Origin of the sequence: Maribacter sp. 4G9 (assembly GCF_002742265.1) — a bacterium.
GTDB lineage: Bacteria > Bacteroidota > Bacteroidia > Flavobacteriales > Flavobacteriaceae > Maribacter.
In genome coordinates this window covers 1-102869 of the sequence record NZ_MDGL01000193.1, presented here as the reverse complement: position 1 = coordinate 102869, position 102869 = coordinate 1, and the positions used below count along the sequence as shown (strand labels likewise).

Annotated in this window: 81 protein-coding genes, 2 tRNA genes and 1 pseudogene; 20 read left to right on the top strand and 64 right to left on the bottom strand. The window is 40.2% G+C overall.

Translation table 11 applies throughout. The annotated features are described in order from the left end of the window. On the top strand, positions 1-157 hold a 157-nt coding region (locus BFP75_RS22780), incomplete at its 5' end, for an integrase core domain-containing protein (protein ID WP_165776559.1). Between the two features lie 322 nt (positions 158-479). Here BFP75_RS22780 and BFP75_RS20620 read toward each other — a convergent pair. The 23 genes from BFP75_RS20620 to BFP75_RS20510 all read right to left on the bottom strand — a co-directional run bounded on the left by BFP75_RS20620 (position 480) and on the right by BFP75_RS20510 (position 21135). Further along, positions 480-761, bottom strand: a complete 282-nt coding sequence (locus BFP75_RS20620) for a hypothetical protein (RefSeq protein WP_099547202.1) — start codon at positions 759-761, stop codon at positions 480-482. Positions 762-974: 213 nt separating this feature from the next. Next, positions 975-1649: an aldo/keto reductase gene (locus tag BFP75_RS20615; protein ID WP_317044548.1), complete on the bottom strand. Its 675-nt coding sequence runs from the start codon at positions 1647-1649 to the stop codon at positions 975-977. Between the two features lie 81 nt (positions 1650-1730). Then, entirely contained in the window at positions 1731-2912 is a 1182-nt protein-coding gene (locus tag BFP75_RS20610) for a murein hydrolase activator EnvC family protein (protein ID WP_099547201.1), read from the bottom strand. A 49-nt stretch (positions 2913-2961) separates the two neighbouring features. Next, a complete protein-coding gene (locus BFP75_RS20605) occupies positions 2962-3750 on the bottom strand; it encodes a DUF4292 domain-containing protein (RefSeq protein ID WP_240531859.1) in 789 nt (262 codons plus the stop codon). Continuing rightward, entirely contained in the window at positions 3750-4688 is a 939-nt protein-coding gene (locus tag BFP75_RS20600) for a tetratricopeptide repeat protein (RefSeq protein WP_099547200.1), read from the bottom strand. The genes BFP75_RS20605 and BFP75_RS20600 overlap by 1 nt, the downstream gene beginning before the upstream one ends. Positions 4689-4697: 9 nt before the next feature. Further along, a complete protein-coding gene (dut, locus tag BFP75_RS20595) occupies positions 4698-5132 on the bottom strand; it encodes a dUTP diphosphatase (RefSeq protein WP_099547199.1) in 435 nt (144 codons plus the stop codon). A 16-nt stretch (positions 5133-5148) separates the two neighbouring features. Continuing rightward, entirely contained in the window at positions 5149-6606 is a 1458-nt protein-coding gene (locus BFP75_RS20590; RefSeq protein ID WP_099547198.1) for a lipopolysaccharide biosynthesis protein, read from the bottom strand. A gap of 86 nt (positions 6607-6692) precedes the next feature. Next, positions 6693-7931 carry a TCR/Tet family MFS transporter gene (locus BFP75_RS20585; protein ID WP_099547197.1) on the bottom strand — a complete coding sequence of 413 codons (1239 nt, stop codon included), beginning with the start codon at positions 7929-7931 and terminating at the stop codon, positions 6693-6695. Between the two features lie 140 nt (positions 7932-8071). Next, positions 8072-8932: an ATP synthase F1 subunit gamma gene (atpG, locus tag BFP75_RS20580; protein WP_099547196.1), complete on the bottom strand. Its 861-nt coding sequence runs from the start codon at positions 8930-8932 to the stop codon at positions 8072-8074. A gap of 86 nt (positions 8933-9018) precedes the next feature. Next, positions 9019-10599 (bottom strand): F0F1 ATP synthase subunit alpha, encoded by a 1581-nt coding sequence (atpA, locus tag BFP75_RS20575; RefSeq protein WP_099547195.1) that lies wholly within the window; start codon positions 10597-10599, stop codon positions 9019-9021. 65 nt (positions 10600-10664) lie between these two features. Next, positions 10665-11204 (bottom strand): ATP synthase F1 subunit delta, encoded by a 540-nt coding sequence (gene atpH / locus BFP75_RS20570; protein WP_099547194.1) that lies wholly within the window; start codon positions 11202-11204, stop codon positions 10665-10667. 3 nt (positions 11205-11207) lie between these two features. Next, complete coding sequence (locus BFP75_RS20565) at positions 11208-11708, bottom strand: F0F1 ATP synthase subunit B (RefSeq protein WP_099547193.1); 501 nt, start codon at positions 11706-11708, stop codon at positions 11208-11210. An 87-nt stretch (positions 11709-11795) separates the two neighbouring features. After that, positions 11796-11984, bottom strand: coding sequence for an ATP synthase F0 subunit C (gene atpE / locus BFP75_RS20560; protein WP_013993139.1), 189 nt, complete (start codon positions 11982-11984; stop codon positions 11796-11798). Between the two features lie 35 nt (positions 11985-12019). After that, positions 12020-13198, bottom strand: a complete 1179-nt coding sequence (gene atpB, locus BFP75_RS20555; RefSeq protein ID WP_099547210.1) for a F0F1 ATP synthase subunit A — start codon at positions 13196-13198, stop codon at positions 12020-12022. A 94-nt stretch (positions 13199-13292) separates the two neighbouring features. Next, positions 13293-13685 (bottom strand): DUF6168 family protein, encoded by a 393-nt coding sequence (locus BFP75_RS22775; RefSeq protein ID WP_099547192.1) that lies wholly within the window; start codon positions 13683-13685, stop codon positions 13293-13295. Continuing rightward, on the bottom strand, positions 13686-13910 hold the full coding sequence (locus BFP75_RS20545) for an AtpZ/AtpI family protein (RefSeq protein ID WP_099547191.1): 225 nt from the start codon (positions 13908-13910) through the stop codon (positions 13686-13688). It lies immediately after the preceding gene. Further along, positions 13888-14331, bottom strand: a complete 444-nt coding sequence (locus tag BFP75_RS20540; protein WP_099547190.1) for a polymer-forming cytoskeletal protein — start codon at positions 14329-14331, stop codon at positions 13888-13890. The genes BFP75_RS20545 and BFP75_RS20540 overlap by 23 nt, the downstream gene beginning before the upstream one ends. A gap of 3 nt (positions 14332-14334) precedes the next feature. Next, entirely contained in the window at positions 14335-16890 is a 2556-nt protein-coding gene (locus BFP75_RS20535) for a tetratricopeptide repeat protein (protein ID WP_099547209.1), read from the bottom strand. A 302-nt stretch (positions 16891-17192) separates the two neighbouring features. Further along, complete coding sequence (locus BFP75_RS20530) at positions 17193-17888, bottom strand: ABC transporter ATP-binding protein (RefSeq protein WP_099547189.1); 696 nt, start codon at positions 17886-17888, stop codon at positions 17193-17195. Positions 17889-17929: 41 nt separating this feature from the next. Next, positions 17930-19399 (bottom strand): DUF5687 family protein, encoded by a 1470-nt coding sequence (locus BFP75_RS20525; RefSeq protein WP_099547188.1) that lies wholly within the window; start codon positions 19397-19399, stop codon positions 17930-17932. A gap of 60 nt (positions 19400-19459) precedes the next feature. Continuing rightward, the gene (locus BFP75_RS20520; RefSeq protein ID WP_099547187.1) at positions 19460-20152 is read right to left on the bottom strand and encodes a hypothetical protein; all 693 of its coding nucleotides are present in this window, start codon (positions 20150-20152) and stop codon (positions 19460-19462) included. Further along, on the bottom strand, positions 20153-20785 hold the full coding sequence (locus BFP75_RS20515) for a hypothetical protein (protein WP_099547186.1): 633 nt from the start codon (positions 20783-20785) through the stop codon (positions 20153-20155). Positions 20786-20796: 11 nt separating this feature from the next. Beyond that, positions 20797-21135: a PadR family transcriptional regulator gene (locus BFP75_RS20510; protein ID WP_099547185.1), complete on the bottom strand. Its 339-nt coding sequence runs from the start codon at positions 21133-21135 to the stop codon at positions 20797-20799. Positions 21136-21413: 278 nt separating this feature from the next. On the opposite strand from BFP75_RS20510, the gene BFP75_RS21605 reads away from it, so the two are divergent. From BFP75_RS21605 to BFP75_RS20495, 3 genes are all read left to right on the top strand, one after another. Beyond that, positions 21414-21602: a hypothetical protein gene (locus tag BFP75_RS21605; protein ID WP_123803518.1), complete on the top strand. Its 189-nt coding sequence runs from the start codon at positions 21414-21416 to the stop codon at positions 21600-21602. A 561-nt stretch (positions 21603-22163) separates the two neighbouring features. Further along, entirely contained in the window at positions 22164-23213 is a 1050-nt protein-coding gene (locus tag BFP75_RS20500; RefSeq protein WP_099547183.1) for a ferredoxin--NADP reductase, read from the top strand. Positions 23214-23339: 126 nt separating this feature from the next. Continuing rightward, on the top strand, positions 23340-25184 hold the full coding sequence (locus BFP75_RS20495; RefSeq protein ID WP_099547182.1) for an SLC13 family permease: 1845 nt from the start codon (positions 23340-23342) through the stop codon (positions 25182-25184). Between the two features lie 5 nt (positions 25185-25189). Here the strand turns inward: BFP75_RS20495 and BFP75_RS20490 are convergent, their stop codons facing one another. Then, positions 25190-25963, bottom strand: a complete 774-nt coding sequence (locus BFP75_RS20490; RefSeq protein WP_099547208.1) for a patatin-like phospholipase family protein — start codon at positions 25961-25963, stop codon at positions 25190-25192. A gap of 72 nt (positions 25964-26035) precedes the next feature. After that, positions 26036-27553: a Do family serine endopeptidase gene (locus BFP75_RS20485; RefSeq protein WP_099547181.1), complete on the bottom strand. Its 1518-nt coding sequence runs from the start codon at positions 27551-27553 to the stop codon at positions 26036-26038. A gap of 388 nt (positions 27554-27941) precedes the next feature. Here BFP75_RS20485 and BFP75_RS20475 point away from each other — a divergent pair, with 388 nt between their 5' ends. The 8 genes and pseudogenes from BFP75_RS20475 to BFP75_RS20440 all read left to right on the top strand — a co-directional run bounded on the left by BFP75_RS20475 (position 27942) and on the right by BFP75_RS20440 (position 37872). Then, on the top strand, positions 27942-28625 hold the full coding sequence (locus tag BFP75_RS20475; RefSeq protein ID WP_099547179.1) for a DUF2064 domain-containing protein: 684 nt from the start codon (positions 27942-27944) through the stop codon (positions 28623-28625). 59 nt (positions 28626-28684) lie between these two features. Then, positions 28685-31888 carry a SusC/RagA family TonB-linked outer membrane protein gene (locus BFP75_RS20470; RefSeq protein WP_099547178.1) on the top strand — a complete coding sequence of 1068 codons (3204 nt, stop codon included), beginning with the start codon at positions 28685-28687 and terminating at the stop codon, positions 31886-31888. Between the two features lie 2 nt (positions 31889-31890). After that, entirely contained in the window at positions 31891-33333 is a 1443-nt protein-coding gene (locus BFP75_RS20465) for a SusD/RagB family nutrient-binding outer membrane lipoprotein (protein ID WP_099547177.1), read from the top strand. 7 nt (positions 33334-33340) lie between these two features. After that, positions 33341-34681 (top strand): sodium:solute symporter, encoded by a 1341-nt coding sequence (locus BFP75_RS20460; protein ID WP_099547176.1) that lies wholly within the window; start codon positions 33341-33343, stop codon positions 34679-34681. Continuing rightward, positions 34636-35268, top strand: a pseudogene (locus BFP75_RS20455) (metallophosphoesterase family protein); the annotation flags it as partial. The gene BFP75_RS20460 and the pseudogene BFP75_RS20455, both read left to right, overlap by 46 nt. A gap of 270 nt (positions 35269-35538) precedes the next feature. Then, complete coding sequence (locus BFP75_RS20450; RefSeq protein WP_094999161.1) at positions 35539-35874, top strand: arsenosugar biosynthesis-associated peroxidase-like protein; 336 nt, start codon at positions 35539-35541, stop codon at positions 35872-35874. 52 nt (positions 35875-35926) lie between these two features. Continuing rightward, entirely contained in the window at positions 35927-36982 is a 1056-nt protein-coding gene (arsS, locus tag BFP75_RS20445; RefSeq protein WP_099547175.1) for an arsenosugar biosynthesis radical SAM (seleno)protein ArsS, read from the top strand. Positions 36983-37254: 272 nt separating this feature from the next. Further along, positions 37255-37872, top strand: a complete 618-nt coding sequence (locus BFP75_RS20440; RefSeq protein WP_099547174.1) for a TetR/AcrR family transcriptional regulator — start codon at positions 37255-37257, stop codon at positions 37870-37872. On the opposite strand, the gene BFP75_RS20435 is transcribed toward BFP75_RS20440, so the two are convergent. From BFP75_RS20435 to BFP75_RS20425, 3 genes are read right to left on the bottom strand one after another with little or no spacing between them, the layout of a single operon-like run. Continuing rightward, entirely contained in the window at positions 37869-38918 is a 1050-nt protein-coding gene (locus BFP75_RS20435) for a glycosyltransferase family 9 protein (protein WP_240531858.1), read from the bottom strand. The genes BFP75_RS20440 and BFP75_RS20435 overlap by 4 nt on opposite strands. Then, positions 38905-39507 (bottom strand): DUF4254 domain-containing protein, encoded by a 603-nt coding sequence (locus tag BFP75_RS20430; protein ID WP_099547172.1) that lies wholly within the window; start codon positions 39505-39507, stop codon positions 38905-38907. Before BFP75_RS20430 ends, BFP75_RS20435 begins: the two co-directional genes overlap by 14 nt. 29 nt (positions 39508-39536) lie before the next feature. After that, entirely contained in the window at positions 39537-40475 is a 939-nt protein-coding gene (locus BFP75_RS20425; protein ID WP_099547171.1) for a DUF6427 family protein, read from the bottom strand. Positions 40476-40516: 41 nt separating this feature from the next. Here BFP75_RS20425 and BFP75_RS20420 point away from each other — a divergent pair, with 41 nt between their 5' ends. Beyond that, a complete protein-coding gene (locus BFP75_RS20420) occupies positions 40517-40738 on the top strand; it encodes a DUF6341 family protein (protein WP_099547207.1) in 222 nt (73 codons plus the stop codon). Positions 40739-40786: 48 nt separating this feature from the next. On the opposite strand, the gene purD is transcribed toward BFP75_RS20420, so the two are convergent. The 9 genes from purD to BFP75_RS20375 all read right to left on the bottom strand — a co-directional run bounded on the left by purD (position 40787) and on the right by BFP75_RS20375 (position 52792). Next, entirely contained in the window at positions 40787-42058 is a 1272-nt protein-coding gene (purD, locus tag BFP75_RS20415) for a phosphoribosylamine--glycine ligase (RefSeq protein ID WP_099547170.1), read from the bottom strand. A gap of 42 nt (positions 42059-42100) precedes the next feature. Next, positions 42101-43078, bottom strand: a complete 978-nt coding sequence (locus BFP75_RS20410; protein ID WP_099547169.1) for a UDP-glucuronic acid decarboxylase family protein — start codon at positions 43076-43078, stop codon at positions 42101-42103. Between the two features lie 9 nt (positions 43079-43087). Further along, positions 43088-44455: a sugar transferase gene (locus BFP75_RS20405; protein WP_099547168.1), complete on the bottom strand. Its 1368-nt coding sequence runs from the start codon at positions 44453-44455 to the stop codon at positions 43088-43090. Between the two features lie 139 nt (positions 44456-44594). Next, positions 44595-45869 (bottom strand): O-antigen ligase family protein, encoded by a 1275-nt coding sequence (locus BFP75_RS20400; RefSeq protein ID WP_099547167.1) that lies wholly within the window; start codon positions 45867-45869, stop codon positions 44595-44597. 40 nt (positions 45870-45909) lie between these two features. Next, entirely contained in the window at positions 45910-46716 is an 807-nt protein-coding gene (locus BFP75_RS20395) for a hypothetical protein (protein WP_123803517.1), read from the bottom strand. 59 nt (positions 46717-46775) lie between these two features. Further along, positions 46776-47858 (bottom strand): EpsG family protein, encoded by a 1083-nt coding sequence (locus BFP75_RS20390; protein WP_099547165.1) that lies wholly within the window; start codon positions 47856-47858, stop codon positions 46776-46778. Positions 47859-47863: 5 nt separating this feature from the next. After that, a complete protein-coding gene (locus BFP75_RS20385; protein ID WP_099547164.1) occupies positions 47864-49003 on the bottom strand; it encodes a polysialyltransferase family glycosyltransferase in 1140 nt (379 codons plus the stop codon). 85 nt (positions 49004-49088) lie between these two features. Beyond that, a complete protein-coding gene (locus BFP75_RS20380) occupies positions 49089-50411 on the bottom strand; it encodes a hypothetical protein (RefSeq protein ID WP_099547163.1) in 1323 nt (440 codons plus the stop codon). Positions 50412-50440: 29 nt separating this feature from the next. After that, complete coding sequence (locus BFP75_RS20375; RefSeq protein ID WP_099547162.1) at positions 50441-52792, bottom strand: acyltransferase family protein; 2352 nt, start codon at positions 52790-52792, stop codon at positions 50441-50443. A 195-nt stretch (positions 52793-52987) separates the two neighbouring features. Between BFP75_RS20375 and BFP75_RS20370 the strand changes: the two genes are divergently transcribed. Further along, positions 52988-54733, top strand: coding sequence for a glycosyl hydrolase family 28-related protein (locus BFP75_RS20370; RefSeq protein ID WP_099547161.1), 1746 nt, complete (start codon positions 52988-52990; stop codon positions 54731-54733). On the opposite strand, the gene BFP75_RS20365 is transcribed toward BFP75_RS20370, so the two are convergent. The 12 genes from BFP75_RS20365 to BFP75_RS20310 all read right to left on the bottom strand — a co-directional run bounded on the left by BFP75_RS20365 (position 54730) and on the right by BFP75_RS20310 (position 66483). Further along, the gene (locus BFP75_RS20365) at positions 54730-55674 is read right to left on the bottom strand and encodes a phosphoglycerate dehydrogenase (protein WP_099547160.1); all 945 of its coding nucleotides are present in this window, start codon (positions 55672-55674) and stop codon (positions 54730-54732) included. The genes BFP75_RS20370 and BFP75_RS20365 overlap by 4 nt on opposite strands. Next, on the bottom strand, positions 55671-56333 hold the full coding sequence (locus BFP75_RS20360; RefSeq protein ID WP_099547159.1) for an HAD family hydrolase: 663 nt from the start codon (positions 56331-56333) through the stop codon (positions 55671-55673). The genes BFP75_RS20365 and BFP75_RS20360 overlap by 4 nt, the downstream gene beginning before the upstream one ends. 5 nt (positions 56334-56338) lie before the next feature. Beyond that, positions 56339-57214: an NAD-dependent epimerase/dehydratase family protein gene (locus BFP75_RS20355; protein ID WP_099547158.1), complete on the bottom strand. Its 876-nt coding sequence runs from the start codon at positions 57212-57214 to the stop codon at positions 56339-56341. A 2-nt stretch (positions 57215-57216) separates the two neighbouring features. Continuing rightward, positions 57217-58002, bottom strand: coding sequence for an HpcH/HpaI aldolase family protein (locus BFP75_RS20350; RefSeq protein WP_099547157.1), 786 nt, complete (start codon positions 58000-58002; stop codon positions 57217-57219). Further along, a complete protein-coding gene (locus tag BFP75_RS20345; RefSeq protein WP_099547156.1) occupies positions 57980-58447 on the bottom strand; it encodes a YhcH/YjgK/YiaL family protein in 468 nt (155 codons plus the stop codon). Before BFP75_RS20345 ends, BFP75_RS20350 begins: the two co-directional genes overlap by 23 nt. Then, a complete protein-coding gene (locus tag BFP75_RS20340) occupies positions 58444-59112 on the bottom strand; it encodes a cytidylyltransferase domain-containing protein (RefSeq protein ID WP_099547206.1) in 669 nt (222 codons plus the stop codon). Before BFP75_RS20340 ends, BFP75_RS20345 begins: the two co-directional genes overlap by 4 nt. A gap of 325 nt (positions 59113-59437) precedes the next feature. After that, a complete protein-coding gene (gene rfbA / locus BFP75_RS20335) occupies positions 59438-60298 on the bottom strand; it encodes a glucose-1-phosphate thymidylyltransferase RfbA (protein WP_099547155.1) in 861 nt (286 codons plus the stop codon). Positions 60299-60307: 9 nt separating this feature from the next. Continuing rightward, positions 60308-61378, bottom strand: coding sequence for a dTDP-glucose 4,6-dehydratase (gene rfbB / locus BFP75_RS20330; protein ID WP_099547154.1), 1071 nt, complete (start codon positions 61376-61378; stop codon positions 60308-60310). 1 nt (position 61379) lies between these two features. Further along, complete coding sequence (locus tag BFP75_RS20325; protein ID WP_099547153.1) at positions 61380-62378, bottom strand: hypothetical protein; 999 nt, start codon at positions 62376-62378, stop codon at positions 61380-61382. A gap of 1 nt (position 62379) precedes the next feature. Then, entirely contained in the window at positions 62380-64059 is a 1680-nt protein-coding gene (locus tag BFP75_RS20320) for a DUF6909 family protein (RefSeq protein WP_099547152.1), read from the bottom strand. A gap of 52 nt (positions 64060-64111) precedes the next feature. Further along, positions 64112-65608 (bottom strand): GH3 auxin-responsive promoter family protein, encoded by a 1497-nt coding sequence (locus BFP75_RS20315; protein WP_099547151.1) that lies wholly within the window; start codon positions 65606-65608, stop codon positions 64112-64114. A gap of 5 nt (positions 65609-65613) precedes the next feature. After that, positions 65614-66483, bottom strand: coding sequence for a M23 family metallopeptidase (locus BFP75_RS20310; RefSeq protein ID WP_099547150.1), 870 nt, complete (start codon positions 66481-66483; stop codon positions 65614-65616). 190 nt (positions 66484-66673) lie between these two features. Between BFP75_RS20310 and tatA the strand changes: the two genes are divergently transcribed. The 3 genes from tatA to BFP75_RS22020 all read left to right on the top strand — a co-directional run bounded on the left by tatA (position 66674) and on the right by BFP75_RS22020 (position 70302). Next, entirely contained in the window at positions 66674-66859 is a 186-nt protein-coding gene (tatA, locus tag BFP75_RS20305) for a twin-arginine translocase TatA/TatE family subunit (protein WP_099547149.1), read from the top strand. A 257-nt stretch (positions 66860-67116) separates the two neighbouring features. After that, positions 67117-69867, top strand: a complete 2751-nt coding sequence (locus BFP75_RS20300) for an OmpA family protein (RefSeq protein WP_240531857.1) — start codon at positions 67117-67119, stop codon at positions 69865-69867. Positions 69868-70125: 258 nt separating this feature from the next. Then, positions 70126-70302 carry a DUF6747 family protein gene (locus BFP75_RS22020; RefSeq protein ID WP_165776650.1) on the top strand — a complete coding sequence of 59 codons (177 nt, stop codon included), beginning with the start codon at positions 70126-70128 and terminating at the stop codon, positions 70300-70302. Positions 70303-70378: 76 nt separating this feature from the next. Here the strand turns inward: BFP75_RS22020 and BFP75_RS20290 are convergent, their stop codons facing one another. The 3 genes from BFP75_RS20290 to BFP75_RS20280 all read right to left on the bottom strand — a co-directional run bounded on the left by BFP75_RS20290 (position 70379) and on the right by BFP75_RS20280 (position 74319). Further along, positions 70379-71365 (bottom strand): DUF4837 family protein, encoded by a 987-nt coding sequence (locus BFP75_RS20290; RefSeq protein WP_099547147.1) that lies wholly within the window; start codon positions 71363-71365, stop codon positions 70379-70381. A 14-nt stretch (positions 71366-71379) separates the two neighbouring features. Beyond that, positions 71380-73011, bottom strand: a complete 1632-nt coding sequence (locus tag BFP75_RS20285) for a LysM peptidoglycan-binding domain-containing protein (RefSeq protein WP_240531856.1) — start codon at positions 73009-73011, stop codon at positions 71380-71382. 117 nt (positions 73012-73128) lie between these two features. Then, positions 73129-74319, bottom strand: coding sequence for a phosphoglycerate kinase (locus BFP75_RS20280; RefSeq protein WP_099547146.1), 1191 nt, complete (start codon positions 74317-74319; stop codon positions 73129-73131). Between the two features lie 114 nt (positions 74320-74433). Between BFP75_RS20280 and BFP75_RS20275 the strand changes: the two genes are divergently transcribed. Both BFP75_RS20275 and BFP75_RS20270 read left to right on the top strand, forming a co-directional pair. Further along, entirely contained in the window at positions 74434-75597 is a 1164-nt protein-coding gene (locus tag BFP75_RS20275) for an ATP-binding protein (protein WP_099547145.1), read from the top strand. After that, complete coding sequence (locus BFP75_RS20270; protein ID WP_099547144.1) at positions 75597-75995, top strand: DoxX family protein; 399 nt, start codon at positions 75597-75599, stop codon at positions 75993-75995. Before BFP75_RS20275 ends, BFP75_RS20270 begins: the two co-directional genes overlap by 1 nt. Positions 75996-76020: 25 nt before the next feature. Here the strand turns inward: BFP75_RS20270 and BFP75_RS20265 are convergent. From BFP75_RS20265 to BFP75_RS20235, 7 genes are all read right to left on the bottom strand, one after another. Continuing rightward, a tRNA-Cys gene (locus tag BFP75_RS20265) sits at positions 76021-76094 on the bottom strand. Positions 76095-76223: 129 nt separating this feature from the next. Next, positions 76224-76294, bottom strand: a tRNA-Cys gene (locus tag BFP75_RS20260). A 6-nt stretch (positions 76295-76300) separates the two neighbouring features. After that, positions 76301-76663: a dihydroneopterin aldolase gene (gene folB / locus BFP75_RS20255; RefSeq protein ID WP_099547143.1), complete on the bottom strand. Its 363-nt coding sequence runs from the start codon at positions 76661-76663 to the stop codon at positions 76301-76303. A 47-nt stretch (positions 76664-76710) separates the two neighbouring features. Beyond that, positions 76711-77667, bottom strand: a complete 957-nt coding sequence (locus tag BFP75_RS20250) for a type IX secretion system membrane protein PorP/SprF (RefSeq protein ID WP_099547142.1) — start codon at positions 77665-77667, stop codon at positions 76711-76713. Between the two features lie 20 nt (positions 77668-77687). Continuing rightward, the gene (locus BFP75_RS20245; protein WP_099547141.1) at positions 77688-92495 is read right to left on the bottom strand and encodes a T9SS type B sorting domain-containing protein; all 14808 of its coding nucleotides are present in this window, start codon (positions 92493-92495) and stop codon (positions 77688-77690) included. Between the two features lie 178 nt (positions 92496-92673). After that, the gene (locus BFP75_RS20240) at positions 92674-94896 is read right to left on the bottom strand and encodes a type IX secretion system membrane protein PorP/SprF (protein ID WP_099547140.1); all 2223 of its coding nucleotides are present in this window, start codon (positions 94894-94896) and stop codon (positions 92674-92676) included. An 8-nt stretch (positions 94897-94904) separates the two neighbouring features. Then, positions 94905-97151 (bottom strand): gliding motility-associated C-terminal domain-containing protein, encoded by a 2247-nt coding sequence (locus tag BFP75_RS20235; protein ID WP_240531855.1) that lies wholly within the window; start codon positions 97149-97151, stop codon positions 94905-94907. 222 nt (positions 97152-97373) lie between these two features. On the opposite strand from BFP75_RS20235, the gene BFP75_RS20230 reads away from it, so the two are divergent. Beyond that, positions 97374-99062 (top strand): glutamine--tRNA ligase/YqeY domain fusion protein, encoded by a 1689-nt coding sequence (locus BFP75_RS20230; protein WP_099547139.1) that lies wholly within the window; start codon positions 97374-97376, stop codon positions 99060-99062. A 110-nt stretch (positions 99063-99172) separates the two neighbouring features. On the opposite strand, the gene BFP75_RS20225 is transcribed toward BFP75_RS20230, so the two are convergent. From BFP75_RS20225 to BFP75_RS22010, 5 genes are all read right to left on the bottom strand, one after another. Next, positions 99173-100120 carry an SPFH domain-containing protein gene (locus BFP75_RS20225; protein WP_099547138.1) on the bottom strand — a complete coding sequence of 316 codons (948 nt, stop codon included), beginning with the start codon at positions 100118-100120 and terminating at the stop codon, positions 99173-99175. An 849-nt stretch (positions 100121-100969) separates the two neighbouring features. Continuing rightward, positions 100970-101266, bottom strand: coding sequence for a hypothetical protein (locus tag BFP75_RS20220; RefSeq protein ID WP_099547137.1), 297 nt, complete (start codon positions 101264-101266; stop codon positions 100970-100972). 366 nt (positions 101267-101632) lie between these two features. Next, positions 101633-101773 carry a hypothetical protein gene (locus tag BFP75_RS22015; protein WP_165776649.1) on the bottom strand — a complete coding sequence of 47 codons (141 nt, stop codon included), beginning with the start codon at positions 101771-101773 and terminating at the stop codon, positions 101633-101635. A gap of 69 nt (positions 101774-101842) precedes the next feature. Beyond that, positions 101843-102451 (bottom strand): outer membrane protein, encoded by a 609-nt coding sequence (locus tag BFP75_RS20215; protein ID WP_099547136.1) that lies wholly within the window; start codon positions 102449-102451, stop codon positions 101843-101845. Positions 102452-102454: 3 nt separating this feature from the next. Then, positions 102455-102869 (bottom strand): hypothetical protein (locus BFP75_RS22010; protein WP_165776648.1); only part of this gene is annotated, 415 nt, incomplete at its 5' end.

The following is a 102869-nucleotide window of genomic DNA, read 5'->3' as shown; positions in this document are numbered from 1 at the left end:
GGAACAGACAAGGATTTGGATGGAGGATTACAACAATCATAGGCCACATAAGGCCTTGGGATATCTGTCCCCAAAGCAATATTTGGAGCTTAATTCCTTGAGCGGTACCGCTCAAGGAATTAAAAACAATAACTTTGATGAAGTTTTAGAAAAATAAACAGTTCTATCTAGGGGAAGCTTACAGTTCGTCCCCAGTGCCAAAACGGTTATAATAGATTATTCTAATTGTAAATTCCCGGATAAGAAATACGAACTTAAAGGAAAGTATGAGTTTTAGAAAATAGTATATTTATTATGTAGACTTGGAATATAGGGGGTAACCTTTTTGTACTTCCAGTGGTTTATTGTAGCGATTAAAATTGATTGGCGTTATCGGTCTATCGACCCTTATTAAGTTCAGAATATATCCTTCCCAAATGTTTCCAACTATCTTCTTGCATCCATTTAAAAGCCAACCAAGAGCACTTAATTACAAATTTTCACAATTTGGTTCGTCTTTTTAGGGACCTTAAAATGTTCTCCACGAGACATTCTTCTTGGAATCCTGCCCATTCCCCAGCAACGCTTGTGAGGTTTTTTTGTAGCACGGGAAAAATTTCATATTTGTTTATTTCCTTTACTTCTTCAATAGAGTATGGGCTTTCCATTATGATACGGGCAATATGTCTGAAATCCATCCCTTGCAATTCCGTATCGAGATAAAATTCTGATAATGCTATCCAAACGGGTTTCCGTGCCTCTATGTTTATGGTTTGGGACATTAGATTGTTTACAACAATTGTATATAACCATCAATTATCTATCCAGATAAATGTCTAAAAATCAAAATGGTCCGGATGTGGACCGCTGCGCTCATTCCTGTCCAAACCATCTAAATAGGCCATATCCTCCTTAGAAAGTTCAAAGTCAAAAATATCCGCATTGGAGGCGATGCGGTTTTTATGTACCGATTTCGGAATGGTGACAACCCCTTTTTACAGGTTCCACCGTAGAATAATCTGAGCGGCGGATTTATTATACTTTTCGGTCAACTCCTTACAAAAATCCAGTTGAAACAGTTTTCCCTGCATAAACGGCGACCAAGCTTCATACTGAATGGTATTTTCAGTACAGAAATCCAATAATTCCTGTTGCACCAAATACGGGTGAAACTCCATTTGGTTGACCATGGGAACAATGCTACAATCACTTAAAAGGTCGTCTAAATGATGTCGTAAAAAGTTGCTCACGCCAATGGCCCTAACTTTTTTCTTTTCATACAAATATTCCAAGGCCCTCCAAGTGTCCTTATACTTTTCCTTAACCGGCCAGTGTACCAAGAATAAATCCAGGTAATCCACCTGCAAACGATTGATACTATCCTCAAAGGACTGTAAGGTACTTGAATAGCCTTGTTCGCTGTTCCAGACCTTGGTCACCAAAAAAATATCTTCCCTGGCTACGGGACTCTCCAGAATGCCCCTTCCTACTCCTTCCTCATTCTTATAAACCGATGCGGTATCAATATGTCTATATCCCAATTCCAAGGCATCCTTTACGGAATCTATGACTTCTTGATCGTTATCAGCTTGGTAGGTTCCCAGGCCCAAGTATGGCATAAATACCCCATTTCGCAATTCAAAACCTCCGGTAATATCTGTAATCTTCATATGTTTAGTTGTTGGTTAAAGAAAAAACATGTTTTTCACTTTTCATTGCTCCCTTTTAACTTTTAACGAACTACAAAACACTTACAACCGGTAAACCCACTCCTCTGGATTCAACCTGTCCGTATCTTGATATAGGTAAAACTTTAAACGTGTCTGTCCGTTCGACCGATTGGTAAAAATTGTGCCCAATTCATCCTTGATCTTTACTTTGTCCCCTTTTTTGACATACAACTCGGCCAAATTATAATACGTGCTGATAAAGTTTCCGTGCTTTATTTGTACCCCCTTATTTCCTCCTGGCACCGCCAAAATGGCGATCACCTCGCCCTCAAAAATGGCACGGGCCTTGGAACCTGGGTCCGTTGCAATGATCACCCCGTTACTTTGATGCTTTATTCCAGGGTAGACTGCATCGTTGTAGATACCAAAACCCTGACTTTTGATTCCTTTTTCCACCGGCCAAATGAGCTTCCCCTTATTGGCCGAAAAATTATTGGCCACTAGAGTCGCCTCTGGGGTCAACACAAACTTACTGGAACTGGTCGTTGTTTTACCGGCTTCCCTATTGGAGGCCGCTATGGCTGAACGTATCAGGCTTTCTATCTGTTGGTCTATTTTACGTGCTTCCCTTTTCTTGTCTTCAATGGCCTTGGCATACTTGCTTTCATTCTGTCTTATGGTTCCCAATAATACTTTTTGCTCCTGTATCTCCGCAAACAATTGATCTTTGGCCTTGGTGTTCTGGGCCAACAAAACCTCCTTCACCTTTCGTTCCTCGTTCAGGTCCATGTTGAGTCGGGTAAGTTCCTCTGTTTTGGCCAAAATCTGCGCTCCCTGCTCCTTTCTGTAGTCTGTGTACTGCTTCATGTATTGAAGCCTTTTAAAAGCCTGATAAAAGCTCTCTGAGGATAAGAGGAACATCAATCGGTTCTGCTTTGATTTGTTCTGATAGGATTTTTGGATCATTTTGGCATATTCATCCTTGATCTCCTGAAGTTCCCCCTTAAGCTTACTGATATTTCGGATATTGGTGTTTATCTGCCTGTTCAACAAATTTGCTTGCTGATTGGTAACCCTAATAAGCTGTTGACGGACCCTAATTTTTTTGTCCAAGGCTTCCATTTGGTCCAGCACGGTGCCCCTTTCTTTCTTTTCGGAAAGCAATAATCGGTTGATTTCCCTGATCTCATTTTGCAGTTGCTCCCGCTTTTCCTCAAGGGCTTTTTGTTCACTGGTCTGCGCCCAAACAAAGGAAGCTCCCATGAACCATAGAAGCAAAAAGATATTTATATGTTTACATACTGCCGTCACGTTATTCAAGTACCACCTCTTTATAACCTTTTGGTATATTATATGGGAAACTGACCTGGCGGTTCAGTTCTATGTTTCTATACTCCAGTGATATTCGGTTCTCGTTATCTTCTTCTATAGCCACAATGGATATTTGATTAGGGATAGCTTCCTTTCCAACACGTTGGTAATTTTCATATTTAATTTCCAACAAGCGTTTTTTTAAGGGTTGAGAAAGTTGTTGCAAGTCCATTTTAAAATTCCTGGGCTCAATTTGAAACAAGGTTTTATAAAGTATACCCGCAGTTTTTGGGGTTAGCCGATAGGAATCCTTTGCTACGGAAAGATCAAACTTTTCATTTCTGAGGTCAAAAATAGCTTGACCCAACAACATATTTTGAAGAATGGAATAATCCACCTCGGTTCCCAAGAGCTTGCTCAAATAGGAAAAATCCCCGTCAAAATATTCATTGTCCATTTTGTTGTAAAAAGAAACCCTATCCGGAGTTATGTAGGCCTTCACGATACCCAAGGGGGCACTCAGCCAAATACCCTTGTCCTTTTCCATACGCAGACTTACCGATACACTTTGTTCGTCCTCACCATCGGAATAATCGATTTTAACCCGTCCTGTTAGGGTCCTAAAATCCATTTTATTTTGGTAATGGGCCTTGACAACGGACTTTGCCGAAAGCCTATCGTCAATAGATCCATCCGTAATGACTTTAGCACTTTTACAGGATACCACAAAAAGAGCTAAACTGAAGTACCAAAGGATTTTATAACAGCTATTCAATCTCATTTCTTTCATTAAAATCCGGGTTTAACCTTGTTCAAATATTGGTTTGCCTTCCCAGTATTCCCCATGATAGCGTACACCTCAGACAGCTCTTTGTATATAGTATTTTCCAAAAGTACATCGTCAATTAAATAATCCAATGCCGTCTGCAAGGAATCAATCGCTTCCTCGTTCCTGTTGGCCCGTCTTAAAGCAACTCCGTGTGCATAATACAAAAACGGCTGTAACGGATATTTTTCAAGGGCCTCCTCCGTAAGATTTAGAAGCGCTTTGGCATCGCCTGGTGTGTTTATCAAATCCTGTATCCTATTCTGATAACCGCTCAAATTATTGGCATCCTCACTTTTGCTTACAGATACGGAAGTGTTTATATCCACATTCCTATTTTTAGAGATGGAATCCCTTATTTTAGTTTGGAGGTAAACCGTTTTAGGCGTTTCATCCACTTCCTCCAAAATGGATTTTGCCGTTTCATAATTCCCAAGTTCAAAATATATGGTTGCCAAATTTGACTTGAGTTCCTTATTTTTCCATGGAATCTGGTCCTTTATTTTGACCAAAGTGGCGTTCTGGGCCTTTAAAATTTCTGCCAAGGTATTGGCGTACCAATAATTGGTTGGGTCTTGGGCAACGGCTTCCTGTGCATATTGCTGCGCATTCACGTATTGTTTGTCCAAAAGATAGGATTTGGCAAGTTCAAAGGAAACCACCTCTTTATCCGGTTCAAGGTTCTTGCACTTTAAAAAGGCGTTTATTGCCTTATCATAGTTTTGGATACCCTGTTGTTTAAGGCCTTCAAAAAAGCTTTCCTGAAACTCGTCCGAGTATTCCTCGAAAGAAACTTCCGCACTTTCCTCCTCCGTGATAGGGCCCTCTTCCTGACACAAAACAATCCCTGGGACAATGAATGCCCCTATGTAAAATAGTATCATTGGGATCGTCTGTTTCATATAGGCCTCTTATTTTACACCGGTACTTCCAAAACCACCTTCGCCCCTGAGGGTTTCAGAAAGTTCTTCAACCGGTTCCCATTCTGCACGTTCGTGCTTGGCTATCACCATTTGGGCAATTCGTTCCCCATTTTCAATGGTAAAATTTTCGTTGGATAGGTTCACCAAGATTACCCCAACCTCTCCCCTATAATCCGCATCTATCGTGCCAGGAGCATTCAGTACCGTAATTCCCTTTTTGGCCGCCAGACCACTTCTAGGTCTTACTTGCGCTTCATAGCCCATTGGTAGTTCCAAAAAAAGGCCCGTTTTTATAATGGCGCGTTCCAAAGGCTTTATGGTAATAGGCTCCTCTATATTTGCCCTTAAATCCATTCCCGCCGATGCTTCGGTTTCATAGTGTGGTAGCTTGTGTGCCGATTTATTAATAATTCTAATCTTCATTTTTTTGAACCTCTCTTTATTTGACAAATACTTTTTTCAGGTTATCGATTTCCAATTTGTACACCAATCCTAGAAAAATAAGCAATAGGGGTACGCCCACAAATAAATTTCTATCAAAGATATAGAAGGAAACAATTGAAAACAGTATAGAAATTCCTAAGTAAAATATAATTTTTCTGAAATTATAGGGTATGGGGTAGTACATACGTCCAAAATAGAAGGACAATACCATCATGGTGCCATAGGCCACCAAGGTAGCAACGGCCGAAGCAATATAACTGAAATATTGTATCAGGGCCACATTTATAATGATGGTAAGTATGGCCCCTATCATGGAAATATAGGCCCCAAATTTGGTCCTATCCGTTACCTTGTACCAGACGGAAAGGTTATGGTAGATACCCAGAAAAAAACTGGCCAAGATTATTATGGGTACGACTGACATGGCGTCCCAATAGGAACTATCCAAGACGAACAATTGCTTTAATACATCGGCAAAAACCACTACGGCCAAAAGAATGATACTCCCAAGCACGACAAAGTAGTTGGTAATCTGGGCATAAGCCTTTTGTGGGTTTTTAGTATCGGAATGGCTAAAGAAAAAAGGTTCTATGCCCATTCTAAAAGCGGTGGCGAATAGGGTCATGAACAATGCCAATTTATAACATGCCGCATATTTCCCCATTTCACTTTTGGCGATATCGGGCGGTAATAATTGCGATAATAAATACTTATCGAAAACTTCATTGATAGTAAATGCAATGCCGGCCACCATCACGGGCATGGCATATGTTATCATTCGTTTCCATAAATCCATATCGAAGATATAGGGTCTTCTCAAATAGATTTTTAGCATCAACAAAAGGGTGGTTGCACTGGCGATCACATTGGATATCAAAATGTACGAAATCTCAAAATCCGGAACAAACAACTTGTTGAACACTCCTTCTCCACGTTCCGCTGCCAACGATGGCAGAAGTATCAGAAAAAATAGATTTAAACCCAAGTTCAAAGCCACGTTTATAGTTTTTATAATGGCATACCGCATAGGTTTTTCATTGGCCCGCAACCAAGCAAAAGGAACAATTACCAAGGCATCCAAAACGAGGATACACAAAACAAAATTCATGTACCTAGGCTCAATGTTCAGTGCCGTTGCCAAGGCAGATTTAAACAGTAGACCGATCAATAAAAAAACGATAGAGGACGCCCCCAGGGAAAGTAAGGAAGTACTTACTACCTTTTTTTTGTTCTCCGAATCCTTATAAAACCTAAAAAAAGCCGTTTCCATCCCGTAGGCCAGAAAAATATTGAAAATGGCGAACCACGTAAAAATTAGGGTTACTTCACCATAAACTTCAGGTTCCATTACCGAGGTGTAAATGGGTACCAAAAGAAAGGACAACATCCGTGGAAGCACGGTTGCCAAGCCATAAATCGCCGTTTGTTTAAAAAGTTTTTTAAGCGGATTCAAGCAACTTAGATTGAAGTGTTAAATGTACCTATTTACCTCCGTTATACAAAGTTGGTTTCAGTACCATTTAACTGAGCTACCCTATCCTAGACATCAGCTGGAACCTTTTCATCCTCCAATTCCAAACGCTTCATGGCTAAAAATGCCATCAGAAAGGCAATCAACAAAAAAATGGCGGCCAAAGTATACGGCGCACCGGGATAATATATTTCCCCACCCGGGCGTATAAAAAAGTAAAATACGGGAGAAAACACCAATTGTCCTAAAATGGCCGTGATGCTCACTAGGCCGGTAATGGACCCTTGAAGATTTCCCTGTTCCTTTTCGGAAACTTGATTGGAAATTATACCCTGAACCGTTGGACCAGCTATTCCACCTAGCGCATAGGGAATCAAAAAGGCATATAACATCCAAGGTTCCGAAGCCAAGGAAAATAAAAACATCCCTATCGTCCAAAGTAAAAAGCCAACAGTGACCACTATGCGTTTTCCAAAGGTTTTCACCAAAATCCCCACCAGTACCCCTTGTACAACGGCCACCAATAGTCCCACGACCATTAATGAAATCCCTATTTCCTTGGGGCTCCAATTATATCGTTCAATACCGTAATAGGACCAGGTGGATGGTAGGGCTTGTCCGGCCAAATTGGCCAAAAAGAAAGCGAAAATCAGTAAAAGCACTCCCTTATACTTTCGTAAAGCAAATAAGGACACCCCGGGAATCATTTTCATAGGGTTAATTGCCCTCCTATTTTCAGGAGTCAAAGATTCAGGTACAAAAAATAACCCAAAAAGAAAATTGGAAAACGTTAGTCCTGCAGCGATATAAAATGGCAGACGAATATCAATTTCACCGAAGAAACCACCTACGCCGGGACCAATGATAAAACCAAGACCAAAAGCTGCACCGATTAATCCGAAATTCTTTGCCTTGTTCTCCTTGGTACTCACATCGGCAATATACGCCGAGGCTACTGTAAAACTTGCCCCTGTAATTCCTGCCAAAAACCTTCCTAAAAATAGCCAGGTAATGGTTGGTGCCCAGGCGTGTATCAAGTAGTCGATACTTAAACCCAATAAGGCTAAAAGTAAAATTGGCCGTCTACCAAACTTATCCGAGATTTCCCCTAGGACCGGAGAAAACAAAAATTGCATTCCGGCGAAAGCGGTGGTCAACCACATGCCGTAAATTACGGCCGTGGCCGTGCCCTCTCCTGTCAACTCCATAATAAGCTCCGGTATTATGGGAAGAATAATTCCTATTCCAATAACATCGACTAGGATGGTAATAAAAATGAAGAGTAAAGCTGATTTATTAGATTTCATACTGGCGACAAAAGTCGGATAATAAGTTGAATAAAGTATCCGAAAAATAAAAACCCCCACGTTTCCGAAGGGGTTTTAAGTAGACGTGATATATCTAATTAGTTGTTCAAAACTTCGTCTTTTGAAAATTTGGCTTTCGCCTAATTGTTCAGTGCCTCCGCACCACCAACAATTTCCAAGATTTCGTTAGTAATGGCAGCCTGTCTCGCCTTGTTATAGGTCAATTTCAATTGGTCCCTTAATTCCTTCGCGTTGTCCGTTGCCTTATGCATGGCCGTCATTCTAGCTCCATGCTCACTGGCAAAAGAATCCCTTATCGCCTTGTATAACTGTGTTTTTAGGGATTTGGGTATCAACTGCTCTACAATTTCAGCTTTGGAAGGCTCGAACATATAATCGGCATTGCTTCCTTCACTACCTTCCATAGGAATAATGGGCAAAAATTGTTCGGTCATTACCAATTGTGTTGCCGCATTTTTGAATTTGTTATATACGATATCAATGCGATCATATTCCCCTTGGGCAAACTTATCCATCAAAGCTTCTGCAATTTCAGCAACATTGTCAAAGGTGAGATCGTCAAAAACTCCGCTTTGATTTGAAATGACATTGGAACGTTTCTTAAGGTAATCATTTGCCTTTTTCCCAATGGCCATGAAATCGACCTGCTTACCTCCATAAATGTTTTCCAAAAGATGGGTGCTCTGCTTTAGAATGTTTGTATTGAAGGCACCACAAAGACCACGATTTGAAGTAATGGCAACCACCAAAACCTTATTCACGGCTCTATTGGTTGCATATACACTACCGGAATCACCTTCCAAGCTTGCGCTAAGATTTTGCAACAGTTCAGTAAGCTTATCCGCATAGGGTCTCATGGCAGTGATGGCATCCTGGGCCTTTTTCAACTTTGCGGCAGACACCATTTTCATGGCACTGGTAATCTGCATCGTTGAAGAGACCGATGTAATCCTGTTACGTATTTCCTTTAAATTGGCCATGTTTTTAGTAGTTAGTATTTAGTTATTAGTATTTAGACAATCTTCCTCAAAGAAAATCTTCATACTCCATACTCAGTACTATGTACTTACTTTTTATATTTCGCTGATAGCTCCTTACAAACCGTTGCAAGCGTATCCGTTACCTCATCAGTCAATTTACCCGCTTTTAAGGTATCCAGAACGTCTCTATGTTTAGCATTTAGGAACTCCAAATAATCACGCTCAAACTCCTTTACTTTTTCAACGGGAACATCGCGCAACAAGTTCTTGGAACCTGCGTAAATAATCGCAATTTGATCTTCAACAGTGAATGGGTCGTTTTGAGCCTGCTTCAATATCTCAACGTTTCTACGACCTTTTTCGATTACGTTCAACGTAGCAGCATCCAAATCTGAACCAAACTTGGCAAACGCCTCCAATTCACGGAACTGGGCCTGGTCCAATTTTAAGGTACCGGCCACTTTCTTCATGGATTTGATCTGTGCGTTACCACCCACACGGGATACGGATATACCCACGTTGATAGCCGGTCTAACCCCTTGGTTGAACAAATCTTGTTCCAAGAATATCTGACCATCGGTAATGGAAATAACGTTTGTTGGGATATAGGCGGATACGTCACCTGCCTGTGTTTCGATAATAGGTAAAGCGGTCAAGGAACCACCTCCTTTTACCATCGGTTTTAATACCTCTGGTAAATCGTTCATGTTCTTTGCGATACTATCATCATTGATAATCTTCGCGGCACGCTCCAACAACCTGGAGTGTAGGTAGAAAACGTCCCCAGGATACGCCTCACGTCCCGGTGGTCTTCTCAGCAACAAGGAAACCTCACGATACGCGACGGCTTGCTTGGATAAATCATCATAGATGATCAAAGCAGGACGACCGGTATCCCTAAAGTATTCACCGATGGAAGCACCGGCAAATGGGGCATATACCTGCATAGGAGCAGGGTCCGATGCATTGGCAGCAACAATGGTCGTATAGGCCATTGCTCCCTTATCTTCCAATACCTGTGCGATTCCGGCAACTGTAGAAGCTTTTTGACCTACGGCAACATAGATACAATAAACTGGTTCTCCCGCATCGTAAAATTCTTTTTGGTTCAAAATGGTATCGATACAAACTGTAGTCTTCCCGGTTTGACGGTCTCCAATAACCAATTCTCGCTGACCTCTACCCACAGGAATCATGGCGTCGATAGCTTTAATACCAGATTGCATCGGCTCGGTTACAGGCTCTCTATATATAACGCCCGGTGCCTTTCGTTCCAAAGGCATTTCATAGGTTTCACCAGTGATTGGACCTTTACCATCGATCGGGTTGCCCAAAGTATCCACAACGCGGCCCACAATGCCTTCCCCTACATTGATAGAGGCAATTCTTTGTGTTCTTTTTACGGTAGTACCCTCACCAACTGCTTTTGATGGCCCCAATAATACAACACCTACATTGTCCTCTTCCAAGTTCAAGACGATGCCTTCCAATCCGCCTTCAAATTCTACCAACTCACCGTATTGGGCATTTGCCAAACCGTAGACCCTGGCTATACCATCACCTACTTGCAATACTGTTCCTACTTCGTCCAAAGTAGCGGTTGCATCAAATCCTGATAATTGTTTCTTTAAAATTGCCGATACTTCTGCGGCTTTTACTCCTGCCATTTTTGTTCCTGTTTAAGATAATCCCTTTGACTTAGCTCAGGGTAAATTTCATTTATGAAATTTAATTATAGACTGTTTGTAAATTCTCTTCTTAAATTGTTCAATTTATTGGATACACTTGCATCGTATTGCAAATCCCCTACCCTTAAAATAAAACCACCGATGATACTCTCATCGATTTTATTTTCTAGGGTCACTTCGTTACCTGTAATGGAGGCTACTTGCTTTAATATTTGTTTTTCCAAGGAATCCGTCATGGGAACGGCCGTGGTTACATACGCCACACCTTTTCCTTTCAAATCCTCATTGAGAATAATGTATTTTAGGGCCACTTCATTTAAAATTGAAATACGCTTATTGTCTACCAACATTGTCATCAACCCTTCAGAAATGGCATGTCCGTCTTTAAAAACGGCCTTAAGTACATCCTTCTTTGCCGGTCCAGAAATCACAGGATTGGAAAGCATATCCCTAAGCTCCTTGCTTTCAGATATGGTGGCAACTACGCTGCGCATGTCCTTTTCAACAGCATCGGTCACTTTATTGTCTATGGCCAAACCCAATATAGCCTTGGCGTATCGTATTGCCGCTCTGGAATTACTCATCGTTTAGTTCAATTTGATATCGTCTAGCATTTTTTCAACTAGCTTCAATTGTTTATCCTTTCCGGACAATTCCTCCTTGATTACTTTTTCGGCAATGGAAACTGATAGCTCCGCAACCTGACTCTTTATTTCCGCTACGGCGGCCTTCTTTTCACTTTCTATCGTAGCCTGTGCCTGCTTGATCATTTTATCCCCTTCAATCTTGGCCTGCTCCTTGGAATCTGAAATCATTTTCTCTTTGATTTCACGGGCCTCTTTCAACATAGCCTCACGCTCTGCACGGGCCTCCTGTAACATTCTATCATTATCCGCTTGCAGGTTTTGCATATCGGCCTTTGCCCGTTCTGCTGCCGCCAACGCTTCTTGGATACCCGTCTCCCTTTCGTTCAAGGAATTTAATATTGGTTTCCAAGCAAATTTCACCAATAGGAATATCAGCCCTAATAATAAAATGGTCTGTACGACAAATAGACCTGGCGAAAAATCGTTTATTAATGTTTCCATTTATTTTGAATTTTAATACTAATCAATGATTAAAAAACACTTCCTGCAACCAACCGTTGCAGGAAAATGCTTTTTGGCTTAACGTTCTTATTTTCCTAAGAACAAGGCACCGAATGCCAAACCTTCCAAAAGTGCAGCGATGATGATCATCGCAGTTTGGATTTTACCGGTCGCTTCTGGTTGACGGGCAATACCTTCCATTGCCTTACCACCAATCTGACCAAGTCCAATACCTGCTCCAATTACGATCAAACCTGCTCCAATTAAATTGTACATAGTAAACTGATTTATATATTAAATTAAAAACACTCTTAAATAAAATCCGCCCTCACATCTTCCTCGTCCGGTATTTCATGTCCTTCGGCATCATGATGATGCTCGTGGTCATGCTCAGCTACCGCCATACCAATAAACAATGCTGAAAGCATGGTGAAAATATAGGCCTGCAAAAACGCGACCAATACCTCGATAAGGGTTATGAAAAACGACAGTATCAATGAAAGTCCGGTGGCTCCCGCCACACCCAAACTCTCTTTTAAAGTAAACATGATGGCAATCAGACTCATTACAACTATGTGTCCAGCCGAAATGTTGGCAAAAAGTCGGACCAATAATGAAAAAGGTTTTATCAAAAAGGCGCCCGCCAATTCAATAATGGCCAAAACCGGTCTGATCAACACAGGAACTCCAGGCATCCATAACATATGCATCCAATAGTCCTTATTACCGCTAAACGTATAAATAATCAATGTAAGAATTGCCAAAGCCGCAGTAACGGCCAACTGCCCCGTAACATTGAATCCAAAAGGTGTAAGACCTAAAAGGTTCAGTATCCATATGAAGAAAAATACAGTCAAAAGGTATCCTGTAAATTGTCTGTACTTCTTCTCACCGATATTCGGTTTTGCAATTTCGTCCCTTACGTAGATGACCAAAGGCTCCAAAACCCTTCCAAAACCGGTAGGCACACTTTTATTTTTGTATTGTCTTGCCAAGGAAGAAAAGGCCCATAACATGAACAACCCAACCAATAGAATTCCAACAACACTTTTAGTAATGGAAAAATCCAGCACTTTATGCGCATTGGTTGCATGGTGGCTCTCATCAAGATTTACGGATGTAGCACCTTCTTCCAATTCATAAATCTTGCTGTGCAATTTCACAAATTTGGAACCGCTTTTTTCTACGATTACTTCCCCATTGTCATCGTGATGAAATTCAGAGGACATAAAGGTTACCAAACCGTTACTAGACCATACGATTACGGGCAACGGAAAACCTACGTGTTTTCTTTCGCCTTCCCCATTCGTGAATGAAAACAAATGGAAGTCGTGGGAATCCTTAATATGGTGATTGATATATTCAGATACTTCCTCTTTCGTGTTAACTGCACCTTCATCCTGGCCCTCGGAGAAAGCAAAACTTTGGAGTGAACTTATTGCAGCGATAATCAATACTAGATTTTTAATCACTTTGGAAACTTCCTTCATTATTTCTTTATCAAAAATTATGCTCCTGAAAATTTGCGCAAAAGTAGTCATTCTTGCTTTAATACAAAGAATTTTAAAGGCTTAAAATTCGACCTTATTTTTTGTGAATGATTTTTGAAACAAAAATGACTTCCAAAGTCAAGAATATAAAAATTGGAATGAGTATCATAGCCCTGTAAAAATGGGGAAGTGGCTGGTCTGCCATAAGTTGTGGAAAGAACATAGTTGTAAAAAACACTATTTTAAAAACTAACAAGCCGATATACAAAAATCCTAATTGCTCGAAAAATTTTTGAATGTTTGAAAGCATTAGAAAGGAAATTACCAATACTAAAGAGAATAAAAAGTGAAAGAGATAAGATTTTTTTAGCAACGGAATAAAGTCACTATCCACAGCTCCCATCAAACTTGTTTGGGCAAAAAAGGAAATCGCGCCCACCACCGTGAACACGATTATATATAATACTATTTTTTTGAGCAATTGCACCTATTTATTTAGGGCCATTACCTTTTTAATGACCAAGTATATGGACAAAAATACGGCAAGCAATGTAATGGTGTCCTCTAAAAAGGTTTTTTGAAACTTTTCATCCAGCCATGTCCCCAATAGATTCCCCAAGTAAATGGTCGCTCCCATTTGAATGGCAATTCCAGAGAGACTTGCCGCCGTGCGTAAAAGGTTAAAATCGTTACGAGGCTTTTGCTGGCTCATTCTTTCCGCTCATGGAAGGTTTAAACCCACCTGAATTGGTATTTGAATTGCTGGCAGCTTTTCCCCCACCCATGGTACATGATGCGTTGAAGGTAGCCCCGGGCTCCACGGCCAGTTTGGATACGGAAACGGTACCTTCTATTACGGCAGATGATTTTAAGGAAAGTAGGTCGGATACCAAAAGTTCCCCGTTAAAGCTCCCTTCTATATCCGCATTTACACATTCGACCTTTCCGTGAATATAACCATCCTTACCAATGACCACTTTGCCGGATGTTTTTACATTGCCGTCCAATTTTCCATCGATACGAAAATCCGCTTCAGAGATGATATCTCCTTTGATCTTAGTGTTCTTTTCAATTCTGTTGGGTTGTCCTCCTATTTCGCTCATAGTTCTAGGTTTTTGTTTGTCTGAAAACATTGTTCAAGGTTTTGGGGTTAAAAGTGTATTTCTGTATGCCTCTAAGTTCTTATGTACCTGTATTATTTTATAGTTGTCCGATAAAATTACGAAATTCTCATCAGCAACCCGGTAATCCTTATTGTTTTTTAAAAGTTCCGAATAGCCCAATGCAAAATCCTTCGATTTAAAGCCGTGGACCACCACAAATTGGTCTTCCAGATTATAGATATCCTTGGATACAATGTTCCTGTATTTTAAATCCACAATGGATTTTTCCAATAGCTCCTTCAATTTTAAGGCCCTTTCATTATTGCTCCTTTTAAACGGAAAAACGACCTTCCAGTTGGAGGTTCCCGTGGAACCCGTTTCAGGAGAAAATTCCGTGGGTTCCAATTTAGGTAATTGTTCTGCGACCATCTGTTCCGCCTTTTTGCCCTCTGGGCTATTGGGATAGGTAAGTGCCACATAATTCAAAGCTTCCTTGAATTCCTCGAACCCTTGCAACCTTCCAATGGCATTGGCTTTCAGCATTTCGAATTTGGGTACAATGGGGTCACCCGTGAATCTGTTTATATTTTCTTCCGAACCTGTTATTACCTGCAGGAATTCCTGTTCTTGAAACTTTTTGAACAAAGCTTCATAACGTCGCTCCGGACTATCCGAATCATCTGCCAACACGGCCTGTGGGTTCAATAGTATTTCCGCATAGCGGGAATCCCCATGGTTGGCTATAATGTCCGCTTTCATGGATGCCATTAGCGGACTGCCCACCTCTTCGTATATTTTATAAAGATTGTATTTGGACGGAAGGATCAAACGTTCCTCAGGGTTAGAAGCAAGCACTTGTTCCAGCTTTTCCGCAGCCAACAGATTTTCGTTGAACTTTTCCTTATAAATCAACCCAAGCTGATAATTGGCAAAGTTCCGCTCCGTTTTAAGACTGTCGATTATGGATTCCTCCTTGGGGATTCTGTCCATATAGAAATCCAATGAAAATTTTTCTTCCTCCGAAACAACGGCATCAGGGCTTCCGCCATCCGCAACGAGTTCTCCCGTAGCCTCCGAAATCTTGGACACTGCTTTGTTGGACCAGCGCCAGTCATCTGCCAACTCCCGGTTACCCCATCGGTTCTTAAAGTCGTTCTGGCCGTAACCTAAACTGGTAATATTGTAGAAGTAGAACTTGCCCTTGTTTTCCTTACCTCCCTTACTTTTCGCAAAATTGGCAAACCCGTCCGTTAACTTGTCCCGTTCCTTTTTCTGGGCCGCCTCCTGGGACGCTTTTAATTCTTCTATATGCTTTTCAAAATAGGCAATCTGATCATCAATGGGCATTTGATAAATACCGATGACACTATCGGTATATTGAACAATGTCCTCGTATTTTATTACATCCTCCAAGTTGTCCAGCTTCTTTTTTATGCTACGATATTTTTTGGTGTTTTCGGCCAAATTGGTCAATACACTATCGAAATATGCCCCAGCATTCTTGTACTTGTTTTCATCAAAATTATATTCGGCCAAATTTTCATAATTGAGCGCATTTAACTTTGGTTCGTTTTGGGTAGCGCGAAGGGATTTATTGAAATAGGCCAAGGCAAGACTATCAGAACCTTGCTCGAGATGAAACTCGGCAATTTGCCTGTAGATTTTATCCAAAAACGGCCTGTTTTCCCTATTTTCCTCCAAATCGGTCAGGTATTCCAACATTTCCTCCTTGTTTTCCGATGTAATGGCCGTATTCCTTATTTTCTGGATTTCGGCATTGATCATATACACTCTAGGTGATTTTCTGTTAAGGTCAATGACCTTATCAAAGGCATAATTGGCACTATCCTTATATCCCAATTGATCGTATAACTGCCCTATGATATAATAATACCTGCCTTTCTCCGGATTTTTCTTGGTATAATAGGAGGCTATCTTTAATTGTTGAATGGCCGTATCCGGCACATTAAGATTGATGTAGGCCTGTGCCAGCATCGCCCGGGCATCTGCATACTCTTGGTCCTTAAGGGTTTCATATTTCATCAAACGCTTTAGGTTCTTCACCGCCAATTCCTCATTCTCCAAACGAATGTTCACCTTTTCCCTCCAGATGCTCGCTTCGTTGAGCTTGTCGCTTTCCGTGTATTTGTTCAGGATATAATTGAAGGACTCCAAAGCCGGAATGTAGCGTTCATCAAAATATCGGGCCTTGCCCAATAACAAAAAAGCCTCATCGGTCTGAGGGTTCCGTTCCTCATCCTTGATGTCCATGCTATGTTTTTGGATGGCCTTGGTGGCCTTTTCCTCGGCAATGATAAAATTGGGGTTGTTATCCTCAGAATCCAATTTTACATCCCCGGAGACCTCCAAGCGTTCTATGGGCAATATTTCCCAATAATCATCCTTGTAGGAATCATTCAATGTAGCCCTACCTTCCTCAAAGGAAATATTGCCATTGTAAAGTGTATTGTACTTGGTATTCAGGGCATGCCAATTCCTATTGATGAAGGCATCCTTTTTCGTGGAACAAGCATTGAAGAGCAATGTCCCTAAAAGTCCGGATAAAAAAAGTTTGTTTTTGTAGTTCAAAATAGACGGTCTACGTATGTATGCATAACTGAAAAACATCCATAATATTATACGGTTCATCGACAAAAGGCCACTTTGCTTTTGAGATTACGCAGCGACTTTAAATACAAAGGCCGATGATTTACAGACTAACTGGTTTGTTTCCTTTGATTTTCTACCGATTTTAAAAGGAGAATATTCCGTTCACCGATGCTCTTTGGGCCGTAGTCGATTTGTAACGACGCCTATCTATATTCCCCAAACAAAAAAACCGACTGGGAAGTCGGTTTGGTATTTTTGGAAGAAAAAATTCATTTTTATGGTTATCCCGCAAAAAACGCTTCCAATTCTTTTAAGGTTTCCGTAGAGGTTTTGATGTCCTTGACCACTTCACCCTTGTTCAATACCACGATGCGTTCGCAAACTTCGGTCACATGGATCAAATCATGGCTGGAAACCAAGACAGTCACATTATCCTTTGCCGCCAAATCCTTGATAATACCTTTTAGACGAATTTGCGTGGTAGGGTCTAAATTGGCAAAAGGTTCATCCAGGATAACCACTTGCGGATTTCCAATAAAAGAAGCTACAATGCCGGCCTTCTTCTGGTTTCCTTTGGACAAATCCCGTAGATATTTCTTTTGGCCTAAAATCTCCCCATGGAAAAAGTCGGCAAATTGGGCCAAGAGCGCATCCACATCGGCCTTGTTCTGCCCTCGTAAATCCCCAATGAAGTAGAAATACTCTTCTGGCGTTAGATACCCAATTAAAAATGTTTCGTCAATGAAGGAGGAAGTAATGGGTTTCCATTCTTCGCTGGTGTTTACTTGGACACCATTGTTTTCTATATGGCCCGAACTAGGTTGGATCAAATCCAGTAAGAGGCTAAAGAAAGTGGTTTTCCCCGCTCCGTTGTTTCCTACCAATCCAAAGCTTTGTCCTGTTGGGATTTCGAGATTTTCTAGGTTCAAAACGGTCTGAGTCCCATATTTCTTCGTTAAATTTTGTACTGTTATCATGCTATTTCTAGTTTCAGGTTTCAGGTCTATCGCCAAAAATACTAGCCGTTTTTTTCCTTAAATCCGGCGATCATGCCATATTTCTTTTTTCGGTACTGATCCGTTACCTTATCTAAAAGCGTGTTGCGCAGGGCCAAACCCGCCAAACCTAATACGCACAACACGATTACGGCGACTTCCAAAGAAATCAGGTAATAAAACAAAGTGAAAATAAGTATGGGTACGATAAGTACGGGAACCATGATCAAAAACTGATTGGCGCTGGTGCCCTGCATATTTCCGAACGGACTCTGATCCAATTCTATCCTTTTTTTGTTGAACGATCCAAAATATAAAATGACCGGTATGTTTACTCCCAGATTGTAGAGGGCACAACCAAAATTAATGGCCAAGGCCTCCCAACCAAAGTATACATACGGGATGGTCAATAAAAACATAAATATGACACTCACGGATATCAACAGGGCCTTGGACTCCAAATACTTCCGTAAGGGTATATTTTGGGACATCATCATGCTGTAATAACTACTGTCCCAAGCGGGAATAAACTGTCCGAAGTTACTCAGGAAAATACCGGTCATAAAAACGCCCAAAAAGGCTTTCATGGGCATCATGTTAGCATAAATTTCCTGCGTATAGAATATGAGGCCATAAAACACGAACAACAGGGATATCCAAACTTGGGATTTTGTTCGTTTGTTCCGCCAAATCATTTTTAAATCCAATTGCAAAAAGGTCCCCAAATCCCCAAAACGCTTTGTCCAGGCCAAATCACTGGTGTTGGCCTGTACCTTTTTAGGTTTTAAGTTGGCGTCCAAGTATATCTTATCATGGAGGAACTTATAGTTGATGTAATAAATGAAAACGGCCAGTACCAAAGGAACCAATACCGTTATTGGATATGCGTACAACCCATGAAATATAGGGCCAAAAACGTCCTTTATGGAAAATACACCAAAATAATCCAAGGCGTAAGATATTACAATGATACCTCCTATAACAGATAGTGCTTTATCACTTTTATTTATAAGAAGGTTTAGGTAATTGATGCTCAACACTATGGCCATAATAGCCACCAACCAAAACAAAACATTGATTCCCGAATATCCTTGAAATAGAAGAACAATACAGAACGGTATAAAAAAGAACAGCGACAACAAATTGTATATGGAGGCCGCAGAACGACCTAAAATATAGTGCGCTATGGAACTTTTCTTAACAGGTGTGGTCAAAAAGGGTTTTATGTCCATCACAGGGAGTTTCTGCATGAAATACCGCAGAAACAATTCAATCAGTACCCAATAAATCAAATACTGGCTCAAGGTCCACATAGGGCTTTGGTCCGGCACGGCCTTTCTAAGTAGAAAATACATCCCAGCGCCTGAAGCTGCAAGCACTACGAGCATGTAGACTGCGAAAAAGCCCATAAGAATTTTTACAGCGAGGCTTTTACCTAAATTGGCCGACCTAAAAAAGGATTTCCACTGTAGGGAAGCAAATCGTTTAAACATAAGGGTTGGATGTTGTTGTTCGGTTCATAAGTAAACCAAAAATGGAAAATGTTACAAAAACTAGGTGATTTTATACTCGGGATAGGTTTCTGCCAATATTTCATCTGCTTTTGATGGAATGACATATCCACAAATTTTGAGCAAAAGCCCCATACTTACAATTAATAAAGACAATGCCAATTGAAAATACAGATTATCCATAAAGCCATTGGTCCATTTTAGGTTACATAGATTCATGGGGATAATGAATAAATTTACAAGTAGCCCTTGATTATATATTATCTCCTGTAGCATCCATTTACGCCAAGTACCTTCCATGCGTTTTTTCAATTGAAACGTTCTAAATAGCATTACAAGGGAAAAGCCTATAAATACCCCCGAAACTATGCCTTTTTTTAGTTCCCCTTGTGGAAGCATTTTGAGCAAAGTAAATATGCCCATTACAAAAGTCAAGGTCGCTATTATCTTAGGAAGAGACCACCACTCCTTAAAATACCGCCAGATTAAATTTCGGTACCTTTTGGACATGGCCTTTCTACGTTGTTTTATAACATCCTGAAAACCGAAAACGCCAAATTTTTTAAACTCATTATTCTTTGCTTGTTCAAAGGATAGCTCCGGATTATGTTGCCATTGGTTTTCAATACCGTTGGCCAAATGATCTACCAATTCCAATTGCAGATCATAGTGTTCTACATAATGAGCCCTAGTAAATTTGAACAATTCCTGTATTTGATCTTGGGTGAGTGTCATTTAATTACTAATCAGTTTACTATAGGTCTTTACTATTTTCCGTTTCAGTGCTATAACCTCCTGTAAACCTGCAATGTTAAAGACAAGGGCGAAAAACCAGTAGATATAAAACATTTCTGGGTTTTCTTTTAATATTGGCGCCATTATCCCCATGAGATACATAAAAATAGAAGGTAAAGCCATAATAGACAGAATATATTTAGCAGATTGAATATTCTTGTGAATTCCTTCTGGCTTGTAATAAATATAAAAGTGAAGGCATTGAGGGATAATCAATGTGGCAAAAAAGGATATCGCAATATATAAATCAGGAAAAAGCTTAAAGTGAAGCCATATAAATAGTACAATACAAACAGGGATAAACCATTGCTTTGGCTCATAAAAGTAGCCAAGAATTCTTTTAATCAACGCTCTTTGATGTGCCCAATGTTTCGCTTTTTGCCATTGATTTTCATATCTCTTGACAAAAGAGCGTTTAGTGCGCAAAAAATCTCCCAAATTAATTTGTTCCTCAGTGCTTTCGAATTCCGAGGCCAAATGGTCCAAAATCTCAAGTCTAATATCTATGTACTTTATCCCCAAAAACTTTAGGTAATTGTCAATATATAATACTTCTTCCTTAGAAATAGCCATTTTTCAAATAATTATTGAATACTCCATTTCGGATTAACCAGTTGCTGCATACTTCGTATAAAATCTTCCAATTCGGCCAACCTATTAATTGTTTCCTTTTCCCCTTGTTCTGTAGGTTTATAATATTTACGCAGTCTGTTATCCACTTTGGCAACCTCCACATCCAACAAGCCTTCCGCTTCCAATTTGTGTAAAGCTGGATATAAGGCACCTTCTGTAATGTTCAGTTCCCCTTTGGAAAGCTCCTTGACCTTTTGAGTAATTTCATAGCCATACATCTTGCCCTCCTCATCCAACAATTTTAAGATTATAGTGTTTAAACTGCCTTTGTATAATTTCGAATTCCCCATTTTTTCCTGTACGATTCAATTTTCATTGACTAATATACATAAATTTCTTATGCATAGGATATTTATGTATTGATTTTCCATTTTCGCCTTCAACCTCAAAATTTCAACTTCTGGTAAAAAAATCCAAGGTGTTTCTGTAATGTCTTTTAAACTCTTAATTTCTTACTCGTGCTGACCACCAGTTACAGACTAGCGGGGGTTCCTACTCGGTACGCCACGAGTTGCAAACTGGCGGGAGCGGGGTTTTTCCGTTTGGTTACTGGGTAAATAATAATTTGTTGTCCAATACTTTTTCCATTGCCGAAAAAGTATCCAAAAAGGCTAGGCTGATTTTGGTGCTCTTGAAATCCAAGAAGTCCTTGATCCTCATCGCCCAGGCCGTTTCCGATTACATCGGAATACTATTTGGGCGATTTCCTTTTTGCCAAAACCAAGTCCTTCCGGATTTACTACGTATCCCAAAATAGGCCGGTTTTTCTCCAAATATCATTTCATAGTTCATTCTTACTTTTTGGAATCCAAAGAAGGCTCCCCTCCCTGAGTACGGAGGGGTGTTTCGCGATAGCGGAACGGGGAGGGTTGGGATTAGGTTGGTAATTTCTCCCTTCATTTTCTTTACTTGCATAAAGAAAACGAAGCAAAAGAAAGTGCACTTTCCAGCAGGAATTTTTACTCCGTAAAACCCATCTCGAAACTCGGCCGTTCCGCTTCACGGAACAGGTCCCTTTCCGAGCTTTCTCGATGTATTCTTCTGGAAAGGAAACCACACGTTCAATTTTAAGTTTTAAAATTTCCTTTTCTAAAGTTAGTTGTGATTATCTGCTTTACTCAAAAAAAGCTCCCCTCCCTGGTCAGGGAGGCGTGTTTCGGGATAGCGGAAAGAGGAGGGTCGGGATAGGATGATTCCTTCAAACTTAAATATTGCTTTGAACATGTTTCTCATAAAACATAATGGATTTTTTCCCTTTCCCATTTCATATACTTCCTTCTTTCCTTAATTTTGTATTTTATTTCTAGATTGGATAATTATGGCAGATTTTTATGCATTGACCGTTAAAAACATTAAAAAATTAACCCCCAATTCCGTGGCGGTCACTTTTGAGATTCCCAAGGACTTGGTCCAGACTTTTTTATTCACGGCCGGGCAATACATCACCATAAAAAAAGAAATTAAGGGAAAGGAATTGCGTAGGGCCTACTCCATCAGTTCTTCCCCTAAGAAAGACCATATTACCATTGGTATCAAAAAAGTGGATAACGGCGGATTTTCCCATTATGCCAATACCAAACTGCAAGTTGGCGACACCTTGGAAGTCATGCCACCTGAAGGTCGGTTTTCATTTAAACCCACGGGCAACCCACAACATGTAGCGGCCTTTGCAGCGGGTAGCGGTATTACCCCTATCATGAGCATTGCCAAGTCCGTACTGGATGGAAATCCAAAAAACACTTTTGTATTGGTCTACGGTAACAAATCCTATGAGGAAACCATGTTTTATACGGATTTGGTAAAATTGGAACTGGATTATACCAATAGGTTTTTTGTCTATTTCATCAATAGTCAAACAAGGGAGGACAAGGCGCTTTTTGGACGAATCGATACCTCCACTGTGAACTATGCCCTAAAGAACAAACATGCCGGTACCAACTTTGATGGTTATTACCTTTGTGGGCCCCAACAGATGATCGAAAACGTAAAGGATACCTTGTTGGAAAATGCTATTCCAGCGGATAAGATTCATTTTGAGCTCTTTACAGCCACTGAAATCAAGGATGAACTTCCCAGTCTTCCAGAAGGACAAACCTCATTGACCATAGTTTTGGACGATGAGGAGTTCCAATTGACGATGGACAAAAAAACTACGGTTTTGGATGCGGTGCTCAAAGAAAATATCGATGCTCCCTATTCCTGTCAAGGAGGTGTCTGTAGCAGCTGTATTGCTAGAATTACGGAAGGAAAGGCGGAAATGGCCGTTAATCAAATTCTAACCGACAATGAAATAGCGGAAGGCTTTGTGCTTACTTGCCAGGCCCACCCAACAACACCTACCCTTAAAGTGGATTATGACGACGTTTAGTTCGCGAGTACTTTACTATTTTCCTGGCACATTGTCCCTTTAAAAGCAAATGCATTCCCAAATTATTATATTGGGCTAATTTGATGTAGTCCTTGTGTTACATTTGGTCAATTTCTACCTTTAAGTATGACCTGGGAAATTATTATCGTATTTCTTATCATCGGCGCAGTTGTAATCCTGTTTGCCTTTGAAGTTTTTCCTATGGATAAAATCTCATTTTTAATCATAGGAATTCTTTTGCTCTCTGGCCTTGTTAGCCCGGAAGAGGCTGTAAGCGGGTTTTCCAACAAAGCCGTGATAACTATCCTTTGCCTTATGATATTGGCCATTGGACTAGAGGATAATGGAGTAATTTCGTGGTTGGCAGAAGGATTGAAAATCCTAAAAAGTTGGCCGGCCATTCTTGCCTTGATTGCCATCATGATTTTATCCGGAGGTATCTCGGCGTTCATCAGCTCGACTGCCGTCGTAATCGTTTTTATTAAAATCGTCGCAAAGCTCAAGGAAAAATATGGCATGCTCCCGGGAAAGCTGCTGCTACCCATTTCCTTTGCAGGAATTCTTGGTGGAAGCTGTACGCTTATGGGGACTTCCACGAATTTGATCGTGAACAATATAGCCCTTCGTTACACAGGCGAAAAACTTGGGTTTTTTGAGTTTTCCATGTTAGGCCTGAGCTTCCTTGGCGTTTCCATGTTCATCATTGTTCTGTTCTACAAATTTTTACCCAAAGGCGACGGGGACAAACTATCGGATACCTACAATCTAAATAGATACCTGCTCACCCTAAAGGTAAACAAAGACTCCCCTTTGTTAGACAAGGAACTACAGGATACCTTCATGTTCAAGGAATCTGAAATTACCGTTTTAAGGGTAACACGAAATAATCTGGAAAAGAATATGCTCAGCCCTGGATTGAAAATAAAGGCAAACGACATTATTCTGTTGCATTGCAGCTTGGAAAATCTTCAAAAAATGAGAGGAGAAGGGTATTTTGACCTTGATATCGATGAAAATACTGCCGATTTTACTTCCGAAGAAACATCCATCAAGAGATTGGACAGAAAAGAAAAGGATTCTCCCGATGAAAAAGAACATGAAACCATCCTCCTTGAGCTTTTATTGTTACCAGGTTCCCGTTTTATTGGAAAAACACTATCGGCACTAAAAAAAATAATCGTACCTAGGGCCATTCCAATTGCGGTAAACAAGAGAAAACCCTTGACCAACCTGAGAAGTCGTTTGCATTTGAACAATAGTGCCATAACCCGACTCAGGGTAGGCGATCGTCTATTGATACAGACAGATACTTCCTACCTCAACAATTTTGAAAACAGTAACAATTTGGCTGTTCTAAACCAGTTTGACGGGGCACTGCCCTCTACCTCCTTTAAAAGAAATTTATGTCTTTTGATTTTGGTAGTTACCATTATCCTTGCGGCAACCGGGGTTTTTGAAATTATGACCAGCGTTATATTTGGGACCATTGCCATGTTACTTTTTAAGTGTATTGAACTCGATACCATTTATGAAAAAATCAACTGGCAGATCATTTTTCTTTTGGCAGGCATGATTCCTTTAGGCATTGCCATGACAAACTCTGGTGCGGATAAATGGTTGACCCAAGAACTTTTAAAAATTATGGCCGGCCAGCAACCTATATTTATCATCGGCGTGCTATTTCTTACTACCATGTTGTTCAGCAGTGTGGTATCCAACAATGCCACAGCTATCATTATGGCGCCAATTGCAATAGCATTGGCCAAAGGTTTGGGTTTGGACGTGAAACCCTTTATCCTTTGTGTCATGTTTGCGGCAAACTTCAGTTTTTTTACGCCCTTGGGGTATCAAACCAATGCCTTGATCTATAGCATGGGAATTTATAAGTTTAAGCACTTTCTCATTCTAGGAGGGGTCATTTCCCTGTTGCTACTTGTCCTGGGCACCTTGCTCTTAAGTGCTATGTTGTAAGTGGTTTAAGAACCAAGGGTTTCCAGTTGTTTACAAGCACTTTCATATCCAATGGCATAGGCTTTTTCAATCCCTTTTCGGTCCAGAATACCTATATGCTCCAAGGATTTGGGCTCGATCACCAGATTGCATTTTTTTATTTTCTCCCTGTTGATGGCATAGATCATCAATCCCGTGACCCTTCCTGTAAGTTGTAGGGAATTGGTGAGGTTCTTTTTGTTCAGTTCCGAAACAATGGATACATTACTGCCAATAACAAAATCTACCTTGTCCCGAACCGGTTCCAAGGGAAAATTGTTCATGATGCCTCCATCTGCATATAAACTTCCATTATAAGATACCGGACTGAAAACTGGAGGCAAGGCCGCAGATGCCAACAAAGGCTTAATAAGTTCCCCCTGATGTATAAAAAGCTCCTCCCCCTTTTCCAAATTAGTAGCCACTACATAAAGCCCTTTCTTGAGTCCTTCGAAGGTATTGTGAGGAAAATAGGCCTTGAAAATGGCCTCATACCTATCGGTATCCAAAAGACCCGGCTTTCCTATGGATATAAAATTATACTTAAAAAGCGGGGTTTCCTTAAAGAAACGCAACATGTCCATAATTGGGGTGCCGTTCGCATACAATGCGCCAACAAGGGCCCCTACACTACTTCCCGCTACCAGTTGGGCCTCCAGACCAAACTCCTGCATGGCCTTAATAACACCAATATGGGCCATGCCCCGAACGCCGCCTCCGGAGAGGACCAATCCTATTTTTTTTGTTGAAAGGGAAGCCATATTGTTTCCATAAAAATGCCGTACAAAGTAAAAACCCTCATACGGCATTAAAATTAACCAAATCCTATTACTTTACGAATCCAATCCAAAGGCATAATAATACTTGCTTCCATCTTCATAAACACCCTCTAACATAACGCCGCCTTTTTTATTTTCAAGGATATGGGCCACATCTTCCACATCGGTAACGCGTTTGCCGTCAATATGTGTGATGATGAAACCTTCACGCATTTGGGTTTCCTTTCTAATCTTTCCGGGGTAGAGCTTGTTCACTTGAACGCCGCCGTCCAACTTGAGTTTTTCGGCCAAGTCTTTATCCAAATTTTCAAAATCGGCCCCAAGCAGATTCAAAATTTCCTTTTTCTCCTTTTTTACGATTTTGGTGGTACCGTTGGCATTTTCCAAAACTACTGTGAATTCCTTCTCCTTACCGTCCCTGTTGACCAAAAGGGTCACCTCATCACCAGGTCTTTTTCCGGCAATGATTTCCTGTAATCTAGGGGAAGTGGCAGTTTCTGATCCATTGACTTCAAGGATAATGTCCCCGGATTTAATACCGGCCTTATCGGCAGCACTATTTTCGCCAACTTGCTCGATCCACACACCTTTTGTGAAGTCCACATCCTTTTCTTTGGCCAAATTACTGTCCATAGTTCTTATGGTAACGCCCAACATACCCCTTTGTACTTTGCCATATTTCAACAAATCCTCAACGACTTTGGTTACAATATTACTGGGTACTGCAAAACCATATCCGGTGTAGGTGCCCGTCCTACTGGCAATGGCGGTGTTTATTCCAACCAAATTACCATCCAAGTTCACCAAAGCCCCACCACTGTTTCCTGGGTTGATGGCAGCATCGGTCTGAATGAAACTTTCCACGGCAAATTTATCCTGATTGATATTGATATTCCTTGCCTTGGCACTAACGATACCGGCGGTAACCGTGGAGTTTAGGCCCATTGGATTACCAACGGCCAATACCCATTCGCCCACCTCTACATCATCGGAATTTACCAAGGACATGGTACTTAAATTATCGGCATCAATTTGCAACAAGGCCAAATCCGTAGTAGGATCGGTACCGATCACCGTTGCCTTATAGGATTCGTTGTCGTATAAAGTCACCTCCACTTCATCGGCATTGTCAATTACGTGGTTATTGGTCACGATATATCCCTGATCATTGATTATGACCCCAGACCCAGTACCTATCCTAGGTTGGGATTGCATGCCTTCCGGCGTTTGCCCCTTGAACATATCGCCAAAAAACTCCTTAAATGGATCTGGCAGCTCCCTACCTCCTTGATTGCCATAAGATGGCGAGGTCATTGTAGATTTAATGTGGACAACAGCGTCCAATACTTTTTTGGAGGTATCCGTAAAATCCAAAGGTTTAATGTTCCCCTCGTCATCCGCAGTATAGAGAACGTGCTTCCCCTGTACCGTTTCAACCGTGGTAACCCCTTTTATTTCCTCCTTTTGATTTAATTTGTTTACACCTATAACCCCTAGGCTAACAGCTAGGGCTATTAAGGCAGAAAAGAAGTAAACCTTGAAACTTCCTTTGCTTGATTTGTTTGCATTCATAATATTTCTGGATTAATAATTATAGTTTTTATTACGTACCTATTTATTTCAATACCTGTGCCACTTGAAGCCGTGTAATTGCTAAATTTTTTCTAAAATTTCGTTCCGTTTTAAGTCGGTTTTTAGACTTTACGATGCCTTATTTAAAAAAATGTTTAAAATATTTAAGGTATTGTGTTTTTCAGCGACCCATTGATGGTACGTATCCTTTTAATTGGCTTAAAAATGGTCTGAAAATTTCATATCCTGACGAATTGTTCCGTTTCTGCCATTTTGACCTTTTTTTGGCTTTTTGTAAGTATGAACCAATAAAATATTTCAATCTTAAAACCTTTGCCTTTTTTTATCGTATGTTTAAGTAGAGATATGGATGATAATCTAAATTTTGATGCATAGTACCGCGGTCTTAGTATTTGCCAATTCTTCCTTGGAGGAAATGCGCCATAAACCCATAAAAAATGGGGAGGCACTATTCAATTCCTTAACAAAAAGAACACTCAAGGAAGTTGAAAAATCTACCCTTCCCTATTTTCACATAACCGAGGAGCATCAAAAAGGAACTACTTTTGGGGAACGTTTTACAAATGCCATTAAAAGCGTTTTTGACAAAGGTTTTGAAAAAGTCATTACCGTAGGAAATGATACGCCACACTTACAATCCGGGCACATTAAGGCTGCCGCCGAAGCACTGATCGAGGGAAGAACGGTCCTTGGCCCTTCTTTAGATGGTGGTTTTTATTTGATGGGGATTCATCAAGCAAATTTTGATGCTGATGATTTCATCCATTTACCATGGCAAAATAGAAGTCTATTAAGGACTTTAATTGAAAAATTGGAAGTCAACGAGTGTTCCATTTTTAAACTACCCGTCTTTGAGGATATTGATACGATTTATTCCATTCAAAGGCTTTCCAACTATATTTCAACGCTCCCTGTTTTGCTACTGGCAGTTTTTTCCAATTGCTTAAATTCAATAAGAAATACGGTCTCTTACATAGGTTCATCCTATAATTTCCTTTTCCTCCATCTACCCTTGAACAAAGGGTCTCCAGTGTTTGTTCCAATCCGTTAAATCCTTTGGATTTTTTACGATCCAAAATTCGACTTAAGAACTAACACAATTGCCAAAACATGAAATATTTTATGTTGGTCATGACCCTGTTCATGACTGCAACGGTTTTTTGCCAAAATACGGTTTCCGGCATAGTGACGGATGCTACCGGCAATCCCATTCCCTACGTAAACGTCCTCCTATCAGGGACAAACAAGGGAACCATTACCAATGAAGAAGGGAAATTTTCAATAAATACGACCGATACCAAGGGTGTTTTGGAGTTTTCTGTTTTAGGGTATCAAACGCAAAAAGTTCCCATTAATGATTTGTCCTATATAGAGGTCACCTTATTGGAATCTTCCGAGCAATTGGACGAAGTTGTCCTGACAGCACTGGGCCTAAAAAGGGAAACCAAGGAGTTGGGCTATGTGGTCCAAAGTTTGGATGCACAGGGCGTCACCGAAGTGAAATCGGTCAATTTTTTGGATAATTTGGCCGGAAAACTGGCAGGAGTTACCATTAATCAAGGACCTACAGGAGTGGGTTCCACCTCAAAAATTACCATACGGGGAGAGGCGTCTTTCTCCAATAACAACCCACTCTTCATTGTGGATGGAGTACCCATTAACAATAATTCGGTCTTTAACTTTACCAATGAAGCGGCTGCCGGCTTTCAGGAAATAGATTTTGGAAATGGTGCCATGGAAGTCAATCCTGATGATATTGCGGAAGTCTCTGTTCTAAAAGGCCCCAGTGCAGCCGCCCTTTATGGGACAAGGGCGTCCAACGGTGTTATCGTCATTGAAACCAAAAATGGTAGAAACAGTACAGGACTTGGCATTAATTACAATACCAGCTTTTTTGTGGATACCGCATTCCAATTGCCCGATTTCCAAAATGAATATGGGCAAGGCCAATCTGGAGTCTTTGAATTTGTTGATGGTCTTGGAGGTGGCATCAGCGACAACATTACGTACAGTTGGGGACCCAGGTTGAACGTAGGTAATCTTATTCCCCAATTTGACAGCCCGGTTACTTTGACCGATGGAACCGTGGTGCGAGGTGGCGACACGGCCCTTTATAGTGGCCTGCCCATTACGCCCACCCCGTTTGTGTCCCATCCGGATAACCTAAAGGATTTTTATAGGACGGGAACTACGCTTATAAACAACATTGCCGTTGCCTCCAATTTTGAAAAAGGAAATTACCGACTCTCTTTTACGGATCTAAGAAGCGAATCAATTATTCCGGGTGTGAATCTGGACCGACAGACGATAAGCACACGATTGGGCTTTAGACCTACCGAAAAATTGAGTATCAATTCTGCTATCAGCTATATCAGCTCCAAAAGCGATAATCGGCCATCAAATGGGTATGGTTCCGAAAATGTAAATTATTCCCTGGTAGGATGGGGTCCAAGGTCTTTGAACATAGATAGTTTACGGGACTATTGGCAGCCTGGGTTGGAGGGCGTTCAGCAATACTCTTTCAATTACACCTTCTTTGACAACCCATTTTTCATCATGTATGAAAATAGGAACTCTTTTAATAGGGATCGGATCTTTGGAAACATTTCAGCGAGTTATGATATTACGGAACATTTGACCGCTTCAATTAGATCGGGAATGGATTATTCCAGTGAGCTTCGCCAGTTAAGGCGAGCCTTTAGTTCCAATAGATTCCAGAACGGAGGATATGCGGAGCATGATGTTTTCTTTAGGGAAATAAATACTGATTTCCTTTTAAATTATACCAATCGTTTTAATGTCTTAAAACTCGATGTTAGCCTTGGCGGAAACCGATTGGACCAAAAAGCATTTACCTCCCAGTCACAGACAACAAGTTTGGCCCAACCAGGAATTTTCAGGCTTTCGAACGCGGCCTCTCCGGTAGAAGTTTTCCAATTTGAATCGAACAAGCGAATAAACAGTTTTTACGGTTTGGTGAAACTGGGCTATGAGGATTTTCTATTTTTAGATATTACTGGCAGGAACGATTGGTCCAGTGCTTTGGCTACCCCTTTTTCCGTAGACAATACCTCGTTCTTTTACCCATCGGTCTCCTCAAGTTTTATTCTATCCCAAGTAGTAGACCTACCACAGGTTATTTCCTTTGCAAAACTTCGTGCCAGTTGGGCCCAAGTGGGTAATGATACCAATCCCTACCAAACCACGAGCGCGTTTGTGGCCCAAACCCCATTTATTGGACAGCCCACTTTTAGCAACCAAAACACCATTGCCAACCCCAATTTACAACCGGAGCAGACTTCCTCTTTTGAAATTGGGGCCGATATACGGTTTTTCGGTGATCAGTTAAGTTTTGATGTTTCTTACTATAACGCCTTGACCAAAGACCAGATCATATCCCTTCCCATTGGGATATCTTCGGGTTATACGCAACAAGTGGTAAATGCAGGAAGTGTTCGTTCCAAAGGGTTGGAAATTATTACCGGAATTTCTCCCGTGGTATCGGATAATTTTTCATGGAATAGTACCTTAAATTTTAGCACGAATCGGGCTATCGTTGAAGATTTGCCTCAGGAAGACGGCCGCTTAACCCTAGCATATTCAAGAATCTACGATAGTCAAAACCAAACGGTATATCTTCAAGTGGAAGAAGGTGGTCGCGTTGGAGATCTTTATGGTACTGGCTATTTAAAAAATGAAAATGGAGATTTTATACTTACGGATGAAGGACGGTATATTCCCAATAACGATTTACAAAAACTAGGGAATTATAATCCGGATTTTATGTTGGGCATTAATAACCAGTTTAAGTATAAAAACTGGAACCTTGGCTTTCTTTTGGACTGGCGCCAAGGAGGGATAATCGTTTCTAGAACAAGAGCGTTAGGCAATGTAGGTGGTCAATTGGCAGAAACCTTATTTCGCCCGGAAGCAGGTATTGTCCCAGTTGGCGTAGTCAACACGGGAACGAATGACGACCCCGTGTATACTCCAAATACGGTCGCGGTATCGGCCGAGAGTTATTACCGGCAATTTTATGACCGTAACCATGAGGAAAACAACACGTATGATGCGTCATTTTTAAAATTACGCCAGTTCTCCATAGGATATACGTTTAAGGACCTGTCTGTCTTCAATCAAGAAGCCCAATTGAATCTTTCCTTGATCGGCAGAAATCTTTTTGCCTTCACTGAAAATCCCCATTTTGACCCAGAGCAATTGGCAGTACAGGGACAAGGTTTTATAAGTGGCGTAGAGGATATGTCTTACGCAACTACACGCAGTATTGGCATAAAGGCAGGGTTTAATTTTTAAGAATGAAAACGATGAAAATAATATTTAGCATATTTCTCTTGTTGGCGTTGATAAGTTGTACCCAGGATTTTGAGGATATCAATACCAATCCCAATGCTCCGGTAAGCGTACAACCCAGTCTTTTGCTGAGACAGGTTATCTATGATTACGGTGAGCAAATGTCCTATGAAGGTTTTACCGCTGGAAATTTATTGGGACAATATACCACAGCCTTGGATTTCAACCTCTTTGATAGGCATAACTTAAAATCTCCACAGTTGGGAGGAAATCCATGGCCCATATTCTATGAGAACCTTCGGGACAATGAAATCATATTGAATCTCTCACAGGAAAACCCTTCATTTTCAGTATACGAAGGGCCAGCACGAATACTGAAAGCCTATATGGCCGCCGCATTGACCGATTTGTTTGGAGACGTTCCCTACTTTGAAGCCTTTAAAGGTGATCAAGGCACGGTGACCCCGGTTTACGATAGTCAAGAATCCATTTATATGGCCGAAAATGGAATATTCGACAATCTCAATAAAGGAATATCGGCCATTGAATCCTATGAAGGAACCATTCCGCTCGAAGGGGATATCCTTTTTGAGGGTGACTTGGAAAGCTGGGTGCGTTTTGCCAATTCACTTAAAATCAAATACCTCATGCGAATTTCTTCAAAAATGGAAGTGGCTACGGAACTACAAGCCCTTTTTAACGAAGGAAATTATATTCAGGAGAATAGTCAAAATGCCGTGTTTGATTTTACGGATGGTGAGCCCAATAATTTTAGGTTGGCCCGACTGCGAATTGGAGATTTCAACAATTTTGTAATGTCTGAAACGATGGATGAAATTTTAACCAAACTTGATGACCCACGTATTTCAAAACTTTTTAGGCCCATCGCTAATAGTGATATGGGTGGTGAATATAACGGACTCTTAAATGGTATCGATGCCTCTTCCACCACTATTAATGTATCTGACTATTCCTTGGCCGGGACTATTTTTAGGGAGAATACGGGAGTATTAGACGCCAATTTCATGACGAGCATGGAAACCCAATTTCTTTTGGCCGAGGCTGTACAAAAGGGTTTTATTGCCGGAGATGTAAAACAGCTATATGAAAGGGGTATCATCCAGGCTTATGACTATTGGCAGGTAGAACTTCCCAATGATTATTTAACGAATCCAGGAGCATTGGACAATGGGAATCCTTTGGAGAATATCATAACCCAAAAGTGGATTGCCAATATGATTAATGGCTATGAAGGTTGGATAGAATATAGAAGAACGGGTTACCCACCGCTAAAAACAATTTCAGCAAGTCTCAATGATGATTTAATACCGGTAAGAATGCCTTATCCAGGTGAGGAAGAGGCGCTAAATAATATTAATTACACTACGGCCGCCAACAAAACAGATGGCAATAGCATTAATGTAAAAGTTTGGTGGGACGAAGAATAAAATAAAAATGAATAACATGTTATTTTGGCAATGGGGATTGATCATAGTATCTAGTTTGATACTATTCTTCCTGTCCCCTTTTGCTAAAAATACCAATCAGTTTTATAATGCAGTCCAAAAGAAAAAGACTCCCAGCACACTGGTGTTGATGGGCAGTTTGGTTATTTCTTGGATATTCGCAAAAAGCATAACCAATGCGGCTAACTTAGGGTTGGAATTTGGCATTGTGGGAGGTGTTGCCTATGCAGCCTATTACCTATCCTTTGCCATAGCGGGAATTGTTATTTATAGAATGCGTGTGTTTGGAAATTATAAAAGCATACACCACTTCCTAACCTCAAAATTTGGCAAAATGGCCGTATTGGTTTTTTCGTTATTGATAGCTATCCGCTTATTTAATGAAGTTTGGAGCAACACCATGGTCATTGGATCCTATTTTGGTGAAATGGGGACCAGCACCTATTATTGGAGTATTTTGGTATTTACGTTTCTTACCTTGGCCTATGTTATTAAAGGGGGAATGAGTAGTTCCATTTTCACGGATGTAGTACAAATGGCGCTATTCTCCATACTACTCATTGTAATTCTATATACCATTTACGGTCCAAAAACGGATTTCACGGTCAAGGAAACCTTGAATTCTGGAATTTGGTCCTTTGAAATGGGGTTAAATCTTTTATTTGCGGCGCTTATACAGTCTTTCAGTTACCCTTTTCATGATCCGGTCTTAACGGATAGAGGTTTCATCAGTAGCCCCAAGGTTACCCTAAAAAGCTTTTTATGGGCCAGTGTAACGGGTGCTATATGCATAGTGCTATTTAGCACCATTGGTATTTATGCTCAATCCCTAGGTATCGTAGGTCAGGCAGCGGTGGAAGTAGGCAAGGCCTTTGGCATCGTAACACTTTTAATCATCAATTTTATAATGATTACCTCAGCGGCCTCCACCTTGGATTCCACGTTTTCCTCATTTTCTAAATTGATTGCGGTGGATTTGAAATTTGGCAACACGCTAAGTATCGGGAGGTGGTCTATGGCCTTCATTGCCGTACTTGGTACTATTCCTATTTTTTTGGATGGCGAAATACTATCGGCCACGACCATTAGCGGAACCATGGTCATTGGGCTTACGCCGATATTCATTTTTTGGAAAGGAAAGGCCCCAAAAATAAGTTTTCACTTGAGCGTTCTTTGTGGACTGATATTTGGTCTTTTCCTGGTTTTTAATTGGTTTCCTGAACAATTCATATTCACGACCGGTAAATACGCCGATTTACTTTGGATCAATGTTTGGGGCATCTTATGTTGTACACTGTTATACTTTATACCTACATGGCTGAAAAAATAAAACATATTGGAACAAAAAAGGGGAAACTACTCCTTTTTGGTGGTGTATACAGCAATCTACAGGCCCTGGAAAAGCTAATTTCAATAGCCAAAGAAGAAGGTATCCCTCCAGAAAATTGTATCTGTACGGGAGACATCACCGGATATTGCGCCCAACCAGAAGAAACGTTACAAGCCTTCAAAAATTGGGGGGCTTTGAGTATTGCCGGTAATGTGGAACTACAGTTGGCCAATGACAGTGAGGAATGTGGATGTGATTTTAAGGCAGGTGGACGTTGTGACAGTTTCTCCAAAATGTGGTTTCCATATACAAAAATGAAGTTGTCCGAAGAATCACTGAAATGGATTGGCACCCTTCCGGAAAATATCAGTTTTGATTACGCCGGAAAAAAAATAACGGTAGTGCACGGTAATTATGGCAATGTATCGGAATTCATATTTAAATCCAATGCACAAGAAAGTAAGGAAACTTGTTTTAAAGCTACCTATAGCGATGTGGTGATTGCCGGACATTGTGGGCTTCCTTTTCATCAAAATATAAAGGAAAAATTATGGGTGAATCCCGGGGTTATCGGAATGCCCGCGAATGATGGTACATCTAGGGTTTGGTATGTTCTTATGGAGGATACAGAAGAAAATCTATCCTATTCCCATAAATCCTTTGAATATGATTTCCAGACCGCTCAACTGCTTATGTACCAAAACCATTTGCCAGAGGAATATGCAGACACCCTAGCATCCGGAATATGGGATAATATGGAAATCCTTCCAGAAATAGAAAAAATGGGGCAAGGAATACCCATTGCATTCAATATCGGTTTAAATAAACAAAACATTCAATCCAAAACACAGAATAAAATGGCAGACTCTTATTACGACCCAAAAGATTTAAGAAAATTTGGTAAAATAACCGAATGGAGCGAAGAACTAGGAACCAAGTTCTTTGATTACTATGGAAAGGTATTTGAAGAAGGGGCCTTGAGCGCCAGGGAAAAATCCCTGATTGCCCTGGCCGTTTCCCATGTCGTAAAATGCCCCTATTGCATAGATGCCTATACGAAAGATGGCCTACAAAAAGGAATTACCAAAGAAGAGATGATGGAAGCCGTACATGTTGGAGCGGCTATAGAAAGTGGTGCTACCTTGGTGCATGGAGTCCAAATGATGAACAAATACAACAAGCTTTCTATGTAGCATTTCGTATCTACAACTATTAAAAAAATTGAATACTGAAAAATAAAAAATTATGGCAACAAAGTCGTTGAAGGCGCAAGGAGATGAATTAGCAGTGTCCAATAAGCAATTGGAAATTTTGAACGGAGGCATTTTTGCCGATGGTGAGCTTCCCTATTTCAAGGATAAGATCAGCCAAATTGGTCAGTTCCCTTTACGTCCCAAGAAATTGGAAATACTGCAAATCAATGTGGGGTATATGTGCAATCAGGTCTGTGAACATTGCCATGTGGATGCAGGGCCCGACCGTAAGGAAATCATGACCCGGGAAACCATGCGGCAATGTCTTGAGGTCATTAAAAATACAGGTGCCCATACGTTGGACCTTACGGGGGGTGCACCCGAAATGAATCCTGATTTTAGATGGTTTGTGGAAGAAGCTGCCAAAGCAGGAATCAAGGATTTTATCGTGCGTTCCAATTTGACGATTATTAGAGCCAATAAAAAATATTATGACCTACCCGATTTCTTTAAAAAGCATAATGTTCACGTAATTTCTTCCATGCCTCATTGGACTCGCGGAAAAACAGATAAACAAAGAGGTGATGGTGTTTTTGACAAATCGATAAAGGCCCTTCAGGAGTTGAACGAGCGAGGTTATGGAATGCTGGACAGTGACTTGCGCTTAGACTTGGTTTACAACCCATCTGGGGCCTACTTACCCGGAGACCAGGCCGCGATGGAAAAGGACTTTAAAAAAGCGCTTAAAGAGGACTTTGGTATTCAGTTCCATAACCTATTTGCTATTACCAACCTGCCCATTGCACGATTTTTGGATTATTTGATCGCTTCGGAAAACTATGAGGACTATATGTATGCCCTTGTGGAAGCCTATAATCCCGCTGCAGTGGCCAATGTCATGTGCACCAATACGATTTCCGTGAGTTGGGACGGATGGTTATATGATTGTGACTTTAACCAGATGTTGGGCTTAAAGGTAGCCAGTAAAGTCAAGCATATCAAGGATTATAACGAGGATATCCTAAACGATAGAAACATTATTATTTCCCAACACTGCTATGGCTGTACTGCCGGTGCCGGCAGTAGTTGTCAGGGGACAGTGGCTTAAGCCTCCCCTAACCCCTCCCAAGGAGGGGAATTTCAATCCTACTTTAGGTATAAACCAATGAATTATGACATGGGACAAGTTATTAATCCTTAAAAGTGTACACATAAACCGACCATCTGGTCGGTTTTTATTTTCAAAAAAGTGGTAGTTCATCGGGTTTTTGAACGTTCACCGATTTTTTTCTTCATCATATCCAAAGAATCGAATTGCAACGAGCATCGTTCGGTTCTTTGTACAGACCAAACGGTCGGATTAACCCAAATCTTGAAATCATGGATAAAAATTTAAAACGCATGGCTACCATGCACCGCATGCAAACCGCTGGATTAGAACTATTTTATGCAAACGGTTATTATGCCACCAGCGTTGACGACATCCTAAAAAAACTATCCTTATCCAAAGGTGCCTTTTATTACCACTTTGCATCGAAAGAGGATTTCTTTATACAAATCATCCAAAACTTATTGGCCAGAAAAATATACAGCGTACTAATTGAACCTATAGAAGGCCATGATAATCCTCTTGAGCAAATAGTCGATTGTTTTGAAGAAGCTTTGGAAACCGCCGTTCATAATGACATGGACTTTGGTTGTGTACTCAATAATTTCTTGACCGAATTCCGCGGAAAGGACCAAAAAATAATGAAACATCTTTGTGATATATTTTCCATTTGGGAGGTAAATCTAGTTTCGACCTTGCAAAAAGGGAAGTTCAATGGCTATGTAGATCGCCATGTAGATTGTGAGGCGGCAGCCACGTATTTAATAAGCTCCTATTTTGGTGTTCGTACCTTGATGGTAGGCACTACCCCTAGTGCCAGGAAATATCGTTTTATGAGCCAATTACGAGTTTATCTAAAATCCTTGGAGCCTAGAAAAGTGGTCGCTTAGTCAATTATAAGTATTTGCCGAACCCTTTTTACAATCTGTTCAGGAGAAATTGTTTTCATGACCTGATCATATCCTGGCGGAAATTTGTTTCCGTAAACCGATGTAGGTATCAAAGGGAATTCATCCCTGTTCGAAACAATTTGGTTTTCAACCGACTGGCCAAAGGGTGCAAAGCCAGCTGCCGGATGTGTTACGCCCCACAATGTTATTACAGGAACACCGTACATAGCCGCCAAATGACCGTTTCCGCTATCCATGGAAATCATTACCTCCAAATTACTGATCAGGGCGAGTTCCGCTTTAAACGGTAATTTTCCCGCTATTGAAGTACATCCAGCGAATTTTTGGTCCCAATCCTCCAAAACTGTCCGCTCCTTTTGGCCACCTCCAAAAAGAAGAATTTTTACATCTTTCAAGGCGGCCAATTCCGAAATCAAGGTTTCCATTAATGCGAGAGGATATATTTTTCCGGAAAAAGCGGCAAAGGGTGCGATACCTATCAGCTTCTTGCCTTTGGGTATAAAACTAGTGCCAAAATCCGTGGTTATCCTATGCTTTCCCAGAACATGGGCCTTGTGAACGGAAAATTCAAAACCATGTCTTTCGAAAACCGATCGATACCGCAAGTACATTGGAGTTAGAGAATGTAGTTCCTTTATTTTTCCCGAAATAAGTTTCCTTTTCTCCTTTCTACCCTTGTCCATTTGTTCAACAGGGATACCGTATAGTCCAAAAAAGATTTTTAGAATATTACTGCGTAGCACATTGTGAAGATCTGCCACGGCATCCACATCCATCTCCCTTAGCTGTTTAAAAAGTTTCCATAGGCCTAAAGGCCCTTTATGCGCTCCTTTTACATCGGCAGTAAAAACACTTACGTTGGGAATTTTAGATATAATGGGTGCAAAAAATGGTTTGGTAAGAAATGTGATTTTTACATCGGGGTATTTATCGGTCAATGCAAGTAGCACAGGAACCGTCATGGCCACATCTCCCATGGCCGATAACCTGATGACCAATATATGCCCTATCCTATTTTTGGCCACGAAGGATGGGATTTAGTTCCTCATCGTTGTACATCTTCATTTGCTTGTACACTTTCATGTATTTGTTGCCTTCTTCTATATCTTTCAACAATTGGTCGATGGCCGTTGAAAGGTCTCTACGCTGCTCCAAAAGAATGTCCAATTTGTCCTGACACCTTTTTAGATGTTCGTGGGACGCATCCTCCCTGTTCACCTCCTCCTGCATGTGATAAATTTTCAAGGCGAGAATGGACAGTCGGTCTATCGCCCAGGCAGGGCTCTCCGTATTGATAGTGGCGTTCTCCTTAATTTCTACCGATTGGTATTTATTCAAAAAATACCCGTCTATATATTCAACGAGGTCCGTTCTGTCTTGGTTGCTGGCATCAATTTTACGCTTTAAATTCAACGCCGCTTTGGGTTCAATATTTGGATTTCTTATAATATCCTCATAATGCCATTGAACCGTATCTATCCAATTCTTTCGGTAAAGTAAATGGGCTATATCCTCCTTTGGATAGGGATTGTTAAACACTTGATCTACATCATCCTTTTCGTGATATGTATGTATACTTTCCTCGAAAACCTTAATCGCGAAATCGCTGAACATAATATAATTTTTAACAAAGATACCTTATATCAGGAAATCAAAAGCTTTCCCAAAAAAATTGCCGTTGGAATCAAGATACTGACGATTAATAGTATTTCCCGGAATTTTTCGCGCTTAATGGACTGCACATAGTTGGTCATTAAAATGACGGAGGGGAAAAAGGTGATAATCAATGCATGACTAGTCCCTGAAAGCACCAATAGGTTTAGCAACAGCCCCAAAACAAAGGAAAGGACCACCAAACGTATCATAATAATCCTTCCTACACCGGCTTTGCCCAATTTTAGAAAAGCCCAAAAAATAAGTGCTACATTTAAGATAACATAAAATCCGATTTTCACGCTTGGAGTAAGGTCAAATGTAAACAGGTTTTTAATGTCCAGTTGAAAACTATAATGTTCCAAAAGCCAGTCAAGTCGGTCAAAAATCGATAAAAACCCAATCAGTATGAGCGAAAAGCATATTGCCGACGATAGGATTACGAGCCAGTTTCGCAAGTTTTTTGGTTCATAAATAAAAATTGCCGAAAGCACCAGAACCAAATAGAGTATGCCCCAATCATAAAAAAGGCTGCCCACAAGTATCCATAAACTGGCATCAAATATCTTTAGTTTGATGTTCTTAAGGGATTTTATACTGAGGATCCTCCTAAAGGCAAGTAATAGGAAGAAATTGCAAAAGATGGCATTGGAATCCCCCATACTAGCGGGAAACACCATTAACAATAGTGTAAAAAACAGGATGGCGTAGGAATTGTTCTTGGTCAACTTATTTCGTTTTACTATGAAATCCATAATAAATACACTAAATAACAATACCGCCAAAACTATAAGTTCCTTGAGGAGACTTACGTCGTTTACATCAAGATTTAGCACAAAAAACTTTGTTGTAGGATATAATAGAAGGATAAAACTGAACAGTATGACAAAGTTTACCGGTTTTGTTTTACCAAAAATGCTTGAAATCATGGATGATTTTTATACTTTTGCCCTGTAAATATAGCAATAAGATGAAGTCATTTTTTTACGGTATCGAGGATTTGTTCGTCAATGTACTTTTTGCACCCTTTGATGCATTGCGTTTCATGGAAAGCTGGACATTATCCAATACTTTGAACTGGGTATTTATGTTGATAGGATTTGTGGCGTTTGTCTATTGGATGCTGGAGCTCAAAAAATTCAATGACAACGGAGAAGAGGACAAGTCCATTTCTTCCCACTCCTATTTATAGGGCAATTACCGAATAGTATAAGAGAGCGTATTGCGCAAGCAATTGGTTTTATAAGTCAAAACCTATATCCTTACGGTAATTCATTCCCTCAAACTTTAGTTTTTCAATGCTTGTGTAGGACGTTTTCAGCGCATCGTTAAAATCATTCCCATAAGAAGTTATGGCCATTACCCTTCCACCATTGGTCACCACCTTACCATCTTTATGTGTCGTTCCTGCATGAAAGACTATCGAATCTGAGATGTCTTCTATCCCTGAAATCATTTTTCCTTTATCGTAGGCTCCGGGATACCCACCCGATACCAACATGACGGTGGTCGCGGTACGGTCGTCAATTTTTAGATTTACTTCATTCAATTTGCCGTTGGCAACGGCACGCATCAATTCTACAAAATCATTTTGTACCCTAGGCAATACCACCTCAGTTTCCGGGTCTCCCATTCGAACATTATACTCTATGACTTTAGGATTATTCCCCACTTTGATCAACCCAATAAAAATAAACCCCTTATAAGGCAAATCATCCTTTTTAAGACCCTCTACGGTTGGTTTTACAATTTGGTCGTGGATTTTACCCATAAAAACTTTATCGGCGAAAGGAACTGGGGAAATAGCCCCCATACCACCGGTGTTCAGACCTGTGTCGCCCTCACCTATTCTTTTATAGTCCTTGGCCGTAGGCAGGACTTTATAGTTTATTCCGTCCGTAAGCACAAAAACACTTAATTCTATACCTTCCAAAAATTCCTCTATGACCACAGTGGTACTGGCACTACCAAATTTTGCGTCCACCAACATGGATTTCAACTCCCTTTTTGCTTCATTCAGGTCCTTGAGAATGACCACACCCTTGCCCGCCGCCAGACCATCCGCCTTCAACACATAAGGAGGTTCCAAGCTCTCAAGAAATTCGTACCCCTCATTCAATGATTCTGCAGTAAAACTTTGGTATTTGGCCGTAGGGATTTCATGGCGCATCATAAACTCCTTGGCAAACTCCTTACTACCCTCCAATTTTGCAGCCATTTTTTGAGGGCCGATAACGGGAATGTTATTTAATTGTGCATCTTCCAGGAAATAATCGTGAACACCGTTCACCAAAGGATCCTCCGGACCAACAATAACCAGGTCGATATCCTTTTCCAAAACAACTTCCTTGATCTTATCAAAATCATTTACACCAATTGGTATGTTTTCACCTAAAAGGAAAGTACCCGCATTACCCGGAGCTATATAAAGTTTTGACAGCTTGTTACTTTGTGATAATTTCCATGCAAAGGCATGCTCACGCCCCCCAGATCCAAGAATTAAAATGTTCATTTTTTTGATTTTGACAAAAGTAAGGTTTGATGGTCAATTAAACTATCTGGCAGAAAAATCCCGATGCTCTTTTTTCTGTAACTCCTCTGGAGAAAGGGATTTAAAATAATCATATACGATTTTTAATCCTTCGGACCGACTAACTTTAGGTTCCCAGCCTAAAATTTCCCTGGCTTTGCTAATGTCGGGCTGGCGTTTTGATGGGTCATCCTTAGGCAAGGGCTTATAAATAATTTTTTGATCGGTACCTGTAAGGGCGATAATCTCCTCTGCAAACTCCTTGATGGTAGTTTCATTTGGATTCCCAATATTGATAGGATCTGGATAATCACTAAATAACAGTCGGTATATTCCCTCGACTTGATCGTCTATATAGCAAAAGGAACGGGTCTGTGAGCCATCCCCAAAAACGGTCAAGTCCTCTCCACGAATCGCTTGCCCCATAAATGCTGGAACAACCCTACCGTCGTTCAAACGCATTCTTGGCCCATATGTATTGAAAATACGGACTATACGGGTATCCAATCCATGATGTCTATGGTAAGCCATGGTAATGGATTCCATAAACCGTTTGGCCTCATCATATACCCCCCTAGGGCCAACTGGGCTCACATTGCCATTATATTCCTCGGTTTGGGGATGTACCAAAGGATCGCCATACACCTCAGATGTTGATGCCACCAATATCCTTGCCCTTTTTTCCTTGGCAAGGCCCAATAAGTTTAGAGTACCCAACGAACCTACCTTTAAGGTTTTGATAGGAATTTTAAGGTAGTCGATTGGACTGGCAGGCGAAGCGAAATGCAAAATATAATCCAGTTTACCGGAAACAAGTACAAACTTGGTCACATCATGATGATAAAACTCAAAATTCTCCATTGGAAACAGGTGTCTGATATTATCCAGATCGCCAGTAATCAGGTTATCCATGCCAATAACGTGAAAACCTTCGCTTATAAATCTGTCACATAAATGTGAGCCAAGAAATCCGGCAGCCCCGGTGATTAGGATTTTTTTCATCAGTCCATTTTATATTCCTCTAGAGAACAAAACAGTCGTTATGGTTTTAAATATTATTCTAATATCCAATGTTATCGACTTATTCTTTATATAGTACATGTCGTATTCCAATTTCCTAATGGAATCTTCCAAGTTTTCACCATACTTGTATTTCACCTGTGCCCACCCTGTTATACCAGGTTTTATAAGATGCCTAGCACTATAGAACGGCGTTATTTCGTTTAGCTTATCCACAAATATCTTACGTTCAGGTCTTGGCCCTATAAGTTGCATGTCACCTTTAATTATCGAAATTAGCTGAGGTAATTCGTCGATTCTGAACATTCTTAAAACCTTCCCAAAGGGTGTTATCCTCGAATCATTTTTAGCTGCCATTTTTGCCCCAGTAGATTCTGCATCGACCACCATAGACCTAAACTTATAGATACTAAACTCTTTACCATATTGACCGATTCTTTTCTGGGTGTAAAACAAAGGTCCGCGATTGAAAAAAAGGTTCAAAAAGTACACCATAGGCACAAAGCACAGAAAAATAGAGCCAACAATTAAAATGAAGATCCAATTTATTATAAAAGTGAAAAGGGCTTCAAGATATCTTATCTTACCATTCTTTAGTTGTAATATTTCATAAAAACTATCATTGTGTGACTTTAAAGGCAAGGCTTCGTATGTGTTTTCGTAGAAAGTTGTAAAAGATAGAACCTCTTTACCTTTTAATATTGCTTCAATTAGGATTTTTTCAAATGCCCGAGATAACCGATCATAACTTGGAATGTTAAGAATAAATGAGTCAATCTTCTCCAAGGCATCCATAAACTTTTTTCTCTCTAAAATAGTTAAGTTGTCAATGGAATACGTGAGTCTTGTTTTGTAAAAACTTTCTAATCCATCTCCATTTATCTGATCAATATACTTTTGATGGTCATCGGCCAATTCATTGTCAAAAACATACATAACATTTCTAGTGGCCGGAATTACCTTAAACAAATTTCCAAAAAAATACCTCCATAAGAATATTTCCAATGGAGTCAAAAACAGAAATATAATCAAGGGTATTCTCCAAAAACTTGCATCAAAAAAAAGAACAGTGCCTATGAATATTGTAAGCACGAAAGAACCAACAATAAAAAATGACTGTGATAAAATTAATCTTGTTTTGAACGGCCTTTCTAGATTATAAAAATTAAGCACATAGGACAATAAGAAGAAAAATATAGCCCCGGAAACGTAAAAAATAATTCTAAACAGAATATTCTCAACCTTTACGTCCAAGGCATCATTTATAAAAACATTCAATGCCGAACCAATAATAAAAAGGTCTCCTAAAACAAGAATGGTTTTTCTTTCCTTTATATTAAAAATAAGCGGTTTTGGCATGGTTGCAAGTCACTTACAAGAATTTGTCCCTTGATTCGTAAACTGCTCAAAGTTAAGCCTATTTTTTACAACTATTAAATTGTTTTAGCACAGTATTTTAAGAGACAGGTACTGTAAAATACTTCTAATCCCTATGATGCTAAACAAGCCTATTCCCTTTTTTAGAAAATAAGAAAAGACTATTAAAGAAAAAGAAAAAGGAAATTCCCAGTTGTCTATTTAAAATGTTTTCAGTTAGCATACACATTAAGAGAAAAACGAGGAACATGAAATACAAAGTATTATTACCAGTCCAGGCAGAATATAAATAAAACCAAAAAGAAATCACAATTAGCAAAAAACCAATTAAACCAAATTTTACCAAAAAATCCAAAAATTGGTTATGAGTATTAGTGTTTTTATTTGCCAAATATACTTGTCCATCCTCCAAGTATTGTTTGTTAAGCTCATTTCTCATGTCACCGGTTCCAACTCCTGCCAGAAAATTTTTTTTAACCAATTGAACTGAAGATTTCCAGATAAATATTCTATTGGTCCTTGACCAGGTCTCTAAGGAATAATTTGTTCCATATTTTTCATAATCAAAGGACTTATGCAAATCTTCCCCCTTGTAAAAACTGTAATAATTATACATATCTTGTTGAATACCATTGGGTGCTTTTATCACAAAAACTATCACTGCCAATATACTTGCAAAAGCCACTATTAAATACTTTTGTCTACCGCTCTTCATTCTATATATCTTAAACAGCATCCCGATCATCAAAGAAAGAACACATGCAATTAAAGGCATTTTCGCCCCTAAGGATATAACCGTTAAGAAGAAAAACACTAGCAGGGTTAACCAGACAAAACGATATTTAAAGTTTAAAGCTTTGCTTAAAAAAAAATAAGAAATTAGAACACAAAATCCCAGGTATAGGGAAAAGTATGACGGATGGAGGGCTTCATTCAACGATATCTGGTTGAATTGAATTAGGACTTCTTTCCAGTAATCTAAAATATAAACCAATTCCCAGTCAATAATCTGGCTTAAAAGAAAAAAATAACGTAAAATACATGATGCTAAGAATATTAATAGAACCAATTGAAGTCGAAAAGTAAACCTTGTCAAAGTCCATGAAAAAAGCAAGGGAAATACCAAAGCCGAGGAAATCCGTTCCATATATTTCCATCCCATAATAAAGTCATCGGTTGATTGGAGCCATAAGAGAGAAATCCAAAAAAGTGCACTTGCCGCTATGAATTCCCAAATTTTAAACTTGATTTTTGTCTTTAAAAGAAAAACTTTGTATATCAAATACAAGGCTAAATATATTATAGCTATGGTATTCCATCTTTCACTCCAAGGCAGAATACCTATACAAAAGCCTAAGGAAAGGCTTAAAAAGTCTATTTTTTTAAAAATATCCAACGCTTTATTAAAGTTAGGTCTTAAAGTCCATTAACCAGTACTACTCTATGTTTAGACTAAAAAGCTCCTTGATTTTTGATTTTTCAGAACGTACAAAACTGATTCTAGTTATGCCTTTAGGTATTTCAGTGTAAGCAAAACAAAGCTGGCTATTAGTACAATATGTTTTGAGTTTAGTTAAGTTCTTTGTTTCCATTAGGTTTTTATTGACCAAATCACTACCATAAAACCGAAATTCAAAATTATCTTTCAAGTAATTCATATCAATGTTACTTAGATATAACAGGTTTTGATCTAAACTAATAAAACAGTTTATTCCTGTAGTTAAATCAGCATAATGAGATTGTGAATTATTAAATAAAAGGGTTTCAACAAAGTCAAAATCTAGATTTTCAACAATGCCCTTATTCATTCTATTTTCCAATGAATCATCATACTTAGTGACTAAATTTATTCTTTCATCAACGATCCATGTCCTTTTATTGTCAATGTACTGTCCTGTGACCAATCTTTCTACAATACCATATCTCGAAAGATCTTTTACTATGTAGAAGTGTGTCGAATCCACTTTTTGAATATCTTTTTTGCCAATTCCAATATTAAGAAAACCATATTTTTTTCTATTGTCAGGTAATGTTTGCAAATCTTTTGGATACACATGTAGAAATAGCTTGCCATTATTGTCAAATACAGATTGTTTCCAGAAACTATACACTAGTTTTTGAGTTGATGGCAAATAGTCCAATTTTGTCCTCTTCATTTCGCTCTTATAAAGCTGTTTACCATTATGTGCCAAAAAATCGTAAACAAATCTATTTGAAGGGTTCATTTTTCTTTCGCATCCCATTATTAACAGGATAATCACCGAGATAAACAATGAATTGATGGATTTGAGATTCATAACTTTTAAACCGAAAAGTATTTTCCCATGTTAAAAAGGATAGACTCATGGTTAAAAACATATACGGAATAGACCATACTAAATGTTATACCAATCGCCGATGCGATGACCCTATTGCTTTTAGTGCTGAATTGCTGAATCACACCAACAGTTAAAATAGGCACGAAAATATCTGTATACAAAATTAACCTAGAAAACATTCCATCAAACCTAAAAAACAACAATGCAGCCAATGAGAAAGAAAAGAAGAGGGAATAGGCCTTTTCATAATTCTTATCTCTATTTCTAAATAGCAGGAACAACAAATTAAACAGTAAAAGAAGTCCCAGCTTAATGATTGAATTTGATGAGGCCCTTTCAAAAGTCGAATAAAATTCCAATTTTGTGATTACGAATTGAGGCAATGGGAGAAGCTTCAATAGCAAAACAAAAAGAGAAAAGTATCCGGCCAATAATCCTAAGACAAGAATTATAGCCCTTACCCTATTTTTTAATTTCAAAAACCCGGTAAGAAAAGAAAAAACGCTTCCTTTATGGCTGAAGAAGGCCATGAATTTTAACAGGTTTGTCTGGATTCCAGGTAAAACGCATAGACTTAACAGTAATAAGGATGAGGAAAGTCCTTGGCGAATCACATTACCTTGAATTAAATAAAAGGAAGAACTATTCAGCATATAGAAAAGAGCGAGAAACATCAAAGCCCTTGATTCTTTAAAAAAATAAAAATATGCCAAAAAAGTTAGTCCAATACTAAGTATAAGCTGAAAAGTAATATAATCTTCCTGGGCCAAACCCATTAAATGTGAAATGGGCATTAAAGCAAAAAAAATATAATCTCCCTTCCAGGCCGTTTTAGAAACAAAAATGTCTTTAAAAACCACATTGTACTTATAAAAATCCATATAAAGTGGCAAATCAATGTTAGCGCTGTAATCCCTGTTTATAAATACGGATAAAACAAAAATTAATATAAAAAAAAGTGAAATGGCTTTTAACGAGGTTGATCGTTTGAGTTTTGAAAATATGAAAAAAACCAATAGACAAAGTAGTGAAATACATTGCAAGACTATGGGCTTGTATACTTCCATGAGGTTTAGTTTCTGCTATCGGTCAACTCTTTTCCAATTAGGGAAAAAGGATGTTCTTCCATGTTTTTGAAATAATAGGAAATATCCGAAGTCCTATCACTATTATTATTTGCAAGAATTGCACTAGAAAGATTTTGCATTGAGGTAAACACACCATCTACAGTATTCCTAAAGTAATGAGGTATTTCTTCTTCGTTTACCTCCAAAAGATATACTTTGCTATCCTCGTTAATCGCCAAGGCTAACAGAGATGAATAGTGACCTACATAGTATCCTGTAATGGGAAAATCATAGGTTAGAATGCCTTGGTTACGTACCACTGTTTCAAAAATTTCTTTATCCGACCTTGGGTGTAACTTTATAATCAATCTATCCTTCACAACATTAGAAAGCTCATCAATGATTGCTTTATATGCAGATCTGTCCATTCGCCCGTCCTCTACAAAGGTCTGAGCAATGTAACAGACTTTTTCCGGTTGCTTTATTTGTTCCTTATTTTTCACGAAGGTGTGATAATCTGGGTTTCCAATGGTCGTGAAATCGCCTAGGTTGGTATAGTAATGATTTTTCATGAACCAATCCTTCCAATAATCCCCCCATACAAAAACATGATTGGATAATAAGGGGACTATCTTGTGTTTCTTATTGCGTTCTATATATTCATTTACTTTAAATGACTTAGTAAAATCTTTATTGAACAAATACAGAAAAATTGAGACTTTTCCTTTCAGCAAAAAACTGAAAAGATATCTTAAATAGGTCATTTTCCTGTTCATGGCCGAAAAATAACCCATAAAACTTCGTTCCAGAAATTCGGCGTACATTCCATGTTGTAACTGATTGGTATGAACCCCGATTTTCTTGAAATAATATGTCCAATATAGGTCGGTTATCCTATAACTATAATTAAAGAAAATAGTATTGGAGTTGTCCTTGCCCTTACGTTCGTCATAAATTTTTTTAACAGCTTCAATACGGATTCTTTTGTTAGCCGATTTTTGGATTTTTTCGCTTTTGGTAAAAGCGTCATATATTAAAACGACTTCTTTTGCTATATCATTTTCAACTAGATATTCCGCTAATGGAATAACATATCTGTTGAAATTGGAGTAATGAACTTCATAGATAAAAGCCTTGTCCTTCATCTCTTGCTATTTTCTATTTTTTCTATTTCACATTCGAGATGCCAATTATCGTATTGACTAGGATGAAGATTTGTTTTGGCTCTTTTCATAATATCTTTTTTCTCCTCAACAATGTTACAAGAATAATTACATCTATCAAAGCCTTGACTATAAATGCCATAAAATGATATTCTATCAAATAAAAGGCACCTAATAATAACACTAATGTCAAATACACAAATGTTGAACGCATCAACCAAAGACTAACTTTCTTTATTTCTCCAATGGCTTGTAATGGCCTTATCATCAATATGGTGAAATTTACAAGTAATGTCCCAATGAGCAATCGGAACCCATTCGCTTCTATAAAGTTTGAGTAGCTTGATTTTAGCCACCAATGCAAAATATCATTCAAAAAGAAATAAGAAAATAGACCAATTGCAAGAAACAAAAACCCCACTCCTACTAATTGCAACTTTAAGTTGGTAGTTACCCTGTGTAAATTGTTTTCTTGGTACCAAACGGAGATTGCCGAAAAATATACAAGGGAAATGGTCCCTGTTACTATTGCAACTCTATTGAAAAGATCCAAAAGTGTAACATGGTCTGAGATGGTCCTGGTGTCAAAAAATAACGGATAATAAAACCTATCAAAAAAAAGAACAATGGCCGAGGTGGCAAAAAAAACACTGAACCAAATCGTCTCCTTAAGAAAGCTAAGTTCAAATTTGAAAATACCCTTGGCCATTTCCCAATTAACTGGGGAGACCATATTAAAAGAAAGTTTGGCCTCATAACTTTTGGCTCTTAAAAAATAGAGTAGATATAGCAAGACGTAAATAGAAAGTAACGTAGTGGAAATTCCAGTAAGTGAAACGGTATAAAAATAGATGTATATAAATGGCACTAAGAACAACATCGCAGCGGTTAGGGCCCTTACTATCGCTAAAAAATAAAAATCACTAAATGATTCCAACAGTGACTTATAGGGTATAATGAGGAAAGACAGAAAAAATACACAAAGCACTATAAAATAAAATAAGTAATCCTGTTTGGTTTGTAAAATACTAAAGCTTTCTGAAACATAGCATACATACAACGCAACTTGAAGCAAAACAAAAAAGGCTATTCCAAGAAGGTATGAAAAGGATACGCATTCCCTAAGTTCTCCCTGTATCCTATGGTTTTGCTTTAATCCAATTATTTGAGAAATCCTTCTATTAAGTGTGGGTCCAATTCCGAAAGAAAAATAATTTGACAAAAAGACAAGGCTTATTCCGGTGGAATACTTTGCCCAAAAGTCCTTTCCCATGTTTTCTATTAAATAAGGGGTCAAGAGCAATGCTGCCGCAATCGGAACTATCTGAAAACCAATGTTAAAAATCGCCTTTTTAAAGACTTTTTTTGAGGAATAGGCAACATTGGACATTAGATTCTAGCTATTTAATTTATTTTATGCTAAGGAATATTAAAAGTTTTCTCAAAAAACCTTTTGCCTTTAGGCTTAAAATGACCCAAATGTATGGTTTTGATTTTGTATTCGGGTAATTTGTTTTTTCCGTAGAAAAAAGTGTCCTTTTGAATAAAGGAAACTATTGTCTCTCCTTTTGTATCTAGATTATCGAACTTATATTTTTTTCTCTTATCGGATAATACACTTATATCTTCTGGAAAAACGTGGAAAAAAAACATACTTTCAGAATCCTTTTCACTGTACTCTTTTTTAATTTTATACGTCCTATCAGCGAGGTCAATTTTTATAGTGTAATTCTGGTCTTGATAGTATATTTCATTTTTATCATCTTCCTTAGCCCAATCATTTTTCAATAGCTCTTCATTGAAAAAAATAGGAGGTTGGTTCCAATCCACTTCAAAGATATTGTCATATTTAAAATCGTATTCCCGACCAAGCTCATAGCCAAATTGCCTAGTTATATGATGCTTGTCAAAAAGCGCAAAAGTGTCATCCAGCCAAAGCTTACAAGTACTATCGTAACACATTAGCGGCTTAAAATCCACCCACCGTACTGAATCTCCATAATCCTCAAATAAAGTTGATGTGTACTCAAGGGTGGGAATATCTTCAAACAGTGTTTTTAAATTATCGCCATCGTTTGTTGATTTTCCTAACAATATATTTTGATAAATATTTTTTCTTGCTTCATTTTCAGAAGGCATTTCAATTCCAGGCACATAAAAAATAGGTTGAACCCCCTGTCTCAACGCTTCATCAAGAATCCATCGGTCCCAATTAATATCGGTTCCATTAAAATCTATAAAATCAAGCCTAACCCATACAACAACAAATTTTTTTCCCTTTAAAAGTTCGCTATAACGTTCCTTTGCGTTCTTAAATCCGTAAACGTTTCCCGTTCTTTCATGTAGGACATGAGCAACAAGGTTCTTTTCTTTCAGTTGTTGGTCCATAAACTGTTTAAAAGCATGGAAATGGGAATTGGCCAGAACTAATACTTCCGCATCGGAAACTCTCAATTCTCTTTTTAGTCTCTTTTTCCTATTTTGATATTCTCCAATAAAGTATTCCACCCCAGAGAATTTTTTTCTCATTTCCTTGGTGAGCGGATTGTTTTTAACAGTTAAATGGGGAGTATTGACGTAACTAAATTGATAAGTAGTTGCGTCAATTTCAGATGAGGGGTAGAATGTATCCGGTTGCAGTTCTTGATATTTATACAACCCCATGGCCAGAAGTAAAGGTATCAACACCCAAGATATCAAGGAAACACGAAAATTAAAAACCCATCGGTATCTAAATACGTTTTCAATATATTTCCAGCTAAGATATGATACCGGAATCATTACAAGACATAAAAGAAAAAGCTTAGCCAATAGGCTAAAATGATTGACATCATATCCAATTTCAACGAGTGTTGCAATAATTATCCAATGCCATAGATAAAGACTGTAGGATATTTTGCCTATAAAACGCATAGCAGGATATTCTAAAAGCTGCTTGCCCCAAGAATTAACGTTTTCTTCCCTTCCCAAAAAAATGATTAAAACGGTTAACAGAGAAACCCATAAGGCATTTAGACCGGGCCAAAGACTCGCGCCATCAAAAATGTACGAAAAGAGGATTATACCTCCCAATGAAAAAACATACAGAATTTCAAGTTGCCTTTTGGAATTAATAACCGGCAACCCCTTATGATAAAAAACCGCGAGCATGGAACCTGTAAATATTTCAAAAAAACGTGTATGCAATAAATAATAGTTGCTCTTGCTTTGTTCCGTAAATTCAACAAAATAGACACTTACAGCTATGGACAGAATGTAAATGACAACAATTGCCAAATTCCGATACCTCTGGTCCTTAATTTTCCACAATATGAAAAACAAAAAGGGAACAAAGAGATAAAACTGCTCTTCAACTCCTAAGGACCACGTATGAAGAAGTTGATATCGTTCTGAAACTGCATCAAAATATCCAGAACTGAGATTTGCCGCCGCATAATTTCCCAGTCCTATACAAGCATATGGTAAAAATTCCAAATAGTTTTTTAACGGTTCAGGAAGTAATACCAAAGAATTGAAGACGGTCAATAAAATAAGAATTACAATTAACACGGGAGCAATCCTTTTTATTCTGTTCAAATAAAACTTCTTGAACGAGAATTTATCTTCATTTAATTTTTGAGTGATATTATAAGTTATAAGAAAGCCTGAAATCACAAAGAAGATATCCACACCTAAAAAACCGCCCTTGAAAAGGCCCATTCCAAGATGACAAAAAATGACAACTAAAACAGCTATGGCCCTAAGGCCATCAATATCCTTTCTATATTTCATTTAATAAAAAGATTGAAGTATATTCCTACAATAGCACCGAAATTAAAGGAACTTACGTCTTTATTTAAAGCCTCTAGCCTATTTTGATTTTTAGTAGGCAAAGGTAGAGAAAACCACAAAAGCTTCTATTGATATCTTTGTTTATTTTAATCCTAATTTTCGTACTTTACCCCTTTTTAAAATGATGATATACCTATGAAGTTTAGTAAACTAAAAAAATATGGTTCAGTAATTTTATTATCAGTAACTATAGGTTTTTCATTGGCTTTTATTTTTTTCCGAATAACCGATATAAAACGGACTTTGGGTCTATACAACATTCCTTATGATAAGATAAACAAAACCTCCCAGGAACATAAAGATCTTATTAGACCGGCTATTTTTAATATTGAGGACTTTGGAGGGTCTTTAGACTCAGAAGACAACTCAAGTGCTCTCCAAGCAGCAATCGATGCCGCCATTATTACCAGTACAGAGCTAAGATCAGACGATAAATGGGATATTTATGTTGGTAAGGTCTATATACCTGCTGGTCATTGGAGGTTTGAAAGAGGAATATCATCTGACATTGGCGTTGAAATCATTGGAGACGGAGTAGGGAAAACCTATTTGGATTTTACTGGTAGCGGTATTTTTATGGATTTTGGGTCTGAAAATGAAAAATTCGACCTCAAAATCAAGGACTTATTTATCAATCAATTTGATTCTAATGCAACTGCTATACATTTGAATCAGGTGAATAGAAATAGTGGAATTTCAAACATCATTATAGAAGGTGGTGGAATTGGGCTAAGCCTACTAAATTGTTATACCCCTAGCTTTGATTCCTTTTTTATCTATAATGCCTCTAAATATGGAATCTTAGGTCGCAATGCCACTAATACGGATTTCAGCAACTTTAAGGTAGAAAACTGTAAGGTAGGTGCAAAGTTTACCAATAGTGATATAAATTCCTCTACAGGGTTGAAATTTTTTGGTGGCGTCATACAGGGTTGCTATGACGAAGGCCTTATATTGGAAGACTTGACCAATTTCACCTCCTTTTCTACTTTTCTAGAGGGGAATGGAAGAAACCAAAACAAACCACAAATCAAGATTACCAGTGACTTAAATGAAAAATTCGATAACGACATCATTGCTTTTTATAGCCCTTTTATCACTGGTGGCCATAGTGCTCATAAAGATCAGAATGCGGTAGAGGTCGATAATACGTATACCTTCATTTTCAATGAAAGCTTTATACGAGCTAACGACAGAATACTTACCGGTATAAAAGTGGGAAAAAATGTGATCAACGCGGAAATCCTAAATTCTAAGTATAGCGGAGTCAAGCAAAATTTTATCATTGAGGATCCGACAACCAACCTTGTACTTGATCCTAAACTAAGGGATGGCAGAGGGTACGGTCGACAGTTTTTAGGCCTAGGGTCTGAAAGCGGAAAAACCAACAACAGGCATTATATGGAGAGTTATCAAGGTATATTTGGTAATCTAAAGGAAGGGAAAATTGGTATTGGTACCTTTAATGGAAAACCAAGCTTACAAGGTTTTGGGAACGGAAGTTCCTACAGCCTTACAACTAATCCAAAAATCGGAGACCACATTTCTGCTCCCAACGGTATTACCGAGATATCCGGAATTAAATTTGGAACGACGATAACTTCGTCAAATGTCAAAACAGACAAAAAATCCAGGAACATAATTGTTAATACCAATGAGGGCAAACGTTCTGTTACGATTAGTCTTACGGAAGAAGAAATTAGAAGAGAGTTGATTATCAAAAATTCGGGTAGTAATAGTAATGATTTAGATGTCAGCTCCAATTCTACAAATATTGAGGATAAAAAAGTAATACGTTTAAGGGATGGAGAGGCAATTACCCTTATTTTCGATGGAGATCAGTGGTTGATTTTATCAAAATTTCTCCCTACAAATAATTAGGTGTTTTCTGTTGAAATTAATTTTATTAAATTTTCTACTGCCATGGTTCCCTGTCTTTCAACACTTTGAAATGTTCTAGACCCTACATGTGGGGTGATTAATACGTTTTCAACTCCTTTAAGAGGTTCGTCCTCCAACATCGGCTCGTGAGCCAAAACATCGGTTAGGTAACCTCTTAACTTGCCTTGCTCAAGTCCTTTCAAAACGGCATTGGTATCAATCAACATTCCCCTTGATGTATTGATTAGAATAGGTTTCCTTTTGAGTTTATACTGGACTACTTCCTCATTGATTAAATGCTCGGATTTAGGGGTGTGTGGAATATGAAGACTAATAATATCGGCCTTTTCATAAATAGTTTCAATATTAATTTCAAAGGTTACAAATGGATTTTGGGCCAAAAATTCTTCATCCATATGAAGATCACAGGCAATTACATTCAATCCCAAGGCATTTGCTTTTTTTGAAAGCTCTTTTCCGATTGCACCAAGACCAACAATTCCAATCGTCTTGCCTTGGATCTCGTGACCCACCCAGCGTTTCCAACTGCCCGTATTTGTTGAATTGAACTGTACGTGTATATTTTTTTCAAATGTGAACAAGAGGGCTAAAACATGTTCCGATACGGAAACTTGATTGACTCCCGGACAATTTGTAACGGGAATACCGTATTTTTTGGCCGCCTCTAAATCTATTCGGTCAAGGCCTACCCCATATTTCGAAATATATTTTAAATTGCCTTCTGTGCCCTTCTTAATAACAGCCTCGGTATACTCATCATCTCCACAAATTACTGCATCATACTTACCTATGATAGGTAATAATTCCTCCTCTGATATAGGCCCTCTAAGGGTATCCAAGTCGTAACCTTGCTCTTGAAGTAGTTCCTGATGTGTACCGGGAGTATCCTGAAAAGATGTGGAGGTGAGTAATACTTTCATTGTTCCAACATTTTATTATCAATCAATAGGTTTTCAAGTTCCTTAAAATTACGAAAACGAAGCCCATTATAATCCTTGAACAAACCTTCATTTTCTTCATTATCCCTTAAAGCAAAGTGAAGATCAGAAAATTGGGCGGCATCCATATCCGTGGTTGCATCTCCAAGAAATAGGGTTTCGTCCCTATTTAACCCATACTCCTCAAGTAAATATTCCGTCCAGTATCTTTTATTCTTGGGAGAGCCATACAAACCTTCAAAAAAGTGTGCCATATTTCTTTTGGAAGCGATAATTTTTATTTCTGAAGTTGGTGTGCCCGTAATCACCCAAAACCTTAACTTTTTATAGTATTTATCCAAGAACCAAATAGATTCTTGAACTGGTTTGGACTCAATCACTTTTTCCAATACCAAATTGGAGAATTTATCGGCCATTTTATTAATCTCCTCTTGGTCCAATTCTTTTCCGAAAAAGGTTTTTTCCCAGTATTTGAACTTTTCAAACCTAGATATACCCCCGTTATTTATATGATAGTCTACCACTTTATCGGCAATAGCTGTTCCATAGGGTTGGTACATCTCCCTGAATGCTTTCGTTTTGGCACTAACTGATTCTGCAAGTACCCCGTCAAAATCAAAAAAAATATTCTTAAGAGCCATTGTATTTATTCGTTATGTACTGCTCTTATACATTCCAATAGACCTTGGCCCATGTCTATATGAGGATTGGCGGTAAGCTTTTTGCTTACACTGGGCTCAAAAGAATATGGAGTGAATTTATAATGATTTTGATAGCCGGAGTCATTGCAGTTTACTTCAACCTGATTGTTCAAAATCTCGTTGATCATCTGAAATAGTTCCAACCGCTTCATCCGCTCTGTTCCAGTTAGAATAACGTGTAGATTGGAAAATGAATCAGATTCGATAACATCTACCGATAGTTTCGCGGCATCCGCAGCATGAATATATTCCCTTATTTCGTTACCATCTCCATGATGGTCTATTCTTTTTTCCTTGACGGCCTTCTTGACTAAATTATAAATGTAATTGTTATCATAGGGACGCTCTGAATATACAGAACCATAACGTAAAATCACAAAGGGTAAATTGTATTTTTTGTGATACTCCTCAATAATCTTTTCCGATGCCAATTTGCTGACTCCATAGAAAGACCCTTTGTTACTCATGGCGTATGCGCTACTTGCGTAAACAAATAAGTCCACTTTATGTTTTACACACTCATCCAAAATGTACATATTGCCAATTACATTGAGGTTCATGGTCTTTATGGGATGTTTTATGGCATTGTCCAGATTAGCAAAACCAGCCAAGTTGTATACAATATCAAATTGTTGTTGCTTAAAAATATTTGCTACTTGGTCCTGATCTGCAATATCACAATAATGATAGGCAACTTGACCTCTAATCTCTTCATTCTCCGATATGTCGGCAACCGTAACTTTATATTGTCTCACTAAAAGCTCCTTGACTAAATAATAGCCGAGAAATCCAAATCCACCAAATACAAGTACTTTCTTCATTTCTATAAGCTATCCCTTAATAAATCCATTTGTTCCCTTGCCTTGTCCCCAAGAAAGAAAAAATCGAGACTAAAAGCCAGAAAGTTATAATGCATGTTTAATTTATCGACGACCTTTTTATAGTCTGATTCTATTACATGGAAACCAAGACTACGGGATTTTTCCAAGGTTATCATATCTATTCTGGCCAGTACCTCTTTTACATCATCGTCGTAGAACATTCCAGGCTTTCCCATAGAGGCCGACAAATCGTAAGGCCCAACAATAATTCCATCTATCCCTTCCACATCCAGAATTTCTGATAAATTATTAACTCCCTCTATATGTTCTATTTGGGCTATAACAACAGCCTCTTCTTGTACCCATTTATTGTATTCATTGAAGGCTATTCCATAATGTTGAGCCCTTGAAAGTCCAACTCCTCTTGAACCCAAAGGAGGATATTTAACCCAAGAAACCGCTTGTCTGGCCTCTTCGGCGTTTTTGACCATAGGTACGATTACTCCGTTCGCACCGGCATCCATGACTCTTTTTATTATTACCTCCTCGTTCTTACTAACCCTAACAAGAGCCTCCATTTTATTGGCTTGTACGTGGGCTACTAAATTTTGCAATGTGGAAATGTCAATTGCCGAGTGTTCAATATCTATAGTAAGCCATTCAAAACCGGCAGATGACATTATTTCTATTATAGACGGGTGCGGAATTGTAAGCCAAGAACCAAATGATACCTCCCGGTTCTTTAGTTTCTTCTTTAGGTTGCTCTTAGTGTGTAAAAAGTTCTTCATTTATTTTAAATACAATTTTCTTTATTGTTTCAACTTCTTTATTTACAGCATATTGACATGCATGTATATCATTGGGAAAGAAGACAGCCATTTTACCGGGCACTAATTCAATCTCGGCATTAGGCTTGTTTTCAATAGTATAAAACTGACAGTCGTTTTTATCATCGTAAGGAACCTTGATTCTTACTGCATCCGGTTCATAGACTTTGATGTGCTCTTTGCCCTCAAGAACAATTTGCACATCGACTTCTTTTTTATGAGATTCTACTATTGAAGGGCTTAATTGGGTATCATAGCTCATGACCTTGTAATAGACATGCTTGTTTATTCTATATTCCCCGTTGACTGTATTTATCGATATCTTGGACAATTCTTGGAACATCGCAATAAAATACTCGGATTTTCCAAAATAATACCTCCACTCCGCTATATTTCCATAAATCATCTAAGTGTCTTATATAAGGTTTCCGCCATAATAAAATCATGCAGTTCATCAATGTCAATAGCCTCAATCTTATCTATTTCGAACATAATTGGTGATTTTCCAATACGCTTACCCCCAGCATTTTCAAAAGATTCTTTGGAAAAGATATACATATTGGAGTTTTCCTCATAAATGGGTGGTAAGTCCTGAGTTCTTATCAGTTCGACAGGGTCATGGTTCAGTGGAGTGCCATCAGACCCATACAGCCGTGTTTGGATTCTAGTAACGGAAAAAATGGAATCGAATCCATCCTTTCTACGCATCATGGTCTCAATAGCATCGTCAATTGTTTCCGTTTTCAACAATGGATTTGTACTGTGTGTCTGTAAGTAATAATCCGCATTTACCTTATTAATATCATATTCTATTATTTTGTTCATTGACACCATATCCCCAATTAGCTCTTTTGGTCTATCTAAAACCAGCACTTTGTCCAAATAATTAATTTCGATATCTTTTTTGATATCCTCACTATCTGTATTTATAACAACCTGCTCAATATAATTAGAAGCAAGAAGACTATTGAGAACTTTATGGTATAAAGGTGCTCCACTAAAATTTTTGAGATTTTTATTAGGAACCCTTTCTGAATTTCCCTTCATGGGTAATAACGCGACTACTTTCATTTGTGGATACATATTTGCTTTGTTCAAAAATACTATTATTCTTTATTTTCTGAACTTATCTTATCAACATCTTGGTGCTATATATATGTACAGAAAAGAATATTTAGTTACAATCTAACTGTTTCGTAATTATTCCTATCTTAAAAAATAATATTTGAGCGGCAATAAAAAATAGAAATTTACTTTCAATGATTATTCTTGAATTAAAGCCTTTAGGGATTTGGTGAGAAGGAAAAATTGAGTGGTAACACCTTGCATTTTGCAAGTTTTGAAAATTTCTTCTCAAAATATTGAACGAACAAATAAAATATACCGCTTAGTTTTCCTAATGTATCAAGTTCATCAGATATTGACCATAACCACTTTTTAACAAGGGCTCGGCCAATTTTCTTAATTGTTTCTCATCAATAAAACCTTGCTTGTATGCTTCTTCTTCGATGCAGCCAATTTTTAAGCCTTGCCTATTTTCTATGACTTGAACGAACTGTGATGCTTGCATTAGTGAAGAAAAAGTACCTGTGTCCAGCCATGCGGTTCCTCGGTCCATAATACTCACATTTAACCGTCCTTTGGCTAGGTATTCCCTATTCACATCAGTAATCTCCAATTCGCCACGCTTACTTGGTTGAATGTTTTTGACAATAGTTAGGACATCATTATCGTAAAAATAAATACCAGGTACGGCATAATTGGATTTAGGTCTTAGTGGTTTTTCCTCGATGCTTATCGCCTTACCTGTTTTATCAAATTCTATTACTCCATAGCGTTCAGGGTCACCAACCTGGTAGGCGAAAATAATACCACCTTCGGGGTTATTATTGGACTTTAGCAGTTTTGATAGTCCCGTACCATAAAAAACATTGTCTCCCAAAATAAGTGCTACTTTATCCTGGCCTATAAAATCAGCTCCAATGATAAATGCATCTGCTATTCCCTTGGGAGTATCTTGAACCGCATATTCAAAAGAACAACCAAGATTTGAACCGTCTCCTAATAAATTTTGAAACAGTAGTAAATCTTTAGGAGTCGTAATAATCAATATTTCTCGAATCCCCGTGCCAATCAATGTTGAGAGTGGATAATAAATCATGGGTTTATTGTAAACAGGCATCAATTGCTTACTAACAGATAATGTCAAAGGATAAAGTCTAGTACCTGAACCACCCGCTAAAATTATTCCTTTCATTTTTACACTTTATTGCTTATACCGCGTATTGTAATAGTTTTGATACTCTCCAGAATTTACATGGTCAAGCCAAGTGACATTAGCCAAATACCAATCAATTGTTCTTTCCAAACCTTCCCTAAATATAACGGATGGTTCCCAACCCAATTCTTTGTTGATTTTTGTTGCATCAATTGCATACCTCAAATCATGCCCGGGCCTATCTTTTACAAAAGTTATTAATTTTTCAGACTCCCCCTTATCTCGAAAAAGCCTTTTGTCCATTAAACTGCAAAGAAGTTTTACCATATCAATATTTTGCCATTCGTTAAAACCTCCAATATTATAAGACTCCTTATTTTTTCCTTTGTGATATATCAAGTCAATAGCCTCCGCATGGTCTTCTACAAAAAGCCAATCCCTAGTATACTTTCCATCGCCATAGACTGGTAAAGGTTTGTGTTGGATAATGTTGTTAATAAAAAGTGGTATCAGTTTTTCGGGAAATTGGTAAGGTCCGTAATTATTCGAACAATTTGATATTACATATGGCAGCCCGTAGGTTTCCCCGTATGATCTTACAAAATGATCAGAACTGGCTTTGGAAGCTGAGTAGGGAGAATTAGGTCTATATGAGGTTATTTCCGAGAACAATCCAGTCTCACCTAATGATCCGTATACTTCATCAGTACTGATATGATAAAATCGCTTGCCTTGATAATTTTCTTTCCAAATACTTTTGGATGCATTTAAAAGATTGACGGTACCAAGAACATTTGTTTTTACAAATTCCAATGGTGCTTCTATAGATCTATCCACATGCGATTCTGCCGCAAGGTGAATAACTCCATCAAAATTCCACTTTGAGAAAAGATTGTTAATAAAGTCCCCATCTACAATATCGCCTTTGATAAACTTATAATTTGGATACTTCTCTATATCCTTTAAGTTTTCAAGGTTTCCCGCATAGGTAAGCTTGTCCAAATTTACAATTTGATAGCTTGGGTAAGCTAAAACCATTTTCCTTACAACATGGGATCCTATAAAACCTGCCCCTCCCGTAATTAAAACGGTCCGTTTTTGTCCAAGGCTTAAATGCATTTCATGAAGCTATGGATTTTGATTTCTTATTCAAGAAAAACAAGAATGAGACAAAAAGAAATATAAGGATAAATATTGAGGGGATAAGCACCAAATTCTTACCAAAGAAGGACTTTTGAACCTCATGGGATTTACCAAAATTGATAATACTTATGGGTTGCGACTGCTCTGCCAACTCAAGCTTTTTAATTTCAACATCCCTTATCAAAAGATTTTTATATTCAAATAGATCCGCAATGTTAACTTGTTCTTGATTGTCCAAGATTATCCGTTCACTAGAAACCGCATTGTTCTTAGAAGCTAAATTGTTTGTATAATTGGTAATGATTTTATCCACCTGCTCCAATAGAAGTTCATTTTGCTCGATTCTTCCCTGCGCATTATCTCTTGAAATCATTAATATCTCATCAAAATATGTACTTGAATTTATATACTCCATCACTTTTTCTGCAAAATGAATGCCTAGCTCCTTGTTTTTATAATAAAAAGTTATACGATGGTTAAAGGAACTTTTATTCTCCAATTCTGCCCTAACTATATCAGCGATAGCATCCGTGTTTTCAAAACTTTGTAACAATTCCAAATATTGCATATCCCTATCGGATGAACCTTCTTCGATAACCCTGTTAACCATAATTTCTAAACCTGAATAATCAACTTCTTCAATACCTATTGACTTAAAAAAATTGGTGTCCTTGGAATCAATATTTGCTTGTATTTCATCAATAATATCGTACAAGTAATTCTTGCTCTCCATCTGAGGTTTAACAATTACATCTGTTTTCTGTCTTTTGGAAACAATTTGGTTCAAACCGTATCCAACTGCAAATCCAACCAATACAAGACCAATCAGTATAAAAAGGTTCTTCTTCAAATAGAGGAAAACCCTTAGGATAAACCTAAATAGTGCATTAAATCCCCTGCCTATGAGTTGAAACAACTGTCCCAAATCGATTTCATCGGAACTGTTCTGGTTTTTTACTGATTGATTTTCCGCCATGTTATGTATTAAAAATTTGCTTTAATATGCGATCTGTAATCAAATAGGTTGGTTTGACACCTGTCGTACCTAATCCGCCGGAGGCCAAAGTACTGCCAGTTTCCAAAGGATTGTCTGAAGCATAATAGGCATATCGCACCTTCACATCTTCCCTTATGCTTTTTCTAATTTTTGAAGCAGATTGTATCGCTTTTTGATAATGGACGCCCTCCATCTCCAATCCTATGACATTCCAAGTAGACTCATGAAAAAACTTCAGGATATCCTTGTTTTGAAGCGAAGTCCCTAAAACTGTCACCATAGCCCCTTCAAATACTTTTAGACCGTTTCCTTTGAAATCTTCACTGCACAGTTCGTTGTTAAATGGATAGTTGTCCGCCGTTCCCTCAAAAATATGTGCCGAAGGTATCATGATATCTCCCTTTCCTCCTTCCAGAATACCCGCCTTGCCCATGATGGAAACGGAAACCACATTTAAAAAAACTTCCTTATCCCCCATTTCATAAGGCTTAAGAAACTCATCAATGGTTTCAAAAGCCTGTTCTCCAAAGGCATAGTCCATCACAAATATAACAGGTTTTTCTTCTTCACCTGTACTTGGGAAATTATAGCGGCATACGTTCTTATTGAACCTCCCTGTATCAAATATTTGTACGTCAATATTGGTGCCAGAGGAATCCGCAATGGATATCATGCCATTGGCCTCTGCAAATTCCCGCACCTTTGATCGTAAGTCTTCACTGCCCGATGCGCTCAAGGCCTCATAAATTTCCAACTTGCTTACATTGGGAAACTCCGTCTTAAGGGCGTTGGTCGCAAAAAAGGAATTCATAACACTATGCATATTGGCAGAGATAATATGTATCGGCCTTTCCAAAAGACCCTGTTTTTGCAAAACCGCTTTGATGTGGTTGGCCCAACGTTCCCCATGGATGTGATGTCCCAATCGCTCCCTTAACAAGGTACTAAAAGTAATGGAGCGCTTTTCTCCCGTTAGTTCCTCCTCAATCGCCAATTTTCCTAACCAATATACAATGCGTAAAAATCGCTCTGGGTTGCTTTCCGTTGCCAATTTATTGTAGACATTCAATACTTCTTCAAAAGACCTGCCTAGGATATTGGCCGTATGGATCAAGGCGATCTCCTTTTCGGATTGTTCCAGTTCAACCTTTTGCAAAGAGGTTTCCAACTTGGTCCAATCCCGGATCATTTTGTTGGATTCCGGTATCAGGACCTTTTTACATATTTTTTCCGATTCGATGAACAAAAATGTCAAATGGGTCAGAATATCATAGATATCCGATCTGCCCCGTGTTATCTCAATGTTCATTTGTTCATCATCGATACGGTAACAATTCCGTCTTCTTTTTGGGGGGATAATAGGGTCTATATGCGAAATTCCATAACCCTCGTCAGAAGTTAGATTGATAAACCTGCATTGCTCTATGCCCTCTGGCAGCCTTTCCAAAACATACAAAAGCCCGTTGAGTTCCGCCTTCTCCTCCCCTAGGGATCCGTAAATTTCCGGTCGTAAAAGTAAAAGTGCATTTTTTAAGGCCTCGCCCGAAACCCCGGTAGGCTTGTAAAAGCCCCTATTGAAAAGGTGCCGCATGGTTATATACATGCGCTCGATGGCATTGGTAGATTCCTGTGCCCTAGTTGTTGTTACTGTTTTGCCCATAAGAGATTTCCCGCAAAACTACAATAATATTTGGTTTTGATTACCCGTATCCTTACGCTATAAATTCCTTCAATTTGTCCGCGACACTTCTGTCATTTGACAATCTTTGGACCTTGTTTTGTCCACCTAGCTTGCCTATGGACTTCATGTAATCCATAAATCCATTTTTCCTGATCAAGGTGATTTTCAAGGGTTGAAGGACCTTACCTTCTATCAAATCGAAATAATAGCTGTTTTGTTTTTGTAATGCTTGGTCCAAGGTTGTTTTGAAGGTTTCTATATCCGAAGGTTCCCTTTCAAATTCAACGAACCATTCATGATAAGGCAGCTCCCCATTTTCCGGTGTAATGTGTGGTGCTACCGTAAACTCATTTGTTTTGGCATCCGTAACATTTGTGGCCATGAGCATAGCCTCTTCTACTTCCTTGGCTATCACATGCTCTCCAAAGGCAGAAATAAAGTGTTTAACCCTCCCTGAAACGATTACCTTATAGGGATTCAAAGAAACAAACCGAACGGTATCACCAAGATTATATGCCCAAAGTCCTGCATTAGTGGAAATAATCATTACATAATCCACATTTTTTTCAACTTGTTCTATGGTCAATCGTTTCCTTTCATCATTGTAGAATTCATCCGCTCTGATAAACTCATAAAATATACCGGAATCCAAAAGTAATAGCATACCTTTTTCCTTTTGGGAGTTCTGATAGGCAAAAAACCCCTCGCTTGCGGGAAAAAGTTCTATGCTCGAGACCTTTTTGCCAATCAACTCCTCAAACTTCTTTCTGTAGGGTTCGTAATTGACGCCGCCGTAAATGAACAGTTCAAAATTAGGGAACAACTCCCCAATATTCCGATTGGTTTTTTCTTTAAGTCTCTCAAAATACATTTGCACCCATGAGGGTATACCCGCAATTACTGTCATATCCTCTTTCTTGGTCTCGGCTACGATCGTATTCACTTTGGTCTCCCAATCCTCAATACAATTGGTCTCCCAACTTGGCAATCTGTTCTTTTGGAGATACTTGGGCACATAATGGGCCGAGATGCCCGAGAGCCGACCTAATTTTATCCCGTTCTTTTCTGTAAGTTCAGGGCTTCCCTGTAAGAAAATCATTTTTCCGTCCACAAAATTGGCGCTACCCGTTTCGTCAATGTAGTGTAGAATAGCATTTCTAGATGCTTCCACTTGATTCTTGATGGATTCCTTTGTGATTGGAATGTATTTGGCTCCTGAGGTTGTTCCGGATGTCTTTGCAAAATATAGTGGTTTGCCGGGCCATAAAATATCTGCCTCTCCATCGACGATCCGCGTTATATATGATTTTAGCTCTTCGTAATCCCTAACAGGTACCCTTTCAGAAAAGTCTTGATACGTGTGGATGTTGCTAAAATCGTGGTCCAGTCCAAATCTGGTTCCAGCCCCTTTTCCAATAAGCTCCCCGAAAACCTTCTTTTGGGTTGCATCTGGCTTGCGGACCCACTTATTGGTCTTGGCCACTATTCTTTTGGCGAAAATCTTGGCGGCAAAGGCTTTTAACGACATGTTATTTAATTAAAATCGATAAAATTTTGCGGATCTACGGGATTACCGTCATCCCAAAGTTCAAAATGTAAATGAGGCCCTGTGGTAAATTCACCCGTATTTCCCACAGATGCTATGACCTCACCGCCCCGCACGACCGCTCCCTGAAATTTTGCCAGGGATCCGTTATGCTTGTATACACTTAAAAGACCATCCTTATGTTCCAAAATAATGACATAACCGGTGTCTGCGGTCCATTCTGAAAAAATAACGGTACCATTCGCCACGGCCTTTACCGGAGTATCCATAGGAGCAGTGATGTCTACCGCATAATGCTTACTTTCAAGGTCATAACCCATGGATACGGTCCCTATTACGGGAGGAAATAGCACCAAGTTTTTCCTATCCGTATCCCTCTCAAAAAGATTGTATTTGTCTTCTAAGGCAACCTCTGCCCTTAAAAGGGAATCCTCGCGTGTGGGTGTCAAATCAACGGAAGAAGGATCTATCTTGAATTGTTCGAACAAAGAATCCCTATTGATTTCATTGTTTTCAATATCGCCCTTTAAAACCATTCTGATGTTGTCCAAATACCTATTGGTATAGTTAAGGGTCCTTACCAAAGAATCCGTCTTGTACGTAAGTTCTGTTGCTTGTCTCTTCAACGCAGTGGATGAATATCCGGGGATATACTCCCGTAAGGGTGTAAATGCAATGAGAAGTATGGTAAGACCAATAAGTGCAATCATAAAAAGGGAACCCGTTACGAATACGTTCAAACGGCTTAGCTTGAAAGATATCTTTTCCTCAAAAGTACTTTCGTTCAGTATCACCAAGCGGTACTTATGGAGCAACTTTCGCTTTATTTCCTTTCTTCTTTTTACTTTTTTGGCCATTGGAACAAAGATAAACTTAGTAATGTAAACTATTGCGAGAACTTATAAAAATAAGCGATGCGTAAAATATGCAGCTAAAAACTTTCCATGATTTCGGCCCCAATTTTACCCATACATGGGTTAACGTTAATATTCTAGTTAGGTAAACTTGTTTTTACTACATTTGTTATTCCATTAAATACTTTGTATTATGACGATAGCGAATATATTTTTAGCAATAGGCCCTTGGCAGATAGCAATAGTGGTGTTGGTAGTTCTTTTGCTTTTTGGAGGGAAAAAAATTCCCGAGCTTATGCGCGGCCTTGGCAGCGGAATAAAGGAATTTAAGGACGCTTCCAAGGAGGACGAATCCCCTGAAAAAGAAACAAAAGAATAAGGATATAGTTATATAGTTTGAAAAGGCGTTAACCAGTTGTGGCTAACGCCTTTTTTATTGAACTTTCTTTAGTGAATATTTTGCTTCAAACCCCTTTTGACCCAAGCAAATAATACTGCTACACGACAAAAAACACTCCTTTCACAACAAAAAATAATTCATTAAACGCTTTAAAAGTATTTTCGAAAATAAATCTGTCCAAAAACTGTTATTAGTCAACTAGTTGGAGTATGATTTTCGAAAATGATTTTTAAGGCATGAAACATATTTTTCCCTTTTGTTTATTTTTTATATCCCTATCCATAGGTGCCCAAGATCTTCAGACTGGTCTGGTATCATCGGCTATAGGGACTCCCAAGAACACATCAAATAAGGCATATTCCGTGGATAGAACGGACGATGAAGGGTTTTTCAATGCTGCAAGGACAAACAATATTCCACAAAGAACCCTAACCGATATCGATGGGTTTACCAATGGATATTATGTGATTGCGGGTGTTTTCAGCAAGGACAACAAACTTGACAAACAAGTAAAGAAACTCAATAAAAAAGGCTTCAATGCTGGATATATTAAAAATCCCAAAAACAAACTTTATTACTTATATCTGAAACACTACGATTCCTGGCAAAAAGCGATTGCGGATTGTAAGTCCGATTTTGACGGACAGTACGAAGATGACGTTTGGATTTTGAACATGGTAATCGACAACTCATTTGACAATAGTGTAATTGCCAGTGAAAAAGACCTTTTGGAAAACAGGTTGCCCCAAGACGGTAACATTATCTACTCCGATGTTGTGACCAATGATGCAGACGGAAAAGCCACTGCGGTATACTATACCAATCAAAACAATACTGCGGCTTATCAAGAGACTACTTCCGGTTTTGAGGAAAGCGGTGTTGCCAGTGCTGGCACAAGTTCTTCCCTAAACAAAGGAAACGCCGCGCAACAAAAGGAAACAAAGAATGGTATTCAAGTCAGACCTCTTGAACCAGAGGACGTGACCTATTCCATGATACAGGAACAGGTGGGGAATGCGGATTTAGCTGTGGATGAAGATTCCATAATTCTTAATCCAGGTTCAAAAACCATTGAATCAGATCCAAACAAGAGCATGATAATCAAAAGGGCGGATGCCTATTTTGACAAGATGTGGTATGCCGAAGCTGCCAAACTATATGAAATGGCGTTGGAAAACGACAAGGACAGCTACAACTATGAAGTGCTTCAAAAAATCGCGGATGCCCATTACTTTAATACAAATATGGAACAGGCCTATAAATGGTACAATACCATGTACGAAACCTATGGGGATCAGATGTCCGCCGATAATATCTTTAGGTACGCCCACTCCTTAAAGGGAACCGGTAATTACGCCAGGTCAAAAAAGTTGATGCGACTATACAATAAAAAATATGAAGCTCAACTTGGGAATACTACTGTTTCAAGTGAGCAAAGGGAACAAATATTGGATCGTCTCTTGAATTCAAAGGACAAATTTGATATAAAGAATCTTGAAATCAATTCAGAATATAGCGACTTCTCCCCTGCCTTTCTAGGGGAAGATCAGATTGTTTTTGCTACTGCAAAGGATTCATCCGTATTTACGACCAGACGGTATAAATGGGACAACCAGCCCTATTTGGACCTTTACAAGGCAAAATTGAACGAAGAGTCGCAAGAATTGCGGGATGCCATAAAGTTCAGCAAGAAAATCAACACCAAATACCATGAGGCCGCTGTCACTTTTACGCCAGATAACAATACCATGTTCTTTACAAGGAACAATTATGGAAAAAAGCTCCGAAGGGACAGCAAGGGTATCAACCACCTTAAAATCTATAAATCGGTCAAGGTTGACGGCGAATGGGCAGAAGCAACAGAAGTGCCTTTTAACAGCGACTCCTATTCAACAGGTCATCCGGTACTCAGTCCTGATGGCAAGAAAATGTATTTTGTGTCCGATATGCCTGGCAGCATTGGTGAAACGGATATATTCGTAGTGGACCTTTTGGAAGATGGTTCATTCTCAGAACCCAGAAATTTGGGTCCAGGGATAAACACTGCTAAAAGGGAAATGTTCCCATTTGTTAACGGGGAAAAGTTATACTTCTCTTCCGATGGATATATTGGTATGGGGGGTCTAGATGTATATGAAGTAGTCTTAAACGAAGACGGTGGTTTTGACGAAGTTCAAAATATGGGCAAACCCATTAACAGCAACAAGGACGATTTCTCCTTTATTGTAAATGAAGAAAAGCAATTGGGCTATTTCGCATCCAATAGGGACGGAGGCAAAGGATTTGATGACATTTATTCCTTCAAAACCCTAAAAATAGAAGAAATCCCAGAAGTAAAAAATGCCATTGCGGGTATCGTAACCGAGTTGGTAACGGCTGATGTCATGCCAAGGGCCCTTGTAACGTTGTTGGACGAGAACAATATAAAGTTGATGGAGATGGAGAGCAATGAGGACGGAAGTTTTCTCTTTGAAGACTTGGATGCCAATACCAAATACATACTTAAAACAACCCAAAATTCATATTTTGATGATGAAAGGGAGGTTGCCACAGCGGATAACGATACCGTAAATGTGGACATTCAAATGAAAAAGCTTAAGGAAATGATCGCCGTTGAAGACGGTATTCGAAAGCTTAAGACGGAAATGATCCATTTTGATTTTGATAAATCCTACATACGTACCGATGCTGCCAAAGAATTGGACAAGCTAATAAGCGTCATGAACGAATATCCACAGATGGTCATCAAGATAGAATCCCATACTGACTCCAGGGGTAGCGATGTGTACAACAAATACCTCTCGGATAGAAGGGCCAAGTCCACTAGGGACTATATCATTTCCAAAGGAATTGCTCCGGAAAGAATCCAAAGTGCCATAGGGTACGGAGAGGAAAGACTGTTGAACGAATGTAACGGCAGTGTCCACTGTACGGAAGAAAAACACTATTTGAACCGTAGATCGGAATTTATAATTGTAGGCATGTAATACCATAAACATGTTTGATTTAAAAAAAGGGGCCGGTTTTTTAGAAAACCGGCCCCTTTTTCTATGGAGTTATGCCAAACCTAAACCAATAGGTCTTTTGGTTAGAGTCGTTTTCGATTGAACGTTAAAATTGACCCTTTATAGATTTTATAAAATATCCTTCTTTTTTGAAAGAATTTATGATCCGTTAATCTAATCTTTTTAGAAATGTGCTTTCTGTTTTCGAAGTTTGGTAATGTAACTTAAAAAACTATGATTATGGGGAATCTTTTACTTATCAAGGAAATTTATATAGAAGCTTTTAAGGACTGGAAAAGCTATATTTTGGAAAACTATTTCAAAATTTTCTCGTGGGCATGCCTTGCATTGATAGTCTTGGCGACCTATGCGCTCATTTTTAGAATATCTACGGGATTTTCGTTTAGCAACCTTTAAAATAAATAGATTAAATCATATCAGTAAAAAAGGGCCCGCTTTTAGCGGGCCCTTTTTTATACATCGTGAAAATAGGTTACTCGTTGAATTTTACGGTCTTTAGAATCGCCTCCAGCTCGAACATGTAGTCCCGTTTTTCTGTTGCTGGCGCAAAGGTAAAACCTTCCAAAACCAATTTTCTATTATTTGGCTTATCATTGATAATGTAGGTCAAAAAGGGGCCCGCCATGGGATATTCGGACATTTCCCATCTTCCCCTTACCTCAGCTGCTTTTCTTCCACCTACTTCGGCTGGAAAAACATAAGGTGAAAACGCCTTTTCCGTAATCATATGGTTGTTTTTTCCAGGAATATCCTCCCCCGGAATAAAAAGGTTTCCAATAGAATCCCGCATGCTTACAATGTCCTTTACAAAGGTAGAATCGTTCTCAAATGTATCCCAAGGCACACTGTAGGCAATGATATTCATGTTCCCCTTTTGAATTTGTCTATCTATCCACACAAAATTCTCCTCTTCCCTTCCTACCTTATAAACGGAAGGTACGTTGAGACTTATCCCCAATTTTTCCTGCAAGGCCTTCTCCTTGCTAAGGGATTTTAAAAATTTCTTTTGTGCCTCAGCCACTTCAAGCTCCTTATATTCAGTAATGAACTCAGGGGCCTTTTCATCCAGGTTTTCAATAATTTCTTGATGGTTTCTACCTTTTATTACGCCTATCAACTGGGGTTTTGCATACATGTTACTTTTCATATGGGCTATATCCAAGGTGTCCTCCATCACATACAATACCGCCCTGGTGTTCCTTATGGAACCCGAAAAGATTTGATGTGGAATTTGGGTGATTCGAAATTGGGCTTCGTCCCAGGACAAACCCAGTGCAGGAGCCGCAAAGTGCCTTCTTATATTGTCCCCAACCTCACTTTTCCAAAGATCGTTGTTAATAACCACGGTAAGCGTATTATAGGCGCCAATGGACTCTGGTAAATAATCTTGTTTTTTGCCCTCCTTACACGAAGCAAGGATTAAGGTGGCTAATAAAAATAGTGTTCTGATTTTCTTCATTTTACCTATCTAATTTACGATGAACAATCGCACAGTTTCAGTTTTGTGCCCGGTTTTAGGTTATTACCACTAATACCGTTCCATTCTCGTAAATTTTCGATACTAACTCCAGGATATTTTCTTGAAATCGTCCAAAGGGAATCACCGCTGCGGACTTCATGCACCTTAGAATTACTTGAAACTGTTCCTTTTGACGGGGTGTCCTTAGGTTTCACTGCGGCCACCGGCCGCTTTCTGGGGTAAATGGTCAACCGCTGTCCAATTCTAAGGTTATTGCTCCTTAAACCGTTCCATCTTTTAATTTGGCTAACCCCAACACCATATCGATCCGCAATTTTACCAAGATAGTCACCACTGCGCACCTTGTAAGTGATTTCCCCCTCCTCAGCCTGTTTTACGAGTTCCTGTAAAGGACTTTCCTTGCTATTGAGTTCCTTTTCTACATGGGCATAAATAGCGGCCTCATTTGCTACGAACTTGCCCATATGACTTACGGGCAACCTGAGGGTATAGTCCTTTCCGTCTACGTACGGAATGGCGTTCAATTTATAGGAAGGGTTTAAAATTTTAAGTTCCTCTTTTCCAATACCTACCAATTCCGATATTTGATCGAAAGTGATAAGGCTTTTTACGTGTATGGTATCAGTTTCAAAATAGGTCCTATCCACTCTTTGGCCCTTTAGGCCATGTTCTTCCGCATATTCAAAAATATACATCGTTGCGAGGAATGCAGGTACATAGCCAGCCGTCTCCCTGGGCAGATAACTCCTAAGATTCCAGTAATTCTTATACCCCCCAGATCTTCTGATAGCCTTGTTCACATTGCCTGGACCTGAATTATAAGCGGCAAGCGCCAAATCCCAATCCTGGAAAATTTCATACAGCTTCGATAAATATTTACAAGCTGCCTCCGTAGATTTAATAGGGTCACTGCGTTCGTCAACATAACTGGTAACATCCAAATTGTACATTTTCCCCGTTCCGTACATGAACTGCCATAAACCTGTAGCACCCACCCTGGACCTTGCTTTTGGATTCAAGGCAGATTCGACAATCGACAAATATTTCATTTCCAAAGGAATGTTATGATTGTCCATTTGTTGTTCAAAAAGGGGAAAGTAAAATTGGCTTGCGGTCAACATGCGCTGCATAAGCCCTCTTCTTCTTGTAAGAAATGATTTGATCACATTTTCAAGGGAGGGATTGTACGCGACATTAAAAGGGGTTTTTTGGTTTAATTTTTCCAAACGGAGCTTAAGTGTGTCCGTATTCAGGTCCAAAACGTAGGTTGAATCGGGTTCCAAGGTCGTGACGTCTTCATAAATTGCCTCAAAAAGAGGGGCGTTCGCTATAAGTTCCTTCAACCAAAGACTGTCATATTTTGCAGCTTGGGAATGGTCTTTGAGATGGTACTTTTGGGTTTGGTCAGACTTTACCAATATGAAATCGTTGTCCGGAATAGAGTCCACAGAAGAAAGGTCGATTACCTGTTCCGCCTGAAGCGTCGCAGTGTCATTTTCAACCTCGGTTAAGGACAGCTCCTCCTTTTTCACAACAGTTGTTGAATCTTTTTGCTGCCCCAATGAAATCATCGGCAATACAAAAAAACCAACAAGAATTAAACTACGGGTGTGCAACTTCTTCATAGGCGTAAAATTTCTTAGCGGGACTAACGAAAATCGTACATTTTTCCTTTAGAATAAAATTTTCTTTCTTAAAATGTAGATTACTTCGATAAACTCCGTTAATCGATAACGCCCTGTCTAGTCGTTTATTGCAGCGATTCCCGGCAAGGTCTTTCCTTCTAGGCTTTCCAGCATGGCCCCTCCTCCGGTGGAGACATAGCTCACTTTATCCTCAAAGCCAAATTGTTTGACGGCGGCAACGGAATCACCACCCCCAACAAGGGAAAAAGCACCGTTTTGGGTGGCCTCATCAATGAAATTTCCAATAGCTATGGTTCCCTTGGCGAAGGCATCCATTTCAAAAACCCCAACTGGTCCGTTCCAAAGGATTGTTTTGGCCCCTAAAATCACTTTTTTGAAGCTTTCCAAAGATTTGGGCCCTGCATCCAAACCTTGCCACCCATTTGGTATTGTATCAACATCCAAAACCTTGGTGTTGGCGTTTGGGCTAAAATCATCGGCAGCGAGCACGTCTACCGGCAAATGAACATTTACGCCCTTTTCTTTGGCCTGTTTTAAGATGTCCAAGGCCAAATCCATTTTATCGTCCTCGCAAATGGAATCGCCTACGCTGCCTCCTTGTGCCTTTACAAACGTATAGGTCATACCCCCGCCAATGATCAAATCATCCACCTTATCAAGTATGTTTTCTATAATGGTAATTTTGGAAGAAACCTTTGCGCCGCCCAAAATGGCCAAAACGGGTTTTTCCCCTGTTTGCATCACCTTTTCAATGGCATCGATTTCATTGGCCAATAAATATCCAAAGCACTTCGCCCCTGGGAAAAACTTGGCCACAATGGTCGTGGAGGCATGTGCCCGGTGGGCGGTACCAAAGGCATCGTTTACATAGATGTCCCCCAATTTCGAAAGTTTTTCGGCAAACGCTTCATCACCCTTCTCTTCCTCGTCATAATATCTAAGGTTTTCCAACAACAGCACCTCGCCATTTTTTAACTCGGATACGGCCTTTTCAACCTTGTCACCAATACAGTCGTCCACAAACTTGACGGAAACACCAATTACATCAGATACCTTGGCACAGATGTGCTTCAAGGACAAATCCGGATTCCTTTTACCATCTGGCCTTCCCAAGTGGCTCATCAATACCGCGCTTCCGCCATCTTCCAAAACTTTTATGATAGTGGGTTTTGCCGCTTCGATCCTATTTGCGTCCGTGACTTCAAAGTTTTCGTTCAAGGGCACATTGAAATCCACCCTAATCAATGCTTTTTTATTTTCAAAATTGTGGTCGTCTAATATTTTCATGGAATGATGCTTTTGAATGAAAGGCAAATGTAAAGATTAATAGGTGTAGTTAAAACCCTCCCCTGGAAATTATCTCTATTCTTTCCTGCACCAAAAACTACTATATTTGAGGCCATGCTATTTAAGGACGTTTTAGGGCTTCCACATATAAAAAACCATCTCACATCCAGTGCCGATGCGGGGAGAATACCGCATGCCCAATTATTCGTAGGGCCGGAAGGTTCAGGTACTTTGCCAATGGCTTTGGCATATGCCCAATATTTGATTTGTGAAAACTCAAATGGCGAAAATGATGGGGGCAGCGCCGCCTGCAATCTGAAATTCAATTCCTTTGCCCACCCAGATGTCCATTTTGCCTTTCCGGTAGCCAATACGGAGCAAGCCAAAAAACATGCCGTTAGTGACAATTTCACAAAGGAATGGCGGGATTTTTTGAAGGAACAACCTTATGGAAATCTTTTTGATTGGTATCGATTAATCGATATAGAAAAAAAGCAGGGACAGATCGGTGTGGACGAGGCCAAGGAAATTGTAAAAAAACTGTCCCTTAAATCCTACGAGGGAGGCTATAAGATTATGATTGTCTGGATGGCCGAAAAGTTGAATAACGCCGCGTCAAACAAGCTGTTGAAATTAATAGAGGAACCCCCCGAAAAAACCGTTTTTTTGCTGCTTTGCCAAGAAGAGGAACAAATTCTTCAGACCATACGGTCCAGGTGTCAAATATTGCATTTCCCACCTTTGGCAGAGGACCTCATAGCAGCGGAATTACTCAATAAAGGGGCATCACAACAAGAGGCCATGCAAATTGCCCATGAGGCAAATGGAAATTTCAACAAGGCGCTTGATTTATTGAACAAAGACTCTGAAGACCTTGTATTTGAAAAATGGTTCGTACAATGGGTGCGTAGTGCCTTTAAGGCAAAAGGCAACAAGACCGCTATCCATGAATTACTGTTATGGAGCGACGAATTGTCAAAAACCGGAAGGGAAACACAAAAAAAATTTCTTCACTATTGTATTATGGTCATACGCCAGGCAATGCTCATTAATTATGGCGTACATGAACTAGTTTATATGAAAATTCATGCGGACGGTTTTCAATTGGAGAAATTCGCCCCCTACGTCCATGAGAACAATATTTTGGAAATTAACGAAGAATTGGAAGAGGCCATTTACCACATTGAAAGAAATGGCAATGCCAAGATCATATTTACGGATCTATCGATTCGCCTTACTAGACTACTACATAAAAAACCCACTAAAATATCTTCTTGATGGAAACGATACGAGAATACGCTTCAGAGCTCATACTTCTTCTTTTTTTGGCCATTACCTTTTTACAAAGTGGGATGGACAAATTTTTGGATTGGAAGGGCAACGTTGGGTGGCTAAAAGGACACTTTTCAAAAACGTTTTTTAAGGATACCGTTCCCCTCCTATTGGGCACCATCCTTTTATTGGAAGTTCTATCAGGTATTACATCCCTCCTTGGGATTTATGAACTATTAAATTCCCAAAACACAAATATGGCCTTCTGGAGTGCCATTGTGGGCTGTCTTACCCTTTTAATGTTGTTGTTTGGTCAACGCGTAGCAAAAGATTATGACGGGGCCAGAACCATCGTAATCTATCTGATGCCCACCGTCTTTCTATTGTTTCTGCTTCAAAACTAAAAAAACCCCCCGAAGCGGGAGGTTTTGGAGGCATCGAGCGGATTCGAACCGCTGTACAAGCTTTTGCAGAGCTCTGCCTAGCCACTCGGCCACGATGCCCTTTTTTAATCGACTGCAAATTTAGTAAAAATTAATCCTTTTGTTTTAAAGGAAATAAAGTTTGTTTAAAATAATAATCCATAGCCGTTTTCACCATGGATCTAATTACTTGGTCAATAGTTCCCTTTGAGGCATCGAGCGGATTCGAACCACTATAAAACCCTTGCAGGAGTTTCGCCTTCCCGTTCGGCCACAATGCCATAATTCTATTTTCCTCTCTTGAGCGATAATTCTACCAGCACCTTTTGCACATCGCCGTTTATAGGAGGGTTTACCTTGGCCACGGAAATTGTCGATTTTTTGACCATAGAGAGTTCCTTAAAAATACGGTCCCCTATTCTTTTGGCAACATGCTCCAAGAGTTTTGATGGAATGCCCATTTCCTCTACCACAATCCGGTTTATATGAACGTAATCCACGGTGTCCCTCAATTCATCGGATGCTATGGCTTTGGCCAGGTCAGCTTTGACCTTAACATTTACCAAATAATCGCTTCCAATTTTTGTTTCCTCAGAAAGACACCCATGGTATGCATATACCCTGATGTTATCTACCCGTATAATTCCCATGATTAGCTTGTTGATTCGTTCACAAACTTAAAACAAAGAAGGGTAAATCAATAGGTACATCTACAATTACTTATTCCCTGGAAAAGGTCAACTCCAATGGTAACCACATGGGTACCTGTACTGTAGCCCAATATTTCGTTCAAGATTATTTGATAGGAATATCCAAAATAGAAATTGCTCTTCTTCAACCCAAGGATCGGGGCAATATAGAGCGGGTTGCCGATCTGGTCGTTCAAGAACCTATAGGTAACACCGGCATAGTAGTAATCCTCAAAATCGTACCACCTGAACTTTACGTTCAAATCGGTTTCGGACCGTCCATCACTCTCAAAAATCTTGAACAACATGGAAGGCTCTATTTCCAAATTGCTTGTTCTGCTTTTGGTATATCTGTAGCCCGTATAAACATAATAATTCCTCAATTCATTGGGCTCGTCTATATCAAACGTAAGGTCTCTTGGGTCTTTGTCCAAAATATTGGAAGCATTCGCTGCAAAATAAAACTTGTCATACCGATATAAAACCCCCACATCAAAGTTATGATTGGTGGTTTGCCTGTTGTTTACGATTCCATTATCGGGGAAATCGATAAGGTTGAATTGATCGATGTCGATATTGAACTGGTTGAAATTGTACGAAAGGCCGAAGGATAAAAACTCATCCTCATAGCGGTCCAAAGTAAGGTGGTGGGCAAACGATACCCTGGCCCCTCTTTGCTTGGTATATCCATTGGAATCGTTATATAGAAACACCCCGATACCCGATTTTTCCCCAATACGCATATCAGCCGCCAAGGACTGTGTTCTTGGAGCGTCCTTTATTCCTACCCATTGTGCCAATCCATTCAACCTAATTTTTACATGGTCCCCAATTCCTGCATACGTAGGTGCCAGTACAAACGGGTTGTCTGCCAAATACTGCGATAATTGCGGGGAATTAAGTTCTTGACCCCTTACCAAAAAGGCACTTGTAACAAGGGCGAAGGTCAATATTCTCTTAAACATAGTTTTTAGGTTAAGGTTTTTTATCTATAAAGGGTGAAATGGCCCACAAATTCCCGACTATCTTCCTCTCCGTTCAATTGAATGACGTACCAGTAATCTCCGGTGGGCAATTCCTTACCTTCGTATCGTCCATCCCAACCCTTGGCATCATGGGCCTGTTTGGAAACCACTCTACCATAACGGTCATAAATCTTTATTAGTATATCTGGGAATTGCTGAATATTCTTAGGAATCCAGAAATCGTTTTCCCCATCTCCATCGGGCGTAAAGAAGTTGGGAATATCCACATCTATGAACTCCATGAAGATGTTGGCAACCATCTCGCATCCATTTTCGTCCACTACCCTAACCTCATAAGTATCAGTTCTGGTAATGTAGAATGTATTGTCGTTTCCATTGTCTACACCATCAAAGTAAAAGGTGTAGTCAGGATTTCCGCCATCGGCAATTGCCGTTATCTCATTTAGGCTTCGTTGTTCCAGTATCAAGGTCAAAGGTTCAAAACTTTCAATACTGAAGTCTACAGTAACAATACATCCATTTGAATGCGCAATGGTTATATAATGGTCCCCTGGAGCGATGTTCCTAAAATCAGGGTTCAATTGTAAAGCAGAAGCATCCATTGAATCCAATGCATACATCACATCCCCAATTACGTTTTCATCTTCCAAAGTAATATTGACATAGTTGTCCGGTAGGTCTCCCGTACACACATAAATGGGCTCCACTGTGGCATTAAGGTTTACGCCTGGTTCAATATCCACCACCACGTTGGTCTCACAGCCATTGGCATCCCTTACAAAAATCAAATAATTACCAGCTGCCATGTCCACAAAATCTATCCTGTCCTGTATAAAATCCGCATCGTCATTGGAATTCAACGCCGTACTATACGGAGCCGTACCTCCCGTGATGTTTAGGGAAATCGTTCCATCCTGACTGTCCACGCAAATTTCAGGAGTAGTTGAGGCGTCTACCATTAGCATAGATGGTTCGGTAATGGTATACTCCAAATACTCAAAACATCCATTTTGATCTTGGGCTATCACAATATAATCCCCTGGTTCCAGATCCGTAAACGTATTTACAGTATCGAATTGGTTCAAGTTTGGCGAAATAGCGTACTGATATCCTCCAGAACCACCAGAAAGCGTGACAGTAATACTACCGTTTCCTTCTCCCTCACAAGTAACATTGATTACCTCATCTGTATAGGTCAATGGGGCAGGTTCCGTAATGATAACCTCTACTGGCAACGTAGTACAATCTTCACTGGTTACGGATACATAATACGTTCCAGCAGGAAGGTCTCTAAACTCACCAAAAGCTATAGGTCCAGCAATTCTAGAAGCAACGCTCAAGGAAGCATCTGTAAACAATTCGAACTGATAGTTGCCAAGTCCTCCAAAAGCATCGGCATAGATAATGGCCGTACTTTCTCCCGTACAATTGATGTAAGCCGCCGATTGGTCCACTAACAAGACCAAGGGGTCGATCATATCTTCCGTAATGGCATTGGATTGAACTGCCTCACAGCCATTGATAGCGTCCCTAACAAAGTATTGGTAGGTGCCAGCACCCAATGTTCCCGTAGTAGGTAACCCTAATGGGTTGCTGGTCATTGGCAAGAAGGTGATTCCATCCATGCTGTATTCATACGAGCCACTACCACCGGTAGCGGTAAGTTCAAACTCGGCCCCAGTGGCACAAGTCAAAGGATCTGTCCTTATTAATTGTGCACTTACTGGAGTAGGCTCAATGATTTCGACCGTATTGGTGGTAACATCACATTCCCAACCATCAGACACCGTAATACTATAGATACCTGCACCAAGATCATTGAAGTCAGGGCTTAACTGCGAAGCCGTACTTGAAACAATGGTCGTTCCAGCCGCATCATATCTGTTCAATTGATATTCGTAGTTGCCACTACCACCACCGGTTACTACTGCTGAAACCGTGGCACCCCTATCCCCATAACAGGCCAAATTGGTCACTAAAGGAGTTGCACTCGCTACAATTGGTGTAGGTGGATCAAGTACTACGGTATCGTTATAAGGACACCCTGCTTGGTCCGTTACCGTTATGTCATAAGTACCTGCGGAAAGTCCGTTGAACACATGGGCATAAACACCATTTTCAGTAAACGTATCCGTTCCATTGGTGATGGCAATCGTATAAGGTCCGTATCCACCATCTGGGACTACACGTATTTCGCCCCGATCGTTGGTACATGTTGGCTGTGCTAGAATGTCCACCGCAGCCGTAAGGGCCATATCTGGCGAAGCAATGGTAACCATGTTGGTGTCTTCGGAACAGAAAGGAATGTCCGTTTCAGTTATGGTAACAAAGTAATTACCACCTGAAAGTCCTCCAACAACCCTTGGGTTTACGGAGGTATCCGTGCTTACCACTCCTCCTACGGGATTACCGGCGGCATCGAATATTTGATAATCATAATTGCCTGAATACCCCGTAATGTTGATTTCTAACTCTCCATTAGTGTCCCCAAAACAAGTAACTGGGGTTATGGCTGTCGCGGTAGCTCTAATAAAATCATACGGTTCTACATTGTAGGCCGGAGTATCGTAATAACAGCCTGTATCCGTATCCGTAACCCTGAATGTATAAGATCCAGTAGTCAATAAATCGAAAGTCGCCGAAGTAGCAGTTGTTCCTGTTTGTACCGCATTGGTATTTCCAATAGGCAATAATTCATAGGTGTAATTATGGGCCAAACCATTGTCCGAAACCGTAATGGTTACTGTTTCAAAGTTTGTACATGAAATATCCGCATCGGTAGAAACCGTTGCCGTAAACCTATTGATTGGTTGGATGGTAATGGTATCCGTAGCGATACATCCATTGGCATCCCGCGCGTATACTGTAATATTCTGTACCGTACCGTTATCCACGATATTGAATGTATTGGCCAATTGGTAGGTTACATTATCCAAACTATATAGATAAGGTGCTGTACCCGATGGACCGATTGGTGGAGTCACCCCATTATCAACAGTTACCGTTACAACCGCCGTATTGATACTATTATCTGGAGCACAATCGAAAGTTGTAGCCGATGCACTTATGGTCAAAGGGTCTGGTTCCGAAATACTTTCGTTCCTTATATCTTCACAACCAAGACCGGACAATACTCTTACTTGGTAGTCTCCGGCAGGAAGATTGTCGAACAACGGACTACTTTGTAGAGGCCTGCTCGGTGCACCCGGACTTACTCCGATCAATTCATATTGATAAATTGGGTTTCCATCCGTAGCCGGATCTAAAATTGCCGTAATACTACCATCGCTCCCGCCCGCACAACTTACGTCAACTATTGTAGCATCCAACAATACCGGAAGTATTGGTGCCGCCAAGGCCTGTGAAATAGTTTTTTCACAAACTGGGTTGTTTGTATCCAGGTCACGTACCAAGAAATTATAGGTGCCCACCTGAACTAGGTTCGCAAATACCCCCGTTGTGTTCGTAACGGTTGTTGTACCATCTGGATAAGTGATCGTGAATTCAAGGTTTGTAGAACCTCCAGAAACGTTCACCGTAATTTGGCCTCCCGGATTTACCGTACAATCGATTACCTTATCCACTGTGGTGGTCAAATTCATTTCTTCTTCCAACAAAATAGCCGGTGTTATTGCAGTACATCCCCACTGATCCGTAACGGTTACCTCATAACTGCCAGCTCCCAGTCCGGAGAAAATTGGCGTATTCTGGGGAGCACGGAAATTGAAACCGTTCAATAAGAGTTGATATGTATAGTTGGAGCCCTGACCTCCTACGGCCAAAACTTCAATCTCTCCTTCCAAATTGGTACAGTTCTCCTGATTTACCTGTAAAGTAGCGGTTATTGGGGTAGGATCTACCAACACGATATTGTTGTCGATCAATTGCTCACACCCTTGGGCGTCCCGTACCCAAGCCTGATACGTTCCAGCTGAAAGTCCCCCTAACATTGGAGATGCCGTATAATCCGTAGGCAAGGTAGGTGCTGCTACACCTATATAGTAGGTATAACCTCCCCATCCACCGGCAACATTGATGATTTCTATAATTCCATCATTTCCGGGGACGCAGGTTATATCCGATGTATCGATACCTCCTGATATACCCATACTTGGCCCAGCAATGGTGAACGCTTCGGTGTTTACACAGAATGGGTTGTTGTCCTGTGAAATGGAGACATAATAACTACCTGCCGGTAAATTGATATCGGCGGTTGGACCATTGGCGGCCTCATTGCCCGTTGCCACGGAAATATCATCGGCTGTATTTGCCAAGGTGCCATTGGTATCATAAACTGTCCAAGTAAAACCTCCTGGATAGGTAGCATCCACTAATTCAAAATTGACCGCACCTGTTGATGTTCCATAACAAACCACATCGCTTGTCTTGGCAACATTAATGTTAAACGTATTCGGTTCCAACAAGGTTTCCGAAGCGGAAATTATACATCCGGTATCTATATGTCGCGCCAAAATGGTATACGGACCAGCCGCCAAACCTGGGAAGACATTGGATACTTGATAGTTGGAACCATTGTCGATGCTGTATTCAAACCTCGATGGGTCGCCCAACGTAGATACCACGCTCATGGTCAACTCACCATCGTTTCCTGGGTTACAAGTAACCGTATTTGTAATACTGACCGAAGCGGATATCAATTCGTCAAATGGAGCTATGATGGCAGTCGTGGAACCTAAACAGCCGTTGCTGTCATACACATTGATGGTATAGCTTCCACCGGCAAAATCGGTTTCGGTGTATACGGGAATCGTTCCCGATTGAACAACCACCGGAGCCTCTACGGGTGCCGTGTTAGGGTCGTCCTCTTCTATAAACTCATACCTCACGTAGGTTCCTGAACCTCCTGTAATTGCCAAGGTATCTATGGTAATCGTTGCATTGTTTTCGTTGTTTCCAACCGTACAGGCAAAATCGGATACCGTTGCATTCACATTGGCGATGATTTCTGGCTGTGTGATTACTTGGGTAACATCCGTAAAACAACCGTTTGCCGCTGTAACCCTAATGGTATAGGTAATTCCTGGAGCAATCAAACCTTCTAGCCCTTGGAACGTGGCCCTTGTAGCCGTACTGGTCGTTGGTGTAATTGGAAATACAGCACTGCTTCCCGGACCAGAAATAATCTCATAGAAATATGGTCCCGTACCTACATCGGTACTCGTTACGGTTATGGATCCATCATCGGCTCCATTACAGGTGACATCCGTAAAACTGGAAACACTAATGTTTGGCGTTACAGCTGGCGGAACATTGACCACAATACTGCCCAAACAATTGGGTATGGCCGTACTGGTGTCATATACCGTTACGGTATAGTTTCCGTCAATACTGGCAGCCGTCCATGTGATACTTGAACCGCCCATTGCTGTTCTTGCTTGGTCCACTGCGCCAGGACCATCTATTTCATAATCATAGGAACCTGATCCCGCGGTCACATTGATCGTGATTTCGGCATTGTTGGCCGGAGCCACTTCACAATCCAATAAGGTTGTCAACGTAGCATTAAATTGTAATGGTGGCTGAATATCAAATGTTTCAGTATCTGAACATCCGTTCAAATCCCTAACCTCTATAGTTTGTGCCAAACCAGAACTAAGGCCTGTTACCAAATATTGATTGCTGCCATCAAACGTAAAGTTTTGGAAGGCATTGCCATTCACCCTTATCTGGAAAGGGGCCGAAGCTACCAATGGATTATCCAAGGTTACACTTACTTGGAACATTCCCTCATCGGCACATTCATCAACAATACTCAAGCTGATTATTGGACTTGGATCTTCCAATACCGTGATAGGTCTTTGAAAAATACAACCATAAGCATCCTTAACATACACGATATAATCCCCCGCTTCTACATTTGCTGTGGTGTTATTTATCCATCCAGCATCTGTTGCCAAAGGAACAGGTGCCGTATCCAGTAAATATTGATATTCGTAAGGTGCTGTACCGTTTCTTCCTGCAGCCGTAATGATACCCGCATTAGGATTACAATTATCGTTTTGTGGTGATGCCACGTCCAAATCCAGCGCAAAGGCAGATTCGCGAATGGTGAAAATACCTCCATCCACAGAACAACCATTGTTAGGTCCGCCCACTTCGGTAAGCAATAAATAGTACTCTCCTGGAGGCAAGGTCGCAAAATTGCTCACGATTATCGAACTAGGCGGGTTTACACTGGATGTACCCATATAACCGGTAGTTACGTTGGATTGTCTATTGAAAATCTCATATTGCACATCGGTTGCGGCAACATCATAGCCAGAAAAGGTAAAGGAAATATTCCCGTCCGCAGACCCTGTACAGCTCACATTGTTCACGGCATCCAAAGTAGCCACCATGGAAGATGGCGTATTGATCGGTGCGGCAGCTTCCTCAAAATAATAACAATTGGTGGTCAAGTCGAACACCACAAAAGTATACGTAATGCCCGGCGTAAGTCCTGTAAACGTTGAAGTAAATCCTCCAAGAACATCCGGAGCCTGATAGCTACTGGAATAGGGTGCCGAATACGTTTCCAAAATGGCAAATTCATAGTTTCCACTTCCAACAGCGGCACCCACGGATACAACAGCTGTTCCGCCCACCAAACAATCCGTTGTCGCTGTAGTCACGTCAATATCAAGGTCATTGGGTGGTGATGCAATGATTTCGGTAGTGTAGGAAGCACAACCGTTGGCGTCTACTACATCAATTTGATAAATACCGAATTCCAATACCGTAAAAGTATGGTCTCTTGTACCCGGTGTTGTGATATGGGTTTGCGTTGGAATCCCATTGTTCCCCGTTAAAATATAGGTATACTCGGCAGTTCCTCCAGAAACCCCTGAAATGGATATTTCTCCCGGATTTGTGGTTCCCAATCCAGCATCACAGGTAATTGGTACGTCCGAAGTAGTATATACAATAGGGCTTGGTTCAGCAATAATTACAGGAAAAGGAGCGGAAACACAGCCCTTACCATCTGTAATGGTTACCTCATAATTTCCTGCAGGCAAGCCTGTAGTCTGTGTGCCGTAATTTGTAGGACCACTTGTTTCAACCACATTGATCATATACGGCGGCACACCAACAGAGGTATCTATTTGAACATCCAAGGAGCCCGTACTTTCGCCATTACAAAGAATGTCCGTAGGAATTACGTTTGCAATTACAGGAGTCTGCGCTTCCGTAATGGTGACCGGGTTTGTAACTACGGTACAAGCCGTAGGCGATGTGGTATCCGTAACCCTAAAAATAAAGGTGCCGAACGTATTCGTTGTAAACACGTTACCTGCAAAATTTGAGCTTGCGTACGTAGTTCCACCATCATTGGACCATTCATAGGAATAGGTTCCAGAACCTCCATTCGCATTAATCGTCACAGAGGCATCTACCAAACAGGTCAAATCGTTCGTAAGAACGGCGTTGGCAGTCAATTGGGGATTTATCGTTACCGTTTGGGTATTGGAGGCCAAAGGACATCCAAGGGAATCCCTTACTTCTATATCATATGAACCTGCTGAAAGATTACTAAAGGTATAGGTAGTGGCCGTTGTTGGTGTTGGAGCCAACCATGGGCCTCCGTTGATTCTAAATTGATAGCCACCATTGCCACTAGTAACGTTCACAAAAACCTCACCATCATTATTTCCGCTGTAACACGTTGTGGGTTCTGCCGTAAAAACAATGGGGTCCGTTGGGTCTATGGTGAGAGGGGCATCGATTACATCCTCACAATTGTTGATGTCCCTAACACGCACCAAATAGTCACCTGGCACAAGTCCACTAAACGTTGTGTTGCTAGCGTTCGTAACGAAATCGAAACCTGGGATAATAGCACCGACACCGTCTTCCAATTGATAACGATAATTGGGGGTGCCACCTGTAGCCGATGCAATGATAACACCTCCATCCGTACAAGTAGCCTGACTATTGATTAATGCCGAAGCTACTACGGGAGTAGGTTCGTTGATCGTTTGGTTCAAGGTAACCGTACAACCTGCAATTGGGTTGTCTACATCCCTGACGTAAATCGTATAATTTCCTGCGGATAGTCCGGAAATAGTTTGTGGGGCTGTTGTAGTGCTTCCTAAAATTGTGGCGAAATTATCCAAACTATATTCAAATCCTCCAGCACCAAAATTATCGACATCAAAGGTGATGGAACCGTCACTATCCCCATTACAAGTTGCATCCACAGCCGTGATAACTGATGCTTCAAAAGCGTTCCCTGGTTCAACGGTTACATCAATGGTCACCGTTTGCGGACATTGTTCTGGAAGTTGGGTAGCAATTATATTATCAATAACAACATCGTTTCCTGCAGTTGCAGTTCCAATGGTTCTTATTACAATGTCCAGGTTTGTCTCGGCTCCAGGATTCAAGGTGATGTTGTAATTCTCCCAGATATCAGGATCTGTACTCTTGGGAATATTACCGGTAGGAATGCTTGCAATGACAGTGCCCGATGAGTTTACCAATTGAACATCCAGATTGGCATCGGCTCCCGTAGAACCAACAAATTTAAGGTTGAAAACATCAATTGAAATAGTGATATCCCTGTTTGGAATCACTTCAATTCCCCTTTTTGCATACACAATGCCATTAACACCGGCTACACCGCCAATATTTATGGCAAGGTATCTTCCATTTGGATCGCCGGACTGTTCGTTGGGTACCAACCAAGTGTAAGGGTTTACTATGGTATTTGCCACAGAATATTCCCCGTCCTGTATATGGGTGTCCGTGCCAAAGCTTGGGCAACTACTAGGACTCCCATCCTGGGGTTCAAAACAGAATAACGGGTCAATTTCCGTAATGCTCGTTGGTGCGCCAACTCCAAAATCCTCACGTAATAAAACACTTGGAGAAGGAGCCGCATTACTAATGTAATCCACAGAAATTGTATGCGTACCAACAGGAACGTTCGTAAACACATTGGAGTCCGCTGGGGTATTGAGCGTACCGTTAATGCTGTAAGTATAATCCAAACCTGGGTCATCCGTGCCTATGGTTACGACTCCTGTTCCATCACAGGAATAATCGACGGTTGGAGTTAATGTAACATTTGGAGGCGTTGGTGCCGGATCGATTGTAACGGTCATTGGGTAGGTACACCCATTGGCATCCTGAACATAAAGCGTATGTGTTCCTGCCAACAAATAATCAATGGCATTCGTTCCATATGATAATCCGCCATCAAAACTGTAAGTATATGGCGCAGTTCCTCCTAGTACATTGGTTATTCTTACCTCTGCCCCAGCACTTGGGTTACATTCGAGCAACTGTGTAACCGCGGCGGATGCCGATAATGTGAACGGTTCTGTTATGGAGTGTAGTTGGCTTACTTCACAATTGTTTGCATCCCTTACCCTGATATTGTAATTGCCTGTACCAAGGTTGTTAAAGGTGTTGGAAGTTTGGTAGGTTGCTCCGTTGTTTATGCTATAAGAGTATGGAGATTCACCGCCACTCGCCAATATGGTTATGGTTGCCTGGTTTTCCCCACTACAGAGAATGGGCGTGTTGGATACTGAAAGGGCCAATGGAGCATCTTGAACAATATTGATGTCATAGCTGGCTTCACAAAATCCTGCATTTCCGTTGTTATCCCTTACATAGACATCATAGTCTCCTGAAGCACTTACGGTAACAGGATTCGTCGTTGAGAAATCACCTGCAGTTGGTGTTACACCGTCGGCAACAACGGCGTATACATAATTTCCGTCTCCACCGGCAGCCGTAATGTCTATTTCGGTATCGGCAGTACAAGCAGTGATATTTCCAGCGCTAGCTATAACGCTTAGTTCTGGATTGATCGTTAATATTTGGGTATCGGTACAGTTGTTCCCGTCCCTTACGTTGACGGTATAGGTTCCAGGAGCAAGTCCTGTAAACACATTTGATGTGCTATAACCACCTCCGTTGATATTATATTCAAAGTTGCCATCGCCTCCGGATGTAACATTGGCTGTTATCGTCAATCCAACCACATCGTCATAACAGAAATCATTGGGCGTTAATACCAGTACCGGAGTGGTTGCCGGGTTTATATCGAAAGTAAAGGGTACCGTACAATTGTTGGCATCCGTAACGGTGCCTGAATATGTGCCACCCTGAGTTAGTCCATTAAATGAACCATTCGTATTGGTACCAAATATAGAGGTATCCGGGTTAACCAACGTGTATTCATAACTTCCCCATCCTCCAGTGGCAGTTATGATAACGCTTCCGTCATCTAAACAAGTTGGTTGTGTTACATTGGGTGCCGTGACCGTTAATGCCGATGGAGGGCCTTCCAAAGTGTAGGTTGTGGTATAGGTACAATTGGTATCTGTATCCACAATGTCCAAGGTATAATTTCCCGCGCTTAGATTTGGCAAACTAATGGTTGCCTGAACACCTCCTGTGACAACCGTTCCTAAAGGTCCTGTTACAGTGTATGTGAAATTTTGTCCGGTTTGATAATTGACATTGAATTGGACCGTTCCATCCGTTGCACCAAAGCAAGAAACTGGGGCAACAGTGACACCGCTCATCGTAATGGGTACAATAGGTGCAATTGTATGGTTCTCTTCATAAAAACAGCCATCGGCATCCGTTACCCTAATAGTATAGGTGTCCGGTGTCAAATCGTTAAAATCCGCAGTATTTCCAGAAGTAGTATTAGGTGCTATAGTTGAAGGGGCAATTATCTGGAAGGTCAATGGAGCCGTTCCCCCTACCGAGGTAACCTGTAGGTCCACAGTTCCATCCGGACAGGTAATTTGAGATTCTACAACCGTTAAATCTGTGGGAGGGTCCGTTGGGTCGATGACTATAGGTGTCGTAGCAAATACACATCCCGCGGCATCCCTAACCGATACAGTATAGGTTCCTGCTGATAGGTTTTCGAACCTGTGGGCATTTGGTGTAGTATCAGGAATAAAGTTTATGCCATCAATACTATAACTATACGGGGCTGTGCCTCCTGATACATTTTGGGCCTCAATAATACCATCCTGCAAACAGGAATAATCCTGAACTAGTGTCGATTCCGCAAATAAGGCGTTCGAAGGTCCATCTAGAGTATGGTAGTATGGATAGTTACAGTCGGCGCTTCCTCTGCGCATATTGACCACAATGGTATAGTCACCAGGCATCAGGTTTCCAAAATAGCCCGAAGCATTTGCGGCGATAGCATCGTTTACATCAAAGTTATCGTTTACGACTTCGATTAATGGAATATCGATATCAAAAAGATAGTACGTAAGTTGGTAGCCATTGTCGTCCAAAAGGTTCATCTGTATGGATCCCGAAGCGTCACCAAAGCACGCTTGGTCTTCTATGGTAGCTCCTGAAAACTCGGCCGCCGGCCTAAATTCTATGGTCACTGTGTTGGAAAACGCAAAGCAGTTATTACGGTCCACTACCACGAACGTATAATTGCCAGGATTGTAAATATCAAAAATTTGACTGGACTGGAATTCGGTCGCAGGAATATCTTGAGGTGTTGGGTAGGATGTAACCATAGTACCCGTTTCATCCTCGAAGGACCAAATAGCATATCGATGGGGCGTTTGACCCCCTGTGGAACTCATGAGAATATTTCCTTCTCTACAAGTGATGTGTTGTGAGACCCGCGCCTCTATTTCTAAATCGTTGGTGTCCAGCAAAGTTACCTGCTCCGAATGGGTACAACCGTCTTGGGTACGGGCTATTACAATATAGTTTCCTGCATTCAGACCAGAGAACGTAAAATCATTATCTGTTTGTGCCGTTTCATCATCGATTAGTGTTCCTTGACCACCGTTGGAACCATCGTCCAAACGAAGTTCATATTCGTAATTGGGTTCGGCGTTGTTAATTTGAATATTTATGCTTCCCAGTGAGATACAATTGGGGTCCGTATGGGATACATCAAAAGTTACGTCCCTATCCAAAACCCCAATGACCGGAGTCCTAAAAATACAGGCGTTGTCAATTGGATCACCATTAAGGTCCAATTGGGTAACTTCTACCACATAACTACCATTTTCGCCCGCGTTAAATTCAAAACTAGGGCCATTGTTGGCACTAAAGGGAATCACAACAGTATCCGTATCATCATTTACCAATTGGTAACCATATCCATTTCCTAAATTGGTAATCGTAATGTTTCCGGGGTTGGCACAAATAATATCCTCCTTAGTATATTGGATGTCCAGATTGTTTCTAAAAACATTGAAATAGAACCGACTGGTACAGCCATTTTGGTATGTAACGGATAAACGGAACTGCCCTTCCGTATTCGCCGTATACGTATTGCCCGTTGCCACTTGGTTCCAAGTACAGGTCAAGGCCCTGTTGGCACAGTCGTCTCCTGATGGACTGCAACTACCTTCATCCAACTGCTCCCAAACAATGGATTGAGCATCAATGATGTTAATTTGCAACTCCTTTGTATCAGCCGCCCCGCAAAGAAACAATTTAGGCAACATGGCATTGTCCACACTACACTGAACAATTTCACCGGCGATGTCGTTGTAGGGGTCCGAATCATTGTTTACGGCGTTCATCAGTTCTATAATGGGATTGGGTATCAATCCCGCTCCATAAGGCGTTACCGTAATGATTTCCTTGAAGCCCTTACATGGGTCTGCCACGATTTTGTCCACGATATAGGTGCCCACTTGGGTCACTATGATGGTGCTAGGGTCGTTATCCGGATCACCATCCGTGATTACGGTGTCCGTAGCATCAAATAAATTGTTTCCGTTATCGTCCCTAACCCAAACGTACTCGTCAAAATTATCCCCGGCATCCAAGATTGCAAAGTTCCCACAGAGTTCCACGGTACGTTGAAAATTACAATCGGAGAGGTCATCCAACAGAAAGTTAGTTGCCCCTGGAACCACAAAACCACAGGCATTAAAATCCGTTACACTGGGGTCATCCGTAATCAAGGCGGTGTTTTCTACCCCACGGTAAGTACTATACGCCAAGTTTTGAATAAGATCGGAACAAGCATCTATAAAGTCGAAACAGTTTTCAGCCACCTGTACACGCATACGAAGGGAGTACTCAGGTCCGTCTTCCTCGACCAAGTTATTGGGAATGGTAAACACGACTTCCCTGGTAGCGGGAGTATATACATAGGTTACGCCGGGAGGCAGGACAAAATCGGACGGAATAAAGTCTGTTCTACCATCTGGGGGAGAAACGTTGATAGGGAGTATATCTCGAATGGTGTAATTGTCGGCATCGTCATTTCCAATATTTTGAAAGGAAAGCACATAGTCCAATACTTGGCCCAAATTTACTCCCTGTCCTGTTATGTCTACACCACCAGGGGTGTTGACCCTTTTTTCCAGTACTATATTAGGGGCAATAATTTCTATGTCAAAAGAAGTAAAAAAGATATCATATTTATCCTGCGAGGAACTGGCCCGTAATACAGCACTTGTGGCATCGTTGGGGATTACGTTGTTGAACTGGTTGTTTATTTCAAAAAGGTCAATGTCCCAACCTAGGGTATTTACACTATTGGGCGTTCTATCCGTTACCAATACGTCATACGTGGTGATATTCGAATTGAAAAAGTTATTGGCTGGGTTCAATGTGTTCGATAATGGGGTAAACACACCTCCGCCAAAGGCATCGATTGCCAAACCATCCCCGGTTATTCTATTATCTCCTTCCAGAGCCGCTACTCCAATTCGGGCGTTAACCGGAAAAGGAGCTGGCAAACTGGTAAAACCGCTAATAGGGATATCCACGGTCTGACCCGATGCAATTCCAGCATATCCATCAAAGGTTGTGATATATCTACTGCCGGGAAGGTTAGGGTTTTCATACACCACAACCAATTTCCAACCACCGGATATTCCACCGCTTATATTACTACCGGAGCTTGCCCTAATATTTGCTGCGGTATATTCACCATTGGGATCGGGCAATGCCGTAAGAATACTCGTTACATCCGTATACGCAGCATATGGGCTATAATACCCAAAATCAACATCACCATTGCCATCGAACAAAATTTCATCAGCTGTAATGTCTTGATAGGCACCGCCCGGTACCCTGAACCGGATCTGATTTATATTACTACGGTCTGGATTGACATATACGGCGGACCAATACAGTCCGGCATATCGAATTAAGGAACAAGTGGGATCTGGGACCGTTAAAATAGCGCTACTTGAACTGAAGGTGCTTGGGTCGCTATCAACATCAATATACTGCATATCCAAGTTATCATTGTACTCAGACAAACTACCGGTCAAATTATATGGGTCGTTAGGACTAGTGGCTGGGATGGTAACCGTTACCCTTCTCCACCTGCCATTAATGAATTGCCACTCCTGTCTGGTTTCTTCTTGGGTTTGCCTATTGACAATGTTATTGCCGGCAAACGTAAGTTCTCCCCTAATATCCGCAGAATACCGTACCTCGAAGTTATTTTTTACCTGTGAAAACGATACAAAAGTTCCTAATCCCAAAAAGATAAGAAACAAGAAGAATCTTGAAAAAGAAAATTTCATATTAGATTTTGGATTAATCCATCCAAAAATGGTAGTCTGTTTGGTCATAGTACTATGTTCTAAATATTCTTCCGTAATGACTATAGCTACAATCACGTCGGAATACGCCAATAACAAAGATTGCCTATACTGGTAAGGTTTGAAATTTAATGTTGTAGTCTGGTTACTACTTGTTGTGAAATAAGGTTTGTTGATGGTGACCTTTAGTGAACTTGGCCCTTTTTTGGAGCGAACCGGGATTTTTATGTGCTCTGGTTCAATAAAATTTTGTGAAGAAACTCCAAGTATTATTGAAGTTTTCAAAGATTTTCCGATAGAATGTTCAGGGTGTTATTAAAACAACTTTTTCGAACACCTGATATATACCATCCATTTATTACCTCATTTGATTTAATTCCTACGGATGCTTTAAAAAGGTATGGATGCCAAAAAACCAAGGAAGTATTTCCTTGGTTCAATTTAAAAATATTCATTTTTCAAGTTATGCCACTTGCCCGGGTGTTACTCTCATAATCCACATTTTATCATCATAGGCGTCGTTCAACCTAGAATAATAGGAAATTAGAGCGTTTGTCCAGGAATCATGTCTTTTTAAGTAAACATACCTCCAATTGTTCTCTGGGTTGATGAAATAACTGGCATTAAGTCCATAGGAGTTCAAAAGGGCTACAAACCTATTTGCGTTTTTAGGGTTCGCAAATACATTTGCTATGATATAGTACCCAGATCCAATTCCATCAATTTCGTAATTTTCAGGTTCCATACTATTCGATGCCAGCTTATCCTGTTGTACAACATTTTTACGAAGTACATCCATGTCATATTTAGAGGATTTCTCCTTAAGCTTGTTTACGTTGTTTACATAAGCTTCATTGGTGTATCGATTCTCAACATTCATGATCCATGTCTTGCCTTCATAGGCTCCGTTGAAATTTGAATCATGGGCGGCCACCGCTTCATCAAACGTTTCATATCGTTTCAAATACACATATTTTAATCCGTTATTGGGGTTGTCAATATAATCCGCATTAATACCCTTGGCCTCCAAAGAATTTAAAAACTTGTCCATATATTGACCACCTTTATAGACGTTGGCCACTACGTAGTACCCATCGGTAACATTGGGGAGGTCACTGAACTTTCTGCTTTTCACCCCTTCCTGTACCGAGGACTTCTCCTGTTCTTGATTTACAGGGTTCCTTTTGGGTGGCGTATAGGCCAATGCATCTCTTTTAGATTCCTCCTTGATTGTTTCCTGTCTAGGTCGAGAAACTGTTTTATTTTGGCCCTTGTCATCCGAAGCACCATAAGCCACTTCTTGATGAGGACTATTCATTTTTGTCATCTCATCAACACCATTTGAAGTGTTATTCAAATGGGTCGCCAAAGCATCTTGATCAACGTTATTCCGATTGGTATTTTGGTCGTTCGCTATTACATTTTCCTTAGTGTTTCTGGCCGATGCCACTTTCATATCTGAACCATCGCCCCGGAAAATCTCTTCGGCGCGCCTTTCCAAATCAGGACGCTCGCCATCGGTCTCGTTTCGAACCATGCGCATGACCATGTTGAACCTTCGTTCCAAATCTGCCTGTCTATTGGCTTCCAAGGAATCCTGCCGAAACATCAGCTCCTCAATGATGGCATCGTTTTCCGCCAATTTTCTCTTTAACTCCTCAATCTCATCATTGGTGGCAATGTTCTCTGGCTCTATGTCATTAGCCACTAGTTCATCAGAAATATCATCCTCAAGCATGACCCTGTCCTCCGTTAGGTTTGGTGTGAAGGAATAGGCAAAGGATATCTCATGGGTTAGGCCAAAATTATCAAAGTTGTTGGACAAGCCCTTTTCCATGGTATACCCCAAGGAAATCCGTTGGTTGAGATTGAATCCAACACCGGCGGCCGCTCCGTAAAAACTATCATAGCCTCCTTGAATCCAACCAATTTTAGGTAGGTCCAAAATTAAACTACCCCCCAAGGTTATATTGTCTTCCTCGCCATCCATACGAACCCTTGCCAAGGGCATCAAACGACCAGCCTCTAAGATACCGGAACTGTTTTTAAACTGATGGGTATATTGTAAATGTCCGGAATAAGTCTTTTGACTAAAATCCGTAAGGGATTCACTGGTCTTTAAATTATAATCGAACAGGTTTTCCGCAAAGGCACCAATATCGAAATTGCCATAAGACAAATTAAACCCGGGTTGAAAGGACAAGAGATTCTGGTCCTGGAACCCTGCCAAGAAAGGATCTTGTTCCACCGTGGTGGCCCTGCCCTCGTCAAAACCACTATTGTAATAAGAAAGGTTCGCCCCAAAAGTGAAGTTACTTTTGTCGCTTAATTTTACGCCATAAGCATAATTGGCCAAAACACCATAATTGCTCAAAGCCCCCAAACGCTGGGTATACAAACTCAATCCCAGTCCCGTGCGGTCGCTGATCCTACCACTATAGCTTAAAAAGTAATTTTGGTTGTTATCATCAAATTGTACCGACTGGTTTCTGTGTAATAAATTGATGTACGATTTGTCTTCCCTTACCGTAGAAAACGTTGGGTTTATCAAAAACCGATTGTATTTCAACAAGTTTTGTGAAGGTACTTCATACCCAAAATAAGGATTGTCCTCTTGCGCTTGGGTCTTTGTAAACCCAAGGGCAAGAAGTACAAATAATAGCAGTATACGTGTTTTAGGTAGCATGTTTGGTTTTAGCGTATTACGGTGATCGTGCCCTGTTTCAGCACCTCATTGGCGTTTCTAATCTTATAATAGAATACCATGTTCTGTTTGGTAAATGCCGTAGAGGTCTGCGGCCAATTGTTTTTATAATCGAATTCGTTAAGTATTTCTTCCCCCTGCCCATTGTAAATGATTACGTTTACATCTTGCCTGTTGGAATATGAATTGGGAATTACCCACTGATCGTTGATACCGTCACCGTTTACCGTAATGACATTGGGCACTTTAAACGTATCTAAAATGGATACCTCAAATTGCCTTACAATATCACAATTATCGATACTCGCTATAAGTGTGTACGTTCCTGGCTCTGTAATCGAAGCACTGTCTGAGGTACTTATTTCCATATTGTTTGCATCCAACCATCGATATGCGGTTCCACCGGAAGCATTAACGGTTCTCGTTGTTCCTTCTGGAATTACAAGGTTCCCGGAAGGTTCTAGGGCGATTAGGTTTTCATCCAATGGGGAAATAACGATCTCATTGGAAATAAGTTGACATCCATCCCTGTCTAATACCAAACGGTATGTTCCGGTCGATGACACATTTAACGCCATATCCGTAGTGCTTACTGCGCTTCCATCCAATTGCCACTCGTATGTTTCTGTGGACAGTTCCAATGAAGAACTTAATGTTACAATATCACTGGCGCTGCAGTAAACCGTACTGGTACTACTTATAGTAACTGTATCACTGGTCAATAATTGTACAGGCAAGACATTAGAGGTTGCGCTATATGAATCAATATTCGCATTTACACGGTAATTTCCATTCTCCAAGTTTGAGGTCAAGCTGATTGCGCTTCCTGTTTGTCCCGCGATATCCGAAGCATCCTTTTGCCATTGAAAGGCAAAGGCATCTTTAAGGTCTTGGGTTACATTGGTCTTTGTTCCGTCCGAGGCAACAGCATTAATGGTCGCTACCTCCAATACGCTGCTTGTAGAAACACAAGAAGTGTAGGTATCGGCATAATCAAGGACTATCTCAAATGAAGCCGGCGTAACGACAACGGTGGTCTCTGAATTCTTGCTGCTGCTTCCACAGCTTCCACCCGTTTCCGTTACTTGGGCATAATAGTTCCCCGATTCTGTAACACTCAAAGAGCTATTTGTTTCCCCGGTTATCTCAGCGCCATTTCTATACCATTTATAGGTTGGGGAATTCGCATCCGTAGTTACGGACAAGGTTTGTACCTGGGTTGGTAGCAATACTACATTGGCCGGGTTGACCCTTGTAACGGAATAGGAACCAGGGGTGTTCATGGTTACGGATGCTGAACGCTCGGTACATATCCCCATTCCCGATATCTCAACGGCATACTCACCTTCGAATCCAACAACTCCGCCATTCACGGTAAACGTTGTGCCAATGGCGCCCATGATGGCAACGTCATTTTTATACCATTGATAGCTCCAAGATGGATCGGTTTGGTCTATGGACAAGGTTTCCGTATCCGTAGGACAAAGTATGGTCCTTGAAGGAGGGTTTACGGCGATACCCGCACCTGTTCCGCCAATAGTTACATCTACAATATTGGAATCTGTATTTCCTGATCCCGTACAATTTGGCCCGTAATCTACATAGGCGTTGTACATACCACTTTGGGTAACGTTTAATGTATGTCCGGTCTGACCGGTCAAAAGCGTACCGCTTCTATACCAAATATACTGATAGGTTTCTGGATTTGGAATGTTATCCACCTGAAGTGTTATGGGACCCGTGGCGCACACACTTCCAGGGGGTACACCGTCTCCCAACTCGCTAATGTTAAGATTGTTGGTGATGTCCATGTAATACATGTTGTAGGCGGGGGATTCCGTCCCAAGCTTTACAGGATCCGTGCTCCGTACGCGCATCTTGTATCCAAGTCCCCTTGTGTCGTCTGGGACGGAAAAGCTCACGTCAAAATCGTTCGTGGCATTCTTGTCGGTTATCGTAGCCAATACGGTTGGCGACGAAAAATTGCCATTGGCATCTGAAAGTTCCAGGATAAATTGGTTACCGGCATTTGCCGTTCCTGCCCAAGTAATGTTCACAAAGTACTCGTTAAAGCCTCCGTTTCCGGCACATACGTAGCCCCAGACAGAATTACCAGGTAAATTAGGATTGTCTGCCGGTTCTGGCGCATTGATGATGATGGCCTGTGCGGAAAGCTGTAGGAAGCCCATGAACACAAGGATGAGGGTCAAGCAGTAAGATTTGTAATTTTGTTTCATAGTGATGTGTCGTTTTGTGCCCCAAATGATAGTGATGTTGTAGGTCAAACACTTTAAACCTTTGGTACTCAAAACAAATATGACACAAATAACGCGCGTGGGGTATTAATTGTTGTAGGCCGATTCAAATTTGTTGTGAAACGCATTTTGTACAAGGTGAGTCTTTTTTAATCTTAGGTTTTATGGCAATTTTGCTACTTTTGTAGCTTGAAAAACCACAACATGAACGAGACATCGAAGTCTTTGAATTTTATTGAACAAATCATAGAGGAAGATCTGGAAAAAGGATACGCCAAGAGCGATTTACGGTTTCGGTTTCCGCCAGAGCCCAATGGCTACCTCCATATTGGCCATGCCAGCTCCATTTGCCTAAATTTTGGTTTAGGCCTAAGGTACCAAGCACCTGTAAATCTTAGGTTTGATGATACCAATCCCGCCAAGGAGGAGCAGGAATTTGTCGACGCCATCAAAAAAGACGTCTCTTGGTTAGGCTTTGATTGGAATACCGAACGGTATGCTTCAGATTATTTCCAGCAGTTGTACGATTGGGCAGTGCAGCTCATCAAAAATGACAAGGCTTATGTGGATAGCCAAACGTCCGAGGAAATGGCGGTACAAAAAGGGACCCCAACACAGCCGGGATTCAACAGTCCATACCGAAATAGAACCGTTTCTGAGAATCTTGCCTTGTTCGAGGAAATGAAAAACGGTGTTCACGAGGAAGGATCGCATGTACTAAGGGCCAAAATTGATATGGCCCACACGAACATGTTGATGCGGGACCCTATAATGTACCGTGTACTGCACCGAGCACACCATAGAACAAATACCGATTGGTGTATTTATCCTATGTACGACTGGACCCATGGCGAAAGCGATTACATAGAGCAGGTGTCCCATTCCCTTTGTACTTTGGAGTTTTTACCTCATAGGGAACTTTATGATTGGTTTTTGGACCAAGTTTATGACCCCACTAAATTACGGCCAAAACAACGCGAATTCGCACGAAGGAATTTAAGCCATACCGTGGTAAGTAAGCGTAAATTGGCACAATTGGTAGCCGAAAAAGTAGTGACAGGTTGGGACGACCCAAGGATGCCCACGATTTCGGGCATGCGAAGAAGAGGGTATACCCCAGAATCCATTCGTAATTTTGCAGATACCATAGGAATCGCAAAAAGGGATAACCTTATCGATGTTTCCTTGTTGGAATTCCATGTTCGTGAAGACCTAAACAAAACTACGCCCAGGGTCATGGGTGTTTTGGACCCCTTGAAGGTTGTCATTACCAATTATCCGGAAGGTAAAGAAGAGTGGTTGGAAGCCGAAAATAGTCCGGAGGATGAATCCTTAGGATTTAGGGAACTTCCTTTTTCAAGGGAATTGTATATTGAAAAAGAAGATTTTAAGGAGGAGGCCAACAAAAAATTCTTCCGATTGAAGTTGGGCGGAGAGGTTCGATTAAAAAACGCCTATATCATAAAGGCGGAAAGCTGCACCAAAGATACCAATGGGAATATCGTGGAGGTGCAATGTACCTATGATCCCAAGAGCAAGAGTGGAAGTGGTACTGAAGAAAGCCTTCGAAAGGTAAAGGGAACCTTACATTGGGTTTCCACATCGCATGCGGTACAGGCAGAAATACGTTTGTATGATCGTTTGTTTACCCATGAGAGTCCGGATACGCAAAAAGACAAGGATTTCATGGAATTTATAAACCCCAACTCACTTGAGGTCATTACCGGATTTGTGGAACCGAGTTTGAAGGAGGCCCAAATAGGTGAACGTTTTCAGTTCCAACGCATGGGCTATTTTTGCGTGGACAAGGATTCATCGGATAAAAATCTGGTTTTCAACAAAACCGTTGGCCTAAGGGATTCTTGGGCCAAAATTCAGCAAAAGAGCGAATAGTAGCGCCTTTCTATACCGATTGGTTTTCTCTCTGTGCTGGACTTAATTGCTTTCTCATAAGGTAAGAAAGGTGCGGCAAATACTTTTACCGCACCTTTCATTTTTAATATTTATTTCTTGCTACTCCCCTTGTCAGTGGTTTTATCCCCCTGGTTCTTTTTCATTTGTTCTCCGATCATATTGCTTGCCGTAAACGAGGCCACCATATTATTGAGCATGTCACTGCCGGCCTGGGGTGAATTGGGCAAAAGAATAAGGTTGGTATTCGTTTCTTCCCCTATGCTTTGTAAGGTATCATAGTGTTGGGTCACCACGATCAAGGCGGAGGCCTCTTGCGAATTGATTCCTACCTTGTTCAACACCTCAACGGATTCCTCCAGACCACGGGCAATTTCCCTTCGCTGATCTGCGATACCCTGTCCCTGTAATCTTTTGCTTTCCGCTTCGGCCTTGGCTTTTTCAACTATAAGGATGCGCGCCGCGTCTCCCTCAAATTGGGCCGCTATTTTTTCCCTTTCCGAGGCATTAATGCGGTTCATCGCAGCTTTTACTTGGGCATCTGGGTCAATATCGGTTACCAAAGTCTTGATGATATCAAAGCCATAGTCCAACATGGCATCGTTCAGTTCCGCTTTCACAGCCAACGCTATGTCGTCCTTTTTTACGAAAACATCATCCAATTTCATTTTTGGCACTTCGGCCCGCACCACATCAAATACATAGGAGGTAATCTGTTCGTGCGGATAATCCAATTTGTAAAAGGCATCATATACCTTCTCACGAATAACACGGTATTGAACGGAAACCTTTAGCCTAACGAAAACATCGTCCAAGGTCTTGGTCTCGATGATTACGTCCAACTGCTGAATCTTTAGGCTCAATCTTCCCGCAATCCTTTGGACAAAGGGTATTTTAAACTGTAGGCCAGATTGTCTTATACTACTGAACCTGCCAAAGGTTTCTATGATAGCCGCGGTTTGCTGCTTTACAATGAACACAAAGGACATTAGCACCAGCCCTAAAATAATTACAATCGGTATAAAAATGAAGTTTCCCATTATTAGTGTTTTTAGTTAATTATTGAATGTACGAAATTGTAAGTGTTTATTAGTACTCTTAGTGTTGGAATTGTTACAAGTTTCATGTGGAAGTGCTTTTTGGCGTAGGCTTGATTTTGGGATATTGAAAGCAAAAATTGCTATGCGAGTTCATGTAAAATGCTGTGCGAGGTTTCAAACTTCACACTAATAGCTTTGTCATGTTGCTGCCAAATCACAGACTTCGCAAAGCGGCTAAAACAGACATTCGATCTAGGTTGTAGTCCGATACTTTTTCCATTGCCGAAAAAGTATCCAAAAAGGCTAGGCTGATTTTTTCCTAAACTTTAATTTATGTTACATCGCCTTAATCAAAACCAAAAAAAACTCCCCTCCCTAGGTAGGGAGGGGTGTTCCGCGACAGCGGAACGGGGTGGGTCGGGATTCGGGCAGCAGTTCTTCCCTTCGTTTTCTTTACTTGCATAAAGAAAACGAAGCAAAAGAAAGTGCACTTTCCAGCAGGAATTTTTACTTCGTAAAACCCATCTCGAAACTCGGCCGTTCCGCTTCACGGAACAGGTCCCTTTCCGAGCTTTCTCGATGTATTCTTCTGGAAAGCAAACCTTACATTCAACTTTACATTTTCAATTTGTCTTTTCTAAAATTGAGTGTGATTATCTCTATTACGTAAAGAAGTTCCCCTCTGCTCCGCAGTAGTTGCACTGCTGCAGAGGAAGGTCACTTTTCTAATATCCCAAATCTCATTTCTCTCATCTACTAGCCCTGCTTACTCGGTACGCCACTAGTCACAGACTAGCGGGAGCGGGGGTTCATGGTTGCTCGCGCCAGCATTGCGCCGCAGCAGTACAACTACTGCGGAGCGGAAATTTCAAGATTTAATATTCTTGAACTAATAAGTCTATATTTGGTAGGGTATTTTGTTTTTAATTTTGAAATAAGCATACTTCGATTATAGGAATCTCTTAATCTAGATTCAAAAAAATTATTTTCGCTTACTACTTTATTAAAAAAGAATAATGCTTTTTCAGCAAAACCGTCTGTTGTTATTTCTTTAACTATAGCTGAAATTTCTCTAATATCTCTTTCAGATAATTCCGAATGAGTTTTACCATTTACAAATTTATATGCGTCGTCTTTTTTATTCATAAATAATGATTATATGACATAAATTCTATTTCAATCAATAGGTATTTCATTAATTTTAACCTGCTCCGCAGTAGTTGCACTGCTGTGGTCACTGCCCTTATATCGTCTTCATGATTTGTGACAACACTGTAACCTCTGGTAATACCGAGTTTGCTTCGACATAATTCGATGCGGACGAATACAACCCCAGCTCCGCAGTAGTTGTACTACTGCAGAGGAAGGTCACTTTTCTAATATCCCAAATCTCATTTCTCTCATCTACTAGCCCTTCTTACTCGGTACGCCACTAGTCACAGACTAGCGGGAGCGGGTTTAATACAATACTGCTAATTACTTACTCTTATGTTGTTTGCCGCAGCAGTGCAACTACTGCGGAGCGGGAACTGACATTCCTCCATTAAAATCAAGACCCGCATTTTCCCCAAAATACCAAATCGCTGCCTCCTTTTGGGCGTAAGCAGAGAACATAAATGGTATAAATACGATATAGAGGAAAAGTTTCTTCAAGTTTGGGACTTAAGTTAAATTTCACAATTCAAAAAAGAACAGGCTTTTTTTCAAAAAACTTTGAACCAACTAAAACCTGTAGCCTACCCCTAACTTTATCAAGCCGATTTTCTGATAGAACTTTTCATCTGGGTCTGGAACAGTACCCTCTTCCCTTTTGCTACTTATATAATCATACTGCCCCTGAACAAATAGCCCTTTAAAAATATAGTATGAAAGTCCAAAATTAAAATTGAGCCCACCCGAATTTGAATCGTTGTTGATGACCTGCTGGCTGGTCGAAAACTCATTTTTAAAAGACGTTAGGGCATACCCCAAACCTAAAAATGGCTGAAGCTTTTGGACAGCAGGAATATTAAATTCAGCAAAAAGTCTGGGCTGTAGCAAAAGCGATTTTTCAGTGGTTGTTGTCAATCCTGAATCTGATGAGAAATTAAAAAAAGCCGCATTTAAGGATATACCCAAATCAACTACACCTGCATCAATAAACCGGTATTGTACCCCTAAATCTATAAGACCGTCATTGCGATCAAAATAATTATCACCATTGGTCAATGGATAATTCAATGACAGACTAAAATTTGACTCTTGAGAAATCAAACTATTTACAGTAATAAAAACAACTAAGAAAACTAAGTAGGTCTTTTTACATTTTGTTAAAATGAGGTTTCTGATCATAAGTCACTTTTTTAAAAATTCATCCGGATTGTCATAATAGATACTAGAAAGATAAGTCAGTTTTGAATTTTTTTTGATTTTTATTCCTTTACGAAATAAATCATAATTGCCACTATCTATAGAGATACTATCTCCAATTTGAACTTCTGAAATTGCAGGCATCACAAGAACAAGATTATTGTCCTTAATTATAAAGAAATAATCTTTATTTTGTTTTCTAACATCATATTCTTTATGAAGTGGTTTAAACTTTTTTTGGATCGAAAGACAGGGTTGCAGAGATTTGTGTTGTGAAACATAAGTCAAACCAAAACAACCCTTTATGTACTTTATTCTTGACAAAGATATGATAGAAGAATCAATAGTCGCATACCTTCCTTCACCTAGTCGTGGCTTTAACGTTACGGTACCCATGGCC

Coding starts and splice junctions, on each gene's coding strand:
- BFP75_RS20440 (WP_099547174.1), top strand. CDS start 37,255: ATGGATAAAAATTTAAAACGCATGGCTACCATGCACCGCATGCAAACC.
- BFP75_RS20540 (WP_099547190.1), bottom strand. CDS start 14,331: ATGTTTTCAGACAAACAAAAACCTAGAACTATGAGCGAAATAGGAGGA.
- BFP75_RS20420 (WP_099547207.1), top strand. CDS start 40,517: ATGAAGTCATTTTTTTACGGTATCGAGGATTTGTTCGTCAATGTACTT.
- BFP75_RS20585 (WP_099547197.1), bottom strand. CDS start 7,931: ATGAAATCTAATAAATCAGCTTTACTCTTCATTTTTATTACCATCCTA.
- BFP75_RS20460 (WP_099547176.1), top strand. CDS start 33,341: ATGAATAACATGTTATTTTGGCAATGGGGATTGATCATAGTATCTAGT.
- BFP75_RS22020 (WP_165776650.1), top strand. CDS start 70,126: ATGGGGAATCTTTTACTTATCAAGGAAATTTATATAGAAGCTTTTAAG.
- BFP75_RS20270 (WP_099547144.1), top strand. CDS start 75,597: ATGGAAACGATACGAGAATACGCTTCAGAGCTCATACTTCTTCTTTTT.
- BFP75_RS20300 (WP_240531857.1), top strand. CDS start 67,117: ATGAAACATATTTTTCCCTTTTGTTTATTTTTTATATCCCTATCCATA.
- BFP75_RS20290 (WP_099547147.1), bottom strand. CDS start 71,365: ATGAAGAAAATCAGAACACTATTTTTATTAGCCACCTTAATCCTTGCT.
- arsS (WP_099547175.1), top strand. CDS start 35,927: ATGGCAACAAAGTCGTTGAAGGCGCAAGGAGATGAATTAGCAGTGTCC.
- BFP75_RS20325 (WP_099547153.1), bottom strand. CDS start 62,378: ATGGCGGAAAATCAATCAGTAAAAAACCAGAACAGTTCCGATGAAATC.
- folB (WP_099547143.1), bottom strand. CDS start 76,663: ATGGGAATTATACGGGTAGATAACATCAGGGTATATGCATACCATGGG.
- BFP75_RS20320 (WP_099547152.1), bottom strand. CDS start 64,059: ATGGGCAAAACAGTAACAACAACTAGGGCACAGGAATCTACCAATGCC.
- BFP75_RS20450 (WP_094999161.1), top strand. CDS start 35,539: ATGGCAGACTCTTATTACGACCCAAAAGATTTAAGAAAATTTGGTAAA.
- BFP75_RS20620 (WP_099547202.1), bottom strand. CDS start 761: ATGTCCCAAACCATAAACATAGAGGCACGGAAACCCGTTTGGATAGCA.
- BFP75_RS20360 (WP_099547159.1), bottom strand. CDS start 56,333: ATGGCTCTTAAGAATATTTTTTTTGATTTTGACGGGGTACTTGCAGAA.
- BFP75_RS20370 (WP_099547161.1), top strand. CDS start 52,988: ATGAAGTTTAGTAAACTAAAAAAATATGGTTCAGTAATTTTATTATCA.
- atpB (WP_099547210.1), bottom strand. CDS start 13,198: ATGAAGGAAGTTTCCAAAGTGATTAAAAATCTAGTATTGATTATCGCT.
- BFP75_RS20495 (WP_099547182.1), top strand. CDS start 23,340: ATGACCTGGGAAATTATTATCGTATTTCTTATCATCGGCGCAGTTGTA.
- atpG (WP_099547196.1), bottom strand. CDS start 8,932: ATGGCCAATTTAAAGGAAATACGTAACAGGATTACATCGGTCTCTTCA.
- BFP75_RS20425 (WP_099547171.1), bottom strand. CDS start 40,475: ATGATTTCAAGCATTTTTGGTAAAACAAAACCGGTAAACTTTGTCATA.
- BFP75_RS20310 (WP_099547150.1), bottom strand. CDS start 66,483: ATGGCCAAAAAAGTAAAAAGAAGAAAGGAAATAAAGCGAAAGTTGCTC.
- BFP75_RS20470 (WP_099547178.1), top strand. CDS start 28,685: ATGAAATATTTTATGTTGGTCATGACCCTGTTCATGACTGCAACGGTT.
- BFP75_RS20430 (WP_099547172.1), bottom strand. CDS start 39,507: ATGTTCAGCGATTTCGCGATTAAGGTTTTCGAGGAAAGTATACATACA.
- BFP75_RS20410 (WP_099547169.1), bottom strand. CDS start 43,078: ATGAAAAAAATCCTAATCACCGGGGCTGCCGGATTTCTTGGCTCACAT.
- BFP75_RS20235 (WP_240531855.1), bottom strand. CDS start 97,151: ATGAAACAAAATTACAAATCTTACTGCTTGACCCTCATCCTTGTGTTC.
- BFP75_RS20250 (WP_099547142.1), bottom strand. CDS start 77,667: ATGTTTAAGAGAATATTGACCTTCGCCCTTGTTACAAGTGCCTTTTTG.
- rfbB (WP_099547154.1), bottom strand. CDS start 61,378: ATGCATTTAAGCCTTGGACAAAAACGGACCGTTTTAATTACGGGAGGG.
- BFP75_RS20365 (WP_099547160.1), bottom strand. CDS start 55,674: ATGAAAGTATTACTCACCTCCACATCTTTTCAGGATACTCCCGGTACA.
- BFP75_RS20525 (WP_099547188.1), bottom strand. CDS start 19,399: ATGTTTAAACGATTTGCTTCCCTACAGTGGAAATCCTTTTTTAGGTCG.
- BFP75_RS20340 (WP_099547206.1), bottom strand. CDS start 59,112: ATGAAAGTAGTCGCGTTATTACCCATGAAGGGAAATTCAGAAAGGGTT.
- BFP75_RS20395 (WP_123803517.1), bottom strand. CDS start 46,716: ATGGGATGCGAAAGAAAAATGAACCCTTCAAATAGATTTGTTTACGAT.
- atpH (WP_099547194.1), bottom strand. CDS start 11,204: ATGAGTAATTCCAGAGCGGCAATACGATACGCCAAGGCTATATTGGGT.
- BFP75_RS20285 (WP_240531856.1), bottom strand. CDS start 73,011: ATGAAGAAGTTGCACACCCGTAGTTTAATTCTTGTTGGTTTTTTTGTA.
- BFP75_RS20465 (WP_099547177.1), top strand. CDS start 31,891: ATGAAAACGATGAAAATAATATTTAGCATATTTCTCTTGTTGGCGTTG.
- BFP75_RS20315 (WP_099547151.1), bottom strand. CDS start 65,608: ATGTCGTTAAAAGCCTTTGCCGCCAAGATTTTCGCCAAAAGAATAGTG.
- BFP75_RS20615 (WP_317044548.1), bottom strand. CDS start 1,649: ATGAAGATTACAGATATTACCGGAGGTTTTGAATTGCGAAATGGGGTA.
- BFP75_RS20275 (WP_099547145.1), top strand. CDS start 74,434: ATGCTATTTAAGGACGTTTTAGGGCTTCCACATATAAAAAACCATCTC.
- BFP75_RS20565 (WP_099547193.1), bottom strand. CDS start 11,708: ATGGAAACATTAATAAACGATTTTTCGCCAGGTCTATTTGTCGTACAG.
- BFP75_RS20230 (WP_099547139.1), top strand. CDS start 97,374: ATGAACGAGACATCGAAGTCTTTGAATTTTATTGAACAAATCATAGAG.
- BFP75_RS20220 (WP_099547137.1), bottom strand. CDS start 101,266: ATGAATAAAAAAGACGACGCATATAAATTTGTAAATGGTAAAACTCAT.
- BFP75_RS20390 (WP_099547165.1), bottom strand. CDS start 47,858: ATGGAAGTATACAAGCCCATAGTCTTGCAATGTATTTCACTACTTTGT.
- atpA (WP_099547195.1), bottom strand. CDS start 10,599: ATGGCAGGAGTAAAAGCCGCAGAAGTATCGGCAATTTTAAAGAAACAA.
- atpE (WP_013993139.1), bottom strand. CDS start 11,984: ATGTACAATTTAATTGGAGCAGGTTTGATCGTAATTGGAGCAGGTATT.
- purD (WP_099547170.1), bottom strand. CDS start 42,058: ATGAACATTTTAATTCTTGGATCTGGGGGGCGTGAGCATGCCTTTGCA.
- BFP75_RS20545 (WP_099547191.1), bottom strand. CDS start 13,910: ATGAGCCAGCAAAAGCCTCGTAACGATTTTAACCTTTTACGCACGGCG.
- BFP75_RS20385 (WP_099547164.1), bottom strand. CDS start 49,003: ATGAAGGACAAGGCTTTTATCTATGAAGTTCATTACTCCAATTTCAAC.
- BFP75_RS20225 (WP_099547138.1), bottom strand. CDS start 100,120: ATGGGAAACTTCATTTTTATACCGATTGTAATTATTTTAGGGCTGGTG.
- BFP75_RS20610 (WP_099547201.1), bottom strand. CDS start 2,912: ATGGGAGCTTCCTTTGTTTGGGCGCAGACCAGTGAACAAAAAGCCCTT.
- BFP75_RS20380 (WP_099547163.1), bottom strand. CDS start 50,411: ATGTCCAATGTTGCCTATTCCTCAAAAAAAGTCTTTAAAAAGGCGATT.
- BFP75_RS20605 (WP_240531859.1), bottom strand. CDS start 3,750: ATGAAAGAAATGAGATTGAATAGCTGTTATAAAATCCTTTGGTACTTC.
- BFP75_RS20520 (WP_099547187.1), bottom strand. CDS start 20,152: ATGACACTCACCCAAGATCAAATACAGGAATTGTTCAAATTTACTAGG.
- BFP75_RS20530 (WP_099547189.1), bottom strand. CDS start 17,888: ATGATAACAGTACAAAATTTAACGAAGAAATATGGGACTCAGACCGTT.
- BFP75_RS20345 (WP_099547156.1), bottom strand. CDS start 58,447: ATGATTTATGGAAATATAGCGGAGTGGAGGTATTATTTTGGAAAATCC.
- BFP75_RS20355 (WP_099547158.1), bottom strand. CDS start 57,214: ATGAAGAAAGTACTTGTATTTGGTGGATTTGGATTTCTCGGCTATTAT.
- tatA (WP_099547149.1), top strand. CDS start 66,674: ATGACGATAGCGAATATATTTTTAGCAATAGGCCCTTGGCAGATAGCA.
- BFP75_RS20500 (WP_099547183.1), top strand. CDS start 22,164: ATGGCAGATTTTTATGCATTGACCGTTAAAAACATTAAAAAATTAACC.
- BFP75_RS20485 (WP_099547181.1), bottom strand. CDS start 27,553: ATGAATGCAAACAAATCAAGCAAAGGAAGTTTCAAGGTTTACTTCTTT.
- BFP75_RS20600 (WP_099547200.1), bottom strand. CDS start 4,688: ATGAAACAGACGATCCCAATGATACTATTTTACATAGGGGCATTCATT.
- BFP75_RS20490 (WP_099547208.1), bottom strand. CDS start 25,963: ATGGCTTCCCTTTCAACAAAAAAAATAGGATTGGTCCTCTCCGGAGGC.
- BFP75_RS20515 (WP_099547186.1), bottom strand. CDS start 20,785: ATGGCTATTTCTAAGGAAGAAGTATTATATATTGACAATTACCTAAAG.
- BFP75_RS20280 (WP_099547146.1), bottom strand. CDS start 74,319: ATGAAAATATTAGACGACCACAATTTTGAAAATAAAAAAGCATTGATT.
- BFP75_RS20215 (WP_099547136.1), bottom strand. CDS start 102,451: ATGATCAGAAACCTCATTTTAACAAAATGTAAAAAGACCTACTTAGTT.
- BFP75_RS20405 (WP_099547168.1), bottom strand. CDS start 44,455: ATGCCAAAACCGCTTATTTTTAATATAAAGGAAAGAAAAACCATTCTT.
- BFP75_RS20240 (WP_099547140.1), bottom strand. CDS start 94,896: ATGCTACCTAAAACACGTATACTGCTATTATTTGTACTTCTTGCCCTT.
- BFP75_RS20350 (WP_099547157.1), bottom strand. CDS start 58,002: ATGAAGAACTTTTTACACACTAAGAGCAACCTAAAGAAGAAACTAAAG.
- BFP75_RS20375 (WP_099547162.1), bottom strand. CDS start 52,792: ATGAAATATAGAAAGGATATTGATGGCCTTAGGGCCATAGCTGTTTTA.
- BFP75_RS20510 (WP_099547185.1), bottom strand. CDS start 21,135: ATGGGGAATTCGAAATTATACAAAGGCAGTTTAAACACTATAATCTTA.
- dut (WP_099547199.1), bottom strand. CDS start 5,132: ATGAAGATTAGAATTATTAATAAATCGGCACACAAGCTACCACACTAT.
- BFP75_RS20475 (WP_099547179.1), top strand. CDS start 27,942: ATGCATAGTACCGCGGTCTTAGTATTTGCCAATTCTTCCTTGGAGGAA.
- rfbA (WP_099547155.1), bottom strand. CDS start 60,298: ATGAAAGGAATAATTTTAGCGGGTGGTTCAGGTACTAGACTTTATCCT.